Annotated in this window: 105 protein-coding genes and 3 tRNA genes (2 of these 108 only partly in view); 63 read left to right on the top strand and 45 right to left on the bottom strand. The window is 64.3% G+C overall.

The genetic code is table 11. From position 1 onward, the window contains the following. Both NCR37_RS09130 and NCR37_RS09125 read right to left on the bottom strand, forming a co-directional pair. Positions 1-908, bottom strand: the start of a protein-coding gene (locus tag NCR37_RS09130; protein ID WP_250472709.1) for an ABC transporter ATP-binding protein. Its footprint begins 973 nt before the window's first position; 908 of the gene's 1,881 nt are visible here — the first part of the coding sequence; the start codon lies at positions 906-908; its stop codon lies beyond the left edge, outside the window. Between the two features lie 436 nt (positions 909-1,344). Next, a complete protein-coding gene (locus NCR37_RS09125) occupies positions 1,345-1,668 on the bottom strand; it encodes a hypothetical protein (RefSeq protein ID WP_250472708.1) in 324 nt (107 codons plus the stop codon). Positions 1,669-1,712: 44 nt separating this feature from the next. On the opposite strand from NCR37_RS09125, the gene NCR37_RS09120 reads away from it, so the two are divergent. From NCR37_RS09120 to NCR37_RS09110, 3 genes are all read left to right on the top strand, one after another. Further along, positions 1,713-2,774, top strand: a complete 1,062-nt coding sequence (locus NCR37_RS09120; protein ID WP_250472707.1) for a glycosyltransferase family 4 protein — start codon at positions 1,713-1,715, stop codon at positions 2,772-2,774. Between the two features lie 254 nt (positions 2,775-3,028). After that, a complete protein-coding gene (locus tag NCR37_RS09115; protein WP_250472706.1) occupies positions 3,029-3,826 on the top strand; it encodes a hypothetical protein in 798 nt (265 codons plus the stop codon). 74 nt (positions 3,827-3,900) lie between these two features. Further along, positions 3,901-4,374 carry a DUF2214 family protein gene (locus NCR37_RS09110; protein WP_250472705.1) on the top strand — a complete coding sequence of 158 codons (474 nt, stop codon included), beginning with the start codon at positions 3,901-3,903 and terminating at the stop codon, positions 4,372-4,374. 95 nt (positions 4,375-4,469) lie between these two features. On the opposite strand, the gene NCR37_RS09105 is transcribed toward NCR37_RS09110, so the two are convergent. From NCR37_RS09105 to NCR37_RS09090, 4 genes are all read right to left on the bottom strand, one after another. Next, positions 4,470-4,544: transfer RNA gene (locus tag NCR37_RS09105), tRNA-Val, on the bottom strand. 67 nt (positions 4,545-4,611) lie between these two features. Beyond that, positions 4,612-5,349 (bottom strand): DNA polymerase III subunit epsilon, encoded by a 738-nt coding sequence (dnaQ, locus tag NCR37_RS09100; protein WP_250472704.1) that lies wholly within the window; start codon positions 5,347-5,349, stop codon positions 4,612-4,614. Positions 5,350-5,371: 22 nt separating this feature from the next. After that, the gene (gene rnhA / locus NCR37_RS09095) at positions 5,372-5,833 is read right to left on the bottom strand and encodes a ribonuclease HI (RefSeq protein WP_250472703.1); all 462 of its coding nucleotides are present in this window, start codon (positions 5,831-5,833) and stop codon (positions 5,372-5,374) included. Then, positions 5,833-6,636, bottom strand: coding sequence for a class I SAM-dependent methyltransferase (locus NCR37_RS09090; protein WP_250472702.1), 804 nt, complete (start codon positions 6,634-6,636; stop codon positions 5,833-5,835). The genes rnhA and NCR37_RS09090 overlap by 1 nt, the downstream gene beginning before the upstream one ends. 17 nt (positions 6,637-6,653) lie before the next feature. Between NCR37_RS09090 and gloB the strand changes: the two genes are divergently transcribed. The 7 genes from gloB (at position 6,654) to NCR37_RS09055 (ending at position 16,529) form a co-directional block, all read left to right on the top strand. Then, a complete protein-coding gene (gene gloB, locus NCR37_RS09085; RefSeq protein WP_250472701.1) occupies positions 6,654-7,502 on the top strand; it encodes a hydroxyacylglutathione hydrolase in 849 nt (282 codons plus the stop codon). Positions 7,503-7,651: 149 nt separating this feature from the next. Then, positions 7,652-9,304 carry a transglycosylase SLT domain-containing protein gene (locus tag NCR37_RS09080; RefSeq protein ID WP_250472700.1) on the top strand — a complete coding sequence of 551 codons (1,653 nt, stop codon included), beginning with the start codon at positions 7,652-7,654 and terminating at the stop codon, positions 9,302-9,304. A 110-nt stretch (positions 9,305-9,414) separates the two neighbouring features. Next, complete coding sequence (locus tag NCR37_RS09075) at positions 9,415-10,647, top strand: MFS transporter (protein ID WP_250472699.1); 1,233 nt, start codon at positions 9,415-9,417, stop codon at positions 10,645-10,647. 351 nt (positions 10,648-10,998) lie between these two features. After that, positions 10,999-12,141 (top strand): glutamine-hydrolyzing carbamoyl-phosphate synthase small subunit, encoded by a 1,143-nt coding sequence (carA, locus tag NCR37_RS09070; protein ID WP_250472698.1) that lies wholly within the window; start codon positions 10,999-11,001, stop codon positions 12,139-12,141. A 21-nt stretch (positions 12,142-12,162) separates the two neighbouring features. Further along, positions 12,163-15,417, top strand: a complete 3,255-nt coding sequence (gene carB / locus NCR37_RS09065) for a carbamoyl-phosphate synthase large subunit (protein WP_250472697.1) — start codon at positions 12,163-12,165, stop codon at positions 15,415-15,417. Positions 15,418-15,531: 114 nt separating this feature from the next. Next, positions 15,532-16,008, top strand: a complete 477-nt coding sequence (gene greA / locus NCR37_RS09060; RefSeq protein WP_250472696.1) for a transcription elongation factor GreA — start codon at positions 15,532-15,534, stop codon at positions 16,006-16,008. Next, the gene (locus NCR37_RS09055) at positions 16,008-16,529 is read left to right on the top strand and encodes a DUF4149 domain-containing protein (protein WP_284506826.1); all 522 of its coding nucleotides are present in this window, start codon (positions 16,008-16,010) and stop codon (positions 16,527-16,529) included. Before greA ends, NCR37_RS09055 begins: the two co-directional genes overlap by 1 nt. 57 nt (positions 16,530-16,586) lie before the next feature. On the opposite strand, the gene NCR37_RS09050 is transcribed toward NCR37_RS09055, so the two are convergent. After that, positions 16,587-17,126, bottom strand: a complete 540-nt coding sequence (locus NCR37_RS09050; RefSeq protein WP_250472695.1) for a YhbY family RNA-binding protein — start codon at positions 17,124-17,126, stop codon at positions 16,587-16,589. Positions 17,127-17,491: 365 nt separating this feature from the next. Here NCR37_RS09050 and NCR37_RS09045 point away from each other — a divergent pair, with 365 nt between their 5' ends. The 11 genes from NCR37_RS09045 to phoR all read left to right on the top strand — a co-directional run bounded on the left by NCR37_RS09045 (position 17,492) and on the right by phoR (position 29,678). Then, complete coding sequence (locus NCR37_RS09045; protein WP_250472694.1) at positions 17,492-18,166, top strand: RlmE family RNA methyltransferase; 675 nt, start codon at positions 17,492-17,494, stop codon at positions 18,164-18,166. A 173-nt stretch (positions 18,167-18,339) separates the two neighbouring features. After that, positions 18,340-20,226 (top strand): ATP-dependent zinc metalloprotease FtsH, encoded by a 1,887-nt coding sequence (gene ftsH, locus NCR37_RS09040; protein WP_250472693.1) that lies wholly within the window; start codon positions 18,340-18,342, stop codon positions 20,224-20,226. Between the two features lie 195 nt (positions 20,227-20,421). Further along, positions 20,422-21,222, top strand: a complete 801-nt coding sequence (gene folP / locus NCR37_RS09035) for a dihydropteroate synthase (protein WP_250472692.1) — start codon at positions 20,422-20,424, stop codon at positions 21,220-21,222. A 107-nt stretch (positions 21,223-21,329) separates the two neighbouring features. After that, positions 21,330-22,688, top strand: coding sequence for a phosphoglucosamine mutase (gene glmM, locus NCR37_RS09030; protein ID WP_250472691.1), 1,359 nt, complete (start codon positions 21,330-21,332; stop codon positions 22,686-22,688). 207 nt (positions 22,689-22,895) lie between these two features. Beyond that, positions 22,896-23,927 carry a phosphate ABC transporter substrate-binding protein PstS gene (gene pstS / locus NCR37_RS09025; protein WP_250472690.1) on the top strand — a complete coding sequence of 344 codons (1,032 nt, stop codon included), beginning with the start codon at positions 22,896-22,898 and terminating at the stop codon, positions 23,925-23,927. A gap of 150 nt (positions 23,928-24,077) precedes the next feature. Next, entirely contained in the window at positions 24,078-25,061 is a 984-nt protein-coding gene (gene pstC, locus NCR37_RS09020) for a phosphate ABC transporter permease PstC (protein WP_250472689.1), read from the top strand. After that, positions 25,058-25,945, top strand: a complete 888-nt coding sequence (gene pstA, locus NCR37_RS09015) for a phosphate ABC transporter permease PstA (protein ID WP_502800503.1) — start codon at positions 25,058-25,060, stop codon at positions 25,943-25,945. The genes pstC and pstA overlap by 4 nt, the downstream gene beginning before the upstream one ends. A gap of 15 nt (positions 25,946-25,960) precedes the next feature. After that, positions 25,961-26,836, top strand: a complete 876-nt coding sequence (gene pstB / locus NCR37_RS09010; protein ID WP_250472688.1) for a phosphate ABC transporter ATP-binding protein PstB — start codon at positions 25,961-25,963, stop codon at positions 26,834-26,836. A gap of 42 nt (positions 26,837-26,878) precedes the next feature. Then, positions 26,879-27,583 (top strand): phosphate signaling complex protein PhoU, encoded by a 705-nt coding sequence (phoU, locus tag NCR37_RS09005; protein WP_175944381.1) that lies wholly within the window; start codon positions 26,879-26,881, stop codon positions 27,581-27,583. Positions 27,584-27,623: 40 nt separating this feature from the next. Then, a complete protein-coding gene (gene phoB / locus NCR37_RS09000) occupies positions 27,624-28,325 on the top strand; it encodes a phosphate regulon transcriptional regulator PhoB (protein ID WP_159836615.1) in 702 nt (233 codons plus the stop codon). Between the two features lie 39 nt (positions 28,326-28,364). Further along, entirely contained in the window at positions 28,365-29,678 is a 1,314-nt protein-coding gene (phoR, locus tag NCR37_RS08995; RefSeq protein WP_250472687.1) for a phosphate regulon sensor histidine kinase PhoR, read from the top strand. Between the two features lie 36 nt (positions 29,679-29,714). Here the strand turns inward: phoR and ppk1 are convergent, their stop codons facing one another. Beyond that, complete coding sequence (gene ppk1 / locus NCR37_RS08990) at positions 29,715-31,778, bottom strand: polyphosphate kinase 1 (protein WP_250472686.1); 2,064 nt, start codon at positions 31,776-31,778, stop codon at positions 29,715-29,717. A gap of 282 nt (positions 31,779-32,060) precedes the next feature. Between ppk1 and ppx the strand changes: the two genes are divergently transcribed. After that, positions 32,061-33,569, top strand: coding sequence for an exopolyphosphatase (gene ppx, locus NCR37_RS08985; protein ID WP_250472685.1), 1,509 nt, complete (start codon positions 32,061-32,063; stop codon positions 33,567-33,569). Between the two features lie 60 nt (positions 33,570-33,629). Here the strand turns inward: ppx and NCR37_RS08980 are convergent, their stop codons facing one another. Both NCR37_RS08980 and NCR37_RS08975 read right to left on the bottom strand, forming a co-directional pair. Beyond that, entirely contained in the window at positions 33,630-34,451 is an 822-nt protein-coding gene (locus NCR37_RS08980) for a GNAT family N-acetyltransferase (protein ID WP_250472684.1), read from the bottom strand. A gap of 126 nt (positions 34,452-34,577) precedes the next feature. Further along, a complete protein-coding gene (locus tag NCR37_RS08975; RefSeq protein WP_250472683.1) occupies positions 34,578-35,036 on the bottom strand; it encodes a SixA phosphatase family protein in 459 nt (152 codons plus the stop codon). A gap of 121 nt (positions 35,037-35,157) precedes the next feature. On the opposite strand from NCR37_RS08975, the gene NCR37_RS08970 reads away from it, so the two are divergent. After that, positions 35,158-35,234 (top strand) — tRNA-Pro (locus tag NCR37_RS08970). A 62-nt stretch (positions 35,235-35,296) separates the two neighbouring features. Beyond that, positions 35,297-35,467, top strand: coding sequence for a hypothetical protein (locus NCR37_RS08965; protein ID WP_250472682.1), 171 nt, complete (start codon positions 35,297-35,299; stop codon positions 35,465-35,467). A gap of 261 nt (positions 35,468-35,728) precedes the next feature. On the opposite strand, the gene NCR37_RS08960 is transcribed toward NCR37_RS08965, so the two are convergent. The 3 genes from NCR37_RS08960 to NCR37_RS08950 form a co-directional block, all read right to left on the bottom strand. Then, entirely contained in the window at positions 35,729-36,049 is a 321-nt protein-coding gene (locus tag NCR37_RS08960) for a hypothetical protein (protein WP_502800502.1), read from the bottom strand. Positions 36,050-36,078: 29 nt separating this feature from the next. Beyond that, positions 36,079-36,777: a peptidoglycan DD-metalloendopeptidase family protein gene (locus tag NCR37_RS08955; protein ID WP_250472681.1), complete on the bottom strand. Its 699-nt coding sequence runs from the start codon at positions 36,775-36,777 to the stop codon at positions 36,079-36,081. Between the two features lie 123 nt (positions 36,778-36,900). Next, positions 36,901-37,806: an aldose epimerase family protein gene (locus NCR37_RS08950; RefSeq protein ID WP_250472680.1), complete on the bottom strand. Its 906-nt coding sequence runs from the start codon at positions 37,804-37,806 to the stop codon at positions 36,901-36,903. A gap of 509 nt (positions 37,807-38,315) precedes the next feature. Between NCR37_RS08950 and NCR37_RS08945 the strand changes: the two genes are divergently transcribed. The 5 genes from NCR37_RS08945 (at position 38,316) to NCR37_RS08925 (ending at position 41,066) form a co-directional block, all read left to right on the top strand. Then, positions 38,316-39,146, top strand: a complete 831-nt coding sequence (locus NCR37_RS08945) for an undecaprenyl-diphosphate phosphatase (RefSeq protein WP_250472679.1) — start codon at positions 38,316-38,318, stop codon at positions 39,144-39,146. 79 nt (positions 39,147-39,225) lie between these two features. Continuing rightward, a tRNA-Arg gene (locus tag NCR37_RS08940) sits at positions 39,226-39,302 on the top strand. Between the two features lie 270 nt (positions 39,303-39,572). After that, positions 39,573-40,028 (top strand): response regulator, encoded by a 456-nt coding sequence (locus NCR37_RS08935; protein ID WP_250472678.1) that lies wholly within the window; start codon positions 39,573-39,575, stop codon positions 40,026-40,028. Positions 40,029-40,183: 155 nt separating this feature from the next. Next, complete coding sequence (locus NCR37_RS08930; RefSeq protein WP_250472677.1) at positions 40,184-40,582, top strand: RT0821/Lpp0805 family surface protein; 399 nt, start codon at positions 40,184-40,186, stop codon at positions 40,580-40,582. A 22-nt stretch (positions 40,583-40,604) separates the two neighbouring features. Next, entirely contained in the window at positions 40,605-41,066 is a 462-nt protein-coding gene (locus NCR37_RS08925) for an NUDIX hydrolase (protein WP_250472676.1), read from the top strand. Between the two features lie 15 nt (positions 41,067-41,081). Here the strand turns inward: NCR37_RS08925 and NCR37_RS08920 are convergent, their stop codons facing one another. Together NCR37_RS08920 and NCR37_RS08915 are read right to left on the bottom strand one after the other, a co-directional pair. After that, the gene (locus tag NCR37_RS08920; protein WP_502800506.1) at positions 41,082-41,999 is read right to left on the bottom strand and encodes a transporter substrate-binding domain-containing protein; all 918 of its coding nucleotides are present in this window, start codon (positions 41,997-41,999) and stop codon (positions 41,082-41,084) included. Between the two features lie 76 nt (positions 42,000-42,075). Continuing rightward, positions 42,076-43,785 carry a glutamine--tRNA ligase/YqeY domain fusion protein gene (locus NCR37_RS08915; RefSeq protein ID WP_250472675.1) on the bottom strand — a complete coding sequence of 570 codons (1,710 nt, stop codon included), beginning with the start codon at positions 43,783-43,785 and terminating at the stop codon, positions 42,076-42,078. Between the two features lie 316 nt (positions 43,786-44,101). Between NCR37_RS08915 and NCR37_RS08910 the strand changes: the two genes are divergently transcribed. After that, positions 44,102-44,314 (top strand): ornithine carbamoyltransferase, encoded by a 213-nt coding sequence (locus NCR37_RS08910; protein ID WP_250472674.1) that lies wholly within the window; start codon positions 44,102-44,104, stop codon positions 44,312-44,314. A 7-nt stretch (positions 44,315-44,321) separates the two neighbouring features. Here NCR37_RS08910 and NCR37_RS08905 read toward each other — a convergent pair whose 3' ends face one another. Continuing rightward, positions 44,322-45,542 (bottom strand): CaiB/BaiF CoA transferase family protein, encoded by a 1,221-nt coding sequence (locus NCR37_RS08905; protein ID WP_250472673.1) that lies wholly within the window; start codon positions 45,540-45,542, stop codon positions 44,322-44,324. Between the two features lie 271 nt (positions 45,543-45,813). On the opposite strand from NCR37_RS08905, the gene alaS reads away from it, so the two are divergent. The 9 genes from alaS (at position 45,814) to NCR37_RS08860 (ending at position 55,279) form a co-directional block, all read left to right on the top strand. Further along, positions 45,814-48,438, top strand: a complete 2,625-nt coding sequence (gene alaS, locus NCR37_RS08900; RefSeq protein ID WP_250472672.1) for an alanine--tRNA ligase — start codon at positions 45,814-45,816, stop codon at positions 48,436-48,438. Between the two features lie 167 nt (positions 48,439-48,605). Continuing rightward, on the top strand, positions 48,606-48,842 hold the full coding sequence (locus NCR37_RS08895) for a hypothetical protein (RefSeq protein WP_159836594.1): 237 nt from the start codon (positions 48,606-48,608) through the stop codon (positions 48,840-48,842). 200 nt (positions 48,843-49,042) lie between these two features. Beyond that, the gene (locus tag NCR37_RS08890) at positions 49,043-50,098 is read left to right on the top strand and encodes a threonine aldolase family protein (RefSeq protein ID WP_250472671.1); all 1,056 of its coding nucleotides are present in this window, start codon (positions 49,043-49,045) and stop codon (positions 50,096-50,098) included. 105 nt (positions 50,099-50,203) lie between these two features. Further along, positions 50,204-51,352 (top strand): 4-hydroxybutyrate dehydrogenase, encoded by a 1,149-nt coding sequence (gbd, locus tag NCR37_RS08885; protein ID WP_250472831.1) that lies wholly within the window; start codon positions 50,204-50,206, stop codon positions 51,350-51,352. Between the two features lie 3 nt (positions 51,353-51,355). After that, a complete protein-coding gene (locus tag NCR37_RS08880; RefSeq protein ID WP_250472670.1) occupies positions 51,356-51,793 on the top strand; it encodes an acyl-CoA thioesterase in 438 nt (145 codons plus the stop codon). A gap of 70 nt (positions 51,794-51,863) precedes the next feature. After that, positions 51,864-52,745: a branched-chain amino acid ABC transporter permease gene (locus NCR37_RS08875; protein ID WP_250472830.1), complete on the top strand. Its 882-nt coding sequence runs from the start codon at positions 51,864-51,866 to the stop codon at positions 52,743-52,745. Beyond that, a complete protein-coding gene (locus NCR37_RS08870; RefSeq protein ID WP_250472669.1) occupies positions 52,738-53,850 on the top strand; it encodes a branched-chain amino acid ABC transporter permease in 1,113 nt (370 codons plus the stop codon). Before NCR37_RS08875 ends, NCR37_RS08870 begins: the two co-directional genes overlap by 8 nt. Beyond that, positions 53,847-54,584, top strand: a complete 738-nt coding sequence (locus NCR37_RS08865; protein ID WP_250472668.1) for an ABC transporter ATP-binding protein — start codon at positions 53,847-53,849, stop codon at positions 54,582-54,584. Before NCR37_RS08870 ends, NCR37_RS08865 begins: the two co-directional genes overlap by 4 nt. Next, positions 54,581-55,279, top strand: coding sequence for an ABC transporter ATP-binding protein (locus NCR37_RS08860; protein WP_250472667.1), 699 nt, complete (start codon positions 54,581-54,583; stop codon positions 55,277-55,279). Before NCR37_RS08865 ends, NCR37_RS08860 begins: the two co-directional genes overlap by 4 nt. Before the next feature lies 1 nt (position 55,280). Here the strand turns inward: NCR37_RS08860 and iolB are convergent, their stop codons facing one another. From iolB to NCR37_RS08825, 7 genes are all read right to left on the bottom strand, one after another. Continuing rightward, positions 55,281-56,087 (bottom strand): 5-deoxy-glucuronate isomerase, encoded by an 807-nt coding sequence (iolB, locus tag NCR37_RS08855; RefSeq protein ID WP_250472666.1) that lies wholly within the window; start codon positions 56,085-56,087, stop codon positions 55,281-55,283. After that, entirely contained in the window at positions 56,084-56,986 is a 903-nt protein-coding gene (iolE, locus tag NCR37_RS08850) for a myo-inosose-2 dehydratase (RefSeq protein WP_250472665.1), read from the bottom strand. Before iolE ends, iolB begins: the two co-directional genes overlap by 4 nt. A gap of 21 nt (positions 56,987-57,007) precedes the next feature. Further along, positions 57,008-58,876: a 3D-(3,5/4)-trihydroxycyclohexane-1,2-dione acylhydrolase (decyclizing) gene (iolD, locus tag NCR37_RS08845; protein WP_250472664.1), complete on the bottom strand. Its 1,869-nt coding sequence runs from the start codon at positions 58,874-58,876 to the stop codon at positions 57,008-57,010. After that, positions 58,873-60,879 (bottom strand): bifunctional 5-dehydro-2-deoxygluconokinase/5-dehydro-2-deoxyphosphogluconate aldolase, encoded by a 2,007-nt coding sequence (locus NCR37_RS08840; RefSeq protein ID WP_250472663.1) that lies wholly within the window; start codon positions 60,877-60,879, stop codon positions 58,873-58,875. Before NCR37_RS08840 ends, iolD begins: the two co-directional genes overlap by 4 nt. Before the next feature lie 17 nt (positions 60,880-60,896). Continuing rightward, positions 60,897-61,685, bottom strand: coding sequence for an ATP-binding cassette domain-containing protein (locus NCR37_RS08835; protein WP_370650540.1), 789 nt, complete (start codon positions 61,683-61,685; stop codon positions 60,897-60,899). A gap of 11 nt (positions 61,686-61,696) precedes the next feature. Continuing rightward, the gene (locus NCR37_RS08830; protein WP_250472662.1) at positions 61,697-62,866 is read right to left on the bottom strand and encodes an ABC transporter permease; all 1,170 of its coding nucleotides are present in this window, start codon (positions 62,864-62,866) and stop codon (positions 61,697-61,699) included. A gap of 141 nt (positions 62,867-63,007) precedes the next feature. After that, positions 63,008-64,060, bottom strand: coding sequence for a sugar ABC transporter substrate-binding protein (locus NCR37_RS08825; protein ID WP_175944318.1), 1,053 nt, complete (start codon positions 64,058-64,060; stop codon positions 63,008-63,010). 228 nt (positions 64,061-64,288) lie between these two features. Between NCR37_RS08825 and NCR37_RS08820 the strand changes: the two genes are divergently transcribed. From NCR37_RS08820 to NCR37_RS08805, 4 genes are read left to right on the top strand one after another with little or no spacing between them, the layout of a single operon-like run. Then, positions 64,289-65,167 (top strand): MurR/RpiR family transcriptional regulator, encoded by an 879-nt coding sequence (locus tag NCR37_RS08820; RefSeq protein ID WP_250472661.1) that lies wholly within the window; start codon positions 64,289-64,291, stop codon positions 65,165-65,167. Then, positions 65,157-66,161 carry an inositol 2-dehydrogenase gene (gene iolG / locus NCR37_RS08815; RefSeq protein WP_250472660.1) on the top strand — a complete coding sequence of 335 codons (1,005 nt, stop codon included), beginning with the start codon at positions 65,157-65,159 and terminating at the stop codon, positions 66,159-66,161. The genes NCR37_RS08820 and iolG overlap by 11 nt, the downstream gene beginning before the upstream one ends. Beyond that, positions 66,158-67,174: a Gfo/Idh/MocA family oxidoreductase gene (locus NCR37_RS08810; protein WP_250472659.1), complete on the top strand. Its 1,017-nt coding sequence runs from the start codon at positions 66,158-66,160 to the stop codon at positions 67,172-67,174. Before iolG ends, NCR37_RS08810 begins: the two co-directional genes overlap by 4 nt. 48 nt (positions 67,175-67,222) lie before the next feature. Further along, a complete protein-coding gene (locus NCR37_RS08805; RefSeq protein ID WP_206466644.1) occupies positions 67,223-67,450 on the top strand; it encodes a sulfurtransferase TusA family protein in 228 nt (75 codons plus the stop codon). 73 nt (positions 67,451-67,523) lie between these two features. On the opposite strand, the gene galU is transcribed toward NCR37_RS08805, so the two are convergent. Both galU and NCR37_RS08795 read right to left on the bottom strand, forming a co-directional pair. Next, positions 67,524-68,405: a UTP--glucose-1-phosphate uridylyltransferase GalU gene (gene galU, locus NCR37_RS08800; protein WP_175944309.1), complete on the bottom strand. Its 882-nt coding sequence runs from the start codon at positions 68,403-68,405 to the stop codon at positions 67,524-67,526. Positions 68,406-68,477: 72 nt separating this feature from the next. After that, positions 68,478-71,345, bottom strand: a complete 2,868-nt coding sequence (locus NCR37_RS08795) for a valine--tRNA ligase (RefSeq protein WP_250472658.1) — start codon at positions 71,343-71,345, stop codon at positions 68,478-68,480. A gap of 222 nt (positions 71,346-71,567) precedes the next feature. Between NCR37_RS08795 and NCR37_RS08790 the strand changes: the two genes are divergently transcribed. Continuing rightward, on the top strand, positions 71,568-73,922 hold the full coding sequence (locus NCR37_RS08790; protein WP_250472657.1) for a UvrD-helicase domain-containing protein: 2,355 nt from the start codon (positions 71,568-71,570) through the stop codon (positions 73,920-73,922). Further along, positions 73,919-74,671: a 5'-methylthioadenosine/adenosylhomocysteine nucleosidase gene (locus tag NCR37_RS08785; protein ID WP_250472656.1), complete on the top strand. Its 753-nt coding sequence runs from the start codon at positions 73,919-73,921 to the stop codon at positions 74,669-74,671. Before NCR37_RS08790 ends, NCR37_RS08785 begins: the two co-directional genes overlap by 4 nt. A gap of 234 nt (positions 74,672-74,905) precedes the next feature. On the opposite strand, the gene NCR37_RS08780 is transcribed toward NCR37_RS08785, so the two are convergent. After that, positions 74,906-75,067 carry a hypothetical protein gene (locus NCR37_RS08780; protein WP_250472655.1) on the bottom strand — a complete coding sequence of 54 codons (162 nt, stop codon included), beginning with the start codon at positions 75,065-75,067 and terminating at the stop codon, positions 74,906-74,908. Positions 75,068-75,344: 277 nt separating this feature from the next. Between NCR37_RS08780 and NCR37_RS08775 the strand changes: the two genes are divergently transcribed. The 3 genes from NCR37_RS08775 to NCR37_RS08765 all read left to right on the top strand — a co-directional run bounded on the left by NCR37_RS08775 (position 75,345) and on the right by NCR37_RS08765 (position 78,203). Then, a complete protein-coding gene (locus NCR37_RS08775) occupies positions 75,345-75,605 on the top strand; it encodes a hypothetical protein (protein ID WP_250472654.1) in 261 nt (86 codons plus the stop codon). A 38-nt stretch (positions 75,606-75,643) separates the two neighbouring features. Next, entirely contained in the window at positions 75,644-76,066 is a 423-nt protein-coding gene (locus NCR37_RS08770; RefSeq protein WP_250472653.1) for a hypothetical protein, read from the top strand. A 241-nt stretch (positions 76,067-76,307) separates the two neighbouring features. Next, complete coding sequence (locus NCR37_RS08765; protein WP_250472652.1) at positions 76,308-78,203, top strand: propionate--CoA ligase; 1,896 nt, start codon at positions 76,308-76,310, stop codon at positions 78,201-78,203. Positions 78,204-78,373: 170 nt separating this feature from the next. Here the strand turns inward: NCR37_RS08765 and NCR37_RS08760 are convergent, their stop codons facing one another. Then, positions 78,374-79,633, bottom strand: coding sequence for an MFS transporter (locus NCR37_RS08760; RefSeq protein WP_250472651.1), 1,260 nt, complete (start codon positions 79,631-79,633; stop codon positions 78,374-78,376). Positions 79,634-79,947: 314 nt separating this feature from the next. On the opposite strand from NCR37_RS08760, the gene NCR37_RS08755 reads away from it, so the two are divergent. After that, positions 79,948-81,615 carry a methyl-accepting chemotaxis protein gene (locus tag NCR37_RS08755; RefSeq protein ID WP_250472829.1) on the top strand — a complete coding sequence of 556 codons (1,668 nt, stop codon included), beginning with the start codon at positions 79,948-79,950 and terminating at the stop codon, positions 81,613-81,615. Positions 81,616-82,588: 973 nt separating this feature from the next. Here the strand turns inward: NCR37_RS08755 and NCR37_RS08750 are convergent. From NCR37_RS08750 to NCR37_RS08740, 3 genes are all read right to left on the bottom strand, one after another. Further along, a complete protein-coding gene (locus NCR37_RS08750) occupies positions 82,589-84,061 on the bottom strand; it encodes an HDOD domain-containing protein (protein WP_250472650.1) in 1,473 nt (490 codons plus the stop codon). Positions 84,062-84,204: 143 nt separating this feature from the next. Further along, complete coding sequence (locus NCR37_RS08745) at positions 84,205-86,082, bottom strand: putative bifunctional diguanylate cyclase/phosphodiesterase (protein ID WP_250472649.1); 1,878 nt, start codon at positions 86,080-86,082, stop codon at positions 84,205-84,207. Positions 86,083-86,239: 157 nt separating this feature from the next. Beyond that, positions 86,240-86,467 (bottom strand): hypothetical protein, encoded by a 228-nt coding sequence (locus NCR37_RS08740; protein ID WP_250472648.1) that lies wholly within the window; start codon positions 86,465-86,467, stop codon positions 86,240-86,242. 138 nt (positions 86,468-86,605) lie between these two features. Here NCR37_RS08740 and NCR37_RS08735 point away from each other — a divergent pair, with 138 nt between their 5' ends. From NCR37_RS08735 to NCR37_RS08725, 3 genes are read left to right on the top strand one after another with little or no spacing between them, the layout of a single operon-like run. Beyond that, positions 86,606-87,880, top strand: coding sequence for an EAL and HDOD domain-containing protein (locus NCR37_RS08735; RefSeq protein WP_250472647.1), 1,275 nt, complete (start codon positions 86,606-86,608; stop codon positions 87,878-87,880). 35 nt (positions 87,881-87,915) lie between these two features. Beyond that, a complete protein-coding gene (locus NCR37_RS08730) occupies positions 87,916-88,485 on the top strand; it encodes a peroxiredoxin (protein ID WP_250472646.1) in 570 nt (189 codons plus the stop codon). A 37-nt stretch (positions 88,486-88,522) separates the two neighbouring features. After that, complete coding sequence (locus tag NCR37_RS08725) at positions 88,523-89,008, top strand: hypothetical protein (RefSeq protein ID WP_250472645.1); 486 nt, start codon at positions 88,523-88,525, stop codon at positions 89,006-89,008. Between the two features lie 15 nt (positions 89,009-89,023). Here NCR37_RS08725 and cydB read toward each other — a convergent pair whose 3' ends face one another. After that, positions 89,024-90,031: a cytochrome d ubiquinol oxidase subunit II gene (gene cydB / locus NCR37_RS08720; protein ID WP_175944278.1), complete on the bottom strand. Its 1,008-nt coding sequence runs from the start codon at positions 90,029-90,031 to the stop codon at positions 89,024-89,026. 24 nt (positions 90,032-90,055) lie between these two features. Next, positions 90,056-91,519, bottom strand: a complete 1,464-nt coding sequence (locus NCR37_RS08715; RefSeq protein WP_250472644.1) for a cytochrome ubiquinol oxidase subunit I — start codon at positions 91,517-91,519, stop codon at positions 90,056-90,058. 225 nt (positions 91,520-91,744) lie between these two features. Between NCR37_RS08715 and sugE the strand changes: the two genes are divergently transcribed. From sugE to NCR37_RS08685, 6 genes are all read left to right on the top strand, one after another. Then, positions 91,745-92,065 (top strand): quaternary ammonium compound efflux SMR transporter SugE, encoded by a 321-nt coding sequence (gene sugE, locus NCR37_RS08710; RefSeq protein ID WP_250472643.1) that lies wholly within the window; start codon positions 91,745-91,747, stop codon positions 92,063-92,065. Positions 92,066-92,338: 273 nt separating this feature from the next. Continuing rightward, entirely contained in the window at positions 92,339-92,968 is a 630-nt protein-coding gene (locus NCR37_RS08705) for a DUF4126 domain-containing protein (RefSeq protein WP_250472642.1), read from the top strand. Positions 92,969-93,048: 80 nt separating this feature from the next. Further along, a complete protein-coding gene (locus tag NCR37_RS08700) occupies positions 93,049-95,565 on the top strand; it encodes an ABC transporter permease (protein ID WP_502800505.1) in 2,517 nt (838 codons plus the stop codon). Between the two features lie 20 nt (positions 95,566-95,585). Further along, the gene (locus NCR37_RS08695) at positions 95,586-96,020 is read left to right on the top strand and encodes a group II truncated hemoglobin (RefSeq protein ID WP_250472641.1); all 435 of its coding nucleotides are present in this window, start codon (positions 95,586-95,588) and stop codon (positions 96,018-96,020) included. A gap of 83 nt (positions 96,021-96,103) precedes the next feature. Further along, positions 96,104-96,835 carry an alanyl-tRNA editing protein gene (locus NCR37_RS08690; protein ID WP_250472640.1) on the top strand — a complete coding sequence of 244 codons (732 nt, stop codon included), beginning with the start codon at positions 96,104-96,106 and terminating at the stop codon, positions 96,833-96,835. Then, positions 96,832-97,443, top strand: coding sequence for a DUF924 family protein (locus tag NCR37_RS08685; protein ID WP_250472639.1), 612 nt, complete (start codon positions 96,832-96,834; stop codon positions 97,441-97,443). Before NCR37_RS08690 ends, NCR37_RS08685 begins: the two co-directional genes overlap by 4 nt. Before the next feature lie 14 nt (positions 97,444-97,457). Here NCR37_RS08685 and NCR37_RS08680 read toward each other — a convergent pair whose 3' ends face one another. The 10 genes from NCR37_RS08680 to NCR37_RS08635 all read right to left on the bottom strand — a co-directional run bounded on the left by NCR37_RS08680 (position 97,458) and on the right by NCR37_RS08635 (position 104,686). Then, positions 97,458-98,204: an SDR family oxidoreductase gene (locus NCR37_RS08680; RefSeq protein ID WP_250472638.1), complete on the bottom strand. Its 747-nt coding sequence runs from the start codon at positions 98,202-98,204 to the stop codon at positions 97,458-97,460. A 13-nt stretch (positions 98,205-98,217) separates the two neighbouring features. Further along, entirely contained in the window at positions 98,218-98,802 is a 585-nt protein-coding gene (locus NCR37_RS08675) for an LOG family protein (protein WP_250472637.1), read from the bottom strand. After that, the gene (locus tag NCR37_RS08670) at positions 98,802-99,539 is read right to left on the bottom strand and encodes a TetR/AcrR family transcriptional regulator (protein WP_206466625.1); all 738 of its coding nucleotides are present in this window, start codon (positions 99,537-99,539) and stop codon (positions 98,802-98,804) included. Before NCR37_RS08670 ends, NCR37_RS08675 begins: the two co-directional genes overlap by 1 nt. A gap of 161 nt (positions 99,540-99,700) precedes the next feature. After that, entirely contained in the window at positions 99,701-100,267 is a 567-nt protein-coding gene (locus NCR37_RS08665; protein WP_250472636.1) for a diacylglycerol kinase, read from the bottom strand. After that, complete coding sequence (locus NCR37_RS08660) at positions 100,264-101,295, bottom strand: glycosyltransferase family 4 protein (protein ID WP_250472635.1); 1,032 nt, start codon at positions 101,293-101,295, stop codon at positions 100,264-100,266. Before NCR37_RS08660 ends, NCR37_RS08665 begins: the two co-directional genes overlap by 4 nt. 42 nt (positions 101,296-101,337) lie before the next feature. After that, positions 101,338-102,273, bottom strand: a complete 936-nt coding sequence (locus NCR37_RS08655; RefSeq protein ID WP_250472634.1) for a UDP-2,3-diacylglucosamine diphosphatase — start codon at positions 102,271-102,273, stop codon at positions 101,338-101,340. A gap of 106 nt (positions 102,274-102,379) precedes the next feature. Next, positions 102,380-102,883, bottom strand: a complete 504-nt coding sequence (locus NCR37_RS08650) for an RDD family protein (RefSeq protein ID WP_250472633.1) — start codon at positions 102,881-102,883, stop codon at positions 102,380-102,382. Between the two features lie 7 nt (positions 102,884-102,890). After that, positions 102,891-103,646: a DUF3106 domain-containing protein gene (locus tag NCR37_RS08645; protein WP_250472632.1), complete on the bottom strand. Its 756-nt coding sequence runs from the start codon at positions 103,644-103,646 to the stop codon at positions 102,891-102,893. 27 nt (positions 103,647-103,673) lie between these two features. Next, positions 103,674-104,126: a DUF3619 family protein gene (locus tag NCR37_RS08640; RefSeq protein WP_250472631.1), complete on the bottom strand. Its 453-nt coding sequence runs from the start codon at positions 104,124-104,126 to the stop codon at positions 103,674-103,676. Beyond that, positions 104,123-104,686 carry an RNA polymerase sigma factor gene (locus NCR37_RS08635; RefSeq protein WP_248320114.1) on the bottom strand — a complete coding sequence of 188 codons (564 nt, stop codon included), beginning with the start codon at positions 104,684-104,686 and terminating at the stop codon, positions 104,123-104,125. The genes NCR37_RS08640 and NCR37_RS08635 overlap by 4 nt, the downstream gene beginning before the upstream one ends. A gap of 369 nt (positions 104,687-105,055) precedes the next feature. On the opposite strand from NCR37_RS08635, the gene NCR37_RS08630 reads away from it, so the two are divergent. The 5 genes from NCR37_RS08630 (at position 105,056) to pssA (ending at position 110,136) form a co-directional block, all read left to right on the top strand. Then, positions 105,056-106,819 carry an acetolactate synthase 3 catalytic subunit gene (locus tag NCR37_RS08630; protein ID WP_206466619.1) on the top strand — a complete coding sequence of 588 codons (1,764 nt, stop codon included), beginning with the start codon at positions 105,056-105,058 and terminating at the stop codon, positions 106,817-106,819. 109 nt (positions 106,820-106,928) lie between these two features. Further along, a complete protein-coding gene (gene ilvN, locus NCR37_RS08625; protein ID WP_008341906.1) occupies positions 106,929-107,420 on the top strand; it encodes an acetolactate synthase small subunit in 492 nt (163 codons plus the stop codon). Positions 107,421-107,488: 68 nt separating this feature from the next. Then, the gene (gene ilvC / locus NCR37_RS08620; protein WP_175944239.1) at positions 107,489-108,505 is read left to right on the top strand and encodes a ketol-acid reductoisomerase; all 1,017 of its coding nucleotides are present in this window, start codon (positions 107,489-107,491) and stop codon (positions 108,503-108,505) included. Positions 108,506-108,611: 106 nt separating this feature from the next. Further along, positions 108,612-109,256, top strand: coding sequence for a phosphatidylserine decarboxylase (locus tag NCR37_RS08615; RefSeq protein WP_206466618.1), 645 nt, complete (start codon positions 108,612-108,614; stop codon positions 109,254-109,256). Positions 109,257-109,269: 13 nt separating this feature from the next. Continuing rightward, positions 109,270-110,136, top strand: coding sequence for a CDP-diacylglycerol--serine O-phosphatidyltransferase (pssA, locus tag NCR37_RS08610; protein WP_250472630.1), 867 nt, complete (start codon positions 109,270-109,272; stop codon positions 110,134-110,136). A gap of 75 nt (positions 110,137-110,211) precedes the next feature. Here pssA and NCR37_RS08605 read toward each other — a convergent pair whose 3' ends face one another. The 3 genes from NCR37_RS08605 to prfB form a co-directional block, all read right to left on the bottom strand. Further along, the gene (locus NCR37_RS08605; RefSeq protein WP_250472629.1) at positions 110,212-110,919 is read right to left on the bottom strand and encodes a glycine zipper 2TM domain-containing protein; all 708 of its coding nucleotides are present in this window, start codon (positions 110,917-110,919) and stop codon (positions 110,212-110,214) included. Between the two features lie 185 nt (positions 110,920-111,104). Next, positions 111,105-112,631, bottom strand: a complete 1,527-nt coding sequence (gene lysS / locus NCR37_RS08600) for a lysine--tRNA ligase (RefSeq protein WP_250472628.1) — start codon at positions 112,629-112,631, stop codon at positions 111,105-111,107. A gap of 93 nt (positions 112,632-112,724) precedes the next feature. Then, the gene (gene prfB, locus NCR37_RS08595) for a peptide chain release factor 2 (RefSeq protein WP_250472627.1) occupies positions 112,725-113,260 on the bottom strand (it continues 569 nt past the right edge of the window). Within the gene, positions 112,725-113,260 belong to an annotated coding region that runs on past the window's edge; the region does not span the whole gene.

Raw genomic sequence — 113,260 nt, 5'->3', positions numbered from 1 at the left:
CACAGCGCCCAGCCCAGCAAGCCAGCGGAAAGAATCGCGGTGACCACCGCATGGAAGAGGCGCAGCTTTTCGAGGTACAGCAAGCTTTGCTGGCGCGCGACCATTTCGGCCTTCACCGTCGAGCCGAAGCGTTTCTGCTCGCGGAACGTCATGCCGAACGCGCGCACGAGCGCCATGTTGCCGATCACGTCGACGAGTTCGCCATCCACCGACGCCGCCTTCGACGCGAAGCTGTGATGCCGCGCCGATCCGCGCTTCGCGAGCCGGTAGAGCACGAGCGCGAGAATGATCGAGGCGGCCATGAGGCCCGCCGCCATCAACGGATTGACCGCGACGATCATCACGATCGCGCCCAGCACCGCGATGCACGGCGGCAGGACGTTCCACGCCATCACGTTCTCGGAGGTGTAGATGGCGTTCGAAGTCGCGGTGATGCGGCTCGCGAGCATGCCGGGCTGCTTCTCGGAGAAGTACGTGGGCGAATGGCCGGAGAGGTACGAGAACAGGTCCTTGCGCAGATCGCCCGTGACGATCACGAACACGTGGGCGCCGACCCAGCCGCCGACCCGCCAGAGCAGATTGTCGGCGGCGATCAGGCCGACGAGGATCATGAACGCGCCCCAGAGCGGGCCCGGGTGGCCGCGCCCTTGACCGAGCACGTCGATCAGATGCTTGATCGCATATTGCGAAGCGAGCGCGCACCCGACGGCCGCGAACACGCTCGCGAGCACGATGGCATGGGCGATCGGATGCCGGCGGATGTAGCGCATCAGGAACGCGAGCGGGCGGTGCGCATAGCTCGCGAGCTTGGCGTTGTGCGCGTTACGCTGGGAGACGGTGAGTTGGTCCAATGGTCTTTTTGGGTCGTAAAGCGGTTGAGCGTGTGTTGCGCCTTCGGGCGATGCCATGCGGATGCACTGCCTGTCCGATGCGTCGGCACAGCCGGCGCGATTGACATCGAAACCGAGGCGGCGCGGCGCCGTCTCCATCGCTGAATTGTAGCCAGTAACCGGGCGTGCGAACGTCGTTCAGGCAAATGATGCACGGCGGATGTTGCCGTCCGTACATCGACTGTGCGCTTCGCGTCGTCACCGCGAGCACGTCTTTTCGGCTTGGGCGCGCATTGTAAGCACAACGCCCGCATTTTTGCGATGAAGCGGCAACTGGCGCGGCCCGCCGAGCGCGCTCCTGTCCCGGAGCTTCTCGCGCGGCAGCGTCCATATAAGCATGGGATGCGCCAGCATCCCGTTCGGTATGCCCCTCGACGGCAGCGAGCGAGTCGCCGCCCGTGCATCGCCGCGGCACGTGCTCCAATGTAGAACAACCTTAATAAACAGGGGTTTGTTAAATGTTTCCCCGGTGTAACAAGGTAAATAAGTTGAAATGACTCCCTGTCGCCGGTGTAAAAGGCTCCATAATGCGCTCCGGGTTTTCACTTAGACTTTTCGACAGCTTTCTGTAGGAAGTCGTCAACCGCCGGAGCCCGAGCGCGTTTATTGCTGGGCGCGTCGGTTTTTGAGATATGGCTTCGAAGTTGCTTGCGGCAACGCCCGCGCGGAGCCGGTCATCGGCGACCCGCTTTTTATACGAGCACCAGCCGCTGCCGAGGCCGACGCGCCGCGAAAAGCTCTCGCCCGAGCCGAGCGATTCGCTCCCGATGTCAAACATGACAGCAGTACCTTGCCTGACCTTTTATTAGGAGTTTCACGACCATGCGAATCGCTCAAATCGCGCCCCTCCACGAGGCTGTTCCGCCGAAGCTCTACGGCGGCACGGAACGCGTGGTGTCCTATCTGACCGAGGCTCTTGTCGAGGCTGGACACGACGTCACGCTCTTCGCGAGCGGTGATTCGCAGACGTCCGCGAAGCTCGAAGCCTTCTGGCCGCAAGCGCTGCGCCTCGACCCGACTATCCGCGACACGATGGCGCCGCACATGCTGCTGCTCGAAGAAGTCCGCCGCCGCGCCGACGAGTTCGACGTGCTGCACTTCCATATTGACTATTACCCGTTCTCGCTGTTCGCGCGCCAGCCGGTGCCGTTCCTGACGACGATGCACGGCCGTCTCGATCTTCCGGAACTGCAGCCGATCTTCAAAACGTTCAATGACGTGCCGGTGGTGTCGATCTCCGACAACCAGCGCCAGCCGCTGCCGCAAGCCAACTGGCTCTCGACGGTGTACCACGGCCTGCCGGAAAACCTGCTGAAGCCGATTCCGAACGTGAAGCCCGGCTATCTCGCGTTCCTCGGCCGCATTTCGCCGGAGAAGCGCGTGGATCGCGCCATCCGCATCGCGCAGGCCGCGGGCATGAAGATCAAGATCGCCGCGAAGCTGGACAAGGCCGACCGCGCTTATTACGAAGAAGAGATCAAGCCGCTCTTCGCGCTGCCGCACGTCGAGTACATCGGCGAGATCAGCGAGGCCGAGAAGACCGAATTCCTCGGCAACGCGCATGCCCTGCTGTTCCCGATCGACTGGCCGGAGCCCTTCGGCCTCGTGATGATCGAGGCGATGGCCTGCGGCACGCCGGTGATCGCGTTCAATCGCGGCTCGGTGCCGGAAGTGATCGAGAACGGCGTGTCGGGCTTCGTCGTGGAAGACGAACTCTCGGCGATCGCCGCGGTGAAGCGCCTTGACTCGCTGTCGCGCGCGAAGGTCCGCGAGACGTTCGAGACGCGCTTCTCGTCGAAGGTGATGGCGGCGCGCTACGTGCAGAACTATGAGGAACTGCTGCGCCAGAAGCGCCGCACCGTGCTGCGGGAAGTGAACGCCTGATAGCTGCCAGCTGTCTGTGGCCGCAGCGACGCGGCTTGGGAGAACGCCCCGCCCGCCGAAAGGTGCGCGGGGCGTTGTCGTAATGGCACAGTCGCGGCGTAATTCGAGCGCCGCGCCGCGTGCGCGAAGCGAAACCGATGACGCCCTCCGTAATCTCCCTATAATGTCCGAGCTTTGCGCTGCGCAAGGCGCAGTGGCCGCCCGCGCGGAGAGACAGCGGCGGCAGGCAACGTTCGTGGACAGGAGCGCACCCTTTGGCGAGAACCAAGCAAACCAGCGCGAGCCCGGCACCGGGCGCAGGGACTCTGTTCGCGCTGCGGGCCATCGGCGTGATTCTCGCGGCGCGATGGGCGCTCTCGATGTCGCAGATGGGCTACCTCTCCTCGGTGCGCGCGATGACTTCGTCGCCGTGGGCGTGCCTCAATCTCGTCCTCATCTTCCTTCTGATCGTGCTGCCGGGCGCGAAGCCGCGCATGGAGCGTCCGCTGCATCCGTTGCCGCAGTGGCTTCGACAAGCGCTGAGACTGCTCGCGCTGCTGACCTTCGGCTTTGCGATTTTCTCGGTCGGAGCGTTTGTCTGGACGTCGGGCTGGCGGCGCTTCGTGCACGCGCTCGCGGAAACCAACGGCTGGCTGGCTGTCGCGCCGGCGCTCTATGCGGTGGTGATGTGGATTTGCCGGCCCCGCGCGCTCTGGCGCACGAACATCGCGGCGCGGCGCTTCGCCATCGGCCGCTATGCCATTTCGCTCGATCCCGTCACGCGCACGGCCATGGTCTGGGCCGAGAGCCGCAAGCTCGGCCAGTACGACGCGCGAGAACTGTCGGTGAAGTGGCCGGTGCTGGCGGCATCCGCGCAGCCGGCCGCAGCGCCCGTGGCAACGAACGGCATCGCGCGGCGAAGCTGGTTCTCGCGGCGTCCGAAAGTGGAACTGCTCTGGGATTCGCCCGCCGCGGCCGGTCACAATCGCACGACGGTTTTTCGCGCGCCGCTTTCCACCGAAAGCGACCGCAGCGCCGCACGCGCGCTCGACGCCACGCTGAGTCAGGTCTGAGTCGGACCTGAGTCGGAGCTGAGTCGCATCGGGCGAGCCGGACACGTCTTTCTTGTCGATCGTGGGAGGAAAGGATGCTGATACGTTGGTTGCTCGCCGCGCTTCATCTGCTCGCCTTCGGCTTCGCGCTCGGTTCGGTGCTCGCGCGGGCGCGGGCATTGCGCCGGGTGGACGCGGCAGAATCGGTTCAAGCGAACGCATTGCGTCTGCGTGACGTGTTCCGGTCGGACGCGGTGTGGGGCATCGCGGCTGTCGTCCTGATCGTCACCGGCCTGACGCGCGCGTTCGGCGGCTTCGAGAAGGGCGGCGCGTACTATCTGCACGAGCCGCTTTTTCACCTGAAGATGACCGCGCTCGTGGTCATTCTGCTCATCGAAGTCTCACCGATGCTCGCGCTGATTCGCTGGCGCGCGGCGCTGGCGCAGGGCGGGGCGATCGACCTCACGCGCGCGCGGCGCTTCGCGTGGATGAGCGATCTCGAGGCGGCGCTCGTTATCGTGATGGTGATTGCGGCGACTGGAATGGCGCGGGGCGTCTGGGCGAGGTGAGTGCCTCGTTCGCGGGCGGGAAATGAAAAAGGCCCAAGTCGCTAGACTTGGGCCTTTTGATCTTCGGTGTCTTGGCGTTACCAGCACCAGAATTCTGGTGGGTAGTACTGGGATCGAACCAGTGACCCCTGCCGTGTGAAGGCAGTGCTCTACCGCTGAGCTAACCACCCGAAGAGATTGAGATTATGTCAGGACTATCTCGTCTCGTAAAGCGATTCTTTAAGCAATTTCGAAAAATTATGCGGCGACCGCATCCGGCTCGGTCTGCGGCGCCTCTGTCCGCCACACACTCGTGCCCTTGAGCGCCTTGTCGAGGTCGTTGAGCACCGCTTCGTGCGCGGTGAGTTCTTCGCCGCTCGCGGCGATCACCGGCAGATCGAGGTCGTCCAGCGCGATGCGCGGCGCCGCCGTCGCGCCTTCCGTTTCGGCATCGCCCAGCATGTCGATGACGAGGCTCTCCTGGCCGCGCGTCATTGCCAGATAAACCTCGGCGAGCAATTCGGAGTCGAGCAGCGCGCCGTGCAGCGTGCGGTGCGCGTTGCTGATGCCGAAGCGGTCGCACAGCGCGTCGAGCGAATTGCGCTTGCCGGGGAACATCTGCTTCGCGTGCGCGAGCGAGTCGATCACGCCGGCGCAAATCTCGGACACCTTCGGCAGCCCGAGCAGCGCGAATTCCATGTCGAGAAAGCCGATATCGAAGGGCGCGTTGTGGATGATCAGCTCCGCGTCCGCGATAAAGTCGCGCAGTTGCGCGGCGATCTCGGCGAACTTGGGTTTGTCGCTAAGGAATTCAGTGGTAAGGCCGTGCACCGCCAGCGCGCCAGGGTCGCTGTCGCGTTCCGGGTTGACGTAGATGTGCAGGTTGTTGCCCGTCAGCCGGCGATTGATCAGCTCGACACAGCCGATTTCGATGATCCTGTCGCCCGTGCGAGCGTTCAGGCCGGTGGTTTCGGTGTCCAGTATCAGTTGGCGCATGAGGTTCGGTGTAGTGCTGCGTTCAGCTTTCGGCAAGCGATGTCACGCCGCGATTGGCGAGCGCATCGGCGCGTTCGTTCTCGGGATGGCCGGCGTGTCCTTTGACCCAGCGCCATTCAATCTCGTGCTGCGCGACGAGCGCGTCGAGGCGCTTCCACAAGTCGGCATTTTTCACGGGCGTCTTGGCGGCCGTCATCCAGTTCTTTTTCTTCCAGCCGTGAATCCACTCGCTGATGCCTTTCTGCACATATTGCGAGTCGGTGTGGATCACGGCTTGGCACGGCCGCTTCAACGCCTCGAGCGCGGCGATGACGGCCATCAACTCCATGCGGTTGTTCGTGGTCGCGGCTTCGCCGCCGAACAGTTCCTTCTCGAGCGAGCCGAAACGCAGAAGGGCGCCCCAGCCGCCCGGACCGGGATTGCCTTTGCAGGCGCCGTCAGTATAGATGTCGATTACCTTGGCCGATGCGGATTCGTCAGTCATCAATGCTCGTTGCGAGTGTGCGGGGCCGCGACCGGAGCGAGTCCGGGCGCGAGCGCAGGTTTTTTCAGCTTGCGTGGACCGATGAGCCGCATGCCGCGCACGCGCTTCACCGCCGTGATCATGTAAGCGGCGCCGAAAATGGGCCACCAGCGGTCGCCGGCGGGCTCCATGAATTCATAACGCTGCAGCCATTTGTCCGTCAGCAGCGGCGGACGATAGCAGCCGAAGCGCCCGCGTTCAAGGTCGAAGCCGAGCAACTTGATCCAGTCCTTGATGCGCGTGAACGCAATCATGTCGTGCGCTTCCGGCACGAACGGGCGTCCCGCCACCTTGCCGAGCGATTGCCGCGCGCCCCACAGACTGAGCGAATTGAAACCCAGGATGATCAACTGGCCTTCGGGCACGAGCACGCGCTCGGCTTCGCGCAATAGCCGGTGCGGATCGCGCGAGAATTCCAGCGTATGCGGCAGCACGAGCAAGTCGACGCTCTGTGCTTCGAACGGCAAATCCAGGAATTCGCACCAGACCGTGCTCCGTCCTTCCGGCGCGCTCGCGCCTCTTGCGGACGTGCGCGGCAACGTGTACGGCGCGCTCGCGCCGCTTTCGGCGTCGAGCACGAGCGCGCGCCCGGTCATGCGATTCTCGCGCAAGGCATCCAGTTGCGGCATGCCGAGCTGAAGCGCGTGATAGCCGAAGATATCGCAGACCACGCGGTCGAGCTGCGCCTGCTCCCACTCCAGCACGTAGCGTCCGGGCGCGGAGTTCGTCCAGGCGGGCCAGTCTATAATCGCTCGGTCAGACATGTTCGGATGCCGCGTAGATGATCGCCATGGATTCGTTTGCTGAAGATTCGTCCAAACGCGCGCCCAGGCGCGAACTCGAGTACGTGCCGGTCCCGGCCTTCGAAGACAACTACATCTGGCTCGTGTCGGATTCGTGCGATGCCGTCGTGATCGACCCGGGCGACGCCGCGCCCGTCGAGGCCTATCTCGCCGAACGCGGCTGGCGGCTGACCGCTATTTTACTCACGCACCATCATCGCGACCATGTCGGCGGTGTGAAAGCATTGCTCGATAGCCGATCGGACGAGGGCATTCCCGTGTACGGGCCGGCCGGCGAGCGCATCGAGCATCTGACTGGGCGGCTGGCCGGCGGCGACACGGTACGCATCGCCCAGCCAGAAGTGAGCTTCACCGTCATGGATGTGCCCGGCCATACGGCCGGCCATATCGCGTATTTTCGGGAAGACGACGGAAGCGGCACGCCGCACGTCTTCTGCGGCGACACGCTGTTCGCGAGCGGCTGCGGGCGTCTTTTCGAAGGCACGCCGCAGCAGATGCTCACCTCGCTCGACGCGCTCGCGGCGCTTCCCGACGCGACGCTCGTGCATTGCGCGCACGAATACACGCTGTCGAACATTCGCTTCGCGCGAGCCTGCGAGCCGGACAGTGTGGCGCTCGCGCGCTGGAGCGACGAAGCACAGGCGCTGCGTGCCGCCGGCAAGCCGACGCTGCCCACGACCATCGGTCACGAAAAAGCGCTAAATCCGTTTTTGCGCGTCGATCAGCCGGCAATTCGAGCGGCGCTTGTCGCGCAGTTCAAGGAGCCGGTCGCCGGCCGCACCGAAGCGTTCCGCATGCTGCGCGGATGGAAGGACAATTTCCGCTGAGCGCCGGGAACTTAATGCAATACTTTAGGAACGGCGATAGATGCAAGATTTTGCAGGGGTTTTACGCGCATTCTTATTGACGTCCTAGGTTCGGTTCCGTACCATCGGCTCCAAATTTCCAAGCATATCTTTTGGAAGCCGAGACGTTCATGCGACTAACATTAAGTGCGCTATCCGTCCTGACGCTGGCCGCGTGTGCCAGCCAGGGGCCGACAGCGCCCGCCTCAGATCCTACTTCCGCCACTCCTACCGCCGCCTCGCAGCAACAAGTCGCCGACACGATTCGCCGCACCGCAGCCGCCAAGGAAACCATCAACGTCGACAAGACGCCTGTCACTTCGCTCGCCGGTTCCGCGGACTTGTGGAGCCGCATTCGCAATGGTTTCCAGATTCCGGACCTGCAAAGCGATCTCGTCGACATGCAGGTGAACTGGTACGCGCAGCGTCCGGATTACGTCGAGCGCATGACCACGCGCTCGCAGAAGTACCTGTATCACATCGTCGAGGAACTTGAGCAGCGCCATATGCCGACGGAACTGGCGCTTCTGCCGTTCATCGAGTCGGCGTACAACCCGCAGGCGCTGTCCGTCGCGAAGGCGGCCGGCATGTGGCAGTTCGTGCCGGGCACCGGCCGCGACTACAACCTCAAGCAGAACATGTGGCAGGACGAGCGCCGCGACGTGCTCGCGTCGACGAGCGCCGCGCTCGACTATCTCTCGCGTCTGCATGACATGTTCGGCGACTGGCACCTGGCGCTCGCCGCATACAACTGGGGCGAGGGCAACGTGCAGCGGGCCATTGCGCGCAACGAAGCGGCCGGTTTGCCGACCGACTACGAAAGCCTGCGCATGCCCAACGAGACGCGCAATTACGTGCCGAAGCTGCAGGCCGTCAAGAACCTCGTGACGAATCCGCAGCAGTACGGTCTCGCGCTGCCGGACATTCCGAATCACCCGTACTTCGTCACGGTCACGACCGCGCGCGATATCGACGTGACCATGGCTGCGAAGCTCGCCGGCATGAGCGTCGAGGAATTCCGCTCGCTGAATCCGTCGTTCTCGAAGCCGGTCATTCTCGGCGCGACGAACCCGCAAATCTTGCTGCCGTTCGACAACGCCGCCACGTTCCAGCGCAACCTCGGGTCGTACACGGGCGCGTTGTCGTCGTGGACCACGTACACAGTGACCGAGCGGGCGCGGCCTGCGGCGATCGCCGAGAAGATCGGTGTCGATGCGGACACGCTCATGTCGGTCAACCGCATTCCGGCGGGCATGCGTCTGAAGCCGGGATCGACCATCGTCGTGCCGCGCACGGACGACGACGACGAAGACATCAGCGCCGACGTCGCCGCGAACGCCATGCTGGCCGTTGAGCGCGACGTGCCCGACACGCGCAAGATGGCCATTCGCGTGCGCCGCAAGCAGTCCATCGCGACGCTGGCGGACCGTTACAACGTGTCGGTGGCGCAAGTGCGGGCCTGGAACCATACGCATCGCGATATGTTCATGCCGGGGCAAGTCGTCGTGCTGCACGTTCCGTACGGTCGTGCCGTGCCTGCCGAGCCGGGCCCGGTGCGCGTCGAGACGGTGGCGGCGTCGAGCCGTTCGTCGGGCGGCGTCAGCCGAATCGGCACCCATGTCACCGCGAAAACGCCGCACGGCAAGGCGCCGGGACATACGCTCACGCGCGTGTCGGCTACGATCTCGCCGAAGACGGGCGCTTCCGCCAAGCCCGCTGCCCCGGCCAGGACGGAAAAGCACGCCGCCGCGCATTCCGCCGGTTCCAAGGCCAAGAAGAAATAAGGGCAGCGCGGCTCGCGCTTTCTGCTTATTCCACGCCGTCACCAAGGTGACGGCGTTTTCATTTCGCGGCGCAGTTAAACTGGCGTTTCAAAAGAACAACTGTCCAGCGCATGCCGTCCTCCGTTCGTCTCCGGGTGTTCTTCCTCTTTGCCGCCGGGTATTTCGTCTCGTACGTGTTTCGTGGCGTCAACCTCGGCTTCGCGCCGCTCATCACGCATGATCTCGGTCTGTCCGCCGCCGATCTCGGCTTGCTGACGTCGCTCTATTTCATCGGCTTCGCGATCGCGCAGATTCCGGTCGGCGTGCTGCTCGACCACTACGGGCCGCGCCGCGTCACCGCCGGCATGCTGGTGTTCGCGGCGGCCGGCATCTGGACGTTCGGCGCGTCGCACGGGCTGGGCGGATTGATGGTGGGGCGCTTGCTGATCGGCGTAGGCGTCTCCGTCTGTCTGAGCGCGGCGTTCAAGGCGTCCGCGCAGCATTTTCCGGTCGCGCGGCTGCCGCTCGTCAATGGCTTCACGATGGCGGTCGGCGGACTCGGCGGGGTGGTCGTCGGCTCGCCGCTCGCCTCGCTGTTGCAGACGACGACGTGGCGGCAGGTGTCGATCGGCCTCGGCGTGTTCACGCTCGTCGTCGCGGCAGCCATCGCGCTCTTCGCGCCTCGCAAGGCGGACTCGCATCATCAGGCCGACGTCATCAGCCAGTTCAAGGGCACCTGGCACATCCTGAAAAGCGGCGCGTTCTGGAAGATCGCGTCTTTCTCCGTCGTCACGCAGGGCGTGTTCTATGCGATGCAATCGCTCTGGATCCGCCCCTATCTGCTCGACGTGATGAACTTGACACCCGCGCACGCCGCCGCGCTCGTGTCGGTGCTCGGCTTCGCGATGATGCTCGGGTGCGTCGGCTTCGGCGCGGCGGCGCGCGGCATGGAGCGGCGCGGCGTGTCCGTCTACGCGTTCTGCGGCGTAGGAATGGCGCTCTACGTTCTCGTGCAGGTGCTGATGGTGCTGCGCGTGCCGCTGCCGCCCGCGACGCTGCTCGCTGCCTACGGCGTGTTCGGCGGCACCGGCATCTTGAGCTACGCGGTGATGGCCGAGTACTTCCCGTCGCACATGATCGGCCGGGCGACGACGACGCTCACGCTCGTGATTTTCCTGCTGATCTTCGGTTTTCAGGTCGGCGTGGGCGCAGTGCTTTCGCGCTGGACGCCGGAAGGCGGTCACTATCCGGCAGCCGCGCATGTGACGGTGTGGAGCGTTCTGATCGCGTTGCAATTGGCGAGCGCGGTTTGGTACGTGTTGCCGAGCCGCGTGCTGCACAAGACCGGGCGAACTGCATCGTAGAGGTGTCGCGAGAACGGGACGCACGGCAAGCGGAGACTTCCGAAATTTGGCGAAACGTCTGATTTCACGCTATAATTCGAAGGTTTGAGCATATCAACCCGCACCCTAGCGCCTACCTCCCATACACCGTCGTTCGCTGCGCCTGGCAGCGCGCGCTGCACGCCGCAATCGTCCGCTTGGCAACCTCGTTCGCTTACTGCGAACAGTCCGGTCCGAGCCGCGATTCCCGAGTTTCCCGCGTGTAAGCCGCCGCCCTCGCGCAAGGATGCCCGCGCTCGCTTCGTGCCGCGGCCCCACGCCTGAATTTCGGACAGACAGGTCGGTAACAGGGTGTTCCCCAAGGAGCTTCCCGTGTTGCCGTCATTCTCCCCAGCACTTCTCGCACTTGCCGACGGCACGGTCTTTCGTGGTCAATCGATCGGCGCCGCAGGTTCGACGATCGGCGAAGTGGTGTTCAACACCGCGATCACCGGCTATCAGGAAATCCTGACCGATCCGAGCTACGCCCGCCAGATCGTCACCCTGACGTATCCGCACATCGGCAACGTCGGCGTCAACGCCGAAGACGTCGAAGCCAGCCGAGTCCATGCCGCCGGCCTTATCATCCGTGACCTCCAGGTGCTCGCTTCGAACTTCCGTTCCGAGCAAACGCTTTCCGATTATCTAAAGGCGCAGGGCATCCCCGCCATTGCGGGCATTGACACGCGCAAGCTCACGCGCATTCTGCGCGACAAGGGCGCGCAGAACGGCTGCATCCTCGCCGGCAGCGACGACGAAGCCGAAGCCCTGCGGCTCGCGCGCTCGTTCCCCGGCCTTGCCGGCATGGACCTCGCGAAGGTCGTGTCGACGAAAGAGCGTTACGAATGGACGCAACGCGAATGGCGCCTCGGCAGCGGCTACGGCACGCAGGACGCGCCGACATTCCGCGTCGTCGCGTTCGATTACGGCGTCAAGTACAACATCCTCCGCATGCTGGCCGAGCGCGGCTGCCACGTGACCGTGCTGCCGGCTGAAGCCACCGCCGCAGATGCGCTCGCTCTCAATCCTGACGGCATTTTCCTGTCCAACGGCCCAGGCGACCCGGAACCGTGCGACTACGCGATCGCCGCGACGCGCGAATTCATCGAGCGCGGCATTCCCACGTTCGGCATCTGCCTCGGGCATCAGATCATGGGGCTCGCCGTCGGCGCAAAGACCACGAAGATGAAGACCGGCCACCACGGCGCGAATCATCCGGTGAAGGATATGGAAGACGGCCGCGTCGTGATCACGTCGCAGAACCACGGCTTCGCGGTAGACGCCGCGACGCTCCCCGCGAACGCCAAGGTCACGCACGTCTCGCTTTTCGACGGCACGCTGCAAGGCTTCGCGCTGACCGACAAGCCCGCGTTCTGCTTCCAGGGCCACCCGGAAGCGTCGCCCGGCCCGCACGACATTGCGTATCTGTTCGACCGCTTCATCAAGCTGATGGAAGCGCAGAAGGTCGCCGCATAAAGAACATCACAGAGCACAGTTATGCCGAAGCGCACAGACATCAAGAGCATTCTCATCATCGGCGCGGGCCCGATCATCATCGGTCAGGCGTGCGAGTTCGACTATTCCGGCGCGCAGGCGTGCAAGGCACTGCGCGAGGAAGGCTACAAGGTCATTCTCGTGAACAGCAATCCCGCGACGATCATGACCGACCCGAACACGGCGGACGTCACCTACATCGAGCCGATCTCGTGGGAAGTGGTCGAACGCATCATCGCGAAAGAGCGGCCCGATGCGATCCTGCCGACCATGGGCGGGCAGACCGCGCTCAATTGCGCGCTCGACCTGTTCCATCACGGCGTGCTGGAAAAGTACAACGTCGAGCTGATCGGCGCATCGCCGGAAGCCATCGACAAGGCGGAAGACCGCCAGAAGTTCAAGGACGCGATGACCAAGATCGGCCTCGGTTCGGCCAAGTCGGGCATCGCGCATTCGATGGAAGAGGCGCTCGCCGTGCAGGCGCAGATTGCCGAAGCGACCGGCAGCGGCGGCTATCCGACCGTGATCCGGCCGTCGTTCACGCTCGGCGGATCGGGCGGCGGCATTGCGTACAACAAGGAAGAGTTCGAGGAAATCTGCCGTCGCGGTCTCGATTTGTCGCCGACGCGCGAGCTCCTGATCGAAGAATCGCTGCTCGGCTGGAAAGAGTACGAGATGGAAGTGGTCCGCGATAAAAAGGACAACTGCATCATCGTGTGCTCGATCGAAAACCTCGATCCGATGGGCGTGCATACCGGCGACTCCATCACCGTCGCGCCCGCGCAGACGCTCACCGACAAGGAGTATCAGGTGCTGCGTAACGCGTCGCTCGCGGTGCTGCGCGAAATCGGCGTGGACACGGGCGGCTCGAACGTGCAGTTCGCGATCAACCCGGTCGACGGCCGCATGGTCGTCATCGAAATGAATCCGCGTGTGTCGCGCTCATCCGCTTTGGCATCGAAAGCGACGGGCTTCCCGATCGCCAAGGTCGCCGCGAAGCTCGCCTGCGGCTATACGCTCGACGAGCTCAAGAACGAAATCACCGGCGGGCAGACGCCGGCATCATTCGAGCCGACCATCGACTATGTCGTGACGAAGGTGCCGCGTTTCGCGTTCGAGAAATTCCGCGAAGCCGATTCGCGTCTCACGACGCAGATGAAGTCGGTCGGCGAAGTGATGGCCATTGGCCGCACGTTCCAGGAGTCGTTCCAGAAGGCGCTGCGCGGTCTGGAAGTCGGCGTGGACGGTCTCGACGAGAAGACCACGAGCCGCGACGAAGTGATCCGTGAGATCGGCGAGCCGGGCCCGGACCGCATCTGGTATCTCGGCGACGCGTTCCGTCTCGGCCTCACGCCCGAAGAAATTTTCGAGGAAACGTCGATCGATCCGTGGTTCCTCGCGCAGATCGAACAGATCGTGCTAAAGGAAAAGGCGCTGCAAGGCCGCACGCTCGAAAGTCTCACGCGCGACGAACTGCTGTATCTGAAAAAGAGCGGCTTCTCGGATCGGCGTCTCGCGAAGCTCACGGGCTCGACGCAAGCCGACGTGCGCAAGAAGCGCCATGAACTGAAGGTGCGTCCGGTGTACAAGCGCGTCGATACGTGCGCGGCCGAATTCGCGACGAAAACAGCCTACATGTACTCGACCTACGAGGAAGAGTGCGAAGCGAACCCGACGGACAAGAAGAAGATCATGGTGCTCGGCGGCGGGCCGAACCGGATCGGACAGGGCATCGAGTTCGACTACTGCTGCGTTCACGCCGCGCTCGCCATGCGCGAAGACGGCTATGAAACCATCATGGTCAACTGCAATCCGGAGACCGTGTCCACGGACTACGACACCTCCGACCGCCTCTACTTCGAATCGCTGACGCTCGAAGACGTGCTCGAAGTCGTCGATCTCGAAAAGCCGGTCGGCGTGATCGTGCAGTACGGCGGCCAGACGCCGCTCAAGCTCGCGCTGGACCTCGAGGCGAACGGCGTGCCGATCATCGGCACGTCGCCGGACATGATCGACGCCGCCGAAGACCGCGAACGCTTTCAGAAGCTATTGAAGGATCTCGATCTGCGTCAGCCGCCGAACCGCACCGCGCGCACCGAAGACGAAGCGCTGAAGCTCGCGGAAGAGATCGGTTATCCGCTCGTCGTGCGTCCTTCGTACGTGCTGGGCGGCCGCGCGATGGAAATCGTGCACGAGCCGCGCGACCTCGAACGCTATATGCGCGAGGCCGTGAAGGTGTCGAACGATTCGCCGGTGCTGCTCGACCGGTTCCTGAACGACGCGATCGAATGCGACGTCGACTGCATCTCGGACGGCGAAGCGGTGTTCATCGGCGGCGTGATGGAGCATATCGAACAGGCGGGCGTGCATTCGGGCGATTCGGCCTGTTCGCTGCCGCCGTATTCGTTGTCGGATGCGACCGTCGACGAGCTGAAGCGCCAAACCGCAGCGATGGCCAAGGCGTTGAACGTCGTCGGCCTGATGAACGTGCAGTTCGCCATCCAGCAGGTTACGCAGGAAGACGGCACGAAGAAGGACGTCATCTACGTGCTGGAAGTGAATCCGCGCGCATCGCGCACGGTGCCGTATGTGTCGAAGGCCACGAGCCTGCCGCTCGCGAAGATCGCCGCGCGCGCCATGGTCGGTCAGACGCTCGCGCAGCAAGGCGTGACGAAGGAAGTCGTGCCGCCGTACTTCAGCGTGAAGGAAGCGGTGTTCCCGTTCGTCAAGTTCCCGACCGTCGATCCGGTTCTCGGGCCGGAAATGCGTTCGACCGGCGAAGTGATGGGCGTGGGCCGCACCTTTGGCGAGGCGCTCTTCAAGTCGCAATTGGCGGCGGGCTCGCGCTTGCCGGAATCGGGCACGGTGCTCCTGACCGTGATGGACGCGGACAAGCCGAAGGCGGTGGAAGTGGCGAGCATGCTGCACGAGCTCGGCTATCCGATCGTCGCGACCAAGGGCACGGCTGCGGCCATCGCGGCGGCGGGCGTGCCGGTCAAGGTCGTCAACAAGGTGAAGGACGGCCGGCCGCATATCGTCGACATGATCAAGAACGGCGAGATCGCGCTCGTCTTCACGACGGTCGATGAAACCCGCGCGGCGATCGCCGATTCGCGCTCCATCCGCATGAGCGCGCAGGCCAACAAGGTCACGTACTACACGACGATGTCGGGCGCGCGTGCCGCCGTGGAAGGCCTGCGTTATCTGCGTGATTTGGAAGTCTATGATTTACAAGGCTTGCATGCTCGCCTAAACTAAGGCTTCGACGACTGGTCTAAGTAACACGAGCCGCGGTTGAGCGGTATCTCCTCATACGGGAGATGCGCTAACCGCGGTAATTTTTTTACGGCTGTTTTTTGTTTTGGGCTGTCTATGAGCACGATTCCCTTGACCAAGCGCGGCGCGGAGTTGCTGCGCGACGAATTGCAACGCCTGAAGTCTGTCGAGCGTCCGGCGGTCATCAACGCGATCGCGGAAGCGCGCGCGCAGGGCGATCTGTCTGAAAACGCAGAATACGATGCCGCGAAGGAAAAGCAGGGCTTCATCGAGGGCCGGATCGCCGAACTCGAATCGAAGCTGGCGGCGGCGCAAGTGATCGACCCGACCACCGTGGATGCCGACGGCCGCGTGGTGTTCGGCGCGACCGTCGAACTCGAAGACCTGGAATCCGGCGACACCGTGACGTACCAGATCGTCGGCGACGACGAAGCGGATATCGATCACGGCCTGATCTCGGTGAGCTCGCCGATTGCGCGCGCGCTGATTTCGAAGTCGGAAGGCGACGTCGCGTCGGTGCAGGCGCCGGGCGGCGCGCGCGAGTACGAAATCATCGCTGTCCGCTACGTCTGATGGCCATCGCGCACCGGCTCTTTCGCATCGTCAGCATGCTCTGGGTGGGTAGCCTGCTGACGCTCGGCCTCGTCGCCGCACCTGTTCTCTTTTCGATGCTCGAGCCCGCCGTGGCCGGGTCGGTCGCCGCGCAGTACTTCAGGATCGAGGCCTTCGTCGGCGTGGTCAGCGCGCTGGTTCTGATTCTGATCGGCAATCGCTTCGTGAAAAGCGGTATTGCGGACTATAAGCGCGTGCGATGGATTGTCGCGGTCATGCTGGTGTGCGTGCTCGCCGGTTACTTCGCGTTGCAGCCGTTCATGAACTCGCTGCGCATGGCGGCGCAGGCAGCCGGCACCGATCTCGCCAGTTCGCCGTATGCGCGGCAGTTCGGCATTCTGCACGGCATATCGAGCGCCATCTATCTGATCGAATGTCTTTTCGGCATTGCGCTCGTGTGGCGCTTGCCCGGCAGCGCGCCCAGCGCCATCGTGCCGAAGAACAAGTCGGCGAAGATGGCGGCCAAGCGGGCGCGGAGCTGATCCGCGCTGTGATTTAACGCGGCGCGAGCGTTCTGTATCCCGTTCACGCCGCCTCGGTCACTTTGCGGCCTGATGCTGGCGCTTCGAGCTCGTCTGACGCTTCTTCGCGCGCTTCACGTTGCCGCCCGCGGTCACGCGCTCGTTGCCGAGCACTTTGAGCGTCTGCTTCTTGGGCTTTTTGAACGCAGGCGCATCGCGCGAGATTTTCACGGCCTTGACGATGCGCGGCGCGCGACCCTTCGAAGGACGCTCGACGGCTTCCGCCGCGCTCGGCGGCATGGTGCTGCGCGTGCGCGTGCTGCGGCTCTTGGCCGGCGCGGCGCCTTCCGGCCGCCAAATGACCAGCAGCTTGCCGATGTGCTGGATAGGCGCTGCGTTCAGGCGGTCGCAGATTTCGTCGTAAATGGCGATGCGCGCTTCGCGGTCGTCGCCGAACACGCGAATCTTGATGAGCTGGTGCGCTTCGAGGTGCACGCCGATTTCGTTCAGCACGGCATCCGTCAAACCCTCCGCGCCGACGAGCACGACGGGCTTGAGCGCATGGGCCTGGGAGCGCAGGTCGGAGCGTTGGGCAGGAGAGAGTTCGAGAGCTGGCATGAGAAATTGGGGAGTCGACTAAAATAGGGCGGCGCGGGCCTGGCGGCGTGCCAAACGCGTAATGCGAAGTGCGAAGAAGCCGGCAAGATGGCCGGGTTCGGCCGGGTTCGGGCCCGCTGAGGTGGACCGCCGCCAAAAACAAAATAGGCCGGAGACGCGATTGCCGGGCGCAATCGAGCGCCCGCGGAAACGTTCCGGCCGACAAGACGCGTATTATCCGCTAAAAGCGCCGCATGTTGCTGCAAGATTTCGCGCACGCAACGGCACGCAACGGCACGCAACCCCCAGACCACGCACCGGCGCGGACTGCTCGCGCCACCGAAACACCTTCCACGCCGCACGAACGCGGCATGAGTTCAGCTTGAATGGCAAAGAATCGCTTCAATCATTCGTGGTTGCATGACCACATCAACGATCCGTACGTAAAGATGGCGCAGCGCGAGGGCTATCGGGCCCGCGCGGCGTACAAGCTCAAGGAGATCGACGAGCAGGACAAGCTCATCAAGCCGGGGCAGGTTATCGTCGATCTGGGTTCGACGCCCGGAAGCTGGAGCCAGTACGCGCGCAACAAGCTCGCGCAGGGCGCGAAGCGCGACGCGCAGCGCGAGGGCGGCATCGACGGCACGATCATCGCGCTCGATATCCTGCCGATGGAGCCGATCGCCGACGTCACGTTCATCCAGGGCGACTTTCGCGAAGACTCGGTACTCGCGCAACTGGACGAAATCGTCGGTGAGCGGCAAGTGGACCTTGTAATCTCAGACATGGCCCCCAACCTCTCCGGAGTAGCGAGTGCGGATGCGGCGCGGATCGAGCATCTTTGCGACCTGGCGCTGGAATTCGCTCAGAACCACCTGAAACCGGAGGGTGCGCTGCTAGTCAAATGTTTTCATGGCAGCGGCTATAGCCAGATCGTCGAGAAGTTCAAGCACCAGTTCAAAGTCGTCGCGCCGCGCAAGCCCAAGGCGTCTCGGGATAAATCGTCCGAGACTTTCATCCTCGGGCGGCGGCTCAAAAATCCGGCTGCGGGACCCGCTTAAACGATGTCGGCGAATTTCAGCGATATTTTCGCGGATTATGCCGAAAAAAGACCATCTAACGCTATTTAGGCGGTAGTGAAACCTTATGGCAGGGGTTAGCGGTCTGGATTAGAATGCTTTGGTGGCGCCGCAAGGTTTATGTAGGCGCCCGTCTATGAGTGAGGAGTGGTGCTTTGAACAACAATATGTTCTCTAAAGCGGCAGTGTGGCTCGTGATCGCACTGGTGCTGTTTACGGTGTTCAAGCAGTTCGATAAGCCCCGCGTGCAGGAAGGCGTGTCGTATTCGCAGTTCATGGACGACGCGAAGAACGGCAAGGTTAAGAACGTCACGGTTCAGGGGCGCAATCTCACGGTCACTCCGTCGGACGGCCAGAAGTACCAGATCGTGTCGCCCGGCGACATCTGGATGGTCGGCGACCTGATGAAATACGGCGTTCAGGTCAGCGGCAAGGCTGACGATGAACCGAATGCGCTCGTCTCCGCGCTGTACTACCTTGGGCCGACGATCCTGATCATCGGGTTCTGGTTCTACATGATGCGGCAGATGCAGGGAGGCGGCAAAGGCGGGGCGTTCTCGTTCGGCAAGTCGCGAGCGCGGCTGATCGACGAAAACAACAACGCGATCAACTTTACGGACGTGGCCGGCTGCGACGAAGCCAAGGAAGAAGTGTCGGAACTGGTGGACTTCCTGCGCGATCCGCAGAAGTTCCAGAAGCTCGGCGGGCGCATTCCGCGCGGCGTGCTGCTGGTCGGCCCTCCGGGTACCGGTAAGACGCTTCTGGCGCGCGCCATCGCGGGCGAAGCCAAGGTGCCGTTCTTCAGCATCTCGGGTTCCGACTTCGTGGAAATGTTCGTCGGCGTGGGCGCGGCCCGCGTGCGCGACATGTTCGAGCAGGCGAAGAAGCATGCGCCGTGTATCGTGTTCATCGACGAAATCGACGCGGTCGGCCGTCATCGCGGTGCCGGCATGGGCGGCGGCAACGACGAACGCGAGCAGACGCTGAACCAGATGCTCGTCGAAATGGACGGCTTCGAGGCGAATTCCGGCGTGATCGTGATCGCCGCGACGAACCGTTCGGACGTGCTGGACAAGGCGCTGCTCCGGCCGGGCCGTTTCGACCGTCAGGTGTATGTCGGTCTGCCGGATATCCGCGGCCGCGAGCACATCATGAAGGTGCATCTGCGCAAGGTGCCGATTGCGAACGACGTGGACGCATCGGTCATCGCGCGCGGCACGCCGGGCTTCTCGGGTGCGGATCTCGCGAACCTCGTGAACGAAGCGGCGCTCTTCGCGGCGCGGCGCGGCAAGCGGATCGTCGAAATGCAGGACTTCGAGGACGCGAAGGACAAGATCTTCATGGGTCCCGAGCGCAAGTCAGCGGTCATGCGCGAAGAGGAACGCCGCAACACGGCGTACCACGAGTCGGGCCACGCGGTGGTCGCCAAGCTGTTGCCGCATGCGGACCCGGTTCACAAGGTCACGATCATGCCGCGCGGCTGGGCGCTGGGTGTCACGTGGCAGTTGCCGGAGCATGATCGCGTGAACCTGTATCGCGACAAGATGCTGGAAGAAATCGCCATTCTGTTCGGCGGTCGTGCAGCGGAAGAAGTGTTCCTGAACTCGATGTCGACGGGTGCTTCGAACGACTTCGAGCGCGCAACGAAAATGGCGCGCGACATGGTGACGCGTTACGGCATGTCCGACGTGCTCGGCACGATGGTGTACGTCGACACGGAACCGGACGGCATGTTCGGCAAGCTCGCGTCGAAGACGGTTTCGGAAGCGACGCTGCAAAAGGTCGATGCTGAAATTCGCCGCATTCTCGACGAGCAGTACGCGCTTGCGCGCAAGCTGCTGGAAGACAACCGCGAGAAGGTCGAAGCCATGACCAAGGCGCTGCTCGAATGGGAAACCATCGACGCAGACCAGATCAGCGACATCATGGCCGGCCGTCCGCCGCGTCCGCCGAAGAACATGCCGCCGCCGTCGGGCGACTCGCCTTCGAGCGGCAATAGCGGCACCGAAGTGAAGCCGGGCAGCGCAACCGCGCCGGCCTAAGCTTCCCGAGTCGTATCATGGGCCGGCGTGCAGTGCACGCCGGCCCATTTTCATTTTCGGGCCCGCGTTCTGCCGGGTCGAACGTCCAGTCACTCGCTCTTGCCCATTCGCTTGACCACACTCACTTCCTCCCCCGCACTCGCCGAGCCGCTGCAATGCGGCCGTTTCAGGCTGACGTTCGAACGACCGCTCGTCATGGGCATCCTGAACGTCACGCCGGACTCGTTCTCTGACGGCGGCCGTTTCCTTTCCCGCGACGCGGCACTGGCGCGCGCCGAGCACATGCTCGCAGACGGCGCGGACATGATCGACATCGGCGGCGAATCGACTCGTCCGGGCGCGCCGCCCGTGCCGCTCGACGAAGAACTCGAACGCGTCGTCCCGATTGTCGAAGCATTGCGCGGCGTGCAGATTCCGCTTTCGGTCGATACCTACAAGCCCGCCGTGATGCGCGCCGCGCTCGAAGCCGGCGCCGACATAATCAACGACATCTGGGGGCTGCGTCAGGACGGCGCGCTCGATGCGGTCAAGGACAGCAACTGCGGACTGTGCGTGATGCACATGCTCGGCGAGCCCCGCACGATGCAACTGCACGAACCGGTCTACGACGACGTCGTCGCCTCGGTGCGTGATTTTTTCGCCGAGCGGCTCGCCGCGCTCACGGCGGCGGGCATTGCGGCGAATCGCATCACATTCGATCCCGGCTACGGCTTCGGCAAAACTGTCGGGCATAATTACACGCTACTTGCCGAACTTGCGGCAACGCTGCCAGTCGGCACGCATCGCGCGCTGCTGGCCGGCATGTCGCGAAAATCGATGCTCGGTGCCGTCACCGGTCGCAGCGCGGGCGAGCGCGTGTTCGCGAGCATCGCGGCGGCCGTGTGCGCTGCCGAACGCGGCGCGGCCATCATCCGTGTGCACGATGTGGCCGAGACCGTAGACGCATTGAAGGTTTGGCAAGCCACCAGGCAGGCGGCGCATCGCGCGCAGCATTAACGCGTTCGCGTCGTAGCACTGCGGCGAAGGCGCTCACGCTCGCAGCTTTCCAACGAACAACGCGGATCAAAACAGGCGCCGTAATCCGCGAGGAGGGTCAGGCAACAATGGCAAGACGATATTTCGGAACGGACGGCATTCGTGGACGCGTCGGCGCGGCCCCGATTACGCCGGACTTCGTGCTCAGGCTCGGCTACGCGGCCGGCAAGGTGCTCGCGGGCGGCGACCGGTCGCTACAGAAGGGCAACCGTCCGACGGTGCTCATCGGCAAGGACACGCGCGTGTCCGGCTACATGCTGGAAGCGGCGCTCGAGTCGGGCTTCTCGGCAGCCGGCGTCGACGTAATGCTCGCCGGCCCGATGCCCACGCCCGGCGTCGCCTATCTGACGCGCGCGCTGCGGCTGTCGGCGGGCGTCGTCATCAGCGCGTCGCACAATCCCTACGAGGACAACGGCATCAAGTTCTTCTCCGCCGATGGCAACAAGCTGCCCGACGAAGTCGAACACCAGATCGAGGCGCAACTCGAACAGCCGATGGATTGCGCGCCGTCCGAACGGCTCGGCAAGGCGCGGCGTCTCGATGACGCGGGCGGCCGTTACATCGAATTCTGCAAAAGCACGTTCCCCGCGAGCTTCGACTTGCGCGGCCTGAAGCTGGTGGTCGACTGCGCGCACGGCGCGGCGTACGACGTCGCGCCGCACGTGTTCCACGAACTCGGCGCGGAAGTGGTGCCGATCGGCGTGTCGCCGAACGGCTTCAATATCAACGATGGCGTCGGCGCGACCGCCCCGGATGCGCTCGTGCGCGCGGTGAAGGAGCATGGCGCGGATATCGGCATCGCGCTGGATGGCGACGCAGACCGCCTGCAGATCGTCGATTCGGCCGGACGCCTCTACAACGGCGACGAGTTGCTCTATGTGCTCGTGAAGGATCGCATCGCAACGCATGGCAACGTGGAAGGCGCGGTCGGCACGCTGATGACGAACATGGCGGTCGAAGTCGCGCTGAAGGAGGCCGGCGTGCAGTTCGTCCGTGCCGCGGTCGGCGACCGCTACGTGCTCGAAAAGCTGCGCGAGCACGGCTGGCAACTCGGCGCGGAAGGCTCGGGCCACATTCTGTCGCTGGATCGGCACTCGACGGGCGACGGCATCGTCTCTGCGCTCCTCGTGCTCGCGGCGCTCAAGCGCAGCGGCAAGACGCTCGCCGAACTGCTCGACGGCGTGAGCCTGTTTCCGCAGAAGCTGATCAACGTTCGCATGAAAGCGGGCGCGGACTGGAAGAACAGCGACGCGATCCGCCGCGCCGTGGAGCAAGCCGAGCATTCCCTCGAATCGCGCGGTCGGGTCTTGATTCGCGCGTCGGGAACGGAACCGGTGCTGCGCGTGATGGTGGAAGCCGCCGCGCAGGCAGACGCCGTTCGGCATGCGGAAACGATTGCCCAGGTCGTGAAGGACGTCACTTCGTAAGCGTTCGCAGAAGAACGCGCGTTTCGCAAAAAGCGGGCTTCGGCCCGCTTTTTTATTGCCCGTTCGCAGGCTGACGAATGAACGCTCGATCGACTTTCCATTTGAAAGTCGCCTGTCACATGGCCTTAACCGAGAGTCACATTACTGTCACAGAGACTGCCTATATTTCGCGTGTCGTCCCACACGCTATTCAACCCTGGAGGTCTCATGAAATTGATGCACACCGCGCTCGCTGGCGTAATTGGCGCAATGCTCGCCATCTCTGCGCAAGCGGCCGATATCACCGGCGCGGGCAGTACCTTCGCAGCTCCGATCTACACCAAGTGGGCAGATGCCTATCAGAAAAGCGGCGGCGGCAAGGTCAACTATCAGGGCATCGGTTCGTCGGGCGGCGTGAAGCAGATCATCGCGAAGACGGTCGATTTCGCGGGCTCGGACGCTCCGCTGAAAGATGACGAACTCGCGAAAGACGGCCTCTTCCAGTTCCCGACGGTGGTCGGCGGCGTGGTGCCGGTCATCAACGTGCCGGGCGTGAAGGCAGGCGAACTGACGCTGTCGGGCCAGGTGCTCGGCGATATCTATCTCGGCAAGATCAAGAAGTGGAACGACCCGGCTATCGCCGCGCTGAACCCGAAGGCGAAACTGCCGGATACCGATATCGCCGTGGTGCGCCGCGCGGACGGCTCGGGCACGAGCTTCATCTGGACGAACTATCTGTCGAAGGTCAACGCTGACTGGAAGTCGAAGGTGGGCGAGGGTTCGACGGTCAACTGGCCGACGGGCACGGGCGGCAAGGGCAACGACGGCGTCGCGGCGTTCGTGCAGCGTCTGCCGGGCGCGATCGGCTATGTCGAGTGGGCCTACGCGAAGCAGAACCACATGACTTACGTCGGCCTGAAGAACTCGGCGGGCACGGTGGTGGAGCCGAAGACGGAGACGTTCAAGGCGGCGGCTGCGGGCGCGGACTGGTCGAAGTCGTTCTATCAGATCCTGACGAACGAGCCGGGCAAGGACGCATGGCCGATCGTCGGCGCGACCTTCGTGCTGCTGCATTCGACGCAGGACAAGGCGGCGCAAGGCACCGAAACGCTCAAGTTCTTCGACTGGGCGTTCAAGAACGGCGGCCAGGCTGCGAACGACCTCGACTACATTTCGCTGCCGGAATCGGTCGTGTCGGAAATCCGCACGCAATGGAAGGCGAAGGTCAAGGACAGCGCGGGCAAGCCGGTCGCGGAGTAATAGCAAGGAAGTATCGCAGTCACGCAAGCTGAAACTGTCCTAAGCTGGAGCGGCGGACAGTCAAAGCAGAGGAAGCAAAGAAGCAGTAACAAGCCGCGCGGCGATCGAAAGGTCGCCGCGCGTCTGACACGTAGCGTAACCAAGGCTCCCATGTCGGACATCAACTTAGCGTCGGCACCGCCGGCGGCGCAATCGCAGCGCGCGCCGAGCCGTATCGGCGACATCGTTTTCGGCGGCATCACCCGGCTGGCAGCCGTCGTGACGCTGCTCCTGCTTGGCGGCATCATCGTCTCGCTCATCATTGCGTCGATGCCGACCATCCAGAAATTCGGTCTCAGCTTTCTCTGGCGCGCGGAGTGGGATCCGCCCAGCGAGAGCTTCGGCGCGCTCGTGCCCATCTACGGCACCATCGCGACCTCAATCATCGCGCTCATCATCGCGGTGCCGGTGAGCTTCGGCATCGCGCTCTTTCTGACGGAACTGTCGCCGACGTGGCTGCGCCGGCCGCTCGGCGTCGCCATCGAACTGCTCGCGGCGATTCCGTCGATCGTCTACGGCATGTGGGGTTTGCTCGTGTTCGCGCCGATCTTCGCGACGTACTTCGAGAAACCGCTCGGCGCGCTGCTCGGCGGCGTGCCGCTCATCGGCGCGTTGTTTCAGGGGCCGCCGATCGGCATCGGCATTCTGTGCGCGGGCGTCATTCTCGCCATCATGATCATTCCGTACATCGCGTCCGTGATGCGCGACGTGTTCGAAGTCACGCCCGTGCTGCTGAAGGAATCGGCGTACGGCATCGGCTGCACGACGTGGGAAGTGATGTGGAAGATCGTGTTGCCGTACACGCGCGCCGGCGTGATCGGCGGCGTCATGCTCGGTCTCGGCCGCGCGCTCGGCGAGACCATGGCGGTGACCTTCGTGATCGGCAACACCAATTTGCTCGACAACGTGTCGCTCTTTTCGCCGGGCAACAGCATCACCTCCGCGCTCGCAAACGAGTTCGCGGAAGCCAGTCCCGGCCTGCACACATCCGCGCTGATGGAACTGGGTTTGATTCTCTTCGTCATCACGTTCATCGTGCTCGCGCTTTCAAAGCTGCTCTTGATGCGCATGCAGCGCGCGGAGGGTGCAAAGTGAGCCGTCCCGCAACGTTCAATCAGGACCACGAGCGCACGGTCGCCACGCGCATGAAGCTGCAACGCCGCCGCCGCGGCACCAACGCGATCGCGCTGACGCTCTCGCTCGCGGCAATGGCGTTCGGCCTCCTCTGGCTCGTGTGGATTCTCTTCACGACGCTCAAGCTCGGCGTCTCCGGCCTTTCGGTCGAGCTGTTCACGCAGTCGACGCCTCCGCCGAACACCGATGGCGGCGGTCTCGCCAACGCGATCGTCGGCAGTCTCATGCTCGTCGTGCTCGCAACGTGCATCGGCACGCCGCTCGGCATTCTCGCGGGCGTGTATCTCGCGGAATACGGGCAGAAGCGCTGGCTCGCGAACGTGACGCGCTTTATCAACGACATTCTGTTGTCCGCGCCGTCAATCGTCGTCGGTCTTTTCGTGTACGCGCTGGTCGTCGCGAAAATGGGGCGTTTCTCGGGCTGGGCCGGCGTGATCGCGCTCGGACTGCTGCAGATTCCCATCGTCATCCGCACGACGGAGAACATGCTGAACCTCGTGCCCAACGCGCTGCGCGAGGCGGCCTTCGCGCTCGGCACGCCGAAGTGGAAGATGGTGATGTCGATCACGCTGAAGGCGTCGGTCGGCGGCATCGTGACGGGCGTGCTGCTGGCCGTCGCGCGCATTGCGGGCGAGACCGCGCCGCTGCTCTTCACGGCGCTGTCGAACCAGTTCTTCACGCTCGACATGAATCAGCCGGTGGCGAATCTGCCGGTGACGATCTACAAGTTTGCGATGAGTCCGTTCCCGCAATGGCAAACGCTCGCGTGGGCCGGCGTGTTCCTGATTACGCTCGGCGTGCTGGGTCTCAATATCCTGGCGCGCGCGATTTTCTCTAAGAAATAAGGGTGGAGTGATTCCATGAACATGGTCGAAAGTGGTGTCAGCCACCTGAATTCGAAGACGGAAGGTAAGCCGGTCGAGCGCGGTCCCGCGCCGGGCAGCGTGCGTCCGACGCACGGTTCGCAGCCGGCGGATTCCATCAAGCCGAAGATCGAGGTGAACAACCTCAACTTCTTCTACAACAAGTATCACGCGCTGAAGAACATCAACTTGCGCATTCCGGAGAAGAAGGTCACGGCGTTCATCGGTCCGTCGGGATGCGGCAAGTCCACGCTGCTGCGCACCTTCAACAAGATGTTCGCGCTCTATCCGGAGCAGCGCGCGGAAGGCGAAATCCTGATGGACGGCGCCAATCTGCTCGACACGACGAAGGACATCTCGCTCTTGCGCGCGCGCGTCGGCATGGTGTTCCAGAAGCCGACGCCGTTCCCGATGTCGATCTACGACAACATCGCGTTCGGCGTGAAGATGTTCGAGCAACTGTCGCGCTCGGAAATGGACGACCGCGTGGAATGGGCGCTCACGAAGGCCGCCCTCTGGACCGAAGTGAAGGACAAGCTCACGCAAAGCGGCTACGGTCTGTCGGGCGGCCAGCAGCAGCGTCTGTGCATTGCGCGCGGCATCGCCATCCGGCCGGAAGTGCTGCTGCTCGACGAACCGTGCTCCGCGCTCGATCCGATCTCGACGGGCCGGATCGAAGAACTGATCGCGGAGCTCAAGAGCGACTACACGGTGGTGATCGTCACGCACAACATGCAGCAGGCCGCGCGCTGCTCGGACTACACTGCCTATATGTACCTCGGTGAATTGATCGAATTCGGCGACACGGAAAAGATCTTCATCAAGCCGGCCCGCAAGGAAACGGAAGACTACATCACGGGCCGCTTTGGCTGATCGGCCGGTCAGCGAACGAACAAAGGACTACAGGAGCACAACATGTCCGATAAACATCTGTCGAGCCAGTTCGACGCCGATCTGAACGCGGTGTCCTCGAAAGTGCTGGAAATGGGCGGTCTCGTCGAGTCGCAGATCACCGCGGCGATGCAGGCGCTGAACGAATTCGACGTGCAGATCGCCGATCAGGTGATCGCGGCGGAAGCGCGGTTGAATACGATGGAAGTCGAAATCGACGAGGAGTGCAGCAACATCATCGCGCGCCGTCAGCCGGCCGCGCGCGACTTGCGTCTGCTCATGGCGATCTCGAAGACCATCACGAATCTCGAACGCGCCGGCGACGAAGCCGAGAAGATCGCAAAGCGCGTGAAGCGCATCAATGAAGACGGCGCGGGCCGCACGGTGAACATCGCTGAGATCAAGCTCTCGGGCGAGATGGCCGTGTCGATTCTGCGCCGCGCGCTCGATGCGTTCGCGCGTCTGGATACGGTCGCCGCCGCGCAGATCGTGCGCGACGACAAGGCGATCGACGAAGAATTCCGCGCCTTCGTGCGCAAGCTCGTGACATACATGATGGAAGACCCGCGCACCATTTCGGCGGGGCTCGATTATCTCTTCATCGCGAAAGCGGTGGAGCGCATCGGCGATCACGCGAAGAACATCGCCGAGTTCATCATCTACATCGTGAAGGGCACGGACGTGCGCCACATTTCGCGCGACCAGCTCGAACGCGAGGCGCTCAGTTAATCCAACGATTCACTTCAAGCAAAAAGGTCAAGAGGTGCCGATGCCCAGCAGTATCCTCGTCGTCGAAGACGAACCCGCGATCTCCGAGCTGATCTCGGTGAATCTGCAACACGCGGGACATTGCCCGATTCGCGCGTATAACGCGGAGCAGGCGCAAAACCTGATCAGCGACGTGCTGCCCGATCTCGTGCTGCTCGACTGGATGCTGCCCGCGAAGTCCGGCATCGCGTTCGCGCGCGAGCTGCGCAACAACGAGCGCACGAAGCATATCCCGATCATCATGCTCACCGCGCGCGGCGACGAGCAGGACAAGGTGCTCGGGCTCGAAATCGGCGCGGACGATTACGTGACCAAGCCGTTTTCGCCGAAAGAGTTGATGGCGCGCATCAAGGCGGTGCTGCGCCGGCGCGCGCCGCAGTTAACGGAAGACGTCGTCGCGATCAACGGCCTGCGGCTCGATCCGGCGACGCATCGCGTGGCGGCCAATCATTCGGGCAACGACATCAAGCTCGATCTCGGGCCGACGGAGTTCCGCCTGCTCCATTTCTTCATGACGCATCCGGAGCGCGTGCACAGCCGCACGCAGCTGCTCGATCAGGTCTGGGGGGATCACGTGTTCGTCGAGGAGCGCACGGTCGATGTGCACATCAAGCGTCTGCGCGCCGCCCTCAAGCCCGCGGGCTGCGATGCTATGATCGAAACGGTACGCGGCAGCGGCTACCGGCTCGCGAAGGGTGCCTGAGGCTGCGCGCATCTTCGCCTTCATCGATCTCCCGACAACATGAACATCATCTGGACGCGTTCCATCGTGTCCCTCGCGCTCCTCGCGGTGCTGTGCGCCGCGATCGGCGCATTCGCCGGCGTGCGCGTGGCGCTCGCTGTCGCCGTCGTCATGCTCGTCGTGCAGGGCTTCGTGAGCACGTATCACACGCAGCGGCTGTGGCGTCTCCTGGACGCGCCGGTGTACGGCCAGGTGCCAAGCGCGCTCGGCATCTGGGGTGAGATCTATTACCGCCTGCACAAGCTCGCCAAACGCTGGCACGCGCAGGTGCGTCAGGTCGAGCAGCAGCATTCGCGCTTCATCCAGGCGATTCAGGCATCGCCTAATGGCGTCGCGATGCTGGACGATCACGACCAGATCGAATGGTGCAACGCCATCGCGGAGAAGCACTTCGGGCTCGACGCGAAGCGCGATCTGCGGCAGCACATCACGCATCTCGTGCGTCATCCGGATTTCATCCGCTATCTGAATTCGCACCGTTACGAAGAGATGCTCATCATGCGGGGCATGGGCACGAACCGGCAGCGCAGTGTCTCGGTGCAGGTGTTTCCGTACGGCGAGAATCGCAAGCTGATTCTCACGCAAGACATCACCGAACTCGAGCGCACCGATTCCATGCGCCGCGATTTCGTCGCGAACGTCTCGCATGAACTGAAGACGCCGCTCACCGTGCTCTCCGGCTTTCTCGAAACGATGCGCGAGTTGCCGCTCGACGAAGCCGACCGCGCGCGTTACCTCGACATGATGAATCAGCAGGCGATGCGCATGCAGAACATCGTGCGCGATCTGCTCGTGCTGGCGAATCTCGAAGGCGATGTCCATCCGCCCGGCGACGAGCTGCTCGACATGCGCGCGGTGCTGCGTCATCTGGAAGACGACGCCAACAGTCTTTCGGGCGGGCGTCATCGCATCCGGTTTCATAACGACGACGCGCTGACCGTGGCCGGCGCGGAGACCGAACTGGTAAGCGCGCTCGGCAATCTGGTGACGAACGCGGTGCGCTACACGCCGGATGGCGGCAGCATCGACGTGTCATGGGAGCGCGTGGACGATCGCGCGGTCTTCACCGTGCGCGACAGCGGCCTCGGCATTCCGGCGGAGCATATTCCGCGCTTGACGGAGCGTTTCTATCGCGTGGACCGTAGCCGTTCCCGCGATACGGGTGGCACCGGGCTCGGGCTTGCCATTGTCAAGCATGTGCTGCAACGGCATCATGCCGATCTCGACGTGAAAAGCGAAGTGGGGCGGGGCAGCACGTTCGTCGTGCGCTTTCCCGCGTCGCGCACGGCGTTGCGCAAGTCCGTGGCGGCTTGAATTAGCACGGCGCGTTGCGCGCCGTATCGTCAGGAATCACGAACAGAACTTCGCGAGCAGTCCCAACTGTGCGTTGCGCAGCGCCTTGCCCGAACGGCGCTTGCGATAGTGCCCGTCGCTTTGCATGACCCACGCCGACTGGTTGTCGCCGAGACACACGGACAGACCTTCGGCAATCACGCGGCGCTTAAGCCGCCGGTCGCGGATTGGGAACGCCACTTCCACGCGGCGAAAGAAGTTGCGATCCATCCAGTCGGCGCTCGACAGATACACGTCTTCCTTGCCGTTCGCATAAAAATAGAAGATGCGGTGGTGTTCGAGGAAACGCCCGACGATAGATCGCACCGTGATGTTTTCCGACAGATCTTCGACGCCCGGCTTCAGAGAACACACGCCGCGCACGATCAAGTCGATCTTCACGCCCGCATGCGATGCCTCGTAGAGCGCCGCGATCACGGTCGGCTCGAGCAACGCGTTCATCTTCGCGACGATGCGCGCGCGCCGGCCCGCGCGCGCGTGTTCCGCTTCGGCGCGGATCGCTTCGATCAGCTTCGCATGCAGCGTGAACGGCGACTGCCATAGATGATGTAGCGCAAGCTCCCCGCCGATGCCCGTCAACTGCTGAAAGACGTGATGCACGTCTTCGCACATTTGCTGATCGGCGGTCATGAGGCCGAAGTCGGTATAAAGACGCGCCGTGCGCGGGTGGTAATTGCCTGTGCCGAGATGCGCGTAACGCTTGAGCACGGTCTTGCCGCCTTGCGACACGCGCCGCACGATCAGCATCATCTTTGCGTGGCATTTGTGGCCGACGACGCCGTACACCACATGCGCGCCCACCGCTTCAAGCTGCGACGCCCAGTTGATATTCGTTTCCTCGTCGAAGCGCGCGAGCAGTTCGACCACGACGGTCACTTCCTTGCCGTTGCGCGCCGCCTGCATGAGCGCGTCCATCAGCGGCGAATCGGTGCCGGTGCGGTAGATGGTCTGCTTGATGGCAACCACTTGCGGATCTTTGGCCGCTTGCAGTAGCAGTTCCAGCACGGGCTGAAAGCTCTCGTACGGATGATGCAGCAGGATATCGCCCTGATCGATGGCATCGAAGAGATTAGTCGTGTTCGCAATCGACTTCGGCACCGACGGAATGTGCGGCACGAACTTGAGGTCCGGCCGGTCCACCATTTCGGGTAACTGCATGAGCCGCACGAGATTGACCGGGCCGTTCACGCGATAACAATCGCGCGGATTGAGCTGGCTTTCGTCGAGCAGGCGGCGAATCAGATGCGGCGGCGTTTCGGCGGACACTTCGAGCCGCACCGCGTTGCCGAGATGCCGCGCGGGCAGTTCGCCCTGCAACGCGACGCGCAGATTGGTGATTTCGTCTTCGTCAACGAAAAGCTCGCTATTGCGCGTGATGCGAAACTGATTGCAGTTGCGCACCGTGAGATGCGGAAAGAGTTCGCTTACGAAATGCTGCATGAAAGAACTCAGCAGCACGAAACCATGCGGATAGCCCGAGAGCGCCTCCGGCATGCGCACGAGGCGCGGCAACGCGCGCGGCGCCTGCACGATGCCCATCATCGCCTGACGGCCGAACGCGTCGGTGCCTTCCAGTTCGACGACGAAGTTCAGGCTCTTGTTCAGCACGCGCGGAAAAGGGTGCGCGGGATCGAGCCCGATCGGCGTCAGCACCGGCAGCAGTTCGTTCTGGAAGTATTCGCGCGCCCACGCGGTCTGCTGTTCGGTCCAGGTCTCCGCGCCATGAAAATAAATTCCTTCCATTTCGAGCGCGGGCAGTACGGTCTCGTGCAGCATCGCGTATTGTTGATGCACGAGGCGTTGCGCGCGTTCGGAGACGAGATCGTAGACGTGTTGCAGCGACATGCCGTCCGGCGAGAGCGTGCCGGGGTTGTCGCGCATCTGCTCCTGAAGACCGGCCATGCGGACTTCGAAAAATTCGTCGAGATTGCTGCTCGTAATGCAGATAAAGCGCAGACGTTCGAGCAGCGGCACCGATGTGTCGGCGGCTTGCGCCAGTACCCGCTCGTTGAAACCCAGGATGCCTAGTTCACGGTTGAAGAGCGGATAACGTATGGACATCGGCTGGGCGTAAGGTGTCTCGATCGGAAGGGCAGAAAAGCGTTCGGATGATCTCACACTAGGATGTCTTTATTGTGACAGAACGATTTTCACAAATTCTACTCACATTGCGGATAGCGTCGCTAGCGGGCGCGCGCGTTCCCGCTTCTGCTTCGCGCGTCTGCTTCGCGTCTGCTTCGATTCCCGATCTTCGCGCCGGCATGAAATAGAATTCGTGTCTCTCGACAGCGTGTCGCTGACACGCGGTTGCGCTTTCTCACTTCACCGTTTCCCGGATATCCGATGGTCACACATCCCCACCTTCTCGCCGCCGTCGACCTCGGATCGAACAGTTTCCGGCTGATCGTCGGCCGGGTCGAGGAAACGCCCGCGGGCAGCCAGATTTATCAGGTCGATGCGTTGCGCGAGCCGGTGCGTCTCGCAGCTGGTCTCTCGAAGGACAAGATGCTCGATCGCGCGTCGCAGTTGCGCGGCTGGGATGCGCTGAAGCGTTTCGGCGAGCGTCTGCGCGACTTCCACCCGGATCAGGTGCGCGCGGTCGCCACCAACACGCTGCGCGTCGCAAAAAACGCGCACGACTTCCTGATCGAGGCCGAAATCGCGCTCGGTTTTCCGATCGAAGTGATCGCGGGCCGCGAGGAAGCGCGCCTCATCTATGCGGGCGCGGCGCATTCGGTGCCGGCGAGCGCGGGCAAGCGGCTCGTCGTGGATATCGGCGGCGGATCGACGGAGTTCATCATCGGCGCGCATTACACGCCGATCCACATGGAGAGCCTTTATATCGGCTGCGTGAGCCACAGCCGCCAGTTCTTCCCGGCCGGCAACGTGGACGAATACACGATGCGTCAGGCCGAACTCGCCGCCAAGCGCGAGATTCAGATCATCTCGCGTGAATACAAGCAGACCGGCTGGGATCAGGCGATCGGCTCGTCGGGCACGGCGCGGGCGCTCGCCGAGCTGGTCGAGGCGAACGGCTTCAACGATCCCGAGTACACGCACGGCATTTCGCGCGCCGGGCTGGAACGGCTGAAGCGCGCGCTCATCAAGGCGGAGAACGTGAACCGGCTGAAGCTCGTCGCGCTGAAGCCGGACCGCATTCCGGTGCTGCCGGGCGGGCTGTCGATCATGCTCGGCGTGTTCGAGGAGCTCGGTATCGAATACGTCGATACCACGGACGCCGCGCTGCGTCTCGGCGTGCTCTACGACCTGCTCGGCCGTTCGCAGCATCAGGACATGCGCACGGTGACGGTCGAGGGCTTCAAGCGCCGCTATGGTGTCGATGCCGCGCAGGCCGAGCGCATCGGCAATCTGGCGATCAGCTTCTACGATCAGCTCGGCGAGCCGGACGGCGAGCGCAGCGTGGAGAACCGCATGTTTCTCGCATGGGCGGCGTCGCTGCACGAGATCGGCTTGTCGATCGCGCACAGCGCGTATCACAAGCATTCGGCGTATATTGCGAGCAATGCCGACATGCCCGGCTTCTCGCGCACGGATCAGGCGCGGCTCGCGGCGCTCGTGCTCGGTCACGCGGGCAAGCTCGGCAAGCTCGCGCAGGCGCGCGGCGTCGACTGGACGCTGCTGTTCTGCCTGCGCCTCGCCGCGCTTCTGTCGCGGCGCCGCACGGATGTCGGCCTGCCCGGCATCGAGGTCAAAGTCGCGGGTGGCGGCTTCGAAGTGCGTTTGCCGAGCGAGTGGGTGACGAATAATCCGCTGACCGACTACAGTCTCGCGCAGGAAGCGATGGAATGGGAAAAGATCGGGCGGCCGTATCGCGTGATCTACACGGATTGAGCGGATTGAGCGGATCGAGCGGATCGAGCGGATCGAGCGGACTAAGCGCCCGCCCGATGCTCAGCGTCCCGCATCGCCCATGAAGTGCCGCACGTAACGCGCGTTGATGTCGGAGAGGCGGAAGAGCGTCAGAAAATCCGCCGTGTTGAAGTCCGGGTCCCACGCCGGCGCGCCGCAAATCTTCGCCCCCAGGCGCAAGTAGCCTTTGACGAGCGGCGGCGGGCTCACCGACACGCCCGTGCGCAATTCCTCGACCGGTAGCGGCGTGTGCGCGAACGCGCGGTACTCATGCGCGGTGAGCGCGTCGGCGGAAAGCGAAGCGTAGAGATTCGCGGCGTAGTGACCGCCGTCGTTCATGCCGACGCTCGCGCAGCCGAGCATCGTCTCGTAGCCGTTCTGCATCATGTACGTGGCGAGCCCGCCCCACAGCGACATGATGACCGCGCCGTTGCGATAGTCCGGATGCACGCACGAGCGGCCCACTTCGACGAGCTTCGGCCGCAGATGCGTGAGACGCGACACGTCGAATTCGCTTTCCGCGTAGAGCCGGCCGATGCGCGCGGCCTGATGCGGCGGCAACACGCGGTACGTGCCGACCACTTTCAGCGTATCGAGATCGCGCACGAGCAGATGATCGCAATAGGCGTCGAAGGCGTCGACGTCGAGCCCGGCGGGGCCCGACAGACGCGCGCCCATTTCCTCAGCGAACACGCGGTAGCGCAGACGCTGCGCTTCGCGCAGCGCGTCGTCGGAGCGCGCCCACGCAACCTGCAAGCGGTGCTGGCCCGTGACGGTTTCGGCCGTGCGCGGGAGGTGGCGGCGCGAATCGAGCGAGAGCGATGACGCTCCGAAGGGCAGGAAAGGCGTCGGCAGATCGTGCATTGGCATTCCTCGGCGGAAAGGTGACTAACTTTCCGCCAATGTAAGGATGCCGGGTGACGCTCGCATGGCTTGGCAGTGACGTTTCGATGAAACGACATATGCCCCGGCGACATGCGTTTTCGACGCCTAAAGCAGGTCCGGACACATCACCGCGCGCACCACGACTTGCCCGTCGCCGCCGCGCGTGCGGCCTTGAAACCACCACACGCCGCTTTTCTTGATGGGCCACTCCGCTTCGTGCCCGGTCAAGAGCCGTGCGGCCACGCGCCCGAGCGTCGGTTGATGCCCGATCACGACGACCGTCTCGCTCACGCCATCGGGCCAGCCGGCGGCGTCGAGCACGTGCTGCGCGGTCTTGCCGGGCGCGAGATCGTCAACCACGCGATAGCGGTCGCCGAACGCTTCGGCGGTCTGGATCGTGCGCGTGGCGGGACTCGCAAGGAAGAGGGCGTCGTCGTCGATGCGCGCTCTCAGCCACTTCGCGATGCCTTGCGCCTGCTTGCGTCCGCGCGAGGTGAGCTGACGCGCGAGGTCGCTCGACGCCTGGTCTTCCGCTTCGGCGTGACGCCAGAGAATGAGGTTCATGGATCGTCTCCAGAATGAATGGCTTTTGCGAATGGCTTAGAACGTTGCGTGCCAGCTCGTCACGTTACGGCGCTGTCGCATTTGCGGATATGGGACATCGACGCTACAATACGCGGCTCGTCGGAGCGTAGCGCAGCCTGGTAGCGCATCTGATTTGGGATCAGAGGGTCGAAGGTTCGAATCCTTTCGCTCCGACCACGATACAACGAAGGGGTTACAAGTCTCGGCTTGTAACCCCTTCGTCTTTTCCAGGAAACCTCATGCCGCGTATCGTTTTGTCGTTCGCATGCTCCGTCTTCGCGCTCGCGCTGTCCGCGTGCGCCGATTCCTCCAGCCAGAAACATCCTCCGCAAGATCCGCCCGACTACCACGGCGTGCCGACCGACACGCGTCCGCCATCGATGTTGATCGCGCCGACGCAGCCGCAGTGATCCGATTGCGAATCGGTCATAACGACTGAGTAAAAGACTCTAACGCGAATAGAAGCGAATTTTTTGCAGCACGGTTATCATGGGCAACTCGTCGCAACTGGGTTTCGCCATGAATCTGTTGTGGGTTTTTGCTGCCGTCGCGCCTGTCGCGCTTGCTTCGCTTTTCGGGTTCGCCGCCCGCATCGATCCGACGTCGGGCCGCTGGCGCACGAGAAGGAGTACGCGAAAAGACACGCCTTCGGACGCTTGAGTCAGCAAGCGCTACTGCTTGCAGCGAATCACCATCGAACGATTCTTGATGTTCGCGCCGAAGATGCCCGCCACCGATCCGCCCGAAGTCGCGCCGTTGTCGGCGTCTTTCGAGATCACGTCGTAGCCGTACGCGCCGCACACTTCGCCTGCTTGCTTGTAGCACGCCGCCCAGCTCGTGCTCGCGTCGCTGCCGCTGCAGTTGATCGCGAAGCCCGTGTCGCCCGAGGGCAGGTACGTCATCGTGGCGGTGTGCGCGCAGCCGGCCAGCGCGCCGCTCAAAGCCGCCGCCGCGAACAGCGCGGCCGCGGTCATTGTGTTTCCAAATCTCATTCTCTTCCTCGTAACGGCCGCGCGCTTCTTTAGCGCGGCGGCAAATAACGCGACGGGTCCGTCGAGCGGCCCATGTAGCGCACCTCGAAGTGCAGCATCGTGCGATCGCTGTCCGTGTCGCCCATTTCGGCGATCTGCTGTCCCTGCTGCACCGTCTGGCCTTCTTTCACCAGCAGCGTGCGATTGTGGGCGTAGGCGGTCAGATAGTCGTCGTTATGCTTGACGATCAGCATGTTGCCGTAGCCGCGCAGGCCGTTGCCGGCGTAGACGACGCTGCCTGTCGCCGCCGCCACGACCGGCGTGCCCGCCGAGTTCGCGATGTCGATGCCTTTCGAATTCTTGCCGTCGAAGCCGCGAATCACGCTGCCTTGCGCCGGCCATACCAGTGAGACGCCCGGTCCCGGCTTCGCCGGTGCATCGGCCTTTGCTTCGCTCTTTGCGGTGGTGGCTGCGCCGGCCGACGTCGCCCCGGACGCGCTCCCGCTGCCCGCAGGCGGCTCGACGCGCAGCACCTGGCCGACTTCGATGGCGTCCGGATTCGTGAGCGCGTTCCAGCGCGCGATGTTCCTCGTCGACGTGCGGTTTTCCCGCGCGATCTTCGAGAGCGTGTCGCCGCGCTGCACGCGATAGTAGCCCGGCGCGACCGGGGCGGAGCCACACGCGGCGAGCACCGCGACCAAGGATGCGACGACCGATGCGCGGACGACCTGTCCAATTCTTTTCTGCAAAACCTGACCTCGTAAAGCGCCGCCGCGCGTCGGGCGGCGGCGGATCGGAAGGCAGGATTTTACCGTCCCGCATTTCTGCGCACAGAAAGGCGCCTGCGAGCCGGCGCCCCGTGCTGCTGCTGTTCAGGGCGCTGACGTGACGACGAGCCGAAGCGACGCCGTCTCGGTCTTGCCCGGCGCGAGCCAGCGCAGGCCGTGGCCGTTGTGGATGGCGTCGGGCAGGCCGATCCACGGCTCGACGCAATAGAAGTCCGACGTATCCGATTCGGTCCACGTCGTGACGGCGTACCACGGCACCGAATCCGGCTGTTGCAGTTCGAAGCTCACGGTGCGGTTCGGCAAGACGAGCCGCACGGGTTCGTCGGAAGGTCCCGTCAGGCAGTGAAAGCAATCGACGATACTCGCATCCGCCAGCGAATAGCGCGGCGCGCCGGTTCCGGCGTCGGTGATGGAACCGTCGGGCAACTGACGCCGCCGCTCCGTGCGCGGCAACTGGACGCTGCTGTGCGCGCGCTGATCGTGCGGCAGATGAAAGTAGAAGTGGTGCCCCGCGTAGTAAGGCAGCGCGACTTCGCCCGGATTCGATGTCGTGAGCTCGACCTCCAGCGTCGCGCCATCGATGAGACGATAGGCCGCCTCGAAGCGGAATGCGAACGGGTAGCCCTCGCGCGTCGCGTCGCTGTCCACGAGCGTCATGCGCACGCCGTGGCCGTCGGCATCGCGCGTGGAAGAGAAGGGCAGATTGCGTGCGAAGCCGTGCGTCGGCAGCGCATGCACGGCGCCGTCCGGATCGCGCCATTTGCCGATTTCCGCATCGACGAAATGCCGCCCGAGAAACGGGAACAGCAACGGATTGCCGCCGCGAATCTTCGCGGCATTCGACCAGGCGGTTTCATCGAGCGGATCCGGCCAGTGGATGACCGGCTCGCCGCCGACGCGCCAGGTCATGAGCCGGCCGCCCGCATGCGGCGCAAGCTGGATGACCGCGCCGTCGCGCTCGATTTCGATGACGTCTTTCTCGGATGACATGATGGCAACGCACTCCGTTCAATGGCCGACTGGTTCAAGGATTCGTCGATTCTGCCTTGGATTGTTCTAGGCATAAACCCTTTGCGGGAAACTGCGACTGCCCGGCGCAATCGCGATGTGTTGTTATATATACCTAATGTGAGGAACCAGACGGACAGGAGTCGACATGGATCTGGCGATGGCAATGGGCGTCGCGATGTTCAGCCTCTTCGGCGCGAGCACGGCGGTCTTTCTCTATAAACTCAAGGGATGAAACCCAAACAAACGGTCTCGCGTTTCTTTCGGTTTTATTGGACTCTGCTTTCCGTTTTATTCTGATTCGCCGACGTTCTCCTGTCGGTGTCCATTTGTGTGCGCAAGCCGCTTGGCGCTGGGTTTTCCCCTAGGCATAATCGGTCCCGGCTTGCGCGCCGCACCAATTTTTTTCCCTCCTCTCCTTGCTCGCGCCATACGGCGCGGCGAGCGATTTCGCGGCGCGTCCTTCATTTCTCCACGACAAGGACCGACGCGTGACTCTCTGGTTTCTCGTATTTCTCAGCGTGCTTCAAGGCGTAACCGAGCTCTTTCCGGTGAGCAGCCTCGGCCATACACTGCTGGTTCCCGGTTTGATCGGCATGCATATCGACAAGCACGCGCCGCAGTTGCTGCCGTTTCTCGTCGCGCTGCATCTCGGCACGGCGCTCGCGCTGCTCTGGTATTTCCGCAAGCGCTGGATTGCGCTTATCGGCGGCTGGTTCGCCTCCTTCGGCGGACGCCGCAACGATGACGCGCACATGATGTGGGCGCTCATCATCGGCACGATTCCGACGGGCATCGTCGGCCTATTGCTCGAGAAGCGGCTGGAGGCGATTTTTCATGACCTGCGAATCGTCGCCGCGGCGCTGATCGTCAACGGCGTGTTGCTGTGGCTCGGCGATCGCCTGCAGAAGAGCCGCGCCGCGCGCGCACCGGAGAAGCTCACGTTCAAACAGGCGTTTCTCGTCGGGCTGGCGCAGATCGGCGCGCTGATTCCCGGCTTCTCGCGTAGCGGCCTGACGATGATTGCAGGCGTCGGCGCAGGTCTGACGGCTGAAGCGGCAGCGGAATTCTCGTTCCTGCTCGGCACGCCGATCATCTTCGCGGCGGGCGTCCTCGAGTTGCCGAAGCTCTTCCACGCGCCGGGCCAACTGTTCGACGCCGTGCTCGGCGGCGTGCTGACGGGCATCGCCGCTTACCTGAGCGTTCGGTTCCTGATGCGCTATTTCGAAGGCCACGGCAAGCTCGCGTCGTTCGGCGTGTATTGCGTGATCGCGGGCATCTTCTTCCTGGGCTGGTTCATGATGCACGCGCAGCCGGTTTGATGCCTGCGACCGCGCGGTAGGGCGGATGAGGTAAAATCCCGGCTCTCCCGGCTGCGCGACTTCCGCGTGCAGCCGTCACCCGCCCTTAGCTCAGTTGGATAGAGCAACGGCCTTCTAAGCCGTAGGTCACACGTTCGAATCGTGTAGGGCGGGCCAATGGAATATCGAAGGGCCACGCTTTGCGTGGCCCTTCGTCGTTTCGGCTCTCCCGGTTCATGTTCTTGCGCCTATTCATTAGATATCCTACTGAACGTATAAAGCTCAGATCATTCCCCCATCAAACTGGCCCGCTTCCTGCCCATAGTCCCGACGCGCGCGGCGCCTCGCCACTAACGCCTCCGAACACTCCGAGCGCCGCTCGCTTGCGGTGCGCGCCTGCATCATCGCGGCGCGCGATGCACCGAATGAATCCGCGAAAGAGGGCGCATGAACAAACGAGCCTACGAATCGAGTACGGCGCAATGCGCGCTATGGAACCGCAGGCAACTGCGCGTCGAACGTGAAGCGCGGCGCGTGCTCGTCGCGTCGACTGAGCGCGCGCTCGGCGAATCGCTCGTCAAGCTGTTCGATCTCAAGGGCTTCCCCGCGCGATTCGTCGCCGATGTGTCCTCGCTCCGGCAAGGCGTCAGCGAATGGCATCCGCACGTGCTGTTCATCGATACGCGCATCGGCGGATGCGCTCACTACGCGCTCGTCCGCGAACTCCGGGCGCATCCGGACGACGCGACGCGTCTCGTCGTCGCGATGAGCGGCTTTCTGCCTGAAGAACCGCTCGCCGTGCTGAAAGAAGCGGGCTACGACGGTCATTGTCGCCGCCCGTGTCCAGTGTGGCAGATGACCGATATCCTCGACGAGTACTTCGCCTGCCACCTCGTGCGCTAACGGACAACTTGTGTCACGAGACGCGAGCCTGAAAGCGAGCCGAGATCGGTCAGAAATCCGAGTGCCGCCTCATGCTATTCTCGCTGCACGCCGGCTGGCGGTCGAGAAGGTCGACGCGCCCGGCGCCGCACGACTTCGCAACGAGGAGAATCTTCATGCCGATCCATCATCGAGCACCCGCTCGCGCCTGCATCCGCACGACCGTGGCCGTCGCGTTCGCCGTCGCCAGCGCGGGCGCTTTCGCGGCCAACCTGGGCTTTCTGAATAACACGCCGATCACGTACATGAAGCAGCGCGATCTTCAGGCGCTCAACAAGGCTGCGCAAACCGCGCTCGATACCAAGAATGACGGCGAATCGCTCGACTGGAACAACGAAGGCACCGGCAACACGGTGCCGATCAACGGCACCGTGACGCCGCAGAACACGTTCGATTCGGACGGGCTCAAGTGCCGCAAGATTACTCTGGTCGCCAATGCGAAAGGGCAGACGCAGACATGGGCCCCCACCGCCTGCAAGCAAGCCGACGGCAAATGGAAGCTGAAAAAACAATGAGCATGAGCGGAGCGAACGCGCGATGACCGGCCGCACCGTATCTTGCGGTGTCGTCATTCTGAACGCACAGGGCGACGTCCTGCTCTGCCATGCGACGGAAACCGCGCATTGGGACGTGCCCAAGGGACAGGCCGATCCGAACGAGAGCCCGCGCGACGCGGCGTTGCGCGAGCTCGTCGAAGAGACGGGCATCGTGCTATCGGCCGAGCGCCTTGCGCATCTGAAGGATCTTGGCCGCTTCGTCTATCGACGCGACAAGGACCTGCACCTTTTCGCGGTGCGCGTCGCGGACGACGAAGTGGACCTGGCCAAGTGCGTGTGCGAGTCGTACTTCCCACGCTATAGCGACGGCACCATGATTCCGGAGATGGATGCCTACCGCTGGGTCAGTCCCGCGGAAGTCGACCGCTTCGCGAGCCGCAGTCTCGCGCGACTTTTTGAAACGACGCTCTCGCTCGCCGAACTGCACGAAACGCTCGACTGAACGCTCACTTGCGCCTTAGTCGACGCGCCGGTCGTTCGGATGCGCGAAGAGCGCCTTCATCTCCGGCGACATCGGGAATCGCAGGTTGATGCCGTCGGGCGGGATCGGCTGCATGAACCACGCTTCGTAGAGTTTCGCGGCTTCGCCGCTGCGCTGCATGTTCGCGATCACGTCGTCGACCATGCGCTTGAACACCGGATCGCCTCTGCGCATCATGCAGCCGTAAGTCTCCGTCGCGAGCGATTCGCCCGTCACCATATAGTCGCTGCGCGCCGCCCCTTGCTCGGCGATCTGTCCGTAGAGCAACGGATCGTCCATGACGAACGCAACCGCGCGATCGTTCTTCAGTGCTCCGAACGCTTCCGCATGGTCGCGCGCGCTGATGATGCGCATGTTCAGCTTGCGCTCCATCGTCATCTGCCGAAGGATGCGCTCATCCGACGTGCCCGCCGTCGTCGCGACGGTCTTGCCGGCGAGATCCGCGTAGTCGCGAATGCCCGACTTGCGCTTCACCGCCATGTGGATGCCGTACTGAAAGATGCTGTTGGAAAACGCGACGAGCGGATCGCGCTCCGCGATATGCGCCGTCGAGCCGCATTCCAGATCGATCTGGTTGTTGACCACGTAGGAGATGCGGTTCGCGGACGTGACGACCACGTTCTTGATCGCGAGATTCGGCATGTTGAGCCGCCGCTTGACTTCGTCGACGACCTTGAGCGCGATGGCATACGAATAGCCCGTCGGCTGCTGCCGCACCATGTACGAGAACGGCACCGACGACTCGCGCGCGCCCAGCACGATAGCGCCGTTCTCCGCGATCTTGCGCAGCGTCGCCGACGGCGGCATCTGATCGACGGCGGCCTGCGCGGAAGCGATATCCGACGCCGCGGCCGCGCGGGCGACCGGGCAGGCGAGGGCAAGCGCCGCCGCCATCGCGCAGACCATGCGAACTGCGGGCGATTGCGGCTCTTTCATGGTGTCCTCGCTCGGAGCGTGAGCCTTCGCGCGATCACGCCGGCTTGCCCCAACTGTCGCGCAAGCTGACGATCCGGTTGAACACCGGCTTGCCCGGCTGCGAATCGACGCGATCTGCGACGAAGTAGCCGTGCCGCTCGAACTGGAAGCGGTCTTCCGGCATGGCTTCGCGGGCGCTCGGCTCCAGATACGCATTCACGACGCGCTTCGAGTCGGGATTCAGCGCGTCCAGAAACTCCGCGCCGCCCGCGCCCGGCTGCGGCTCCTTGAACAGACGGTCGTAGATGCGCACTTCGGCGGGGTAGGCCGTGGCCGCGCTGACCCAATGGATCGTGCCCTTGACCTTGTACGCGTTCGCGCCTTCGGTGCCCGACTTGCTGTCGGGGAAGTAGTTGCAATGGACGGCGGTCACGTTGCCGTTCTCGTCCTTGTCCGCGCCCGTGCATTCCACGACGAAGCCGTACTTCAGCCGAACCTTGTTGCCCGGGAACAGCCGGAAGTAGCCCTTCGGCGGCGTTTCCTGAAAGTCTTCGCGCTCGATCCACAGTTCGCGCGAAAACGGAAACGTGCGCGTGCCACGGTCCGGATGATGCGGATGCACCGGCGCGCTGCACTCGTCGGTCTGGCCTTCCGGATAGTTGTCGATGACGAGCTTCAGCGGATCGAGCACGGCGATGGCGCGCGGCGCTTTCTCGTCGAGATCGTCGCGCAGCGCGCCTTCGAGCACGCTCATGTCGATCCACGAATCCACCTTCGTCACGCCGACGCGCTCGACCATCAGGCGGATGCTTTCCGGCGTGAAGCCGCGACGCCGCACGCCGACGATGGTCGGCATGCGCGGATCGTCCCAGCCCTCGACGTGATTCTCTTGCACCAGTTGCAGCAGCTTGCGCTTGCTCGTGATCGCATACGTGAGGTTCAGGCGCGAGAACTCGATTTGCTGCGGCAGCGGACGCTCGAAGACGCCGTCGTTCGCCAGCTGCGCGAGAAACCAGTCGTACAGCGGACGATGATCCTCGAATTCCAGCGTACACAGCGAATGCGTGATGTTTTCCAGCGCATCCGACACGCAATGCGCGTAGTCGTACATCGGGTAGATGCACCACGTGTCGCCGGTACGGTAGTGATGCGCGAACCGGATGCGGTAGATGACCGGATCGCGCATGTTGAAGTTGGGCGAGGCCATGTCGATCTTCGCGCGCAGGACGTGCTCGCCTTCCTTGAACTCGCCCGCCTTCATGCGGCGGAAGAGGTCGAGGTTCTCCTCGGGCGTGCGGTCGCGATACGGCGAGTTGATGCCCGCTTCGGTGGCCGAGCCGCGCGTCGCGCGCATCTCTTCGGCGCTCTGGCTGTCGACGTACGCCTGACCCTTCGCGATCAGCATTTCCGCGAACTCGTACAGCTTGTCGTAATAGTCGCTCGCGAAGTACTTGTGCTCGCGGCCGCCCTTGTTCCAGTCGTAGCCGAGCCACTTCACGGCGTCGATGATGGACTCCACGTACTCGACGCTTTCCTTCTCGGGATTGGTGTCGTCGAAACGCAGATGGCACACGCCGCCGTAGTCCGCGGCCAGCCCGAAGTTCACGCAGATGCTCTTCGCATGGCCGATGTGCAGGTAGCCGTTCGGCTCGGGCGGAAAACGCGTCTCGACCCGCTGCGCCCATTTGCCGGAGCGGTTGTCGTCTTCGATGATGTTGCGGATGAAATTGGATGGCGCCGGGGCGTCGTTGCGATCGGTGTTCATGCGAAAAAGAGTGCCAACGGATGCGCTCGCGTGTGATCGGTTCGGCAACCGTTCCGCGCGGCTCGGAAACGGGTTCGAATCATGACTGGATATCGGGTCGATTCTACCTTACGCAACCGGCGCGGGCAGGCGGGTTGCGCCTCGCCGCCGGCGGGTCATGCGCGAGACGTTTGGTAACGACGGTAACGGGACGTAAATCGCCTTGTGAGCCGCATCGGGCGGATTTTATGATCGGCTCGCCACGTCGGGTGACGGCCCGGCGAAGGACACAACAAGACATCACAACGACAACACAAGCAAAAGAAGGAACCCAGCCATGAAGAAGATCGCTATCACGACCATCAAGCTCGCCGCGGCCGCCGCGCTCGTTTCGAGCCTCGCCGCGTGCTCGGGGATGTCGCGCCAGCAGGCGCACGCCGGCGTCGGCGCCGCTGCCGGCGGCGCGCTCGGCTATGTGCTCACGGGCGGCCCGCTCGGCACGGTCGCGGGCGCGGCGGCGGGCGGTCTGATCGGCGCGGGCGTGCGCTGATCTCGGCTCAGATCGCCTTCGACGCCCGTAGTCGCGCGATTTTCTCGTCGTCGTAACCGAGCACGTCGGCGAGCACGCTCGCCGTATGCTCGCCGAGCATCGGCGGATGCGTGCGCGCTTCGGGCGGCGTCGCGCTCATCTTGATCGGGCTCGCGACGAGCTTCACCGCGCCGCCTTCCGGATGCGGCAAGTCGATCTGCATCCGGCGCGCGACCACCTGCGGGTCGTCGAACACTTCCGCGAGATCGTTGATCGGTCCGCACGGCACGCCCGCCGCTTCGAGCGCCGCGAGCCATGCATGCTTGCCGCGCTCGCGCACCATGTCCGCGAGAATCGGCACGAGCAGATCACGATTGCGCACGCGTGACGGGTTCGTCGCGAAGCGCGGATCGTCGGCCAGCTCGGCGCGTCCGCCCGCTTCGACGAACTTGCGGAACTGTCCGTCGTTGCCGACCGCGACGATGATCCAGCCATCGCTCGTCTGGAAGGTCTGATACGGCACGATGTTCGGGTGCGCGTTGCCCCAGCGCACCGGCGGCTTGCCGCTCGCGAGGAAGTTCGTGTTCATGTTGGCGAGCATTGCAACCTGCACGTCGAGCAGCGCCATGTCGATGTACTGGCCTTCACCGGTCCGGTCGCGATGACTCAGGGCCGCCAGCACGCCGACGGTCGCGTACATGCCGGTCATCAGGTCCGCAATCGCGACGCCGGCCTTCTGCGGGCCGCCGCCCGGCTGGCCGTCGCGCTCGCCGGTGATGCTCATGAAGCCGCCGATGCCCTGAATGATGAAGTCGTAGCCCGCGCGCTGCGCATACGGACCGGTCTGCCCGAAGCCCGTCACCGAGCAATAGACGATGTCCGGCTTCACCTGCTTCAGCGATTCATAGTCGAGCCCGTACTTCTTCAACTGGCCGACCTTGTAGTTCTCCAGCACCACATCGCTTTGCGCCGCGAGTTCGCGCACGATGCGCTGGCCTTCTTCCGTCGCGATATCCACCGTCACCGAGCGCTTGTTGCGGTTCGCCGCCAGATAGTAGGCCGCCTCGCGCGTGTCCTCGCCGTCCGGCGTTTTCAGATACGGCGGGCCCCAGTGGCGCGTGTCGTCGCCGGTGTCGGGCCGCTCGATCTTGATGACGTCCGCGCCGAGATCGGCCAGGGTCTGCGCGCACCACGGTCCCGCCAGCACGCGGGTGAGATCCAGTACGCGGATATGGCTCAGTGCTCCCATTCGATATATCGCTCGCTTGAATGTGGTTCGGTGGATCGGCTGCCTTTCACGCGACTGTCGCACGAAACCGCGCCGACGCGAAAGCAGGGCGGACGCGAACCGCGCGTAACGACTTTTGAGGACGTTTCCTTCAGGCCGTTATCGGGCGGGGCCGCGCGGCGAATCCCGTATAATCAAAGATTACCTCTGCCTGGCCGAAAGTCCTTGTCGCAAGGCCGTGCCGGGCAATACCAAAAACCGCATCAGAGAACGCAGACGCGCCCCGTACGCCATGAAAGCCGCCGAAATACGCGAGAAATTCCTGAAGTTCTTCGAATCGAAGGGCCACACGATCGTCCGCTCGTCGAGCCTCGTGCCCGGCAACGACCCGACGCTGCTTTTCACGAACTCGGGCATGGTCCAGTTCAAGGACGTGTTCCTGGGCGCCGAATCGCGGCCGTACACGCGCGCGACCACCGCGCAGCGCAGCGTGCGCGCGGGCGGCAAGCATAACGATCTGGAAAACGTCGGCTATACCGCGCGGCATCACACGTTCTTCGAGATGCTCGGCAACTTCTCGTTCGGCGACTACTTCAAGCGCGACGCCATCCACTATTGCTGGGAGCTGCTGACGAAGGTCTACATGCTGCCTGCGGACAAGCTCACCGTCACCGTCTATCAGGAAGACGACGAAGCCTACGACATCTGGGCGAAGGAAATCGGCGTGCCGACGGAGCGCATCATCCGCATCGGCGACAACAAGGGCGCGCGCTACGCATCGGACAACTTCTGGCAGATGGCCGATACCGGCCCGTGCGGTCCGTGCTCCGAAGTGTTCTACGACCACGGCCCGGAAATCTGGGGCGGCCCGCCGGGGTCCCCTGAAGAAGACGGCGACCGCTTCATCGAGATCTGGAATCTCGTGTTCATGCAGTTCAACCGCGACGCGCAGGGCAACATGACACCGCTGCCCAAGCAATGCGTGGATACCGGCATGGGGCTCGAACGTCTTGCCGCCGTGCTTCAGCACGTGCATAGCAACTACGAAATCGACCTGTTCCAGACGCTCATCAAGGCCGCCGGCCGCGAAACGAACACGGCCGATCTGGAAAACAACTCGCTGAAGGTGATCGCGGACCACATCCGCGCGTGCTCGTTCCTGATCGTCGACGGCGTGATTCCCGGCAACGAAGGCCGCGGTTACGTGCTGCGCCGTATCGTGCGCCGCGCGATCCGCCATGGCTACAAGCTCGGCAAGAAGAGCGCGTTCTTCCACAAGCTCGTGGCCGATCTCGTCGCGGAAATGGGCGCGGCGTATCCGGAACTTAAAGACGCGCAGCAGCGCGTGACCGACGTGCTGCGTCAGGAAGAAGAGCGTTTCTTCGAGACCATCGAGCATGGCATGTCGATTCTCGAAGGCGAGCTCGCCGAGCTGGACAAGAAGGGCGTCAAGCAACTGGACGGCGAACTCGCGTTCAAGCTGCACGACACCTACGGTTTCCCGCTGGACCTGACGGCGGACGTGTGCCGCGAGCGCGGCGTGACGGTCGACGAACCGGCTTTCGACGACGCCATGGCCCGCCAGCGCGATCAGGCGCGCGCGGCCGGCAAGTTCAAGCTCGCGCAGGGCCTCGAATACTCGGGCGCGAAGACCACGTTCCACGGCTACGACAAGGAGATTTTCGACGACGCGAAGATCGTCGCGCTGTATGTGGAAGGCGCGTCGGTTCAGCAGGCTGAAGCGGGACAACAGGCGGTCGTCGTGCTGGACCACACGCCGTTCTACGCGGAATCGGGCGGTCAGGTCGGCGACCAGGGCGTGCTCGTCAACGCGTCGACGCGCTTCGAAGTGGCCGACACGCTGAAAGTGCAGGCCGATGTCGTCGGTCATCACGGCACGGTCGCGCAGGGCACACTCAAGGTCGGCGACGTGGTAAAGGCGCAGATCGACGTCGTCCGCCGCGCGCGCACCGCTCGCAATCACTCGGCCACGCACCTGATGCACAAGGCGCTGCGCGAAGTGCTCGGCGGCCACGTGCAGCAGAAAGGCTCGCTCGTCGATGCCGACAAGACGCGCTTTGACTTCGCGCATAACGCGCCGATGACGGACGAGCAGATCCGCCGCGTCGAAGAGATCGTGAACGCGGAGATTCTGGCGAACGCGCCGGGCGTCGTGCGCGTCATGCCGTACGACGAAGCGGTGAAGGGCGGCGCAATGGCCCTCTTCGGCGAGAAATACGGCGACACGGTGCGCGTGCTCGATCTCGGCTTCTCGCGCGAGCTCTGCGGCGGCACGCACGTGCAGCGCACGGGCGACATCGGCTTCTTCAAGATCGTGATGGAAGGCGGCGTGGCAGCGGGCATTCGCCGCGTCGAGGCCATCACCGGCGACAACGCAGTGCGTTATGTGCAGGATCTCGACGCGCGCATCAACGCGGCGGCGAGCGTGTTGAAGGCGCAGCCCTCGGAACTGACGCAGCGCATCGGACAGGTTCAGGAGCACGTGAAGTCGCTCGAAAAGGAACTGGCCGCGCTGAAGTCTAAGCTCGCGTCGAGCCAGGGCGATGAACTCGTCTCGCAGGCGGTGGACGTCTCCGGCGTTCAGGTGCTCGCCGCCGAACTCGAAGGCGCGGACGTGAAGACGCTGCGCGAAACCGTCGACAAGCTGAAGGACAAGCTGAAGAGCGCGGCGATCGTGCTCGCATCGGTCGACGGCGGCAAGGTGAGCCTGATCGCGGGCGTGACGCCGGATGCATCGAAGAAAGTGAAGGCAGGCGAGCTCGTCAACTTCGTCGCGCAGCAAGTGGGCGGCAAGGGCGGCGGACGTCCCGACATGGCGCAGGCGGGTGGCACGGAGCCGGCCAAGCTCCCGGCCGCGCTCGCGGGCGTCACGGGCTGGGTGCAGCAACAGCTCTAAACGCGCGCTTCACGCAAAGCGGTCCGAAGCGGTCCGAAGCGGTCCAAAGCGGTCCAAAGCGGCCCGATCGGCGAAATGCTGATCGGGCCGTTCTCGTTTCATGATTACAGGCTGTCAGGCATAGCGCGTGCAACGCCGGTTTCTCTAACCACAAAGGGAGATGAACCATGAATCGCACATTCGCATCCGTTTTGCTCGCCACCGCGATGATCGCTTCGGCGGGAGCGGCGCAGGCGAAGGGCTGTATGGAAGGCGCGGCCGTCGGCGGCGTCGCGGGGCACGTGGCGGGCAAGCATGGCACGGCGGGCGCGGTCGGCGGCTGCGCGATCGGCCATCACGAAGCCAACAAGAAAGACAAGAAGGCTCAACAGGCAGCGGCAGCAAGCGCGCCGAGCGGCAAGTAAGCCGTAGCACGCGGGCGGCTGGCGGCCCGCTTGCCGCCCACTCGCCGCCCACTTGCCGCCCACTTGCCGCTCGCGTTCGCCGGGCGCGCGCAGAGCGGCATCGCGTGACCGCGCCCGCGCGACCGAACCGCTAAAATGGCCGGCATCGCGTGCGGACGAATATCTTCCGCGCGCTGCCCCGAGCCATGACAGCGATTCCCATGACAGCGCCCACGCCACTCACCCAGCATTTCGCCTCCGACAACTACGCCGGCATCTGCCCCGAGGCGCTCGCCGCGCTCGTCGAGGCCAACACCAGCGGCCACGAGCCCGCGTATGGCGACGATTCGTGGACCGCGCGCGTGTGCGACCGCATCCGCGAACTGTTCCAGACCGATTGCGAAGTCTTCTTCGTCTTCAACGGCACGGCCGCCAATTCGCTCGCTTTGGCTTCGCTGTGCCAGTCGTATCACTCGGTCATTTGCCACGAACTCGCGCATATCGAAACCGACGAATGCGGCGGTCCGGAGTTCTTCTCCGGCGGCTCGAAGCTGCTCACGGCGAAGGGCGAAAACGGCAAGCTCACGCCCGATGCCATCGAGGAACTCGTGACGAAGCGCGCCGACATTCATTATCCGAAGCCGAAGGTGGTCGCGCTCACGCAGGCGACGGAAGTGGGCACCGTCTATACCGTCGAGGAAGTGCGCGCGATCGCCGCTATCGCGAAGCGCCGGCATCTGAAGGTGCATATGGACGGCGCGCGTTTTGCAAATGCCGTCGCGACGCTGAACGTGCATCCGTCCGAGATCACGTGGCGCGCGGGCGTCGACGTGCTGTGCTTCGGCGGCACGAAGAACGGTCTGCCGGTCGGCGAGGCGGTCGTGTTCTTCGACAAGGCGCTCGCCACGGACTTCGCATACCGCCTGAAGCAGGCCGGGCAGCTCGCATCGAAGATGCGCTTCATCTCGGCGCCGTGGCTGGGCCTGCTCGATGACGACGTGTGGCTGCGCAACGCCCGCCATTCGAACGCCATGGCGCAACTCATGGCCGAACGCCTCGCGGACATTCCCGGCGTGAACGTGCTGTTCAAGCCCGAGGCGAACGCGGTGTTCGCGGAACTGCCCGCGCATGTTTCCGCGGCGCTGCGGGCGAAGGGCTGGCGCTTCTATCAGTTCATCGGCTCGGGTGGCTGCCGGTTGATGTGCGCATGGGACACGAAGCAGGAAACCGTCGAGCGTTTCACCGACGAAGTGCGCGCCCTTAGCACGGCGCGCTGATTCCCGCGTGCCTGCGCGCGCGGCGGACCCCGATTGACACGTTCGCCGCGCGGCTCCAACATGGCCGCACTCATTCACGCGACCTCACCGACGCCACCGCCCGCCATGGCCTTCATCTTCTATCTGACGCATATCCATCTCGGCTACGACTCGCTCGACATGCTGCAAAGCGAATGCGCGCGCATCGGCATGAAACGGCCGCTCGTCATCACCGACAAGGGCGTCGCGGCGGCGGGCCTGTCCGCGCGCGTGATCGAAAGCGCGAAGCTCGGCGCGCTGCCCGTATTCGACGACACGCCATCCAACCCGACCGAAGCGATGGTCATGCAAGCGGCCGCGCAGTACAAGCGCGAAGGCTGCGACGGCTTGATCGCGGTCGGCGGCGGCTCGTCGATCGATCTCGCGAAGGGTGTCGCGATTGCCGCCACGCATGACGAGCCGCTCACGCACTACGCGACCATCGAAGGCGGCAGCGGCAAGATCACGGAGCGCGCCGCGCCGCTCATCGCGGTGCCGACCACGTCCGGCACCGGCAGCGAAGTGGCGCGCGGCGCGATCATCATCCTGAACGACGGTCGCAAGCTCGGCTTCCATTCGTGGCACCTGCTGCCGAAATCCGCCATCTGCGATCCTTCGCTCACGCTCGGCCTGCCGCCCGGCCTCACCGCCGCGACCGGCATGGACGCGATCGCGCATTGCATCGAAACGTTCCTCGCGCCGGCGTTCAATCCGCCCGCGGACGGCATCGCGCTCGACGGGCTCGAACGCGCGTGGGCGAACATCGAGCGAGCCACGCGCGACGGTCAGGACCGCGACGCGCGCCTCAACATGATGTCGGCGTCAATGCAAGGCGCGATGGCGTTTCAAAAGGGACTCGGCTGCGTGCATTCGCTGTCGCATCCGCTGGGCGGCCTCGCGGTGAACGGACGCACGTCGCTGCATCACGGCACGCTGAACGCCGTCGTTCTGCCCGCCGTGCTGCGCTTCAATGAAAGCGCGCCGACCGTCGTCGCCGAGCGCCGTTTCGAGCGCATGCGCCGCGTGATGAACCTCGCGGATAACGCGGATGTCGCGCAGGCGCTTCACGACATGACCGAACGCCTCGGCTTGCCGACGCGTCTCTCGCAAATGGGCGTGGACGAAAGCATGTTCGACAAGGTGGTGCAAGGCGCGCTCGCGGACCATTGCCACAAGACGAACCCGCGCGAGGCGAGCGCCGACGACTATCGTCGCATGCTGATGGAATCGCTCTGAACCATGACCAAGCCGGTTCCAACCACGCGAGCGGATTACCCGCACTTTCTCGCGATCAGCACGCGCTGGTCGGACAACGACGTGTATGGGCACGTCAATAACGTCGTCTATTACAGCTACTTCGATACGGTGGTGAACGAGTATCTATTGCGCCAGGGCGTGCTCGATTTCACCGAAGGCGAGACGATCGGGCTCGTCGTCGAGACGCGCTGCAATTACTTCGCGCCGCTGATGTTTCCGCAACGCATCGACGCGGGCTTGCGCGTGGAACGGCTCGGCACGTCGAGCGTGCGCTATGAAGTCGGCATCTTCGCGGAAGGCTCGGACGAGGCGGCCGCGCAAGGGCATTTCGTGCATGTGTACGTGGATCGCGTGACGCGCAGGCCGGTGCCGTTGCCCGCGCCCCTCGTCGATGCGTTGAAGCCGCTCGTCAACGCCTGAGGGTGTCGTGTCGCTTCAGTGGTTCACTGTCAGCCTGCTGAACGGCGTGAGTGTCGGGCTGCTGCTTTTCATGCTGTCGGCCGGTCTCACGCTGATCTTTTCGATGCTCGGCGTCCTCAACTTCGCGCACGCGAGCTTCTACATGCTGGGCGCGTATGTCGGTCAAGCGCTTGCCGTTCACGCTGGATTCTGGGTCGCGCTCGTCGTTGCGCCGCTCGTTGTCGGTTCGCTCGGCGCGCTGTTCGAGCGATATCTTCTGCGACGCGTGCATGCGCGCGGCGCGCTTGCGGAACTGCTGCTGACATTCGGCGCGGCCATGGTGATCGGCGAGGGCGTCAAGCTCGTCTGGGGCCTCGGTCCCTTGCCCGCGACGATCCCTCACGCGCTCGACGGCCCGCTCTTCACGCTGTACGGCGCGGCCTTTCCGCGCTATCGCGTGTTCATGATGACGCTTTCCATCGCCATGCTCGGCTTGCTCGCCATCGTGCTTCGCACATCGCGCACGGGCCTGGTCGTGCGCGCCGCGCTGACGCATCCGGCAACCGTCGAGACGCTCGGCCACGACGTGCCGCGCGTTTTCACGACGGTCTTCGCGGTCGGCACCGCGCTTGCCGCGCTCGCCGGCGTGATCGGCGCGCCGCTTGCCGTCATCGAACCCGCAATGGCCGATGCGGTCGGGCCCATCGTGTTCGTCGTCGTGGTGATAGGCGGCATCGGCTCGCTGTCGGGCGCGCTCGTCGCGTCGCTGTTGATCGGCTGCGCTCAGACGTTCGCGGTCGGCTCGACGGCATCGGCGGGCAGTATCGCGGCATCGTTCGACATGACGTTGCCCGATGCATGGAGCGCGCTGACGCTCGCGCAGCTCGCGCCGGTGCTGCCGTATCTGCTGCTCGTGGCGATGCTCGCGGCGCGCCCGCACGGATTCATGGGCGAGCGCACGCGCGATGCATAGGTCGGTCCCGTTCGTCCTGCTAATGGCCGCGCTCGCGCTGCCGCCGATTTTCTTCCATCAATCGTGGTTGCTCGCGTATCTCGCGCAGACGGCGACGTTGATCGTCTTCGCGCTCTCGTACAACCTGCTGCTCGGCGAAGCCGGCTTGCTGTCGTTCGGGCATGCGGTATATGCGGGCCTCGGCGCGTTCGCCGCCGCGCATGTCTTCAACGGCTTGCGCGTGCCCTTGCCGCTGTTGCCGCTCATCGGTGGATGTGCCGCCGCGCTGGCCGCCGGGCCCATCGGCGCGATCTCGACGCAGCGCGCGGGCACCGCATTCGCGATGATCACGCTCGGCATCGGCGAGCTCGTCGCGGCGAGCGTGTGGCTGATTCCCGGCTGGTTCGGCGGCGAGGGCGGCGTGAGCATCGACCGCGCGAGCGGGCCGCCGTTCTTCGCGTGGACGTTCGGCCCGCTATGGCAGGCGTATGCGCTGATCGCGTGCTGGTGCATCGTCTCGACACTCGCGATGTTCGCGTTCACCCGCACGCCGATGTGCCGGCTCGCCAACGCCGTGCGGGACGACCCGGCGCGCGCCGCAGCCATCGGCTTCGCGCCGCGCCGCGTGCGCTTCACGATGCTCGTGACGTCGGCGTTCTTCGCGGGCGTCGCGGGCGTGCTGTCGCTCGTCAGTGTCGAACTCGTGTCGGCTGAAAGCGTCGGGCTCGCGCGCTCGACGGGCGTGCTCGTGGCAACGGTGATCGGCGGCACGGCATCGTTCTTCGGTCCCGTCATCGGCGCGGTACTGCTGACGTTTTTCAGCGTAGGCGTCGCGAGCGTGTCCGCCGCCTGGCCGATGTACCTCGGGCTTTTCTTCATGTGGGCGGTCGTCGCGCTGCCGGATGGCATCGCGGGCCTTGTAACGCGTGATAGGCGTGCCTTCGCCTTGAGCGTGCTGAGCGCGATTGCGTGGGGCGTTGCAGTGGTGGTCGCCGTCGAGACGCTCTATGCGCGGCACGCCGATTCGGCCACGCTGCCGCGCGGCGCATCATGGATCGTGGTGCCGTGCGCGTTGCTCGGGTTGTGGCTCGCTCGCTTGGCCGCGAGAAAGGGGCGCGCGCGATGACGTCGGCACTGCGCGTCGAAGGCATCATCAAGCGATTCGGCGCGACCGAAGTTTTGCGCGGCGTCGATCTGTGCATCGAGAAGGGCGAGCGGCACGCGATCATCGGACCGAACGGTGCGGGCAAGTCGACGCTCTTCGATCTGATCTCGGGCCGCGCGAAGCCGGACGCGGGCCGCATTGTCGCGCAGGGCGTCGATATCACCGGCAAGCCGCCGCAGCGCGTGAGCCGCGTGCTCGCGCGCAGCTTCCAGACGACGAGCGTGTTCGCGCGGCTCTCCGTGTTTGACAACCTTCGGTGCGCGGTGCTGGGCGCGGCGTCGTCGCGATGGGTGGACCGCTGGTTCCGCTCCCGAGCGGTCGACGAGCGTGCCCGCGCGATGCTCGATGCCATCGGTCTTTCTTCACGCGCCGACGAGCCCGCCGCGCGCCTCACGTATGCCGAGCAGCGCGCGCTGGATCTGGGCATCGCGCTCGCCACCGATGCGCCGCTCATTCTGCTCGACGAACCCACTGCGGGCATGAATCGCGCGGAAGCGGCGCGCGCGCTCGCCTTGATTCGCGCGACGACGGAAGGCCGCACGCTGCTCGTCATCGAACACGACATGGATGCGGTGTTCTCGCTTGCGGATCGCGTGTCGGTGCTCGTTCGAGGGCGCGTGATCGCATCCGATACGCCCGATGCCATCCGCCGCAATCATGATGTGCAGGAGGCTTATCTGGGAGCGGCGCCATGAGCGGGCTTTTGCGCATCGAGCACTTGCGCGCGTGGTACGACGCGGCGCAGGTGCTGCATGGCGTGAACTTGTCGGTTGCAGAAGGCGAGGCGGTCGCGCTTGTCGGCCGCAATGGTTCGGGCCGTTCGACGCTGGCGAAAGCGATTGTGGGCCTCGTGCGATGCGCGGGCGATATGCGTTATCGCGACGTGCAACTCGTCGGACAGCGGGCGTTTCGCATCGCGCGGCTGGGCATCGGCTATGTGCCGGAAACGCGCGATGTATTTCCCGCCCTGAGCGTGCGCGAGAACCTCGCGCTCGGCGAACGTAAAGGCACGCGCTTCGCCTTCGACGATGCGTACGCGCTCTTTCCTGCGTTGAAGGAGCGTGCGTCGGTGAAGGCCGGCGCGCTGTCGGGCGGCGAGCAGCAGATGCTCGCGCTCGCACGCACGCTGATGGGCGATCCATCGCTTATCGTCATCGACGAGCCCGGCGAAGGACTCGCGCCGCAGGTCATCGCGCAAGTGGCCGCGTGCCTCGCGACGCTGCGCGAACGCGGCGTGGCGATACTGCTGATCGAGGAGCGGCTCACGATCGCGCGCATGCTCGATGCGCGCGTCGCAGTGATGGGACACGGTGCGGTGCGCTTCGACGGTTCACTCGCGCAACTCGATCAGCGTGACGACGTGGTGCGCGAGTGGTTGTCGGTAGGGTGACTCAGCCCTGGCTATCGCGCTCCACGATCCATTCGTGCTTTGGATCGTTCTTGAAGTGCCACGTCCGCTTGTCGCCCGCCATGACGTTCAGATAGTAGTTGTCATAGCCATACGGCACGACGACCGGATGATAGCCGCGCGGCACCATCACGACATCGCGATCTTCCACGGCCATGGTTTCGTCGAGATCGCGTTCGTCGGTATAGACGCGCTGGAACGCAAACCCTTGCGGCGGGTTCAAGCGATGGTAATACGTCTCTTCGAGCGCGCTCTCGGTTGGTACGTTATCCTGATCATGCTTGTGAGGAGGATAACTCGATGCATGTCCGCCGGGCGTTCTCACTTCCACCACGAGCAGCGACTCGGCGGTTTCGGTTTGCGGGAGAATATCGCAGACGTAGCGCGTATTCGCGTGTTTGCCGCGCGTCGAGCGTTTCATCTGCGAAGGTTCGATCAAGCGCGGCGGATAAAGCCCCGTTGCAGGCGCGCTTGCCACCGCAAGCTCTGTTTCGCGCTCGGCCCGCACGATGGCGGCGAGCTTCGGCGGCACATAGACCGCATACGGCGCGGCGTCTTCGAACACGCTGTCGCGCGAGCCGATCGACTGCCAATGCTCGTCGCCGGCTTCGATGCTCACCGTCCCGGTCAGCACGACGATGCAGCTTTCGCGATCCGCGTCGTACACGTGGACGACGTCGTCCGCATCCATGCGATACGCGGCGAAGCCCACATGCTTCCAGCCAGCGGAATCCGGTGTGACGCGCGCGATGGTCTGGCCTTCGCGCGATGCTTTCACTAGCAGGCTCATGCCGCCTCCTTGTACGTTGCATCGACGAGTGCGCGCAGCGTGCGATAGCCCTTGTCGGCATACGCATAGCTCGGCGCAATCACGGGGTCTTGTTCCGCTTCCACCACGAGCCAGCCGCGATAGTCATGCGCAGCAAGAGACGCGACGATGCCGGGATAGTCCACCGCGCCGTCGCCCGGCACGGTGAACGCGCCGTTGATCACCGCATCGAGAAAGCTCCAGTTGCGGTTACGCGCGAGCTTCACGATATCGGTCCGCACATCCTTGCAATGCACATGGCACACGCGCGCAATGTGCCTTTGCAGCACGCTCAACGCATCGCCGCCAGCAAACGTGATATGGCCAGCATCGAAGAGCAGGCCGACGTCAGCGCTCGTCAGCGCCATCAAGCGGTCTACGTCCGCCGGGGTTTCGACATACGCGCCCATGTGATGATGATAGGCGACGCGCACGCCCTTAGAAAGCGTGTACTCGGCAAAGCGGTTCAGACGCTCGGCGTATTGCGACCATTGCGCATCCGAGAAGAAGCGCGGACGCTGATACAACGGACGCGGCGCGCCTTGAATCGAATCGGCGACTTCGCCATAGACCATGACGGTCGCGCCGTTTTGCGCAAGGAGGTCGAGATGCGGACCGACCGCTTCGATCTCTTCTTCCACGCTGCGTCGCGCGAGCTGGCCGGAATACCAGCCGGAGACGAGCGCGAGATCGTATTGCGCGAGCAGCGTCTTCAACGCTTGCGGCTCGCGCGGGAACTTGTTGCCGAGCTCGAAGCCTTCATAGCCGATGCGCTTGCCTTCGGTCAGCGCGACGGAGAGCGGCGTCTCGCCGCCGAGCGAAGGCAAGTCGTCGTTCATCCATGACAAGGGATTGATGCCGATGCGGACATTCAGGGGCATGGTGTCGTGTCCTTTTGATGCCTAGTCGATGTTGCCTGCGCGAGCCTTCAGCGCGCGTTCATACTTCGCGCGCGCGGACATGACCGCATCGCGATCCGAGACTTCGGGCACCGCCACTTCCCACCACCATCCGCCTTCTTCGGTGGTGCGGGCGGGATCGGTGTCGATGGAGATCAGATAGCTGCGATCGGCGGCACGCGCGCGCTTCATCGCGTCCTGCAATTCATTGACGTTGGCGACGTGTTCCGCGAGCGCGCCCATCGAACGCGCGTGCAGGGCAAAGTCGATCTGCGGCGCGCCTGACCCGCCTTGCTTGCAATCGTCGAGCAGATTGTTGAAGGGCGCGCCGCCGCACGCCTGCTGCAAGCGGTTGATGCAGCCATAGCCGCGATTGTCGAGCAGCACGACGATCAGCTTCGCGCCGAGCATCACCGATGTAGCAAGCTCGCTATTCATCATCAGATAGCTGCCGTCGCCGACGATCACGATCACTTCGCGTTCGGGCCGCGCGAGCTTCGCGCCGAGGCCGCCCGCGATTTCATAGCCCATGCACGAATAGCCGTATTCGACGTGATAGCCGCCCGGCGCGCCCGTGCGCCACAGCTTCTGCAAATCGGCGGGCAGCGTGCCTGCGGCGCAGACGACGATATCGTCGGCGGGCGACGCGTCGTGCGAGCGTTGCACCGCGCCGATCACCTCCGCTTCGCGCGGCAAGCGGCCGTCAGGCGGCGGCGTGTTCGTGACGTGCGCGACGGTCTCGCGCCAGTCGTTCGCAAGACGTTGCGCACGCGTGGTCCATTCGGGCGCCGCACGCCAGTCGCCGAGCGCATCTGACAGCGCATCGAGCGCGAGACGCGCATCTGCTTCGACGGCCACGGCGTTCTGCTTGAGCGCATCGAACGGATTGGCGTTGATGGCGAGAAGTCGCGTCGCCGAGAAGAGCGTATTCGATCCCGTCGTGAAGTCCTGCAAGCGCGTGCCAATGGCAAGCACGCAATCGCTCGCGTGCGCCAGTTCGTTCGCGGACGATGATCCCGTCACGCCGATGCCGCCCACGTTCAACGCGTCGTCCCACGCGAGCGCGCCCTTGCCGGCCTGCGTTTCCGCGACCGGAATGCCGTGCTTGTGCGCGAAGTCGCGCAGCGCCCGAGTAGCAAGTCCGTACAGCACGCCGCCGCCCGACACGATCATCGGCTCGCGCGATTCACGCAGCAACGCCGCGGCACGCTCGATCTCGCGGGACGATGCGGCCGGCGCATGAAACTCGACTGCACGCGGCTCGAAGAACGAAGCAGGGTAGTCATACGCCATCGCCTGCACGTCTTGCGGCAGCGCGAGCGTCACCGGGCCGCATTGCGCGGCATCGGTCAGCACGCGAATGGCGCGCGGCAATGCGCTCAACAACTGCGCGGGATGCACGATGCGATCGAAGTAACGCGACACGGCCTTCAGCGCATCGTTCGCCGATGCCCCGCCATCATGCGCATCTTCGACTTGCTGCAACACGGGATCGGGCGCGCGCGAGACGAAGATATCGCCGGGCAAGAGCAGCACCGGCAAGCGGTTGACATGCGCGAGCGCGGCCGCTGTGACGAGATTCGTCGCGCCCGGCCCGATGGATGTCGTCACCGCCATCATGCGGCGTCGCATGTGCGCCTTGGCGAAGGCAATCGCGCTATGCGCCATCGCTTGTTCGTTATGCGCGCGATACGTCGGCAATTCCTCGCGATGCCGGTACAGCGCCTCGCCCATGCCCGCGACATTGCCATGTCCGAAGATCGCGAATACGCCGCCGAACAGCGGCTCGCCGTGTTCCGTGGAGAGCGCCGCAAGATAGCGCACGAGCGCCTGCGCGGCGGTCAGTCTGATGGTGGAAGCCACTGCGTTCATGCGGCTTGCTCCTGAGTTGCGTGAAGGGTCTTTATATCGGCTGTCGTGTCCTGCGATGCGCGCGCGTCGCGCCATGCCGCGATCAAAGTCTCGAACGTGCGGCGCACGCGGGCGATGAGTTCGTCGTCGCTTATCTCACCCGCCAGCCATGCGTGGCTCGGCTCATGAAAGATGGTGCGGCCTACAGTAAAGCCTTTGCATGTCTTCGACGAAGCCGCTTCCCTGAAGCCATCGCGCAACTGATCGACGCCCGCGGACAATCCCAGCAGCACGACGCCGCGACAATACGGATCGCGCTCCGCGATCAGGCCATCGACGGCTTGCCACTGCGCTGCGCTCATCGGTTCGAGCTTCCACCATTCGGGGTATAACTGAAGGTTATAGAGCCGCTTCAGCGCGCGATACGCAGTGTCGTCCGCAACGGGCGGCCCGTTCTTCGGCACGATCACTTCGAGCAGCAGTTCGTGGCCGCTTGCCTGCACCGCATCGTAGAGCGCGCGCAGTTGCGCTTCCTGTTCGAGCCGCACGTCATGCGGATGATCCGGGTGATAGTGAACCAGGCACTTCACCACATGCTCGCGCGGCCATTCGATGAGCGTCGTGCCGATAGAGCGGCCATGATCGAAGACGAGCGGCATCGAGCCGGGCAGCTCCACCGGCCGGCCGATCCACCAGCCGCGCCCCGTTGCCGCGTTCAGCGCATCCTGTCCGTAGCGGTCGTCGATCAACACGCCGATACGTCCTTCGAGTTGCAACTCTTTCTCCGTCTGCGCGACCGCTTCGACGAACAAGCCTTTGAGCGCCGCTATGCGCGCTTCATTTGCGCCGGTTTGCTGCGCGAGTTCGAAGAACTGATTGCGATGATCGAACGCGAAGCCCAGCACTTCGTCCCATGCCTTGCGCGCAGGGCTCACGCGATGCAGCCGCGCGAGCGTCGAGTCGCGGTCGGGGCGGCGCATGCGTGCCGGGTCCTGTTTCGCTGCGGCGAGGAAATAGTCGAGTTCGGCGGGCGTCGGCATGGCGGGCGCGCAGCCGTGTCGCGAAACGACGAGCGCGCCGCACGCATTCGCCGCGCTCGCGCAGGCTTCGAGCGGCGCGTCGCACAGCCATCCGGAGAGGAAACCGGAGGCGAACGCATCGCCTGCGCCGAGCACGTTCAGCACTTCCACTTCGACGCCACCGTGAACCGGCGCGTCGTCGATGGAAGCGGGCACCGCGCCTTCGATGATCGAACATCCGAGCGGCCCGCGCTTGACCACGAGGGTCGCGCTCGTGACAGTGCGCACCGTCGTGAGCGCATCGATGAGACGGTCCTTTCCGCCCGCGATACGGAACTCTTCTTCGGTGCCGATCACGAGATCCATCAGCGGCAAGATGCGCTGCAAATGCGCGGTCACGCCTTCGTTGGCGACAAAGCGCGTCTCGCCGTCGGCCTTGCCCGTGAGACCCCACAACACTGGCCGATAGTCGATGTCGAGTATCGTGCGAACCTGATTGCGCCGCGCATATTCGAGCGCGCGGCGGCTCGTGCGGTTCACGTGCTCCGTCGAGAAGTGCGTGCCGGTGATGAGCAGCGCCTTCGATGACGCGATATACGCTTCGTCGAAATCGCTTTCGTCGACGGCCATGTCCGCGCAGTTCTCGCGATAGAAGACGAGCGGAAACGTATCGCGGTCTTCTATGCCGAGCAGCACGAGCGCGGTCAGCCGCTCGGGATCGATCCGAACGTGGCTGATATCGCAGCCTTCGCGCGCGAGCGTCTCGGTGAGAAAGCGCCCCATGTGGTCATTGCCGACGCGTGCGAGCATCGACGACCTGAGCCCGAGCCGCGCGCAGCCGAACGCGATGTTGGCGGACGATCCGCCGAGGTACTTTGCAAACGTCGATACGTCTTCGAGCCGCGCGCCGACTTGCTGCGCGTACAAATCGACGGCGAGACGCCCGAGGCACACGATATCGCGCGTGCGATCCGGCGCGAAACGGGATGTAATTTGTGCAGGCATGAATGATGTCCTCGGTATCAGATGGTCGCGCCTTCGAGTTCGCCGATCATCTTCTGCATCTCCGCGCCGCCCGCCATCATGTCGAGCACTTCGTTCTTGGTGATGGTGTCCTTCGTGAAGGTGCCCATCGAACGGCCGCGGTTCAGCAGCGTGAAGGAATCGCCGATTGGATACGCGTGGTGCACGTTATGCGTGATGAAGATCACGGAAATGCCTTTGGCGCGCGCCTTGTGGATGAGCTTGAGCACATTGAAGCTCTGCTTCACGCCGAGCGCGGCAGTCGGCTCGTCCAGAATCAGCACGCGCGCGCCGAAGTGAATCGCGCGCGCAATCGCGAGACACTGCTTCTCGCCGCCGGACATGGTGCCGATGGGCTGATGCGCGTCGCGCACGTTGATGCCCATTTCGGCGAGCTTGGCACGCGACGTTTCGGCGGCGAGATCGAGGTCCATCACGCTGAAAAGACCGAAACGCTTCTTCTGCGGCTCGCGGCCCATGAAGAAGTTGCGCGCGACCGACAGGAGCGGCACGAGCGCGAGGTCCTGATACACCGTCGCGATGCCGAGATCGAGCGCTTCTTTCGGCGATTCGAAATGAACGGGCTTGCCATCGACCAGATACTGACCGGCAGAAGGCGCGTGCACGCCTGCCAGCGTCTTGATGAGCGTGGACTTGCCCGCGCCGTTATCGCCGAGCAGACAGTGCACTTCGCCGCGTTTGAGCCGCAACGTGACGCCGTTGAGCGCGATCACCTTGCCGAAGAACTTGCTGACGTTTTCGAGCGCGAGAATGTTGTCGTCGTTCATGGCGGTCGTCCTCATTGCGCCTGCGACACGCGGCGGCGCACGTAGTGATTGAAGAGCACGGCGATCAGCAGCATCACGCCGAGAAACACGCGGAACCAGTCGGAGCTGACGTTCGTGTAGGTGATGCCGATCTGCACGACGCCGAAGATCAGTGCTCCGAAGCATGCGCCGACGACCGAGCCGTAACCGCCCGTGAGCAACGTGCCGCCGATGACCGCCGCGATGATCGCTTCGAATTCCTTCTGCAAGCCGCGATCCGCCGCCGCCGAGCCGATATCGCACACTTGCAGCACGGCGAAGAGGCACGAGCAGAACGCAGTCAGCACGAAGAGCGAGATCTTCACGCGCTTGACCGGCACGCCGACGTTCTTCGCGGCGTTCGCATCGCCGCCGACCGCGAGAATCCAGTTGCCGTAGCGCGTTTTTGCGAGCACGAACGCGCCGATTGCGGCGAGCACGAGCCACCAGATGATGACCTTCGGGATGCCCGGCACGAGCGGCTCGCCGCTATCCAACAGCTTGCCGATGCCCAGATGCGCGAGCCACGTGAAGAAGCCGTGCAGCGCAACGCCATGAAAGAGCGTATCGGCGACCCAGTCTTTCTGCGCGAGATCGCCGACGCCGGAGATGATCGTGCGGTCCGCGAACATGATCGAGAGCGCAAGCGTCAGGCCGCGCAGAATGAACAGGAACGCGAGCGTGACGATGAACGACGGCAGGCGCGTGCGCATCACGAGATAGCCGTTGAGCGCGCCGAGCAGCATCGACGCGGCGAACGCGAAGAGAATGGCGAGCGAGATCGGCCAGTGGAAATAGACCGAGGGCAGCGCGACCATCATGCCGGCGAAGCCGATCATCGAGCCGATGGACAAGTCGAACTCGCCCGCGATCATCAAAAGACACGCGCCGACTGCGAGCAGGCCGAGGTAGGCGGCCACTTGCGACCAGTTCATCACGCCGTCGAGGTTGAACATGCCCGACGAACCTGCGCCGAAGCCGAACACGATGAATACCAGCACCGTGCCCGATATCGCGGCGAATTCCGGTCGGTTCAGCAGATGCCCGAACCACGATTGCCGGCGCACCCGCTCGTCCGATGGCCTGTCCTTGTCGGTCGCAGCGTCGGCGCTGTCGTGCTGAGGATTCGCGTGTGGAGGATAGTGCTTGCCGGCTACGCCCATGATGGCTCCTTGAAACGATCACTAATGCGGTACGGATGCGTGCGGTCCTGCCGCGTCCGCGAACGGACGCAGCAGCATATCGATGTGGGAGAAACGCGGGCGGCGCGCGCGAGCGGCCGCCCGAATGAGGTCAGCCGTGCATCAGCGATACTGTCCGGCGTACTTCACGACCTTGTCGAGATTGTCTTTAGTGATGAAGCCCGGGCCTGAGCGGATGTTCTTCGGCCCGTACGATGGCTGCAAGCCGTAAGTCTCGAGGCGCGCCTTGAACTTCGGGTTCGCTTCGAGAAGCTGGCGGATCTTCGCCGGATCGGTGGTGTGTTCTTTCTTCACGATGGCGAGCACCGCGACCGGAATGTAGCCCTGCAAGTACGGTTGCTGGTCGATGGCGAACTTGATCGTGCCGTCCTTGATCGCTTTCGCGATGTCATCGGAGAAGTCGAAGGTCACGAAATAGACCTTGTTTTGCAGGCCCATTTGCGTCACGGCCTTGAGCGTCGCGGAAGCGGGCGTCGGTCCGAGCGTGAGAATCGCCTGCGTATCCGGATGGTTGCGCAGGAACGCCGACACCTTCGACTGGATTTCGGTCGGGTCCTGTCCCGAGTCGACCGTGGACGCCTTGTAGTCCACGCCGATGGCATCGGCGAAACCACGGCAGCGGTCGAACGACACCGTGTTGGTCGCGATATGGTTCACGCACAGAAACGACTTCACGCCGGCCGCTTTAGCCTTCTCGCCCGCCGCCTTGCCCGCCACGTATTCCGGCTGACCGATGTGCATGATCGCGCCGAGTTGCGCGCTCTGTTCCTCGGTGCCCGAGTTGATCGTGACCAGCGGGATCTTCTTGGCCGTGACCTTGTTGAGCGCGCTCTTCAGCACGTCGAAGTCCGCGATCGTCGTGATGACGCCGTCGTAGTTGCGCGCGGCGGCCTGTTCGATGAGACGCGCCATGTCGGCGATGTCGCCGTTGGGCGGATTGCGATAGTCGGTCTGGACATTGAAGTCCTCGTCCGCCTGTTTGATCGCGTTCTTGATGGTGTTCCACCACGAGTCCGAGTCCGGCGCGTGGCTGATGAGCACGAATCTGGCGTCCGGCGCCGCGTGAGCGGGGGACGTCGTGAACAACGCGGCGCTGCACAGCGCAGCAGCAGCCGCCAGCGCGCGCAGCGCGGCCCGACCGTTGCAAAGGGTCATTGTCTCCACCTATCTCGGTTGTTGTCTGGTGTGATCTTTTGGCGAGCCGTTCGAGGGCGACGAGCCGCTCTCACCGTGCTCACGAGCAAGAGTAGGTCAGTTTTCGGCGGGCTGCAATAGATATTTCAACGGTGCGACAAATGGAAAATGCTTTCCAATTTGAGGGCGGCCTTTCTATAATCGGCTGCACCGGCGCTCGCTTTCGGGCGCCGACGAACCGGGCTTTCCATGCAGGATGAAACCAGTACCGATGTCCTTTCCGTCGACGATCTGATGCAACGGATCACCGATGCGTACGACTCGCTGCCGCGCCAGCTAAAGAGCGTGGCGTCGTATATCGAGCAGCATCGGCAGAGCGTGATGATGGATCGCACGAGCGATATCGCCGCGGCGTGCGGCGTGCATCCGTCCGCGGTCGTGCGTTTTGCGCAGCGTTTCGGGTTCTCCGGCTTCTCCGACCTTCAGGCGGTGTTCCGGCACGCGTACGCGGGCGGCAGCACCGCACAGAGCTACCAGCAGCGCATCCGCAAGCTGATCGACGAGAAAGCGGGCGTCGCTTCGGGCGTTTCCGTGGCGCGCGAATTCATCGCGGCGAGCCGCGCGGGTCTCGACGAACTCGAAGCCGGCCTCGACGACACGCAGTTCGAAGCCGCCGTCGAGATGCTGGAAAAGGCCGAGAACATCTATGTGATCGGCGTGCGCCGCTCGTTCGCGGTGGCGAGCTACATCGTCTATGCGCTCGGCCATACGAAAAAGCGCGTGCATCTCATCTCGGGCGTCGGCGGCATGTTCCGCGAACAGATCCGCAGCGTGAAGAAGGGCGACGTGCTCATCGCAATCAGCTTCGCGCCGTACGGCAAGGAGACGCAATACTGCGTGCGCGCGGCGCAGCATCACGGCGCGGCGACGCTCGTCATCACCGATAGCCAGCTTTCGCCGCTCGCGCGTCATGCGAGCGCGAGCCTGCTTGTGAAGGAGGGCAGCGCGTTCGCGTTTCGCTCGCTCACGAGCACCATCTGCCTGTGCCAGGCGCTTTTCATCGCGCTCGCGTACCGGCTCGAATTGAACGTCGAAGAATCCAGGGAGACAGGCGGTTATGACGATTGACGTGGCGGTGTTTGGAGCGGGGCGCATCGGCAAGATTCACGCGGCGAATCTGGCGCGGCAGCCGGGCGTGCGGCTGAAGTATGTCGTCGATGTGAACCGTGACGCGGCGGCCGCGCTTGCCGAGCAACACGGCGCGCAGGTTGCCGATATCGACGGCGCAATGGGCGATGCGACGATCGGCGCGACCGTCGTGTGTTCGAGCACGGACACACACGCGGACCTCATCATGCAGTCGGCGTCACAGGGTAAGCACGTGTTCTGCGAGAAGCCGGTGGACCTGACGCTGGAACGCGCGCGCGCCTGCGCCGATGCGGTCGAACGCGCGGGCGTCGTGTGCATGATCGGCTTTCAGCGGCGCTTCGATCCGACGTTCTCGGCGCTGAAGGCGCGCGTCGAAGCGGGCGAGATCGGCGATCCTGAAATGCTGATCGTCACGAGCCGCGATCCGGGCGCGCCGCCGGTCGAATACATCAAGCATTCGGGCGGCATCTTCAAGGACATGCTGATCCACGACTTCGACATTTTCCGCTGGATGCTCGACGACGAAGCCGAGACGCTGCACGCGACCGGCAGTTGCCTCTCCGATCCGGCTATCGCGGATGCCGGCGATATCGATTCGACCGCCGTCACGATCCGCACGAAGCGCGGCCGGCTCTGCCAGATCAACACGGCGCGGCGCGCGGCGTATGGATACGATCAGCGGTTCGAGTTGCTTGGCAGCGCGGGCATGCTTCAGGCGGGCAATGTGCGGCCGACCGAAGTGACCGCGTATTCGAAGACGTCCGTCTCGACGGACGTGCCCGAGGCGTTCTTCCTCGAACGCTATCGCGCGGCGTATGCCCTGGAAATCGCGCATTTCTTCGATGCCGTCAATCATGGCAAGCCGGTCCGCACGACGGTGGCCGATGGCCTGAAGGCGCTGGAACTGGCCGAAGCCGCGACGCTTTCTTGGCGCGAGAAGCGCATGGTGCGGCTTGCGGAGCAAGCAGCGTGAGCGCGGTGCGCGTGGGAATCGTCGGGCTCGGGCGGCTGGGGCGCCGTCACGCGGAGAACCTTGCGTGGCATGTGCCGGGCGCGCGGCTTGTTGCTGCGTGCAGTCCCGTCGACGAGGAACGCGCGTGGGCGCGCGAACGCTTGCCGGAGCTCGCGCTCTACGCGGACTACGACGCGCTGCTCGCGGACGCTTCGGTCGATGCGGTGTGGCTCGTCACGCCGACCTCGCTGCACGCGCGGCAGATCATCGCCGCGCTGGAGGCGGGCAAGCACGTCTTCTGTGAAAAGCCGCTCTCGCTCGATCTCGCCGAATGCGACAGCGTAATTGAAGCGCACGCGCGGCATCCGCAGCTTCACGTGATGATCGGCTTCGTGCGTCGTTTCGATGCGAGTTATCGCGATGCGTTCAAGCAGGTCGGGAAGGGCGCGATCGGCCGGCCGTTCATGGTGCGATCGCAGACCTGCGACAAGAACGACCCCGATGGCTTTTTCGTGCGCTTCGCGCCGACTTCGGGCGGGCTCTTTCTCGATTGCAGCGTGCACGACATCGACCTCGCGCGCTGGATGCTCGGCAATCCGCGTGCGAAGCGCGTGTTCGCGAGCGGCACCATCGCGATTCACGAGGGCTTGCGCGAATGCGGCGATATCGACAACGGCGTGGGCGTCGTCGAATTCGACGATGGCCGGCTCGCCGTGTTCTACGCCTCGCGCACGATGGCGCACGGACACGATACGCAGACCGAGATAATTGGCACGGCGGGGGCGTTGTCGGTGGGGCGCAATCCGCGGCTGAATCGCGTCGAAATTGCGGATGAGCACGGCATGCGCAACGCGTGCACGCCGACGTTCTTCGAGCGTTTCGAAGATGCGTTCTTGCGCGAGGCGCAGGCGTTCGTCGCGTTGCTGAAGGACGGCACGCCGACCGGTCTGACGCTGCACGATGCGCGAGAGGCGACGCGCATCGGCGTCGCGCTGCGGGAAGCGTATGGGAGTGGGCGGCCGGTGGATCTTTGAGCGCTGCGTTAGAATCGAACCACCAGGCACACGGAAGGTTCAATCGCGATGGAAGTTCACAAGGAAGTCGACGCACGCGGGCTCAACTGCCCGTTGCCGATTCTGCGGGCGAAGAAGGCGCTGGCCGACATGACGAGCGGCCAGATTCTGAAAGTGCTCGCGACCGACCCCGGCTCGCAGCGCGATTTCGCCGCGTTCGCCAAGCAAACCGGCAATGAAATCGTCGAGTCGAGTTCGCAGGACAAGACGTTTATCTTCTTGATGCGGCGCCGCTGAAAAGCTGAAGCGCAAAAGCAAAATGCCCGTCACGCAAGTGACGGGCATTTTTTTCGTACAGGGCCGTTGACGCTTACCCTTCGAGAACCGGCGAACGCGTGCGCAGGTATTCTTCGAAGTCCTTCGCCACTTCCGGATGGCGCAGCGCGAATTCGACCGTCGCCTTCAGATAGCCGAGCTTGCTGCCGCAATCGAAACGCGTGCCGTGATACTTGTACGCGAGCACTTGCTCATCCGACAGCAGCGACTGAATCGCGTCCGTCAGTTGCAGCTCGCCGCCCGCGCCGGGCTTGAGCGCGCGGATGTGGTCGAAAATGCGCGGCTTCAGCACATAGCGGCCGACCACGCCCAGGTTCGACGGCGCCACCGCCGGCTCCGGCTTCTCGACGATGCCCGACAGCTTGACGATGTTGTCTTCCCACTCCTTGCCGTCGATGATGCCGTACGACTTCGTGTCTTGCGGCGGAATCTCTTCCACGCCGATCACCGAGCTGTGATAGTGGTCGAACACCTCGATCATCTGCGACATCACGGGCGGCCTGCCGTACAGCAAGTCGTCCGCGAGAATCACGGCAAACGGATTGTCGCCGACGAGCTTTTCGGCGCACAACACCGCATGGCCGAGGCCGAGCGCCTCCGCCTGACGCACGTAGAAGCAGTCCACGTGGCTCGGCTTGATGCTGCGCACGAGTTCGAGAAGCTTCTCTTTGCCGCGCGCCTCCAGCTCGGCTTCGATCTCGTAGGACTTGTCGAAATGATCCTCGATGGCACGCTTGCTGCGGCCGGTGACGAAGATCATTTCGGTGATGCCGGCGGCCATCGCTTCTTCGACCGCGTACTGAATCAGCGGCTTGTCGACGACCGGCAGCATTTCCTTCGGGCTAGCCTTGGTCGCGGGGAGGAACCGCGTGCCGAGACCCGCAACGGGAAAAACCGCTTTGGTAACTTTTAGCATGTGATGACCCTGATCCTCTTAATCATTTAAACATCGGTGAAGCGACTGAACAGGGCGTAAAAACGACTCCCATCACGCAGGCAGTCGCAATAATTGCGCCTGTAGCTTCTCGATAGTGGTCTTGTATTCTGCCAGCCTTTTGCGCTCCTGTTCAACGACAGCGGCCGGCGCTTTTGCAACAAAGCTTTCATTGCCCAGCTTCGCGTTACATTTGACGATCTCGCCGCCAAGACGTTCGACTTCCTTCGTCAGACGCTCGCGCTCCGCCGATACGTCGATCTCGACTTTCAGCACCAGCTTGTGCGCGCCGACGATCGCCACCGGCGCGCCTTGCGCTTCCTTGTCGAGCGCGGCTTCGTCGTCGATGATATTCACTTCGGCGAGACGCGCGAGCGCCGCGACGTAGGGCGCAAACGAAGAAAGACGCGCGGCGTCGCCGTGCGCGAGCAAGGGCACCTTCACCGCGGGCGACAGATTCATTTCGCCACGCAGATTACGACATGCGTCGATCACTGCTTTCAGTTCGGCGGCCCACTGTTCAGCGGATTCATCCAGCTTTTTCGTCTCGGCGCGCGGATACGGCTGCGTCATGACCGACGCTTCGCCTTCCTGCGCGCCCGCCGGGTAAGCGTCCGTCAACGGCGCGACCTTCTGCCACAACGCTTCGGTGATAAACGGAATGACCGGGTGCGCCAAACGCAGCACCGTCTCCAGCACGCGCAGGAGCGTGCGGCGCGTGGCGCGCTGCTGCTCGGGCGTGCCGTTCTGAATCTGCACCTTCGCAAGTTCCAGATACCAGTCGCAGTACTCGTCCCACACGAACTTGTAAATTGCGCTTGCGACATTGTCGAAGCGATAGTCCGCAAAGCCCTTCTCGACTTCCGCTTCCACGCGCTGAAGCAGCGACACGATCCAGCGGTCCGCTTGCGAGAAGTCCGTGTAGCCGCCGGGTCCGCAATCGCCGGGCTTGCAGCCGGCCACGTTCGCAAAACCGCAATCGTGGCCTTCGCAGTTCATCAAGACGAAACGCGTGGCGTTCCAGAGCTTGTTGCAGAAGTTGCGATACCCCTCGCAGCGTGCCAGATCAAAATTCACATTGCGACCGAGCGTGGCCATCGACGCCATCGTGAAGCGCAGCGCATCCGTGCCGAACGCCGGAATGCCGTCGGGGAATTCCTTGCGCGTCTTCTTCTCGATCTGCGCGGCCTGCTTCGGATTCATGAGCCCGCTCGTGCGCTTGGCGACGAGCGTTTCGAGGTCGATGCCGTCCACGATGTCGATCGGGTCGAGCGTATTGCCCTTGCTCTTCGACATCTTCTGGCCTTCCGCGTCGCGCACGAGGCCGTGCACATAGACGGTCTCGAATGGCACCTTGCCGGTGAAATGCGTGGTCATCATCACCATCCGGGCAACCCAGAAGAAGATGATGTCGAAGCCCGTCACGAGCACCGACGAAGGCAGGAACGCCTTGAGTTCCTTCGTCTCGTTCGGCCAGCCGAGCGACGAGAAGGGCACGAGCGCGGAGGAGAACCACGTGTCGAGCACGTCGTCGTCGCGCTTCAGCGGGCCGGTGTAGCCCTGGCGCTCGGCGTCCGCGCGCGCTTCCTCTTCGCTCTTCGCGACGAAAATTTCGCCGTTCTCGCCGTACCATGCGGGAATCTGATGCCCCCACCACAACTGACGCGAGATGCACCAGTCCTGGATTTTTTCGAGCCACTGATAGTAGGTCGTGGTCCAGTTCTCCGGCACGAACTTGATCTCGCCGTTGCGCACGACATCGAGCGCGGCTTCGGCGATCGACTTGCCCGGATTGAACGTGCCTTCGGGCGCGGGCTTGCTCATCGCGACGAACCATTGGTCGGTCAACATCGGCTCGATGACGACGCCCGTGCGATCGCCGCGCGGCACCATCAGCTTGTGCGGCTTGACGGAATCGAGCAGACCCAGCGCTTCGAGATCGGCGACGACCTGCTTGCGCGCCTCGAACCGGTCCATGCCGCGATACTTCTCGGGCGCGTTGTCGTTGATCTTCGCGTCGAGCGTGAGGATTTCGATTTGCGGCAGCTTGTGGCGCTGGCCGACCGCGTAGTCGTTGAAGTCGTGCGCGGGCGTGACCTTCACGACGCCGGTGCCGAACTCGCGGTCCACGTAGTCGTCCGCGATCACGGGAATCTCGCGATCGCAGAGCGGCAGCACGACCGTCTTGCCGATCAGATGCGCATAGCGCTCGTCTTCCGGATGCACCATCACGGCGACGTCGCCGAGCATGGTTTCGGGACGCGTCGTCGCGACCGTCAGATGACCCGAGCCGTCCGGCAGCGGGTACTTGATGTGCCACAGACTGCCGTTTTCTTCCTCGCTCACGACTTCGAGATCGGACACGGCAGTACCCAGCACCGGGTCCCAGTTCACGAGCCGCTTGCCGCGATAGATCAGCCCTTGCTTGTAGAGCGTGACGAACACGTCGCGCACGGCGGCCGACATCTTGTCGTCCATCGTGAAGTATTCGCGCGACCAGTCGATCGACGCGCCGAGCCTGCGCACCTGCCGCGTGATGGTCGAGCCCGACTCCTGCTTCCACGCCCACACGCGCTTCAGGAACTCTTCGCGGCCCAGATCGTGCCGCGAGATGCCTTGCGCATCGAGCTGTCTTTCCACGACGATCTGCGTCGCGATGCCCGCGTGGTCCGTGCCCGGCACCCACAGCGTGTTCTCGCCGAGCATGCGGTGATAGCGCGTCAGGCCATCCATGATGGTCTGGTTGAACGCGTGCCCCATATGCAGCGTGCCGGTGACGTTCGGCGGCGGCAGTTGAATGGAGAAGTTCTTGGCACCTTCCTTGAAGGTCGGCGCGGAATAGCCGCGTTTCTCCCATTCCGGGCCCCACTGGGACTCGATGTTCTGGGGCTCGAAACTCTTCGCAAGCGTGCTGTCGCTCATCGTGAAATCTGCCGAAAAATGCGTGAAAAGATGCGGGGTAATCACCGATTATAAGGTTTGGACCGCGCAATCGGACGAATCCGGGCGCGGCCGGTCCGCGGCCGCGAATGGCTCGCCGGGCGACGCCATCGGCGCGGTCTTATAATGGTCGGCTACTCGGCGACTCCTCGCCGGCTCATTTGGCACGCTCATTTGGCGCGCTTTGCGCCGCTCCACTTTCCCATGCCCGATTTACTCGCCAACCTCAATCCCGAACAGCTCGCCGCCGTGACGCTGCCGAACGAGCCCGCGCTGATCCTCGCGGGCGCGGGCAGCGGCAAGACGCGCGTGCTCATCACGCGCATTGCGTGGCTCATTCAGCAGGGTTACGCATCGCCGCCGACCATTCTCGCCGTCACGTTCACGAACAAGGCGGCCCGCGAGATGATGTCGCGCCTGTCGGCGCTCTTGCCCATCGACACGCGCGGCATGTGGATCGGCACCTTCCACGGCCTCTGCAACCGCATGTTGCGCGCGCACTACCGCGACGCGGGCCTGCCGCAGACGTTCCAGATTCTCGATACTGCGGACCAGCTTTCCGCGATCAAGCGGCTCATGAAGGGCCTCAACGTCGACGACGAGAAGTATCCGGCGAAGAACCTCCAGTACTTCATCAACAACGCGAAGGAACAAGGCCTGCGGCCGAAAGATGTCGATGCGACCGACAACTTCAACCGCAAGTTCGTCGAGCTGTACGAGGCTTACGACCAGCAATGCCAGCGCGAAGGCGTCGTCGATTTTCCGGAACTGCTGCTGCGCTGTCACGAACTGCTCGCGCACAATCCGCCGCTGCGCGCGCATTATCAGGCGCGCTTTCGCAATATCCTCGTCGACGAGTTTCAGGACACCAACAAGCTGCAATACGCGTGGCTGAAGCAGCTCGCGGGCGAGCACAACGCGATCTTCGCCGTGGGCGACGACGACCAGTCGATTTACGCGTTTCGCGGCGCGAACGTCGGCAACATGCACGACTTCGAGCGCGAGTTCCGTGTGCGCAATCTCATTAAGCTGGAGCAGAACTACCGCTCGCACGGCCATATTCTCGATACCGCGAATTATCTGATCGCGAACAACGCGCGGCGGCTCGGCAAGAACCTGCGCACGGACGCCGGGCACGGCGAGCCGGTGCGCGTCTACGAAGCCGCGACCGATTCGCAGGAAGCGGGCTGGATCGTCGAGGAAATCAAGGCGCTCATCAACACGGGACTCGCGCGCGGCGAGATCGCGGTGCTGTACCGAAGCAACGCGCAGTCGCGCACCATCGAACATACGCTCGTGAACGCGGGCATTGCGTATCGCGTGTATGGCGGCTTGCGGTTCTTCGAGCGTCAGGAAATCAAGCATGCGCTCGCGTATCTGCGCCTGATCGACAACCCGAACGACGACACCGCGTTCGCGCGCGTCGTCAACTTTCCGACGCGCGGCATCGGTGCGCGTTCCATCGAGCAACTGGCCGACGCGGCGCGTCTCTACAACTGTTCGATGGCCGCCGCCGTGCCTTACGTGACCGGCAAGGCGGGATCGAGCCTCGGCGCGTTTGCGACGCTCATCGCGAAGATGCGCGCCGAAACGCAGCAGATGAGCCTGCCGGAAACGGTCGAATACGTCGTGCGCGCAAGCGGACTCGCCGCGTTCTACGAAACCGAGCGGGAAGGGCAGGACCGGCTCGAAAACCTGCAGGAACTGGTGAACGCGGCAGCGGCGTTCGTGAGCGAAGAAGGCTATGGGCTGGATACGCCCGCGCGATCCATTCCGCTGCGCCCCGGCGCGACCGCCGCGCAGGAGATCACGGCGGTGAGCGAGGACGGCGAGATCGAAGTGCTGGATGCGCCCGGCATCGCCGATCCCGCGCAAAATCCCGACACCATGACGCCGCTCGCGGGCTTCCTGTCGCATGCGTCGCTCGAAGCCGGCGACAACCAGGCGCAAGCCGGGCAGGACGCCGTGCAGTTGATGACGGTCCACGCGGCGAAGGGTCTCGAGTTCACGGCGGTGTTCATCACCGGGCTCGAAGAAGGACTCTTTCCGCACGAAAACAGCGCGCAGGAATCCGACGGGCTCGAAGAAGAGCGGCGGCTCGCGTATGTCGCGATCACGCGGGCGAAGGAGCGGCTGTATCTGTCGTTCGCGCAGAGCCGCATGCTGCACGGGCAGACGCGTTACAACATCCGCTCGCGCTTCTTCGACGAACTGCCGGAAGGCTCGCTCAAGTGGCTCACGCCGAAAGTCGAGCCGGGCGCGCGCTGGGGCGGACGCGCCGACAACGCCGGCTGGGGCCGCGATTGGTTCGCGCGGCCGGGACAGGAGCGCGGCGCGCAATCGACGGCGAGCGCGGCGCTGCCGTCGTTCGCGAACGAACAGCGCGCGGCCGATACCGGCTTCAAGGTCGGGCAGGCCGTCTTCCACACGAAGTTCGGCGAGGGCACTGTGACCGCGCTCGAAGGTTCCGGCGGCGATGCCCGCGCGCAAGTGCGCTTCAAGCGGCACGGCGAGAAATGGCTGGCGCTGGCGGTGGCCAAGCTACAGGCCGTCGAATGAAGCGGCTTGCGATCATGGCGGCGCTGCCGCAGGAACTGGGCGACCTGATCGCGCACATGCGGGACGCGGGCGAAGTGCGCACGGTCACGCTCGGCAAGCGCGAATATCACGTCGGCGAGGCGCACGGCGTGCCGGTCGTCGTGACGCTCGCGCGCATCGGCAAGGTCGCGGCGGCCGCGACGGCGAGCGCGCTCATCCACGTCTTCGGCGTCGATGCGATTCTCTTCACGGGCGTCGCGGGCGGCGTGCAGGCGGACGTGCGCGTGGGCGATATCGTCGTCGCGAACGCGCTGCTTCAGCACGATCTCGACGCGTCGCCGTTTTTCCCGCGCTACGAAGTGCCGCTGCTGGAGCGCACGCATTTCGACGCCGACAGCGCGCTGTCGGACGCGCTTGCCGCTGCGGCGCTCACGTTCATCGAGACCGAAGGCGATGCGCTCGCCGAGCGCTTCGCCGTCATGCGGCCGCGCGTGCATCGCGGGCTGGTGGTGAGCGGCGACAAGTTCATCGCGAGCCACGAGGCGGTGAGCGCGTTGCGCGCTGCGCTGCCGGATGCGCTCGCGGTCGAGATGGAAGGCGCGGCGCTCGCGCAGGTCTGCTATGAGCACGGCGTGCCGTGCGCCGTGGTCCGCACCATTTCCGATACAGCCGATGCCGCCGCGCCCGCGTCCTTCGCGGAATTCTTGACGGCGATTGCGGGGATGTATTCGTCGGGGGTGTTGTCGCGGTTTTTGATGCGGGCTGCGTGAGTCGGTTGAGTCGGTTGGCCGTTTTGACCAGTTGGAGGCTAGCGACCGCTTAGGCCGCTCTAAAGGTGCCGGGCGCTTGGGGCGCTTGAGCTGCTCGAGTTGCCCGAACCGCTGTAATGTTGCCACCGCTGCTGCCGCTGATATCGTCCCAACGGCTCCGACGGCTCCGACGGCTCCGACGGCTGCAACGGCTCAACGGCTCAACGCCTTCACGGCTCCAAGAGCCTGTACCGGTCAAACCGCGCACACCGCGCACACCGCGCACACCGCGCACACCGCGCACACCACGCACACCACGCACACCACGCACACCACGCACACCACGCACACCACGCACACCACGCACACCACGCACACCACGCACACCACGCACACCACGCAAACCACGCAAACCACGCAAACCACGCAAACCACGCAAACCACGCAAACCACGCAAACCACGCAAACCACGCAAACCACGCAAACCACGCAAACCACGCAAACCGCTCAACCCCCTTGAGCCCCTCGGCCCTTCGAGCCGACCGATTGCTCGCCCCGCTCGGACCATTGGAAGCAGCAGCGTGCGGATCGGCGGCTGTCACATCCTGCCGCATCCCTCGCATCACGCTTGTTATTGAGAATGATTCTCAATACAATGCGTCATACATCGTGGATACACGACTGGAGGCCCGACGTGACCAACGATCTGAAGCCCGACGGCGGAACACATAGCGACCCGCGTGATGCACTAGCGGGCTGCGCCATCGCAGCGAACGCCGCCAAAGTACTCGAAACAACTCGCCGTGCCTGGCACGAAGCGCCTGCCGCATCGTCGCCCGCGAGCGTCGAGAACTCGCCGCCGCGCGCCGCGCGAAAGAAGCGCGTCGTGCCGCGCCGTTCCCGCTGGGCGAGTCTCGTCGCCGCCCTGAACGAATGGAGCCCGAAGCCGCTGTGATTGCCGCCGACCTTACTCCCAACGCCCTAGACACGCCCATGCTCGACGCAAGCCGCTTCCCGCTCGTGCGCGTGCGTCGCCGGGCGGTAAAGCCGGGCTACGCGTTCGCGTGGTCCGCGCAGATGCGGCGGCTGCTCGCGCTCGCGACGCCGTTCGTCATCGTCGCGGAACACAGCGACGACGAAACGCCCGACGACTTCGCTCTTCGCGCCGCGTGGCTGCGCACGCATCGCGTGGCGCTGGCGGCGTACTGCCGCGGATTGATCGTGATCGAACCGCGCATCGAGGCGCGGGCGGCGACGCGCGAAACGCTGCGTGCGCTCACGCAAGACAGCGGCGTGCGAACGGTCGTTGTATCGAGCATGCGCGTGGCGGGCGAACTCGCGCCGGTGCTGCTCAGACACGGCGCGGCACCGGCGAGCGCGCCGCCATCGCGCAGATCGGGCAGCCGCGCGGTCTGAACGCGCGGACCGCTCACTCGCGCAACTGCCCAGACACATAGGGCGCGACGGCATCAGCGCCGTGCCCGGCAATGATGCGCCCGAAGCCGCTTGCCACCGTGGCGATCGCATCGTCCGATGACACGTCGCTCACACGATCAGGGCGCGCCCTCTCTAGTCAGCCATTCGCCCGCTGCTCTATGCTGTGGAGCGAGTCGCCAAGCAGCGACTCGCCACAGATTGCATCTTGCAGAGGACGCGCATGCCGACTTACCGAGAAGCGTATCGCCAGTCGATCGAAGAGCCCGAAACATTCTGGGCCGAGCAGGCCCGCCGCATCCATTGGCAGACGCCGTTCGAACAGGTGCTCGATGCGAGCAACCCGCCGTTCGCGCGATGGTTCGTCGGCGGGCGCACGAACCTGTGCCATAACGCGGTCGATCGCCATCTCGCGTCGCGCGCGCAGCAGGACGCGCTCGTCTATGTCTCGACCGAAACCGGCATCGAGCGCCGCTATACCTATGCCGAGCTGCACGCCGAAGTGAACCGCATGGCCGCCGTCATGCGCTCGCTCTCGGTCAGGAAGGGCGACCGCGTGCTCATCTATCTGCCGATGATCCCCGAGGCGCTGTTCGCGATGCTCGCGTGCGCGCGCATCGGCGCGATCCATTCTGTCGTGTTCGGCGGCTTCGCGGCGCCGAATCTCGCGGCGCGCATCGACGATGCCGAACCCACGCTTATCGTCACCGCCGATGCGGGCGCGCGCGCGGGCAAGGTCATCGACTACACGCCGCTCGTCGACGAAGCCTTGTCGCGCGCCGAATTCAAGGTGCCGCAAGTGCTTCTGATCGACCGGCAGCTTGCGCCCGAGCGCCTTCAGGCGAGCTATCTGGTCGCCTACGAGCCGCTGCGCGAGCAATTCTTCGATGCGCACGTTCCCTGCGAATGGCTCGAATCGAACGAGCCGTCGTATGTGCTCTACACGTCCGGCACCACGGGCAGGCCGAAGGGCGTGCAGCGCGATGTCGGCGGCTATGCGGTCGCGCTCGCGGCGTCGATGGAGCATATTTTTCAGGGCGCGGCCGGCGACACGATGTTCACGGCATCGGACATCGGCTGGGTCGTGGGTCATAGCTACATCATTTATGCGCCGCTGATTGCGGGACTCACGACCGTCATGTACGAAGGCACGCCCGTTCGTCCGGATGGCGGCATCTGGTGGCGGCTCGTCGAGCAGCACAAGATCAACCTGATGTTCACCGCGCCCACCGCGATCCGCGTCCTGAAGAAGCAGGACCCGGCGCTGATGGAGAAATACGATCTGTCGAGCCTGCGCACGCTCTTTCTGGCGGGCGAGCCGCTCGACGAGCCCACCGCGCAGTGGATACAGAGCGCGTTGCAGAAGCCCGTGATCGACAACTACTGGCAGACGGAAACCGGCTGGCCGATGCTGGCGATACCGCGCGGCATCGAGGCATTGCCGTCGAAGCTCGGGTCGCCGGGCGTGCCGTCGATGGGTTTCAACCTGACGCTGCGCAACGAGATGACCGGCGAGCCGTGCGCGCCGGGCGAGAAGGGCGTCGTGACGCTCGGCTATCCGCTGCCGCCGGGCTGCATGCAGACCGTATGGGGCGACGACAGGCGCTTTGTCGGGACGTACTGGCAAAGCGTGCCGAACCAGATGGTCTATTCGACGTTCGACTGGGGCGTGCAGGACGAGGACGGCTACGTGTCGATACTCGGGCGCACCGACGACGTAATCAACGTGGCGGGGCATCGGCTCGGCACGCGCGAGATCGAGGAGGCATTGTCGGCGCACGCGGCGGTCGCGGAAGTCGCGGTCGTCGGCGTGACCGACGCGCTCAAGGGGCAGACGGCGACGGCGTTCGTCGTGCTGCGCGACGCCGATCGCATCAATGCGCCGGGCGCGCGCGAAGGCATGGAAGCGGAGCTGTGCCACGCGGTCGATACGCAACTCGGCGCGATCGCGCGTCCAGCGCGCGTGCATTTCGTCTCGGTGCTGCCGAAGACGCGATCGGGCAAGCTGCTGCGCCGCGCGATTGCCGCGCTGGCCGAAGGCCGCGATCCCGGCGATCTGCCGACTATCGAGGACGCGAGCGCGCTCGCGCAGATCAGGGCGGCGCTCGAACAGAAGTGAGCGGTGCCTGCGTGGCCTATCACGCGAATGCAGCAGCATGTCCCCGATGCGGGGAAGGACGAGCACGCATACGGGGAAGCTCGTCACAAGTTGTCGATGCGTTCCCGGAAAGACAAACGCCCGGTCATGGCTGCATGACCGGGCGCGTCAACCACGACGAGGCGACGACCTCAAGCTTTCGCGTCGTGGGTCTTGGGCAGCAACACCGTCAGCACGCCGATCAACGGAAGGAACGCGCAGAGCTTGTAGACATAATCGATGCTCGTCACGTCCGCGAGATGCCCGAGCACCGCCGCGCCGACGCCGCCCATGCCGAACGCGAAGCCGAAGAACAGGCCCGCGACCATGCCGACCTTGCCGGGAATCAGTTCCTGCGCGTAGACCAGAATCGCCGAGAACGCCGAGGCCAGCACGAGCCCGATCACCACCGACAGCACGCCGGTCCAGAACAGGTTCACATACGGCATCAGCAAGGTGAACGGCGCGACGCCGAGAATCGATACCCAGATCACCGCCTTGCGTCCGACCTTGTCGCCCACGGGCCCGCCGATGATCGTGCCCGCCGCGACCGCCGCGAGGAACACGAACAGGTGAATCTGCGCGGCCTGCACCGACACGCCGAACTTGCTGATCAGATAGAACGTGAAATAGCTCGTGATGCTGGCAAGGTAGAAGTACTTCGAGAAGACGAGCAGGACGAGCACGCTCATCGCCATCACGACCTTCTCGCGCGGCAGCGACGCGTGCGCCGCTTTCCCGCGGCCTTTCTTGACCGCCGGATGACGCTTGTACCAGCGGCCGATGTTCGCGAGCACGACCATCGCGAGCAGCGCCGCCGCCGAGAACCACGCGATCGAGCGCTGGCCGTGCGGAATGACGACGAGCGCGGCAAGCAGCGGCCCGAGCGACGAGCCCGCGTTGCCGCCCACCTGAAACAGCGACTGCGCGAGACCGTGCTTGCCGCCCGAAGCCATGCGCGCCACCCGCGACGATTCCGGATGGAACACCGACGAGCCGCAGCCCACCAGCGCCGCCGCGATCAGCAACGTGCCGAAGTTGCCTGCAATTGACATCAGCAGGAGACCGGACAGCGTGAAGCCCATCCCGACGGGCAGCGAATACGGCTTCGGATGCTTGTCCGTGTACAGCCCGACGATCGGTTGCAGCAGCGACGCGGTGATCTGATACGTCAGCGTGATAAGGCCGATCTGCCCGAAGGTGAGCGCGAACTCGCTTTTGAACATGGGGTAGATCGCCAGAATCAGCGACTGGATCATGTCGTTGAGCAGATGCGAGAAGCTGATGGCGCCCAGCACGGAATACACGGTGCGCGGCGCTGGCACGGGTGTCGCATTCGCCGCGCTGGCCGCATTCACTGCCGACGCGCCGCCCGAACTCGGGAAAGCGCCTTTGTCGATACTCGTTTGCATGGTGACGGAGGAAAGGAAGCGGTGGTTAGGATTCGTTGTTCTGCCCGCGATTCATGCGCGAACCGAATGTGTGTCAAGTGTAGGGTGGCTCGCTCGCGTTGTCATGCCAAGGTTTGTCGCGAATCGGACAGGGTCTGGGCGACGCGTCGTCTATCGTCTGAACAAACGAATTTTGGCCGGTTATAAGAATCGCCGGGCACCGAACGACCGTACGCACCGCGCTAAAGAAAAACGAGGCAGATGCCGTAGACCAGCGATGTGGACGTCCCGTAGAGCGGGCGTACCGTTCGAAGAACATCACACGGGGATACATGATGAGACTCTTTCCGCTACGCGCGGCGCGCGGCGCTGGCCTAATGCCGAACGCCGCTTCAGGACGGGCGGCGCTCGCCGCCGGAAGCAAGACGGCTTCGAAGCGCACCTTGTCCGTGAAGGCGACGTTGCGCCTCGCCTTCGGCCTCGTTCTGGCGGGCACGCTCGGCATCGGCGCGATTGCGCTCACGCAGATCAGCCGGCTCAACGGCGCGACCGAGTCTATCTATACGCAGGGCTATGTCGCGAGCCGCGCGGCCGAGGAAACGCGCGGCTATCTGCTGCGCGCGAGCCGTTCGCAGAAGATGCTGCTCACGGCATCGACGGCGAAGGAGCGCGACGACCTCGGCAACGAGATCGAACACGCGCTGACCGAGATCGGCAAGGAGCAGGCGCAACTGGCGCAGCACATCGACCATGCGGACACCGACGCGCTCGCGCAACAGAAGCGTTTCTCCGCTGCGCTCGCGACGTGGAGCGGCAACCTGCGCGGCTTCGTCAAGCTCGTGAAGGAGCAGCCGCTCGATCTCTCGCAGATGAACTGGCAAGTCGGCATGCAGGATGTCTCGCTGCTCGTCGAGACCGGCAAGCTGGAAAAGATGGTCGATGAGCTCGTCGCGCGCCGGGGCGCCGCCGCGAAAGCGACCATCGACGCCGCCGCGTTCATCTTCCATTCGTCGTTCGTGATGGTGTCGGTGCTGACGATTGCGCTCTTCGTGCTCGCGATCATCGTCAGCGAATGGGTCGTGCGGCGTCTGTCGGGACAACTCGGCGGCGAGCCGGGCTATGCGAAGGAAATCGCGAGCCGCATCGCCTCGGGCGATCTCGCTTATCCGATCCGCCTCAAGCGCCGCGACGACGCCAGCATGCTTTACGCGTTGTCCGAAATGCAGTCGGGCTTGTCGGCGACGGTCGGCGACATTGCGGCGAGCGCGGAGGCGATCGCGTCGGCGTCGAGCGAAATCTCGACCGGCAACGTGGATCTGTCGCGTCGCACGGAAGAGCAGGCGGTCGCGCTGGAGAAGACGGCGGCCAGCATGGAGCAACTGACCTCGACGGTGCGCCAGAACGCCGATAACGCGATGCAGGCGACGACGCTTGCGCACAATGCGTCGGAGATTGCGGAGAAGGGCGGCAAGGTGGTGGGCCGCGTGGTCGAGACCATGGAGCGCATCGACGCGAGCGCGAAGAGCATCGGCGACATCATCGGCGTGATCGAGGGCATCGCGTTTCAGACGAACATTCTTGCGCTGAACGCGGCCGTGGAAGCGGCGCGCGCCGGCGAGCAGGGACGCGGCTTCGCGGTCGTGGCGGGCGAAGTGCGCGCTCTGGCGCAGCGGTCCTCGGCGGCGGCCAAGGAGATCAAGACGTTGATCGACACGTCGGTTTCGCGCGTGTCGGATGGCTCGACGTATGCGCACGAGGCGGGCGCGACGATGGAAGAAGTGGTGCGCGCCGTGCGACGCGTGACGGATATCATGGGCGAGATTTCGGCGGCTTCGGCCGAGCAGAAGTCGGGCATCGAGGCGATTGGACACGCCGTTTCGCAGATGGACGCCGGGACGCAGCAGAACGCGGCGCTCGTCGAACAGGCTGCGGCTGCGGCGCAATCGCTCGATGATCAAGCGCGCGCGCTCAAGGGGCTTGTTGGGAAGTTTCAGTTAGCCTGAGGGTTGTTTTTTTTGCGGGCTGCTGGGCTTGCCACTTGCTCTTGCCCTTCCCGTTCCCCTTCCCCCGGGGCGAGGGCGGTTCATGCTTTGTTTCGATGAGCTGCTCTTCGGCATGGAACTTGTTTTCGTGTCGGTCTATTTGCGTTGCCCCTCCCCGGGGCGGGGGTCACTTTCTTTGCTGCTGCAAAGAAAGTAACCAAAGAAAGCAGCTTTTCTGGCCCAAAGCAGCAACAGTGTGGCCACTCCGCAGCAAGACATTGGCACTCAATTTGAGACAGCCCTGAATCACCCTCCACGCCCGCTGAACAGCCACGTCCTCCGAGCCCCCTGGCTCGTCAAAACCATCACAAACGACGGCTCTGCCACGTATCCAAGTCTCGGCAAGCCGCGTCAGCCCAACGACCATAGAAGGGCACGCGACAAGCGTTCTTATCAGCGATAGCACCGACGCGCAACAGGTGCGCGCCGCACCGGGCGGGATCGTCGCGTTCGCTGTTGTGGACCTAGCATGCAGGTGCAGGTGCAGGTGCAGGTGCAGGTGCACATTCGGCCGTGGTTGTGACTGTGATTGCCCGTAAGGCTAAGGCTATGGCTATGGCTATTCGTGAAAGTTTTGTTCAGTTATCCGAATAAAGTCGATGGTTTTGGCGAGCCAAGGGGCTCGGAGGACGTGGGTGTTCAGCGGGCGTGGAGGGTGATTCAGGGTTGATTCAAGCTGAGGGACAATGCTTTTCTGTGGGGTGGCCACGCTGTTGCTGCAGCGGGCTAAAAAAGGCTGCTTTCTTTGGTTACTTTCTTTGCAGCGGCAAAGAAAGTGACCCCCGCCCCGGGGAGGGGCAACGCTAATAGACCGACGCGAAAACAAGTTCCCTGACGAAGAGCGCGCGAGAGCAAAGAGCAAAGAGCGAAGAGCAAAGAGCAAGGAGCAAAGAGCAAAGAACAGAGAGCAAAAGAAACCCCAAGCTCAAAACCCTCAAATCAACTCAACTTCCTTCCAGTCAGCATTAGAGAAGAAACGGCTTAGCTCCCGTGTGAGCTCATTGAGCGCCCCCATCTCCTGGGGAGAAATCTTGTGCACATGCTGCCCCACAGTCCAGTCGCCATACACGAGCGCGACAGTCGAATCGTTCGACTTCACGGGCAGCAGCACGAAAGCCTGCGCCTCGCCGAGCGTCTCCTTGTACCAGCGCGGCAACCGCGCGTCGATCCGCGGATCGTGTGCATTTTCGATGAAGATGCCGACAGGATTCGTAGTCGCGAGATGGAACACATCGGGCCGAAACTCGGCGCTGAAAGAAAGCGAGGAAAGCATCGGCTCGATGCCCGCGCCCATGCCTAGACGCGCCTGGAATTCATTGTTGGCCTGGCGCACGAAGACGACCGTGCGCGAAAGACCGAGCCCCGCGAGCACCGCCTCCGAGGCCAGCGCGAGCACCGGCGAAAGCGCGTTCTTCGACGGCAGCGAGCGCAGATCGGCAAGACTCGCGCCAATGCGCGCCTCCGCCGATACGCTCGCCCGCGCCATGGCGTCCGCGTTCGCCTGCAACTCGACGATCTCGCGCATCACGCCGTCGCCGCTATCCTCGCTCGCGAGCGCAAGGCTCATCGATGCGAGCGTTTCCGCATCCGCATTGAGCGCGCCGCTGTAGCGCTCGGCGATATCGACGAGCATCGATTCGCGGCCGCCCGCCGCGACGTTCGGCGCGGTGAGCGCATCGGCGACTTCGGTCGAATAGTTGGTGACGGCCTGCAGCCAGCGCACGTGCTTCGGCACGGTTTCATCCGGCGGCGCAGTCGGGTCGCTCACGCGCATGCCCGCGCGGATCGTTTCCGGCAGACGCCAGCGGTCCGCCGCCTCGATGCCGATTTCCTCGAACGTCACGCCGAGCAGCGCGGCGCACGCGCTGCTGTCGCTAATGTTCTCGGTGGCCGCCTTGCGGCGCAACTGGTCCCACTCGTGTTCGAGGTAGAACGCGACGAGCAGCTTGCCGATCTGCCGCATCAGCGTGCAGACCACCGCTTCTTCCGCTGAACGAAGGTCGATGCGCTCGGTCACTTGCCGCGCGACCGTGCCCGAAAGCAGCGTGCGGTTGAGTTCGAGCTTGGCGTCGATGCGGCGCGGCGCGCTCTGGTGAAAGTGGTCGACGAGTTTGAGTCCGACGACGAGATGGCCGACCGCGTCCATGCCGAGCACCATCAGCGCCCGGGTGACGGTCGTGATGTTGCCGCCGAAAGCCATGTACATCGCGGAATTGGCGAGCCGCAGCACCTTCTGCGTGAGCCCGAAATCCGACAGCACGACTTGCACGAGCGCAGTGAAGTCGAGGTCGTCGTCGCTCATCGCGGACACGGTCGTGCGCAGCGCCTGCGAAAGCATGGGGAAGTCCCCGCGCTCGCTCATGCGCCCCCACAACTTGTCCAGTAGTTCGGCCTTGGTGCGTGCCATGCGTAAAAAAAACCTGTTGTTGCGAGAACGGCTAACCCGAAGCGGCTCTGCCCGATGCATTCATTCAGCGGCCAGCCCCGGAAGATACACGGATTCAGGGCGTTAAGGCGCGCTCTTCGATTAGAACACGAACATTCGTACGCTCATATTGTCTCGTGCAGCACGAGCGAACTCGATTGGAACGAACGCGCGAGTTCGTCCGACGGCATGGCTTGGCTAATCAGCCAGCCCTGTATGTGGTCGCAGCCCATTTCGGCGAGCAAGTCCCGCTGCGCCTCGGTCTCGACGCCTTCCGCGACGAGTTCCAGTCCGAGCGACTGCGCGAGCCCGACCACCGCGCTCACGATCGCGCGGTTGTTGCGCGACGTAATCAGGTTCTCGACAAAGCTGCGGTCGATCTTGAGCTTCGCGAGGGGAAACCGTTGCAAGTAGGCGAGGCTCGAATAGCCGGTGCCGAAGTCGTCCACGGCAAAGCGGATGCCGAGCGCGCGCAGCGCTTCGAGCAGACGCGTCGCTTCTTCCGGGTCCTGCATCAGCAGGCTTTCGGTGATCTCGAAGACGAGCCGCTTCGCGTCGATGCCCGTGAGCGCGATGGCTTCCTTCACCGCGGCAAGAAAGCGCTTGTCGCGGAACTGCCGCGGCGACACGTTCACCGACACGTAATCGAGCCGGATGCCGATGCCGTCCCACTGCACGAGCTGCATGCACGCCGCCTTCAGCACCCAGTTGCCGAGATAGTTGATGAGCCCGATGGACTCCGCGAGCGGAATGAACGTCGACGGCGGCACGAGCCCATGCACCGGATGATGCCAGCGCATCAGCGCTTCCACGCCGACGACGGCGCCCGTGCGGATCTTCGTGATCGGCTGGAAAAAGAGCGAGAACTCGCCGTTGCGCACGGCCTCGTAGAGGTCCGCTTCGAGCTTCAGGCGTTCCGCGTCGGCGGGATCGTCGTCGAGCGTATGGACGACGAGCGTGTTGCCGCCCGCGGCCTTCGCCTGCGCGAGCGCGAGATCGGCCATGCGCAGCAGGCTCGCCTGCACGCCGGATTTCGCCGTCGCGCCGTCTTTCACCGCGTGGTCCGGATACAACGCCACGCCGATGCTCGCCGACAAATGCGTGTGCTGCCCGCGATACCGGTACGGCTGCGCGATGGCGGTCAAGAGCCGCCGCGCGAGGTTCTCGGCGGCTTCGGCGGTCGCGCCCGCGGGCAGCAGCAGGGCGAACTCGTCGCCGGCCACGCGCGCCACGCGCTCGCCGTGCGTGGCCGTGTGCTGGATGCGGCGCGCGGTTTCGCGCAGCATGTCGTCGCCGGCCTCGGAGCCGAGCGCCCGGTTGATGCGCTGATAGTCGTCGATATCCAGCAGGACGAGCGCCGTCTGCGTGCGCGTGCGTTCCGCTTCGGCCTGCATCGCGCCGACCGCCGCCTGAAGCGCGGTCGCGTTCTCGAGGCCGGTGAGCGAATCGTGATGCAGCGCGTGCGTGAGCGACGCTTCGCGTTCCCGCCAGCGCGACACGTCGAACGCGGCGAGTGCGAAGCCGGGCGTCCCCTGCGAGGCGGTCGCCAGAAGCCGCAGCTCGACGCAGATCGGATAAGTGAGCGACTTCACGAGATTGAGCGTCGCGCATTCGAGCTGGCCGCTTGCGCGCGCGCGGGCGACGAGCGCGTCCAGCTCGCCGGCTTCCTCCGACGGCACGAGATCGTGCAGCGTCAGCATGCTGAGGTAGTCGTGGTGATAGCCGATGAAGTCGATGCTCGCGTGCGACACATACTGAAAGCGCAGCGCGTCGTCCACCTGCGCGAGGAAATCGACCGCGCCGAGCGTGGTTTCGAGCGCGGCGGCGGGCTTGCCGCCGAGGCCCGCGCCGTCTTCCGCGGACGAGGCGGAGGCGGACGACCCAGCGTCGTGCGCGTGCGGATCTCGGTCGTCTCGCGCGGCGGGTCTCCATGCGCGGCAAAGCACATCGAGCGCGATGCGCCAGGGTGCGCGGCGGGAGACGGAAGTCCGGTTCGCTTGCATGGTCAGTTAAGGTTCTCGCGGCGGCGCGCAGCCGATGGTCGACGCACAGGCTTATCGTCGGAAGCTTCGGCGGCGCGCGAATACCGCTTCGAGCGGCTCGGCGTACGGCGCGCCGGCATGACGCGCGGCACGCTCTATCACGCGAGTTATCGGCGGTTCAGCGAAATTCTTTAGCCGCCATGCCGCTGCCACGCGGGACGCCGCCGGCAATCAGGGAAAACGCGCGGCGCGGCCTTTGCGCGGTTGGCGTAAACATGGGTGCAAGGCGATTTTCGGTTACAGTGCGCGTTTGCTGCGGAAACGCCCCGGCCCCGGTCGCCATGCGGCGGGCGTCCCGCGTTACGGTCGCCCGATTCGGGAATTTGTCGCACACGTCACGCTTCATGATCGATTGCCTTCTATCGCCGACCCGAGCAGGTCGTTGCGGCTTCGAGACCGCTCACGTGCCGGCGTCGGCGCAAACCTTTGCGCCCGCACTCGTTGTCCTGCCTGACGGATTCGTCGCTCTCATTCGGTTCCCGTCATGCCCGATTCTTCGCTGAAACTGCGCGCCCGACGCGAGCCGAGCGTCTATGTCGGCCGCCAGCCGATTCTCGACGGCGCGGGCGCGCTCGCCGCCTACGAACTCCTCTTCCGCGATAGCCCCGAAAATCGCGCCCGCGTCGATGACGATGTGCAGGCGACCGCGCATGTCGTCGCGCGCACGGTCGGCGAGATCGGCGTGCCGGCCGTGCTCGGCCTGCATCCCGGCTACGTGAACATGAGCCGCGAGCTGATCTTCGACGACATCGTGCATCTCATGCAGCCCGAGCGATTCGTGCTCGAGTTGCTGGAGAACATCGAATTCGACGACGCGCTCTTCAAGCGATGCGCGCAGTTGCGCCGCGACGGCTTTCGCTTCGCGCTCGACGACGTGACGCGCCTCGACGATGCATTGCTCGCCGCGCTGCCGTCGGTCGATATCGTCAAGGTGGACCTGCTCGCGGCCGAGCGCTCGCACTTGCGCGAACTGACGGCGCTCGTCAAGAAGCACGGCAAGCTGCTCGTCGCGGAAAAAGTCGAGACGCACGAGGAGTTCGCAGAGGCGCGCGAACTGGGCTTCGATCTCTTCCAGGGCTATTTCTTCGCGCGGCCGCAAGTGCTGTCGGCGCGGCGCGCGAGCCCGGCGCGCGGCACGCTCCTGCGGCTTCTGGCCGTGCTAGGCAGCGATCCCGGCCTGCGCGAGCTCGAAGTGGAACTGAAGCGCAATCCGGATATCGTGCTGCAACTCATGCGCCTCGCCAATTCGAGCGCCCATGCGCGCGGACGCAACGTGTCGTCGCTGAAGGAAGCCATGGCCGCCGCCGGCACGCGCCAGTTGATGCGCTGGACGCAACTGCTGCTGTACGCGGACGGCAGCGGCCTGCCGTGGCGCTCCGATCCGCTGTTGCAACTCGTCGGCACGCGGGCGCGCTTCATGGAACTGGCGGCGGATGCGCTGCGTCCATCGGATGAAGCGTTCTCGGATGCCGCGTTCATGACCGGCATCTTTTCGCTCGTGCATGTGGTGGTCGATCTGCAGCCGGCCGAAATTGTCGATAAGCTGCATCTGGCCGCCGATATCCGCTCGGCCATTCTCGCGGGCGAGGGCGAACTCGGCGCGCTGCTCGGCATCGCGCGGGCGACCGAACGCGGCGATATCCAAGCGATCGACGAACGCCGGCTTGCCGATCCGGCGCTCGACGCGCTGACGCCCGCGCTTCTGGCTGCGCTTCAGGTGGAAGCGGCGGCATGGTTCGGCGAGCAGCGGCTCGACTGAACGCGGCACCAACCCGATCACGGAGAGACATCCGCATGAAAAGAAGAACGAAGATGGCAGGCCTGGCGCTTTCGGGCCTGCTCGCATGCGCGGTCGCGACGTATCCGCTCTTGGCGCGCGCCACGCTCAAGCCGGGCGATGCCGCGCCGCCATTCGTCACGCAGGCGTCGCTCGGTGGCAACGTGTTCGACTACTCGCTCGCCGACGCGCTCAAGAAAGGCCCCGTCGTGCTGTATTTCTATCCGGCGGCGTTCACGAAGGGCTGCACGATCGAGGCGCACGAGTTCGCCGAAGCGGTCGATCAGTACAAGGCGCAAGGCGCGACGGTGATCGGCGTGTCGCACGACGATATCGGCACGTTGCAGCGTTTTTCGGTGAGCGAATGCCGCAGCAAATTCCCGGTCGCGGCCGACACCGACGCGAAGATCATCGGCGCGTACGACGCCGCGTTGCCCTTCAAGAGCTCGATGGCCAACCGCGTGTCGTACGTGATCGCGCCGGACGGCAAGGTCATCTACGAATACACGAGCCTGTCGCCGGATCAGCATGTCGCGAACACGCTGCAGGCGCTGCGCGAGTGGAACACGAAGCACAAGGCGCAGTGATGGCGGCCGCTTCGTTCGTTCGCAAAGGGTAGCCGTCATGCCGATCGTTCTCGCGCTCATCGCGCTCGCGGCGCTGATCTACGGCGCGGTGTGGTCCTTCGACGCGCTCGATGCGCGCTTCGGGCTGGGCGTCGCCGTCGGCGTCGCGGTGATCGTGGCGGCGGCGGTGGCGGCGGGCATCGCGTATTGGCTCGCGCGGCGTCGCGAGATCGCGCCGAATCTGCCGCGCGTCAAAGGCGACGCCACGAACTGGACGCACGAACTGAAGCGCGACTGGGGCGGCGTGCGGCTCGCCGCGGGAAAGCGCCTGCTGGACGTGCGCGTAGGCGATGCGACCGGCCACTACATCTTCGCGGATTTGCGCGACGCGCAGATGGCGCACGACGACGCGCGTGGCGAGTGGCACGTCGTCCTGGATGTCGCCGACAAGGCTCACGGCGAATGGCGTCTGCCGATGGCCGACCGCGCCGAGGCGCGCAAGTGGTCGCGCATTCTCTCGTTCGCGGTCGCGCAAAAGCTCTGACGCGCTACGCGGCTGTCATTCCACGTGATAGCCGATGTCGCTGCGCACCTTGCCGCGAAACACCCAGTACGACCAGGTCACGTAGATCATCAGCACCGGCAGCAGGAACAGCGTTCCGATCAGGAAGAACTGATGCGTGATCGGCGCGGCCGACGCGTCCCAAAGCGTCACCGAAGGCGGCGCGATGAACGGCCACAGGCTGATGACGAGCCCCGTGAACGCGAGAAAGAAGAGGCCCATCGAGCACACGAAGGGCAGCACTTCGCGGCCTTTCGAGAGACTCGACCAGAGCTTCCACGCGAGAAACGCGGTCAGCAACGGCACCGGCGCGAACGCAAAAGCCATCGGAAAGCCGAACCAGCGCGCCGCGATGCGCGCGTCTTTCAGCGGCGTCCACAAGCTGATGAGCAGAATGAACGCGAGCACGCCGATGAGCGCGAAGCGCGCCATTTTGCGGCCCCACGCCTGCAAGTCGCCTTCGGTCTTGAGCACGAGCCATGTCGAGCCTTGCAGCGCGTAGCCGAATATCAGGCCGACGCCGACCAGGAGCGGGAACGGCGCGAGCCAGTCCCAGCTCGTTCCCGAGTACTGGCGGCCGACGATCGGAAAGCCCTGAATGAACATGCCGAGCACGATGCCTTGCGAGAACGTGGCGAGCAGCGACCCGTACGCGAACGCGCGATCCCACAGCCACTTGCGCGCGCCGACGACTTCGCGGAATTCAAACGCCACGCCGCGAAAGATCAGCCCGAGCAGCATGAAGAGAATCGGGAAATAGACGGCCGGCACGATGATCGCGTAGGCGAGCGGAAACACCGCGAACAGTCCGCCGCCGCCGAGCACGAGCCACGTTTCGTTGAAGTCCCAGACGGGCGCGACGGAGTTGATCATCAAGTTGCGCTCGTCGTGGTCGCGGCGCAACAGAAAGAGCATGCCGACGCCGAGATCGAAGCCGTCGAGCAGTACGTACATGAACACGGCCAGCGCGAGAATGGCGGCCCACAGCGGCACGAGATCGAGCATCGCGTTCTCCGGTTGTCAGGATGGCTAATGCGGCCGGCGCGGCGGCACGATGTCGTCGCTCGGCGCGACGTCCGCCGTCTGACGCGAGGTGTCTCCGCTCGACGATACCGCCGAAAGCGGCCGCGCCGCGCGTGTCTTCGGCTGAAGCAGTTCGTTCTCGTGGCCTTGCGTGGCTTCGGACGGACCGATGCGCACCAGACGCCGCAAGAGGATGTATCCCGAGCCGAAGATCACGGCGTACGCGAGCACGTAGAGCAGCCACGACAGCCCGACATCGCCGGTGGTGAGCGAGGGCGTCACCGAATCGCGCGTGCGCAGGACGCCGTACACCGTCCACGGCTGCCGGCCGGCTTCGGTCGTCGTCCAGCCCGCGAGCACGGCGATGAACCCGAGCGGCGTCGCGAACGATGCCGCGCGCAGCCATCGCCTGCTGCGTTCCAGCTTGCCGCGCGCGAAGAGCACGATGCCCGACAGCACGATCGCGAGCATCAGCATCGCGATGCCGACCATGATGTGAAACGCGAAGAACACGACCGCGACAGGCGGGCGGTCCTCGCGGGGAAAGTCCTTGAGCCCGCGCACGTAGCCGTTCGGATCGTGCGTCAGATAGATGCTCCCGAGCACCGGCACCGAGATTTCGAAGTGATTGCGCTCTTCGTCCTGATCGGGAATGGAAAAGAGATTGGCGGGCACGCGCGAGCCCGATTCCCATAGCGCCTCCATCGCGGCGAGCTTGGCCGGCTGGTGCTTGAGCGTGTTGAGGCCGTGGGCGTCGCCGAGGACCATCTGCACGGGCACCATGATGATCAGAAAGATAAGCGACATCTTGAGCATCACGCGGCTTTCCTCGATCGCGCGGCCCTGACGCATGTACATGGCGCCGACGCCGAGAATGACGAAGGCGGTGGTCACGAGAAACGCGCTCACCGTGTGGCTCAGCCGGAACGGAAACGACGGCGAGAAGATCACGTCGAAGAAGCTGACCACTTCGAAGCGGCCGTCGGGCATGAGGCGGTAGCCTTGCGGCGTCTGCATCCAGCTATTGACGGCGAGAATCCAGAACGACGAAATGAGCGTGCCGAGCGCGACGAACAGCGCGGACATCACGTGCGCCCACTGCGGCACGAGCTTGCGGCCGAACAGCAGCACGCCGAGAAACGCCGACTCCAGAAAGAACGCGGTCAGCACCTCGTAGCCCATCAGCGGGCCGACGACGTTCGCCGTGCGGTCGGCGTAGCGGCTCCAGTTGGTGCCGAACTGAAACGGCATCACGATGCCCGACACCACGCCCATGCCGAACGACACCGCGAAGATCTTGAGCCAGAACGCCGACAGCCGCCGGTAGACATCGCGCTTGGTGATCCACCAGTTGACTTCCAGCGTGGCGATGAAACAGGCGAGTCCGACGGTGAAAGCCGGCAGCAAGATATGAAACGCAATGACCCACGCGAACTGAAAGCGCGAGAGCAGAACCGAGTCGATATGCATGAACGCTCCTTGGCGATTCTTGCAACGTTTGCGTCGAACGATGCGAAAGTGCGCGCGTCGTCCTTGGTCGTCCTTCAATACACCGTTTGCCGGGGCGGGACGCGCGGCGCGCATGACCCCGTTTGCTACAATCTGGGCCTCGCGCTCATCAGCTAACCGCGTGCCGGACGACCGGGACGCGCATCGACTCATTGGGGACGGCCCCATTCTCATGGGAGTGACCCGATGTCCTGGATTCTTCTCTTCATTGCCGGTCTGCTGGAAGTCGCGTGGGCGGCGGGACTCAAGACGTCCGAAGGTTTTACGAAGCTCGGGCCGTCCGTCTTCACGCTCGTGACGGCCATCGGCAGCTTCGTGCTGCTCGCGCTCGCCATGCGCCAATTGCCGCTCGGCACCGCGTATGCGGTGTGGACGGGCATCGGCGCGGTCGGCGCGTTCGTGTTCGGCATCGTGTTCATGGGCGAGGCGGTGTCGGCGGCGCGCATCGTGAGCGCGGTGCTCATCATCGCGGGCTTGATCGGACTCAAGCTCACGTCGGGGCACTGAAAGGCGCGGGAACGGCAATCGCTTGGCCGCTTCCGTACCACGCGCTCACCGCGGGCTTTTTGCGTGGATATAATGATCTGAAGTCAGTCTGACGGGCGCCTCGCGCGCGGTTGCGGTTTTCGCGGCGGGAGGCTGGCGGTTCCATCTTACGCGCGCCCGCGTCGCGGCATCTGTCGGTCACGCTCCGATCAGCGGAAGCGGGCCGATTGTTTCAGCCGGTACAGCATCGAGCCGTGGCCCCAAGCGCGCGGCTGGCGCAACAAGGAGGCGGCAATGCTGGAATCACTTTCGCTCGCTGCGGGCCTTTCATGGGCGAGCGGGCTGCGCCTGTATCTCACGGTCTTCGTCGCCGGCCTGTTCGCCCGCATGGGCGTCATTCATCTGCCCGACACGCTCGCCGTGCTCGCTTCGCCGTGGGTAATAGGCGTCGCCGCGTTCCTCGCGTTCGTCGAATTTCTCGCCGACAAGATCCCCGCGCTCGATTCCTTGTGGGACGCCATTCATACGTTCATTCGCATTCCGGCGGGCGCCGTGCTCGCGGCGGGCTCGCTCGGCCACGCCGATCCGACCTTGCTCACCATCGCCGCGCTCGCGGGCGGCACGCTCGCCGGGGCGTCGCATTTCGCGAAGGCGGGCACGCGCGCGCTCATCAATCTTTCGCCGGAGCCGGTGTCGAACTGGGCCGCATCCGCCACCGAAGATGTCGGCGCGACGCTCGGCCTCGTGCTCGCGTTCTTCGTGCCGCTCCTGTTCCTTGTGATGCTGATCGCGTTTCTCGTGGTGGCCGGCTGGGCGCTGCCGCGTCTCGTGCGCGGCGTGCACGGCGGCGTGTCGCGCATGGCCAAGCACATGCTGCCGGGCACGCATAACCCGATCAGCCGACTGCGGAGCAAGCACGATTGAGCACGGCGGCCAACGACAAACCGGCGGCCAAGGCGTCGCACGCACCTCACCACACGCATCCGGGCGCCCGACTCGACTTCATGCAGACCGTGCGCCAGTCGTGGCGCATGACCGCGCGCGACTGGCGCGCGGGCGAACTCACGATGCTGTTGCTCGCGCTCGTGCTGGCGGTCGCCGCGTTGTCGAGCGTCGGTTTTCTCGCGGATCGCATGCGGCAGGGGCTTGCCCGCGATGCCCGCCAGATGATTGCCGCCGATTTCGTCGTGCGCGCCGATCATCCTGTCGACCCGATGTTCGCGCAGGAAGCGCGTGCGCTCGGGCTCGAAACGGCAGGCACGACCATCTTCCCGAGCATGGTGAGCTCGGGCGGGCAGACGCCGCTCTCGCGGCTCGCGGCGATCAAGGGCGTGACGCCGGGCTATCCGTTGCGCGGCGCGCTGCGTATCGCGCCGGGCCCCGACGCGCCCGATGCGCCCGCCCAGGGCATTCCCGCGCCCGGCACCGTCTGGGTCGATCCCGCGCTGCTCGACGCGCTGAAAACGAAAGTCGGCGGCGCGGTGAAGGTCGGCACGCGCACCTTCACGGTCGCGGCGGTCATCACGCGGGAACTGGATCGCGGCTTCTCGTTCGTGAACTTCTCGCCGCGTCTCATGATGCGCGCCGATGAAATCGCGGCAACGGGGCTGATCGGCTATGGCAGCCGCGTGACGTACCGGCTGCTCGTCGCGGGGCCGGATGCGCAGGTCGAGCGGTTCGCGCAGTTCGCGCGCGGCAAGACCGACGGCGGCAAGCTGCGCGGCGTCGCGCTCGAATCGCTCTCGGACGGCCAGCCGCAAGTGCGGCAGACCATCGACCGCGCGAGCCACTTTCTCACGCTGGTCTCGCTTCTGACGGCGCTGCTCGCGGCGGTCGCCATCGCCATGGCCGCGCACCGGTTCGCGCGACGGCATCTCGACGGCTGCGCCGCGATGCGCTGCCTCGGCGTCAGCCAGCGGACGCTGCGTGCGCTCTTCATCGACGAATTCCTGGCGATCGGCGTCATCGGCAGCGTGGCGGGCATCGTGCTCGGCTTCATCGGGCATCTGGTGCTGCTGCATGCATTGGGTTCGCTCGTCGATGTCGAGTTGCCGCAGGCGAGCGTCTGGCCGGCGTTGCAAGGCATCGCGATGGGCCTCGTGCTGTTGCTCGGCTTCGCGCTGCCGCCGCTTCTGCCGCTCACGCGCGTGCCGCCGGTCCACGTGATCCGCCGAGAATTGGGCGATGCGAGCCGTATCGCTTATGCGGCGTATGGCGTCGGCGTGCTGCTCTTCGCGGCGCTGCTCGTGATCGCGGCGGGCGAGCTGAAGCTCGGCGTGATTGTCGCGGGCGGGTTCGCGGCGGGACTGCTGCTCTTCGGCGTCATCGCGCGGGCGGCGCTGTGGGCGGCGGCGCGCTTCGTGCGGCGCGAAAAGAGCCGCGCGGGCGTCGGCTGGCGCTATGCGCTCGCGTCGCTGGAGCGGCGCAGCGGCGCGAGCGCGTTGCAGATCACGGCGCTCGGCATCGGGCTGATGTGCCTGCTGCTGATCGGCATGACGCGCAACGATCTCATCAAGGGATGGCGCGACGCCACGCCGCCGGATGCGCCCAACGAGTTCCTGATCGACATTCAGCCGGACCAGCGCGACGGCGTGCTTGCCTATCTGCACGGCCACGGCCAGCCCGACGCCGTGCTCTCGCCGATGGTGCGCGCGCGCCTCGTCGCGATCAACGGGAAAGCGGTGAATCCGGACAGCTACGATAAGCCCGACGCGAAGCGGCTCGTGGACCGCGAGTTCAACCTCTCCTACACGACCGCGCTGCCCGACGACAACCGCGTGACGCAGGGCGCGTGGTACGGCACGAGTGCGAAGCCGCAGGTGTCGATGGAAGAGGGCATCGCCAAGACGATCCGCGTGAAGATGGGCGACATGCTGCGTTTCGACGTGGCGGGTCTGCCGGTGGAAGCGCCGGTCACGAGTCTGCGCAAGGTGGACTGGAATTCGTTCAAGGTGAACTTCTTCGTGCTGATGCCGCCCGAGGCGCTCGCGGACTTGCCCGCGACCTTCATCACGAGCTTCCATCTGCCCGCGAACGATCAGCGCATGATCGACGGCCTGATCGCCGCGTACCCGAACGTCACGGCCATCGACACCGCGCCGATCCTCGCGCAGATTCAGCGCACGCTCGCGCAGGTGATCGGCGCGGTGCAGTTTCTCTTCATCTTCACGCTCGCGGCGGGCGTGCTCGTGCTGTACGCGGCGCTCGCCGGCACGCGCGACGAGCGCATGCGCGAGTCGGCGTTGCTGCGCGCGCTCGGCGCGTCGCACCGGCAAGTGCGCTCGGTGCAGGTCGCGGAGTTCGTCGCGGTCGGCGCGTTGTCGGGCCTGATGGCGGCGCTCGGCGCGCAGGGCATCGGCTACGTGCTCGCGTCGCGCGTGTTCGAGTTTCATATCGATTTCAATCCGTGGCTCGTGCCGGCGGGCGTCGTCGCGGGCATCGCGTGCGCGGGGCTCGGCGGCTGGCTCAGCCTGCGGCGCGTGCTGGCGCGCCCGGCGCTGCAATCGCTGCGGGACGCATAGTTCTCAGTCAAAGCAAAGCAATGAGCGAAGTAAACCAACCGGCTTCCGAAGACGAAGCGACAAATCAACAACCAGCGCCGACCGCGTTCGAGCTGATCGGCGGCGAGGAGCGCGTGCGCGCGCTCGTCGACCGTTTCTACGATCTGATGGACCTGGAGCCCGAGTTCGCGGGCATTCGCGCGCTGCATCCGCCGACGCTCGACAATTCGCGCGACAAGACCTTCTGGTTCCTGTGCGGCTGGATGGGCGGACCGGATCACTACATCAGCCGCTTCGGGCATCCGCGGCTGCGGGCGCGGCATCTGCCGTTCGCCATCGCGTCGAGCGAGCGCGATCAATGGCTGCGCTGCATGGCCTGGGCGATGGAGGACATCGGCCTTGCCGAGCCGCTGCGCGAGCGCCTGCTCACGTCGTTCTTTGATACCGCCGACTGGATGCGCAACCGTCCCGGCTGATTCGCCCGCTTGTGTACCGGGCGAGGCCGCGCCGGTTTGCGGCATCATCTGCGATCAACCGAGGCATTCGAGGACACGAAGTCATGACTACACGCGCGCTCTTTCGCGAGGACGCCTACCAAAGACACTGCGATGCGACCGTCACCGCCATCGACGAGGCGGGCATCCATCTGGACCAGACCGTGTTCTATCCGCTCGGCGGCGGGCAGGCGGGCGATGCCGGAACGCTGACGCTCGCGGACGGCACGGTGATTGCCATCGCGGATACGCGCAAGGCCAAGTTCGAAGGCGCGACGCCCGACGACGCCGTCCATGTGCCGGCGCCGGGTCAGGACGACGCGCTGGCGAAGCTCAAGGTGGGCGACAGAGTGAGCGCTGAAATCGACTGGGAGCGGCGGTACCGGCATATGCGGCTGCACACCGCGAGCCACCTGATCTGCGCGGTGCTGCCGTATCCGGTGGATGGTTGCAGCATCACGACCGATTACGCGCGGCTCGATCTCGCGACCGTCGAGCCGATCGAGCGCGAAGCGGTGGAAGCGAAGCTGCGCGAGCTCGTCGGCGGTTCGCACGACGTGCGCACCGAATGGATCACCGACGAAGAAATGTCCGCCCGCCCCGAACTCGTCCGCACGATGAGCGTGAAGCCGCCGATGGGTCTCGGCCGCGTGCGGCTGCTGCGCATCGAGAACGTGGACTTGCAGCCGTGCGGCGGCACGCATGTGCGCAATACCGGCGAGATCGGGACGCTGCGCATCGCCAAGCTGGAAAAGAAGAGCGCGCGCACGCGGCGGCTCGTGCTGGAACTGGCTTGACGGTCGTGACCGGCTTGACCGGCTTGACCGGCGATCGGCGCGCAAAGGACGTCCTCGATGTCTGGTTCGGCGCGCCGGGCTCGCCGGAATTCGGCACCGAGCGCAGGCAGTGGTGGACCAAGAAACGCGCATTCGACGCCATGCTGACCGGACGCTTCGGCGCGCTGCTCGACGAAGCGCAGGCGGGCGGCTTGGAAGAGTGGGAACGCGAGCCGCTTTCCGCGCTCGCGCTCATCGTGGTGCTGGATCAGTTCTCTCGCAACTGTTATCGCAACACGCCGCGGGCCTTCGCCGGCGACGCGCGGGCGCTCGCGGTCGCGAAGAAGCTGGTGGAGCAGGGCGACGATCTGCGGATGCCGAGCGCCTGTCATCGCGCGTTCGTGTACACGCCGTTCGAACACGACGAAACGCTCGCCAGCCAGCGCGAATCCGTGCGCCTCTTCGCGAAGCTGCGCGACGAAACGGGCGTCGCGAGCTTCTACGACTCCGCGTTGAAGCACGCGAAAGTCATCGAACGATTCGGGCGCTTTCCGCATCGGAACAGGATCCTCGGGCGCAAGACGCTGCCCGACGAAGAAGCGTGGCTGGCTGAACACGGCGGGTTTTGAACGCCCGAGACGCTTTACCGGCCGCCCGTCACGTCCAGAATCGCGCCGGTCACATACGACGACGCATCCGACAGCAACCAGACGATCGATTCTCCCACTTCGTCCGCCGTGCCGGGGCGTCCGAGCGGCGTATGCACGCCGAGCACGTGCGCGCGGTCCGGCTTGCCGCCGCTCGCATGGATGTCGGTTTCGATGAGGCCGGGGCGGATGGCGTTGACGCGCACGCCTTCCGGGCCGAGTTCCTTGGAAAGCCCGATGGTCATCGCGTCGATCGCGCCTTTGGAGCCCGCATAGTCCACGTATTCGTTCGGCGACCCGAGCCGCGCCGCCGCCGACGACACGTTCACGAGCGAGCCGCCGTGGCCGCCGCGCGAGCGCGACAGACGCCGCGCCGCCTCGCGCGCGCACAGATACGCGCCGAGCACGTTGGTGTCGAAGATGCGCTTGAGCCGCTCGATGTCCATGTCGGCCAACGGCGCGCCCGGCGCGACGATGCCCGCGTTGTTCACCACGCCGTCGAGCGTGCCGAAGGCTTCTTCGGTGGCGTCGAACATGGCGATGATTGCCGCTTCGTCGCGCACGTCGCCGGCAATCGCGATCGCCTTGCCGCCCGCCGCGCGCACCGCCGCGACGGTTTCTTCGGCGGCTTGCGCGTTCGACGCGTAGTTCACGCCGACCGACCAGCCCCGCGCGCCCGCGAGAATGGCAGCCGACCGGCCGATGCCGCGGCTCGCGCCGGTGATCAGGATGACTTTGGACATCGCTCCACTCTCCTCAGACTGCGTTGCGTTTCTCGGACCACTTGTCGTTCGCGGGCGGCGTGTAGGCCGCGAGCTTCGCGATCATCTCGTTCGGCTCGGCGGCCACCTGAATCATGTCCAGATACGGCTTGCGCATGAAGCCTTCGTCGATGGTATGACGCAGCATCGACAGGAGCGGCTCGAAGTAGCCGTTCACGTCCAAGAGGCCGACGGGCTTCTGGTGATAGCCGAGCTGCGCCCACGTGTACACCTCGAAGAACTCTTCGTACGTGCCGACGCCGCCGGGCATGGCGACGAAGGCATCGGCGAGATCCGCCATCTTCTTCTTGCGCTCGTGCATGTCGGGCACGACGTGCAGTTCCGTGAGATCGGTATGGCCGACTTCCTTCGCCAGCAGCAGTTCGGGAATCACGCCGACCGCGCGTCCGCCGGCGGCGAGCACTTCATCCGCGATCAAGCCCATCAGCCCGACGCGGCCGCCGCCATAAACGAGCGACAAGTTCGCCTCGACGAGCGCGCGTCCGAACGCGCGCGCGGCTTGCGAGTAGACGGGGCGGGCTCCGGGGGCGGAGCCGCAATACACACACACTGCCTTCATTATCGGGAATCCTTCGGTGTTTCGTTTTTCGATGCGCTGGCGGCATCGTCGCGCGGCGGCAGGAAGTCCGCATATTCGCGCTTGGGCATCTTACCGGACACCAGATCGTCGAAAAGCTGGCGCGAGCGGCCGCGCAGATACGGCGCCATGATCGAGATGATGTGCACGCTCACCTGATGAAGCTCCGCGCGAATCGCTTCCTGATCGTTGTACTTGCGCGGGTTCATCACGTACTGATACGAGAGCCAGTACGTGGCGATCACGCCGATGTTCGTCGCGATCACCTCGATCTCGGCGGGCGTCGCGACCATTTCCTGATCGGCGACGAGCGCCTCGCACAGCTGCTGCGCGAAGCGCACCTTGTGCGTGATGATCTGCTTGAAGTGCGTTTCCAGCGTGCGGTTGCGCGCGAGAAGGTCGTTCAGGTCGCGGTAGAGGAAGCGATACGTCCAGAGAAAATCGGCCATGTACTGCAGATAGGACCACATCTCGTCGATGGTCGGCCGGTGATCGTCCGGAAAGCGCAGGCGCTTTTGAATCTGCTGCTCGAACTGCGCGAAGATGCTGTTGATGATGTCGTCTTTGTTGCGGAAATGGTAGTACAGATTGCCTGGACTGATTTCCATTTCCTCGGCGATCGTCGTCGTGGTGACGTTGGGTTCGCCGATATCGTTGAACAACTTCAGCGACAGCTCGAGAATCCGTTCGCGGGTACGGCGGGGAGGTTTCGCTTCCATGTCGTCCGACCTTGGCATCCGGTTGCGGCGGCCTCGTGCAGGCATGCCCGCGTCCGGTTCCGTTGCTATTTTTGAGAATATCGGACGATTATAAACCGCTCGTTCTCCGTTCCGGACGCGGCCTTGCAGACCCGGCGACGACTTTACGAGATACCGCGCGCTCAAGCCAAAAGACGCCCGAGCCACGCAGCCGCAGCGGGCGCATGCGGCCACAGAATCATGGCCCACGTGAGCACGCATACCGCGAGCGCGACCATCACGGCCGCGCTGCCGAAGTCCTTCGCGCGCTTCGAGAGTTCGTGGCGTTCGAGCGAGATGCGGTCGATCGCCGCCTCGACGCTCGAATTCAGCAGCTCGACGATCAGCACCAGCAGCACCGAGCCGATCAGCGCGGCGCGCTCGACCGGCGCGACCGGCACGAAAAGGCTGCACGGCAGCAGCATGGCGGCGAGCGTCAGTTCCTGCCGGAAGGCGCTTTCCTCGCGGATTGCGATGCGAAAACCTGCGATCGAGTTCTTCATCGCGTGCCAGGCGCGCGTGAAGCCGCGATTGCCCTTGTACGGATTGAAGGGCAGGTCGTCGGTGCCGAGCGGTTCTGTCGCCTGAGGCGGCGTATCGGCCGAATCGGCGCTCGCGTCGGTTTCGTCGTCGAACGGGTCCATGACGCGGCCGGGCGCCGCGCGGGCGTTCGCTTCGGCGCGTTCCTCCGCCACCGGGCGACGCGTCATGCGGGCGCCCGGTCGGCGCGCGGCGCGCGCGGCTCGAACTGCCGCAAATGCGATGCGAACTGCTCGGACGCCGCGCGCCACGAGAAGCGTTCGGCCCAGGCGCGCGCGTCGGCACGGTCGATCTTCAGCGCCTGAAGGCACGCCTCGCGCAGGTCGTCGTTGAGCGCGCCGGGTCCGTGTTCGCCGAGCACGTCGATCGGGCCCGTGACCGGATACGCTGCGATCGGCGTGCCGCACGCCATCGCTTCCAGCAGCACGAGGCCGAACGTATCGGTGCGGCTCGGGAACACGAAGACATCGGCGGCGGCGTACACCTTCGCGAGTTCCGGCTGCGACAGCACGCCGAGATAGTTCACGTTCGTATAGCGCGATTTCAGCTCGGCGAGCGCCGGGCCTTCGCCCGCGACCCATTTGGAGCCGGGCAGGTCGAGCTTCAGAAATGCTTCGACGTTCTTTTCGATTGCCACGCGCCCGACGTACAGAAATATCGGCCGCGCGGTGTTGAGCACCTTCGAGTCCATCGGATGGAAGATGTCGAGATCCACGCCGCGCGTCCACAGGACGACGTTCGTGAACCCGTAGGCTTCCACATCTTTCTTGACCACGGGCGTCGGCGCCATCACTGCCTGCGAAGGTCCGTGGAACCAGCGCAGGAAGCGATACGTCATCGCGAGCGGAATGCCGAAACGCGCCTTCACGTATTCGGGAAACCGCGTGTGATAGGCGGTCGTGAACGGCAGCTTGTGACGCCGCGCGTACGAGCGGGCGGCGAGGCCGAGCGGGCCTTCCGTCGCGATGTGCAACGCATCCGGATCGAACGCGTCGATGCGCTCGGCGACATGACGGCCCGGCATCAGCGACAGGCGAATCTCGGGATAGGTCGGGCAGGGTATCGTCTTGAATTCGAGCGGCGTGAGCATGTCCACGCGATGCCCGAGCGCCGTCAGTTCCTTGCTCGTGTTCTTGAGTGTGCGCACGACGCCGTTGACTTGCGGCTCCCATGCATCGGTCACGATCATGATCTTCATTGCGGTTCCTCGTGTGGCCTGACGTAGTGCTGACGTTCGGGCTCAGGCCGTCGCGCGGGCTTTCGCGGCGGGCTGTCCGGACGCACGGATGACGGTCCAATAGACGACCTTGAGTTCGCCGTCATAGGTTTCGACGAGCGCGGTGAGACTCTCTACCCAGTCGCCGTCGTTGCAATACAGGATGCCGTCGATATCGCGAATCTCGGCCTTGTGAATGTGCCCGCACACGACGCCGTCGCAGCCGCGGCGGCGCGCTTCATCGGTCATCACGCGCTCGAACTGCGAAATGAAGTTGACCGCGTTCTTGACCTGATGCTTCAGGTACTGCGAGAGCGACCAGTAATTGAAGCCGAGCTTCGCGCGCACGCGATTGAACCAGCGATTAAGCAGCAGGATCGCGGTGTACGCGGTGTCGCCGAGATAGGCGAGCCATTTGGCGTGCTGAATGACGCCGTCGAAAAGATCGCCGTGAACGATCCACAGGCGCTTGCCCGCGAGCGTCGTGTGGAACGCCTCGCCGCGCACGTGAATGTCGCCGAACGCGAGATCGCAGAACTGGCGCGCGGCTTCGTCGTGATTGCCCGGGATATAGACGACCTGCGTGCCCTTGCGCGCCTTGCGCAGGATTTTCTGCACGACGTCGTTGTGCGCCTGCGGCCAGAACCAGCCTTTGCGAAGCTGCCATCCGTCGATGATGTCGCCGACGAGATACAAATAATCCGATTCGTGATGCCGCAGGAAGTCGAGCAGATACGCGGCCTGACAGCCGCCCGAGCCTAAGTGGATATCCGAGAGCCAGATCGTGCGATAGCGCTGCGTTCCGTCCGTCGATTCGCCGTCGACGACGGGGGACGCCGCTTCAGGCGATTCCGGCGACTCGGACACGCGCGCAGACGGATCGACGCGCAAGCCGGAACTGCGAAAACGGTAAGCGGTGGAGGGATCGAATGCCGGCGTGACTGTCGGGTGGAGGGCCATTGGCTCGCGCATCGAGTTTTGGTATGCGCATTACGCCGTGCGGCTGTGACCGAGCCGTGACAGTCACGAGAAGTTCGTATTACACGGGAACCGGGGAGGGTATGACCTAGGCAGCGACGATGCGCGTGCCGGCGAGGCGGTCGTGAAGGAACTGGCGGGCGGGATCGAGCCATACGGCTGCCGCCCACAGCGCGATCCAGACGGCGAGCGCGATTAGCGTCTGCGGCACCGCCAGCGAAAGCAGCGGGTGCAGCGCGAGCGGCGGCAGGAACCACAGCCATGCGAGCGCGTAGCGCGCGAGCGCCCGGCCGACGGTGAGCGGCTCGCCGCGCGCATCGACGACTTTCAGGCGCCAGGTTTTCATCGGCAGCGTCTGGCCGCCGTGCGTCCAGAACCACACGAAATACGCCGCCACCACGAGACCGATCCACGACATTAGCCAGTCGTGATGCGTGAGGCCGTTGCGCTGCTGCGTGAGCGTGCTGAACAGATATCCGGCGATGAACACGACGCCGAACAGGATGACGCCTTCGTAGACCATCGTGGAGAGACGCCGGCGCAGGCTGGGCGCGCGAAGCGGCGGGAGGGTCGCGGTGGCGGAGACGCTCATCGCGGGATCAGGAACCGTTGTACATCGAAGGCGCCTGCTGCGGCGAAACGGGAATCGGCGTGGCCGGGACAATGCTCGCGGCGTTCGGCACGGCGGGCTGCAACGGCGCGCCCGAAGCCGGCGCGCCCGCCCCCGGCCCGGCTTCCGCGTGCGAAGCCGCGTGGCCCTGCTCGCGCGCCGCCACTAGACGGTTGATGTCCTTGACTTCGGCCTTGCCCGTCGGCGGCGCGCTGACCACGGTGGGGCGGCGGCCGCGCTCGCTCGCGGCGAGCTTTTTCTTCTGTTCTTCCGAGAGCTTCTGATACGCGTCCCATGCCTTTTCGCGCTTGTCGGGCGGAACGAGCTTCGAGACCTGATAGTTTTCCCGCGCGACCTTGCGCTGGTCGGGCGTCATGCGCACCCATTCCTCCATGCGCTGCTGCAGTCGCTTCTGTGCGTCCGGCGACATGCGGTGATAGCGCGATGCGATTTTGAGCCACTTTTGCTTGCGCTCGTCGCTGAAGGAATCCCACTGCGTGGCGAAAGGCGCAAGCGCGACGCGCTGTGCCTCCGTCAAACGGCTCCACGAGAGCGGATTGTCCGAAGACAGCGCGGCGAGCGGCGAGAGCGACCCATCTGCGCCCGCGCTGGCGCCGCTGGGCGCAGCGGCGGACACGGACGCCGTGGCGGAGGACGAATAGAAGCGCGGGTAAGTAGCGGCGAACGCGACCAGACCCGCAATCGCGCAGCCGAAGACAATCGCGAGACCGCGCTTGTAACTCACCCGAATTTCCCCCGCTCGGTTCGATGCTTAGTGATTGCGCGTCAAATACGCGTTGAAGCCGTGATCGAGATAGGCGTCGAGCGGCAGGCTGTCGCTCATCATGGCCGCGTCGATGTCGGCGAGTTCGGCCTTACGCTGCTGATCTTCCCAGTAAGCGATGCCCGCGAGCGCCACGGCGAGCGCGAACACCGGGCCCGCCAGCCCGAAGCCGCCTAACCGCGCGAAGAGGCTCTTGCGGCCACGCGCGTCGCCGGAACCGCCGGCCGAGAGCGTAGCGCCCGCGCCGGCCAGAACCGGCGCGAACACAGGCGCGGCGGCAGCGACGGCCACTTTCTCGGGCTTCTTGCGCGCAATCGCGGCTCGGCGCGCCTCTGCGAGCCGATCCACTGCGGCGGCCGGAATGGCCGACGTGCTTTCGTCGAGCGCGCGAACGACCTTCAGCGCGAACTCGTTTTCCTTCGTTTCAAGAGCGGAACTCATAGCGTGATCCCTTTGGCTTTCAGGGCTTGCGCGAGAGCGTGCGTGGCGCGTGAACAGTGCGTCTTCACGCTGCCCTCGGAGCAGCCCATCGCGGCGGCCGTCTCTGCGACATCCATGTCTTCCCAGTAACGCATGAGAAAAGCTTCTCGTTGACGCGCCGGTAATTTCTGGATTTCCGCGTCGATCAGGTTGAGCACCTGCTCGCGCTCCAGCCGGCTCTCGCTGCTTTCGCTGCCGGTCGCGCCATCCTCGGATTCGAAGGTTTCGAGCGGGTCGAACTCGTCGTCGTCGGCGCTGCCGAACGAGGAGAACAGGCTGATCCAGGTATTGCGAACCTTCTGGCGGCGAAAGTAGTCGTGCGTCGCATTCTGGAGGATACGCTGGAACAAAAGAGGAAGCTCGGGCGACGGCTTGTCGCCGTACTTCTCCGCGAGCTTGATCATGGCGTCCTGGACGATGTCGAGCGCCGCGTCGTCGTCGCGGACGGTGTACACGGTCTGCTTGAACGCGCGTCTTTCGACGCCCGCCAGAAAATCGGCGAGTTCCTTGTCTGATGCCATCCGTTGGGGACCCGGCGCAACGAATTTGCGTCGAAAGAGATTGTGGAGTTCCAGGAAAACCTGCGGATGCTAGCAAATTTTCGCTGTCGCGGGAGGATCGGGAAACGATTTGTTGCTTGGCATTGCGCGCGCGATGCGCAGGACCAACGCACGAACGATGAATCCGGACGCGCGCCGCGGAAGTTTTTGCTTGACCGTGCGCGCAAAAACGGGCTATCGTTCCCGACTCGCATCATAAAGTGAATTGTCTGCTTTGAGGCGAGCCCAAGAAGTTCGCCTGTCAAACCAAGACGCGCCGCTTGAACCCGAGCCACAAGCCCGGCAGAGAGCACCCGATCAATTTTTTGCCGAAAATTCGAAAGGTGATGAATGAACATGCCTAGCGCGGAATTCTCCACGTCGGATACCACTCCCTCTCACGAAGCCGATTCCATCGGCGCGACCGTGCTCATGCGCGCGCTCGCCGACGAAAACGTCGAGTTCGTGTGGGGCTATCCCGGCGGCTCGGTACTCTACATCTACGACGAGCTGTACAAGCAGGACCAGATTCAGCACATTCTCGTGCGCCACGAGCAGGCCGCCGTGCACGCCGCCGACGCGTATTCGCGCTCGACCGGCAAGGTGGGCGTGTGCCTCGTGACTTCGGGCCCGGGCGTCACCAATGCCGTCACCGGCATCGCCACGGCCTATATGGATTCCATTCCGCTCGTCGTCATCAGCGGGCAGGTGCCCACCGCGGCCATCGGCCTCGACGCGTTCCAGGAATGCGACACCGTCGGCATCACGCGGCCCTGCGTCAAGCACAACTTCCTCGTGAAGGACGTGCGCGACCTCGCCGCCACCGTCAAGAAAGCCTTCTATATCGCGCGCACGGGACGTCCCGGCCCGGTGCTGATCGACATTCCGAAAGACGTGTCGAAAGCGCCGTGCCGCTACGAGCCGGTCAAGAGCGTGTCGCTGCGCTCGTACAACCCGGTCACGAAGGGCCACTCCGGGCAGATCCGCAAGGCGGTGCAGCTGCTGTTGTCGGCGAAACGACCGTATATCTACACCGGCGGCGGCATCATTCTCGCGGACGCATCGCGCGAACTGAACCAGTTCGCCGATCTGCTCGGCTATCCCGTCACGAATACGCTGATGGGCCTCGGCGGCTATCGCGCGAGCGACAAGAAGTTTCTCGGCATGCTCGGCATGCACGGCACCTACGAAGCCAACATGGCCATGCAGCACTGCGACGTGCTGATCGCCATCGGCGCGCGCTTCGACGACCGCGTGATCGGCGACCCGAAGCACTTCGCTTCGTCGCCGCGCAAGATCATCCATATCGACGTCGATCCCTCGTCCATCTCGAAGCGCGTGAAGGTCGATATCCCGATCGTCGGCGACGTGAAGGAAGTCCTGAAGGAGCTGATCGAGCAGCTTCAGCACGCGGAGCACGGGCCGGACACGGCCGCGCTCAAGTCGTGGTGGGACGAGATCGAAGGCTGGCGCTCGAAAGACTGCCTCGCCTACGACCGCAAGAGCGAGATCATCAAGCCGCAGTATGTCGTCGAGAAGCTCGCCGAGCTGACGGACGGCAACGCCTTCGTGTGTTCGGATGTCGGCCAGCATCAGATGTGGGCGGCGCAGTTCTATCCGTTCAACAAGCCGCGCCGCTGGATCAACTCGGGCGGCCTCGGCACCATGGGCTTCGGCCTGCCGGCCGCGATGGGCGTGAAGATGGCGTATCCGGACGAGGACGTGGTCTGCATCACGGGCGAAGGCTCCATCCAGATGTGCATTCAGGAGCTCTCGACCTGCAAGCAGTACAACACGCCGGTCAAGATCATCTCGCTCAACAACCGCTATCTCGGCATGGTTCGCCAGTGGCAGCAGATCGAATACAAGAAGCGCTATTCCAGTTCGTACATGGACGCGCTGCCCGACTTCGTGAAGCTCGCCGAAGCGTACGGCCACGTCGGCATTCGCGTCGAAAAGACCGCGGACGTCGAACCGGCGCTCAAGGAAGCGCTGCGTCTGAAAGATCGCACCGTGTTCCTCGACTTCCAGACCGATCCGACCGAAAACGTATTCCCGATGGTGCAGGCAGGCAAGGGCATCACGGAAATGCTGCTCGGCTCCGAGGATCTATAACGCGGCTTTGTCACGCGAGGCTCGTGCGCGCCCGTCTCCACAAAGGACGAGCGCCGCGCGCGGGTTTTTCGGACGAACGCTTTTTCTGGACATTTCGGGAAACACGCACATGAAACACATCATCTCCGTACTGCTGGAAAACGAGCCGGGCGCGTTATCGCGTGTCGTCGGGCTCTTCTCCGCGCGCGGCTACAACATCGAAACGCTGACGGTGGCGCCGACCGAAGACAGTTCGCTGTCGCGGCTGACCATCGTTTCCATTGGCTCGGACGACGTGATCGAACAGATCACGAAGCACCTGAACCGCCTGATCGAGGTGGTGAAAGTGGTCGACCTGACAGAGGGCGCCCACATCGAGCGCGAGCTGATGCTCATCAAGGTAAGGGCAGTCGGCAAGGAACGCGAAGAGATGAAGCGGATGGCGGATATCTTCCGCGGCCGCATCATCGACGTGACCGAAAAGACCTACACCATGGAACTGACGGGCGCCTCCGACAAGCTCGACGCGTTCATTCAGGCGCTCGACGCCACGGCGATTCTGGAGACGGTTCGCACGGGCAGTTCCGGCATCGGCCGGGGCGAGCGCATCCTGAAGGTGTAGCACCACACGCAACTCGACTCATTTCCTCTGCTTCGCGCGGAGACAGACCCAGGACTCAAGGAACCACCATGAAAGTTTTCTACGACAAAGACGCCGACCTCTCCCTCATCAAGGGCAAGCAAGTCACCATCATCGGTTATGGCTCGCAAGGCCATGCTCACGCGCTGAACCTGAAGGAAAGCGGCGTGAACGTGACGGTCGGCCTGCGCAAGGGCGGCGCTTCGTGGAGCAAGGCCGAGAACGCCGGTCTGCCGGTCAAGGAAGTGGCCGAAGCGGTGAAGGGCGCCGACGTCGTGATGATGCTGCTGCCCGACGAGCAGATCGCCGAGGTGTACGCGAAGGAAGTCCACGCGAACATCAAGAACGGCGCGGCGCTCGCGTTCGCGCACGGCTTCAACGTGCACTACGGCCAGGTGATTCCGCGCGCCGATCTCGACGTCATCATGATCGCGCCGAAGGCGCCGGGTCACACGGTGCGCAACACGTACACGCAAGGCGGCGGCGTGCCGCACCTGATCGCGGTCGCGCAGGACAAGACCGGCTCGGCGCGCGACGTGGCGCTCTCGTACGCGGTGGCCAACGGCGGCGGCCGCGCGGGCATCATCGAGACGAACTTCCGTGAAGAGACCGAAACCGATCTCTTCGGCGAGCAGGCGGTGCTGTGCGGCGGCACGGTCGACCTGATCAAGGCCGGGTTCGAAACGCTGGTGGAAGCGGGCTACGCGCCGGAAATGGCGTACTTCGAGTGCCTGCACGAACTGAAGCTGATCGTCGACCTGATCTATGAAGGCGGCATCGCCAACATGAACTACTCGATCTCCAACAACGCCGAGTACGGCGAGTACGTGACGGGTCCGCGCATCGTCACCGAAGAGACGAAGAAGGCGATGAAGGCCGTGCTGAAGGACATCCAGACCGGCGAATACGCGAAGAGCTTCATCATCGAGAACCGCGCCGGCGCGCCGACGCTGCAATCGCGCCGCCGCCTGACGGCCGAGCACCAGATCGAGCAGGTCGGCGAGAAACTGCGCGCCATGATGCCGTGGATCGCCAAGAACAAGCTCGTCGACCAGTCGAAGAACTAAGTTTTTCGCGCGTCACGGTTCTTGCTGTCATGAAAGCCGCCCGAAGCCGCTGTGCCGAGGGCGGCTTTTGCTATCCTACGGGTTTTAAAAAACACAGACCTCGTTCATGAACTATCCCCATCCGATCATTGCCCGCGAAGGCTGGCCGTTTATCGCCATCGCGGCCGTCGTTGCCATTCTCGTGCAGGCGATCGGCGGCTTCGGCTTCGCCTGGATCTTCTGGCTGATCGTGATTTTCGTCGTCCAGTTCTTCCGCGATCCGCCGCGTCCCATTCCCACGCAGGCCAATGCCGTGCTGTGTCCGGCGGACGGGCGCATCGTCGCGGTGGAAACCGCGCACGATCCGTACGCGGGCCGCGAGGCGCTGAAGATCAGCGTGTTCATGAACGTGTTCAACGTGCACTCGCAGCGTTCGCCGGTCGATGGCGCGATCACCAAGGTGCAGTATTTCCCGGGCGCGTATCTGAACGCGGCCGTCGACAAGGCATCGACCGAGAACGAGCGCAATGCCATCGTGCTGCAGACCGCGACCGGGCATACGGTGACGTCGGTGCAGATCGCCGGACTGATCGCGCGGCGCATTCTCTGCTACGTCCACGCGGGCGAGCCGCTCACGCGCGGTCAACGCTACGGCTTCATCCGCTTCGGTTCGCGCGTCGACGTGTATCTGCCGGTGGGCAGCCGGCCGCGCGTGGCGATCGGCGAGAAGGTGTCCGCCTCGTCGACGATTCTCGCCGAGTTCGCGGAATAACGCGGAGGCGTCGATGGCGGCAATCAAACCGCGCCGGAACCGCATGAACGGAGCGCCGCCGCGCGCGTTCCGTCGCAACAAGGCGGCGCAAGACGTCGGCGCCGTGGAAACGCGGCGCGCGAAGCGGCAGCAATTCCTAAGAAAGCGCGGCATCTATCTGCTGCCCAACGCGTTCACCACGGCGGCGCTGTTTTGCGGCTTTTTCGCCGTGGTCCAGGCGATGAACGTGCGCTTCGAGATCGCGGCCATCGCCATTTTCGTCGCGATGGTGCTCGACGGCATGGACGGCCGCGTCGCGCGCATGACGCATACGCAGAGCGCATTCGGCGAGCAGTTCGACAGCCTGTCGGACATGGTGTCGTTCGGCGTCGCGCCGGCGCTCGTCATGTACGAATGGGTGCTGAAGGACCTCGGGCGCTGGGGCTGGCTCGCGGCGTTCGTTTACTGCTCGGGCGCGGCGTTGCGGCTCGCGCGCTTCAATACGAACGTCGGCGTGGTCGACAAGCGCTATTTCCAGGGCTTGCCGAGTCCGGCGGCTGCCGCGCTGATCGCCGGCTTCGTGTGGCTCGCCACGGACAATCGCGTGCCGCTCAAGCTCGTGTGGCTGCCGTGGGTCGCGTTCGCGCTGACCGTCTACGCGGGCGTCACGATGGTGTCGAACGCGCCGTTCTACAGCGGCAAGGCGCTCGATGTGCGTTATCGGGTGCCGTTCGCGGGCGTATTGCTGGTCGTCGTGGCGTTCGTGCTCGTTTCGTCTGATCCGCCCGTCATGCTGTTCTGCCTGTTCGTGCTGTACGGCTTCTCGGGCTACGTCTGGTGGGCGTACATGGCCATGCGCGGCAGGCCGAATCCCGCGCGCAGCTCGCAACGGGATCACTAGCGTAGATTTGCCCGATACAAAAAGGGCGACGGGTCGCGAAACCCGTCGCCCTTTTTGCATGAGGCGGTCGGCCTGTTACCCTGCGTCGACCAGCGTGCCGTTATGCACGCGCACATGCTGTCCCTGCGCGAACGGCGGCTGCTGATGGTAGGTGAAATAGCGCGTCTTGCCGTTTTCCATCCGCACCCGCACCGAATAATCGGTTTCGCTGCGCAGGTGCTTCTCGACCGAATTGCCCGCGAGCCCGCCGCCGAGCGCGCCGAGCAGCGTCATGGCGGTGCGGCCGCCGCCGCGTCCGAACTGGTTGCCGACGACGCCGCCCGCCACTGCGCCACCGACCGCGCCGATGCCCGTCCCGTGCCCTTCGCGACGCACGGCGGAGACGGCTTCGACGGTGCCGCACGTCGAGCAATAGGCGGGGTGTTGCGGCGGCTGCTGTGCGTACGACGGTTGCGCGGGCTGTTGTACAGGCGCTTGCTGCACCGGCTGGGTCGCGGTCTGCGGCGCGGGCGCAGGCGCGGGCGCGGTTTGCGCGGCCATCGGCTGCGCGGCCGGCGGCGCGGCGGGCGCGACCACCGGTTGTTGCTGCGCGACCGCGGCGGCCTGCGTCTGCGCGTTCTGCGCGGAATTGCTATGCGCGCCGGGGAAAATCCCGGTCACGGCGGCCGTAGCCGCGAGGCTCGCGACGATGACCGCGCCCGCAGCCGTCGCGACCAGCGGATGCAGGCGGCGCGGCTCGCCCGCGCCGGGCGTGGGCGTGATGTTATTGGTCCCGTTGTCCATGTTTGACCTCCGTTCGAGGCGAAGTGCCGATAGCATCAATTCTGGCGCAGATGCCGCATCGGCGCTTTTTCAGGTTGTAACCGCGTTTTTCTCAGCAGAAGCACGTTGGATGCCAGCCGTGACGGGCGAAAAAAAGCGCGCCCCGAAGGACGCGCTTTTCACCGGACACGAACCACTTCGCCCGCTCAGTCTTCGCGACGAAGATGCGGGAACAGAATCACGTCGCGGATGCTCGGGCTATCGGTCAGCAGCATCACCAGACGGTCGATGCCGATTCCGCAGCCGCCCGTCGGCGGCATGCCGTATTCGAGCGCGCGAATATAGTCGGCGTCGAAGTACATCGCTTCCTCGTCGCCCGCGTCTTTCTGGTCGACCTGCTTCTGAAAGCGCGCGGCCTGATCTTCCGGATCGTTCAGTTCGGAGAAGCCGTTCGCGATCTCGCGGCCCGTGATGAACAGCTCGAAGCGTTCCGTGATGCCCGGCACCGAATCCGACGCACGCGCGAGCGGCGACACTTCCACCGGATAGTCGACGATATACGTCGGTTCCCACAACTGCGATTCCGCGGTCTCTTCGAAGAGCGCGAGTTGCAGCGCGCCGATGCCGGCGTTCAGGAAAGCGGGCTGCGTCGTATCGACGCCGAACTTCTTCAGCTCCGCGCGGAGAAACACGGCGTCGGCAAGCTGCGCGTCGGTGTACTGCGGCGCGTACTTCTGAATCGCCTGATTGATGGTCAGGCGATGGAACGGCTTCGACAAATCCAGCTCGCGCCCCTGATACGTGATGGTCGCGGTGCCGAGCGCGTCGACGGCGGCCTGACGGATCAGTTGTTCGGTGAAGTCCATGAGCCAGCGGTAATCCGTGTAGGCCGCGTAGAACTCCATCATCGTGAATTCCGGGTTGTGGCGCGGCGACACGCCTTCGTTCCGGAAATTACGATTGATCTCGAACACGCGCTCGAAGCCGCCGACGATCAGCCGCTTCAGGTAAAGCTCCGGCGCGATGCGCAGGAACATTTGCATGTCGAGCGCGTTGTGGTGCGTGACGAAGGGCTTGGCCGCCGCGCCGCCCGGAATGGGATGCAGCATCGGCGTCTCGACTTCCATGAAGTTCGCTTGCGCCATGAAGTTGCGGATCGACGTGACGGCCTTCGTGCGCGCCACGAACGTCTTGCGCGACTCCGGCGTGACGATCAGATCGACGTAACGCTGGCGATAGCGCATTTCCTGATCGGCGAGGCCGTGGAACTTGTCCGGCAGCGGACGCAGCGCCTTCGACAAGAGCCGCAGTTCCGTGCAGCGCACCGACAGTTCGCCCTTGTTGGTGCGAAACAGCACGCCCTTGGCGGCGATGATGTCGCCCAGATCCCACTTCTTGAACGCCTCGTAGACTTCCGCGCCAACATCGGCGGGCGTCACGAAGAACTGAATCTGACCGCTGCCGTCCTGAACCGTCGCGAAGCTCGCCTTGCCCATCACGCGCTTGAGCATCATGCGGCCCGCGAGCGCGACGGGCAGGGGATTCGCTTCCAGCGTCTCCTTGTCGGTCTCGGCGTAGTCGCTTTGCAGCGCGGCCGCCTGATGCGTCGGGCGGAAATCGTTCGGATAGGCGACGCCTTGCTCACGCAGCGAGCGCAGCTTGTCGCGGCGCTCGGCGATGATCTGGTTGTCTTCCAGTTCGGGAGCGGCGCTCGTCTGAGTCGGTTCGGTCATGATGATTCTTGGCTTGTGATGCTGCGGATGTGCGGCAAATGCGCGGCGGATGAAACGAAGGCGGCGCGACCGGAAGCCGCGCCGCTCGAAGACTTAAACGCCCTGTTTCAGGCTCGCGCTGATGAAGTCGTCGAGGTCGCCGTCGAGCACGGCGCGCGTGTTGCTCATTTCGACGTTGGTGCGCAGGTCCTTCACGCGGCTCTGGTCGAGCACGTAGGAGCGGATTTGGTGGCCCCAGCCCACGTCCGTCTTGCTGGATTCGAGCTTGTCCTGCTCCGCCTGACGCTTGCGCATTTCGAATTCGTACAGACGCGCCTTGAGCATCTGCATGGCTTCAGCGCGGTTGCGGTGCTGCGAGCGGTCGTTCTGGCACTGCACGACAATGCCGGTCGGCGCGTGCGTGAGACGCACGGCGGAATCCGTCTTGTTGATGTGCTGGCCGCCCGCGCCCGATGCGCGATACGTGTCCGTGCGAATATCGGCCGGATTGATTTCGATCTCGATGGAGTCGTCGATTTCCGGATACACGAACACCGAGGAGAACGACGTGTGCCGCCCGCCCGACGAATCGAACGGCGACTTGCGCACGAGCCGGTGAATGCCGGTTTCGGTGCGCAGATAGCCGTACG

Source organism: Caballeronia sp. GAFFF1 (assembly GCF_023630705.1).
In the GTDB taxonomy this organism is placed as follows: Bacteria; Pseudomonadota; Gammaproteobacteria; order Burkholderiales; family Burkholderiaceae; genus Caballeronia.
Note: the sequence above shows the minus strand (reverse complement) of the source record. Positions and strands in the feature narration are given on the sequence as shown.

Coding starts and splice junctions, on each gene's coding strand:
- NCR37_RS08880 (WP_250472670.1), top strand. CDS start 51,356: ATGACCAAGCCGGTTCCAACCACGCGAGCGGATTACCCGCACTTTCTC.
- NCR37_RS08875 (WP_250472830.1), top strand. CDS start 51,864: ATGCTGTCGGCCGGTCTCACGCTGATCTTTTCGATGCTCGGCGTCCTC.
- NCR37_RS09090 (WP_250472702.1), bottom strand. CDS start 6,636: ATGTCTGACCGAGCGATTATAGACTGGCCCGCCTGGACGAACTCCGCG.
- NCR37_RS09045 (WP_250472694.1), top strand. CDS start 17,492: ATGGCAAAGAATCGCTTCAATCATTCGTGGTTGCATGACCACATCAAC.
- iolD (WP_250472664.1), bottom strand. CDS start 58,876: ATGAACGCAGTGGCTTCCACCATCAGACTGACCGCCGCGCAGGCGCTC.
- NCR37_RS08755 (WP_250472829.1), top strand. CDS start 79,948: ATGAGACTCTTTCCGCTACGCGCGGCGCGCGGCGCTGGCCTAATGCCG.
- gloB (WP_250472701.1), top strand. CDS start 6,654: ATGATCGCCATGGATTCGTTTGCTGAAGATTCGTCCAAACGCGCGCCC.
- galU (WP_175944309.1), bottom strand. CDS start 68,405: ATGCTAAAAGTTACCAAAGCGGTTTTTCCCGTTGCGGGTCTCGGCACG.
- NCR37_RS08695 (WP_250472641.1), top strand. CDS start 95,586: ATGAGCGAAGTAAACCAACCGGCTTCCGAAGACGAAGCGACAAATCAA.
- NCR37_RS08665 (WP_250472636.1), bottom strand. CDS start 100,267: ATGACGCGTCGCCCGGTGGCGGAGGAACGCGCCGAAGCGAACGCCCGC.
- pstB (WP_250472688.1), top strand. CDS start 25,961: ATGAACATGGTCGAAAGTGGTGTCAGCCACCTGAATTCGAAGACGGAA.
- NCR37_RS08750 (WP_250472650.1), bottom strand. CDS start 84,061: ATGGCACGCACCAAGGCCGAACTACTGGACAAGTTGTGGGGGCGCATG.
- NCR37_RS08670 (WP_206466625.1), bottom strand. CDS start 99,539: ATGGAAGCGAAACCTCCCCGCCGTACCCGCGAACGGATTCTCGAGCTG.
- NCR37_RS08805 (WP_206466644.1), top strand. CDS start 67,223: ATGGAAGTTCACAAGGAAGTCGACGCACGCGGGCTCAACTGCCCGTTG.
- NCR37_RS08760 (WP_250472651.1), bottom strand. CDS start 79,633: ATGCAAACGAGTATCGACAAAGGCGCTTTCCCGAGTTCGGGCGGCGCG.
- NCR37_RS09125 (WP_250472708.1), bottom strand. CDS start 1,668: ATGTTTGACATCGGGAGCGAATCGCTCGGCTCGGGCGAGAGCTTTTCG.
- iolG (WP_250472660.1), top strand. CDS start 65,157: ATGACGATTGACGTGGCGGTGTTTGGAGCGGGGCGCATCGGCAAGATT.
- NCR37_RS08840 (WP_250472663.1), bottom strand. CDS start 60,879: ATGCCTGCACAAATTACATCCCGTTTCGCGCCGGATCGCACGCGCGAT.
- pstS (WP_250472690.1), top strand. CDS start 22,896: ATGAAATTGATGCACACCGCGCTCGCTGGCGTAATTGGCGCAATGCTC.
- NCR37_RS08865 (WP_250472668.1), top strand. CDS start 53,847: ATGACGTCGGCACTGCGCGTCGAAGGCATCATCAAGCGATTCGGCGCG.
- NCR37_RS08690 (WP_250472640.1), top strand. CDS start 96,104: ATGACTACACGCGCGCTCTTTCGCGAGGACGCCTACCAAAGACACTGC.
- NCR37_RS08925 (WP_250472676.1), top strand. CDS start 40,605: ATGACCGGCCGCACCGTATCTTGCGGTGTCGTCATTCTGAACGCACAG.
- phoU (WP_175944381.1), top strand. CDS start 26,879: ATGTCCGATAAACATCTGTCGAGCCAGTTCGACGCCGATCTGAACGCG.
- glmM (WP_250472691.1), top strand. CDS start 21,330: ATGGCAAGACGATATTTCGGAACGGACGGCATTCGTGGACGCGTCGGC.
- NCR37_RS08860 (WP_250472667.1), top strand. CDS start 54,581: ATGAGCGGGCTTTTGCGCATCGAGCACTTGCGCGCGTGGTACGACGCG.
- greA (WP_250472696.1), top strand. CDS start 15,532: ATGAGCACGATTCCCTTGACCAAGCGCGGCGCGGAGTTGCTGCGCGAC.
- NCR37_RS08795 (WP_250472658.1), bottom strand. CDS start 71,345: ATGAGCGACAGCACGCTTGCGAAGAGTTTCGAGCCCCAGAACATCGAG.
- NCR37_RS09110 (WP_250472705.1), top strand. CDS start 3,901: ATGCTGATACGTTGGTTGCTCGCCGCGCTTCATCTGCTCGCCTTCGGC.
- NCR37_RS09080 (WP_250472700.1), top strand. CDS start 7,652: ATGCGACTAACATTAAGTGCGCTATCCGTCCTGACGCTGGCCGCGTGT.
- NCR37_RS08870 (WP_250472669.1), top strand. CDS start 52,738: ATGCATAGGTCGGTCCCGTTCGTCCTGCTAATGGCCGCGCTCGCGCTG.
- gbd (WP_250472831.1), top strand. CDS start 50,204: ATGGCCTTCATCTTCTATCTGACGCATATCCATCTCGGCTACGACTCG.
- NCR37_RS08825 (WP_175944318.1), bottom strand. CDS start 64,060: ATGACCCTTTGCAACGGTCGGGCCGCGCTGCGCGCGCTGGCGGCTGCT.
- folP (WP_250472692.1), top strand. CDS start 20,422: ATGGGCATCCTGAACGTCACGCCGGACTCGTTCTCTGACGGCGGCCGT.
- NCR37_RS08895 (WP_159836594.1), top strand. CDS start 48,606: ATGAATCGCACATTCGCATCCGTTTTGCTCGCCACCGCGATGATCGCT.
- NCR37_RS08975 (WP_250472683.1), bottom strand. CDS start 35,036: ATGAACCTCATTCTCTGGCGTCACGCCGAAGCGGAAGACCAGGCGTCG.
- NCR37_RS08930 (WP_250472677.1), top strand. CDS start 40,184: ATGCCGATCCATCATCGAGCACCCGCTCGCGCCTGCATCCGCACGACC.
- alaS (WP_250472672.1), top strand. CDS start 45,814: ATGAAAGCCGCCGAAATACGCGAGAAATTCCTGAAGTTCTTCGAATCG.
- dnaQ (WP_250472704.1), bottom strand. CDS start 5,349: ATGCGCCAACTGATACTGGACACCGAAACCACCGGCCTGAACGCTCGC.
- NCR37_RS09050 (WP_250472695.1), bottom strand. CDS start 17,126: ATGCCAGCTCTCGAACTCTCTCCTGCCCAACGCTCCGACCTGCGCTCC.
- NCR37_RS08675 (WP_250472637.1), bottom strand. CDS start 98,802: ATGAAGGCAGTGTGTGTGTATTGCGGCTCCGCCCCCGGAGCCCGCCCC.
- NCR37_RS08770 (WP_250472653.1), top strand. CDS start 75,644: ATGCTCGACGCAAGCCGCTTCCCGCTCGTGCGCGTGCGTCGCCGGGCG.
- NCR37_RS08785 (WP_250472656.1), top strand. CDS start 73,919: ATGAAGCGGCTTGCGATCATGGCGGCGCTGCCGCAGGAACTGGGCGAC.
- ppx (WP_250472685.1), top strand. CDS start 32,061: ATGGTCACACATCCCCACCTTCTCGCCGCCGTCGACCTCGGATCGAAC.
- NCR37_RS08950 (WP_250472680.1), bottom strand. CDS start 37,806: ATGTCATCCGAGAAAGACGTCATCGAAATCGAGCGCGACGGCGCGGTC.
- NCR37_RS09075 (WP_250472699.1), top strand. CDS start 9,415: ATGCCGTCCTCCGTTCGTCTCCGGGTGTTCTTCCTCTTTGCCGCCGGG.
- NCR37_RS08910 (WP_250472674.1), top strand. CDS start 44,102: ATGAAGAAGATCGCTATCACGACCATCAAGCTCGCCGCGGCCGCCGCG.
- cydB (WP_175944278.1), bottom strand. CDS start 90,031: ATGCTCGATCTCGTGCCGCTGTGGGCCGCCATTCTCGCGCTGGCCGTG.
- NCR37_RS08680 (WP_250472638.1), bottom strand. CDS start 98,204: ATGTCCAAAGTCATCCTGATCACCGGCGCGAGCCGCGGCATCGGCCGG.
- NCR37_RS08700 (WP_502800505.1), top strand. CDS start 93,049: ATGCAGACCGTGCGCCAGTCGTGGCGCATGACCGCGCGCGACTGGCGC.
- carB (WP_250472697.1), top strand. CDS start 12,163: ATGCCGAAGCGCACAGACATCAAGAGCATTCTCATCATCGGCGCGGGC.
- NCR37_RS08820 (WP_250472661.1), top strand. CDS start 64,289: ATGCAGGATGAAACCAGTACCGATGTCCTTTCCGTCGACGATCTGATG.
- NCR37_RS09120 (WP_250472707.1), top strand. CDS start 1,713: ATGCGAATCGCTCAAATCGCGCCCCTCCACGAGGCTGTTCCGCCGAAG.
- NCR37_RS08790 (WP_250472657.1), top strand. CDS start 71,568: ATGCCCGATTTACTCGCCAACCTCAATCCCGAACAGCTCGCCGCCGTG.
- NCR37_RS08730 (WP_250472646.1), top strand. CDS start 87,916: ATGAAAAGAAGAACGAAGATGGCAGGCCTGGCGCTTTCGGGCCTGCTC.
- NCR37_RS08890 (WP_250472671.1), top strand. CDS start 49,043: ATGACAGCGCCCACGCCACTCACCCAGCATTTCGCCTCCGACAACTAC.
- NCR37_RS08765 (WP_250472652.1), top strand. CDS start 76,308: ATGCCGACTTACCGAGAAGCGTATCGCCAGTCGATCGAAGAGCCCGAA.
- NCR37_RS08935 (WP_250472678.1), top strand. CDS start 39,573: ATGAACAAACGAGCCTACGAATCGAGTACGGCGCAATGCGCGCTATGG.
- NCR37_RS08980 (WP_250472684.1), bottom strand. CDS start 34,451: ATGCACGATCTGCCGACGCCTTTCCTGCCCTTCGGAGCGTCATCGCTC.
- pssA (WP_250472630.1), top strand. CDS start 109,270: ATGGCGGCAATCAAACCGCGCCGGAACCGCATGAACGGAGCGCCGCCG.
- NCR37_RS08960 (WP_502800502.1), bottom strand. CDS start 36,049: ATGAGATTTGGAAACACAATGACCGCGGCCGCGCTGTTCGCGGCGGCG.
- NCR37_RS08915 (WP_250472675.1), bottom strand. CDS start 43,785: ATGAACACCGATCGCAACGACGCCCCGGCGCCATCCAATTTCATCCGC.
- NCR37_RS08715 (WP_250472644.1), bottom strand. CDS start 91,519: ATGCATATCGACTCGGTTCTGCTCTCGCGCTTTCAGTTCGCGTGGGTC.
- iolB (WP_250472666.1), bottom strand. CDS start 56,087: ATGAGCCTGCTAGTGAAAGCATCGCGCGAAGGCCAGACCATCGCGCGC.
- NCR37_RS08905 (WP_250472673.1), bottom strand. CDS start 45,542: ATGGGAGCACTGAGCCATATCCGCGTACTGGATCTCACCCGCGTGCTG.
- sugE (WP_250472643.1), top strand. CDS start 91,745: ATGTCCTGGATTCTTCTCTTCATTGCCGGTCTGCTGGAAGTCGCGTGG.
- NCR37_RS08735 (WP_250472647.1), top strand. CDS start 86,606: ATGCCCGATTCTTCGCTGAAACTGCGCGCCCGACGCGAGCCGAGCGTC.
- rnhA (WP_250472703.1), bottom strand. CDS start 5,833: ATGACTGACGAATCCGCATCGGCCAAGGTAATCGACATCTATACTGAC.
- NCR37_RS08745 (WP_250472649.1), bottom strand. CDS start 86,082: ATGCAAGCGAACCGGACTTCCGTCTCCCGCCGCGCACCCTGGCGCATC.
- NCR37_RS08640 (WP_250472631.1), bottom strand. CDS start 104,126: ATGAGTTCCGCTCTTGAAACGAAGGAAAACGAGTTCGCGCTGAAGGTC.
- NCR37_RS08725 (WP_250472645.1), top strand. CDS start 88,523: ATGCCGATCGTTCTCGCGCTCATCGCGCTCGCGGCGCTGATCTACGGC.
- NCR37_RS08615 (WP_206466618.1), top strand. CDS start 108,612: ATGAACTATCCCCATCCGATCATTGCCCGCGAAGGCTGGCCGTTTATC.
- NCR37_RS08650 (WP_250472633.1), bottom strand. CDS start 102,883: ATGAGCGTCTCCGCCACCGCGACCCTCCCGCCGCTTCGCGCGCCCAGC.
- lysS (WP_250472628.1), bottom strand. CDS start 112,631: ATGACCGAACCGACTCAGACGAGCGCCGCTCCCGAACTGGAAGACAAC.
- NCR37_RS08920 (WP_502800506.1), bottom strand. CDS start 41,999: ATGGCGGCGGCGCTTGCCCTCGCCTGCCCGGTCGCCCGCGCGGCCGCG.
- NCR37_RS09055 (WP_284506826.1), top strand. CDS start 16,008: ATGGCCATCGCGCACCGGCTCTTTCGCATCGTCAGCATGCTCTGGGTG.
- ilvN (WP_008341906.1), top strand. CDS start 106,929: ATGAAACACATCATCTCCGTACTGCTGGAAAACGAGCCGGGCGCGTTA.
- phoR (WP_250472687.1), top strand. CDS start 28,365: ATGAACATCATCTGGACGCGTTCCATCGTGTCCCTCGCGCTCCTCGCG.
- NCR37_RS08635 (WP_248320114.1), bottom strand. CDS start 104,686: ATGGCATCAGACAAGGAACTCGCCGATTTTCTGGCGGGCGTCGAAAGA.
- ilvC (WP_175944239.1), top strand. CDS start 107,489: ATGAAAGTTTTCTACGACAAAGACGCCGACCTCTCCCTCATCAAGGGC.
- NCR37_RS08705 (WP_250472642.1), top strand. CDS start 92,339: ATGCTGGAATCACTTTCGCTCGCTGCGGGCCTTTCATGGGCGAGCGGG.
- NCR37_RS08630 (WP_206466619.1), top strand. CDS start 105,056: ATGAACATGCCTAGCGCGGAATTCTCCACGTCGGATACCACTCCCTCT.
- NCR37_RS08965 (WP_250472682.1), top strand. CDS start 35,297: ATGCCGCGTATCGTTTTGTCGTTCGCATGCTCCGTCTTCGCGCTCGCG.
- pstC (WP_250472689.1), top strand. CDS start 24,078: ATGTCGGACATCAACTTAGCGTCGGCACCGCCGGCGGCGCAATCGCAG.
- NCR37_RS08660 (WP_250472635.1), bottom strand. CDS start 101,295: ATGAAGATCATGATCGTGACCGATGCATGGGAGCCGCAAGTCAACGGC.
- NCR37_RS08835 (WP_370650540.1), bottom strand. CDS start 61,685: ATGAACGACGACAACATTCTCGCGCTCGAAAACGTCAGCAAGTTCTTC.
- NCR37_RS08740 (WP_250472648.1), bottom strand. CDS start 86,467: ATGAAGCGTGACGTGTGCGACAAATTCCCGAATCGGGCGACCGTAACG.
- ppk1 (WP_250472686.1), bottom strand. CDS start 31,778: ATGTCCATACGTTATCCGCTCTTCAACCGTGAACTAGGCATCCTGGGT.
- phoB (WP_159836615.1), top strand. CDS start 27,624: ATGCCCAGCAGTATCCTCGTCGTCGAAGACGAACCCGCGATCTCCGAG.
- NCR37_RS08830 (WP_250472662.1), bottom strand. CDS start 62,866: ATGGGCGTAGCCGGCAAGCACTATCCTCCACACGCGAATCCTCAGCAC.
- NCR37_RS08605 (WP_250472629.1), bottom strand. CDS start 110,919: ATGGACAACGGGACCAATAACATCACGCCCACGCCCGGCGCGGGCGAG.
- iolE (WP_250472665.1), bottom strand. CDS start 56,986: ATGCCCCTGAATGTCCGCATCGGCATCAATCCCTTGTCATGGATGAAC.
- NCR37_RS08655 (WP_250472634.1), bottom strand. CDS start 102,273: ATGGCCCTCCACCCGACAGTCACGCCGGCATTCGATCCCTCCACCGCT.